This window comes from Sphingomonas sandaracina (assembly GCF_036663695.1).
GTDB lineage: Bacteria > Pseudomonadota > Alphaproteobacteria > Sphingomonadales > Sphingomonadaceae > Sphingomonas.
Genome location: NZ_JAXOJK010000003.1, coordinates 112708 through 220744, shown reverse-complemented (window position 1 = coordinate 220744; position 108037 = coordinate 112708). Strand labels below are relative to the sequence as shown.

127 protein-coding genes, 2 tRNA genes and 1 riboswitch (2 of these 130 running past the window's edge) are annotated in these 108037 nt (G+C 64.5%); of the genes, 86 read left to right on the top strand and 43 right to left on the bottom strand.

Annotation, left to right across the window (positions count from 1 at the left end; all coding sequences use genetic code 11):
* Positions 1 to 1692 carry the 5' portion of an ABCB family ABC transporter ATP-binding protein/permease gene (locus U1707_RS10455; protein ID WP_332800024.1) on the bottom strand. 138 nt of this gene lie to the left of the window's left edge, so the window shows 1692 of its 1830 coding nt (coding positions 1–1692); its start codon is at positions 1690 to 1692; its stop codon lies beyond the left edge, outside the window.
* A gap of 133 nt (positions 1693 to 1825) precedes the next feature.
* Here U1707_RS10455 and U1707_RS10450 point away from each other — a divergent pair, with 133 nt between their 5' ends.
* Entirely contained in the window at positions 1826 to 2056 is a 231-nt protein-coding gene (locus U1707_RS10450) for a hypothetical protein (RefSeq protein WP_332800023.1), read from the top strand.
* A gap of 119 nt (positions 2057 to 2175) precedes the next feature.
* On the opposite strand, the gene U1707_RS10445 is transcribed toward U1707_RS10450, so the two are convergent.
* From U1707_RS10445 to crtY, 4 genes are all read right to left on the bottom strand, one after another.
* On the bottom strand, positions 2176 to 3126 hold the full coding sequence (locus U1707_RS10445) for a phytoene/squalene synthase family protein (RefSeq protein WP_332800022.1): 951 nt from the start codon (positions 3124 to 3126) through the stop codon (positions 2176 to 2178).
* 177 nt (positions 3127 to 3303) lie between these two features.
* Positions 3304 to 3885 (bottom strand): LOG family protein, encoded by a 582-nt coding sequence (locus tag U1707_RS10440; RefSeq protein WP_332800021.1) that lies wholly within the window; start codon positions 3883 to 3885, stop codon positions 3304 to 3306.
* A gap of 182 nt (positions 3886 to 4067) precedes the next feature.
* Entirely contained in the window at positions 4068 to 5546 is a 1479-nt protein-coding gene (locus U1707_RS10435) for a phytoene desaturase (RefSeq protein WP_332800020.1), read from the bottom strand.
* Positions 5543 to 6709, bottom strand: coding sequence for a lycopene beta-cyclase CrtY (crtY, locus tag U1707_RS10430; RefSeq protein WP_332800019.1), 1167 nt, complete (start codon positions 6707 to 6709; stop codon positions 5543 to 5545). Before crtY ends, U1707_RS10435 begins: the two co-directional genes overlap by 4 nt.
* Positions 6710 to 7097: 388 nt before the next feature.
* On the opposite strand from crtY, the gene U1707_RS10425 reads away from it, so the two are divergent.
* Positions 7098 to 7667, top strand: coding sequence for a GNAT family N-acetyltransferase (locus U1707_RS10425; protein WP_332800018.1), 570 nt, complete (start codon positions 7098 to 7100; stop codon positions 7665 to 7667).
* On the opposite strand, the gene U1707_RS10420 is transcribed toward U1707_RS10425, so the two are convergent.
* Complete coding sequence (locus U1707_RS10420) at positions 7651 to 7869, bottom strand: hypothetical protein (protein ID WP_332800017.1); 219 nt, start codon at positions 7867 to 7869, stop codon at positions 7651 to 7653. The genes U1707_RS10425 and U1707_RS10420 overlap by 17 nt on opposite strands.
* A 399-nt stretch (positions 7870 to 8268) precedes the next feature.
* Between U1707_RS10420 and U1707_RS10415 the strand changes: the two genes are divergently transcribed.
* From U1707_RS10415 to U1707_RS10385, 7 genes are all read left to right on the top strand, one after another.
* Complete coding sequence (locus tag U1707_RS10415; protein ID WP_332800016.1) at positions 8269 to 8775, top strand: DUF2141 domain-containing protein; 507 nt, start codon at positions 8269 to 8271, stop codon at positions 8773 to 8775.
* Positions 8776 to 8844: 69 nt separating this feature from the next.
* Positions 8845 to 9708 carry a MipA/OmpV family protein gene (locus U1707_RS10410; RefSeq protein WP_332800015.1) on the top strand — a complete coding sequence of 288 codons (864 nt, stop codon included), beginning with the start codon at positions 8845 to 8847 and terminating at the stop codon, positions 9706 to 9708.
* A 595-nt stretch (positions 9709 to 10303) separates the two neighbouring features.
* Entirely contained in the window at positions 10304 to 11323 is a 1020-nt protein-coding gene (locus U1707_RS10405; protein WP_332800014.1) for a ferritin-like domain-containing protein, read from the top strand.
* Between the two features lie 51 nt (positions 11324 to 11374).
* Entirely contained in the window at positions 11375 to 12397 is a 1023-nt protein-coding gene (locus tag U1707_RS10400; protein WP_332800013.1) for a ferritin-like domain-containing protein, read from the top strand.
* Between the two features lie 82 nt (positions 12398 to 12479).
* A complete protein-coding gene (locus U1707_RS10395; RefSeq protein WP_332800012.1) occupies positions 12480 to 13352 on the top strand; it encodes an outer membrane protein in 873 nt (290 codons plus the stop codon).
* Between the two features lie 405 nt (positions 13353 to 13757).
* A riboswitch (TPP riboswitch) is annotated at positions 13758 to 13867 on the top strand.
* A 39-nt stretch (positions 13868 to 13906) separates the two neighbouring features.
* On the top strand, positions 13907 to 15820 hold the full coding sequence (gene thiC, locus U1707_RS10390) for a phosphomethylpyrimidine synthase ThiC (protein ID WP_332800011.1): 1914 nt from the start codon (positions 13907 to 13909) through the stop codon (positions 15818 to 15820).
* Between the two features lie 12 nt (positions 15821 to 15832).
* Positions 15833 to 16567, top strand: coding sequence for a hypothetical protein (locus U1707_RS10385; RefSeq protein ID WP_332800010.1), 735 nt, complete (start codon positions 15833 to 15835; stop codon positions 16565 to 16567).
* A gap of 233 nt (positions 16568 to 16800) precedes the next feature.
* On the opposite strand, the gene U1707_RS10380 is transcribed toward U1707_RS10385, so the two are convergent.
* Positions 16801 to 17952: a Fic family protein gene (locus tag U1707_RS10380; RefSeq protein WP_332800009.1), complete on the bottom strand. Its 1152-nt coding sequence runs from the start codon at positions 17950 to 17952 to the stop codon at positions 16801 to 16803.
* Positions 17953 to 18155: 203 nt separating this feature from the next.
* On the opposite strand from U1707_RS10380, the gene U1707_RS10375 reads away from it, so the two are divergent.
* Positions 18156 to 19025 carry a hypothetical protein gene (locus tag U1707_RS10375; RefSeq protein ID WP_332800008.1) on the top strand — a complete coding sequence of 290 codons (870 nt, stop codon included), beginning with the start codon at positions 18156 to 18158 and terminating at the stop codon, positions 19023 to 19025.
* Positions 19026 to 19061: 36 nt separating this feature from the next.
* Here U1707_RS10375 and U1707_RS10370 read toward each other — a convergent pair whose 3' ends face one another.
* Both U1707_RS10370 and ung read right to left on the bottom strand, forming a co-directional pair.
* The gene (locus tag U1707_RS10370) at positions 19062 to 19361 is read right to left on the bottom strand and encodes an alkylphosphonate utilization protein (RefSeq protein ID WP_332800007.1); all 300 of its coding nucleotides are present in this window, start codon (positions 19359 to 19361) and stop codon (positions 19062 to 19064) included.
* Positions 19358 to 20056: a uracil-DNA glycosylase gene (ung, locus tag U1707_RS10365; RefSeq protein WP_332800006.1), complete on the bottom strand. Its 699-nt coding sequence runs from the start codon at positions 20054 to 20056 to the stop codon at positions 19358 to 19360. Before ung ends, U1707_RS10370 begins: the two co-directional genes overlap by 4 nt.
* Before the next feature lie 198 nt (positions 20057 to 20254).
* On the opposite strand from ung, the gene aguB reads away from it, so the two are divergent.
* Complete coding sequence (aguB, locus tag U1707_RS10360) at positions 20255 to 21115, top strand: N-carbamoylputrescine amidase (RefSeq protein WP_332800005.1); 861 nt, start codon at positions 20255 to 20257, stop codon at positions 21113 to 21115.
* Positions 21116 to 21222: 107 nt separating this feature from the next.
* Here the strand turns inward: aguB and U1707_RS10355 are convergent, their stop codons facing one another.
* Complete coding sequence (locus U1707_RS10355; RefSeq protein WP_332800004.1) at positions 21223 to 21798, bottom strand: DUF4337 domain-containing protein; 576 nt, start codon at positions 21796 to 21798, stop codon at positions 21223 to 21225.
* 68 nt (positions 21799 to 21866) lie between these two features.
* Here U1707_RS10355 and U1707_RS10350 point away from each other — a divergent pair, with 68 nt between their 5' ends.
* Positions 21867 to 22913 (top strand): MBL fold metallo-hydrolase, encoded by a 1047-nt coding sequence (locus U1707_RS10350; protein WP_332800003.1) that lies wholly within the window; start codon positions 21867 to 21869, stop codon positions 22911 to 22913.
* A 110-nt stretch (positions 22914 to 23023) separates the two neighbouring features.
* Here U1707_RS10350 and U1707_RS10345 read toward each other — a convergent pair whose 3' ends face one another.
* On the bottom strand, positions 23024 to 23758 hold the full coding sequence (locus U1707_RS10345; RefSeq protein ID WP_332800002.1) for a uracil-DNA glycosylase: 735 nt from the start codon (positions 23756 to 23758) through the stop codon (positions 23024 to 23026).
* A 22-nt stretch (positions 23759 to 23780) separates the two neighbouring features.
* On the opposite strand from U1707_RS10345, the gene folK reads away from it, so the two are divergent.
* The 3 genes from folK (at position 23781) to U1707_RS10330 (ending at position 25849) form a co-directional block, all read left to right on the top strand.
* The gene (folK, locus tag U1707_RS10340; RefSeq protein WP_332800001.1) at positions 23781 to 24290 is read left to right on the top strand and encodes a 2-amino-4-hydroxy-6-hydroxymethyldihydropteridine diphosphokinase; all 510 of its coding nucleotides are present in this window, start codon (positions 23781 to 23783) and stop codon (positions 24288 to 24290) included.
* A gap of 21 nt (positions 24291 to 24311) precedes the next feature.
* A tRNA-Lys gene (locus U1707_RS10335) sits at positions 24312 to 24387 on the top strand.
* 157 nt (positions 24388 to 24544) lie between these two features.
* Positions 24545 to 25849 (top strand): tyrosine-type recombinase/integrase, encoded by a 1305-nt coding sequence (locus tag U1707_RS10330; RefSeq protein WP_332800000.1) that lies wholly within the window; start codon positions 24545 to 24547, stop codon positions 25847 to 25849.
* Positions 25850 to 26084: 235 nt separating this feature from the next.
* Here the strand turns inward: U1707_RS10330 and U1707_RS10325 are convergent, their stop codons facing one another.
* Together U1707_RS10325 and U1707_RS10320 are read right to left on the bottom strand one after the other, a co-directional pair.
* Entirely contained in the window at positions 26085 to 26297 is a 213-nt protein-coding gene (locus U1707_RS10325; protein ID WP_332799999.1) for a helix-turn-helix transcriptional regulator, read from the bottom strand.
* On the bottom strand, positions 26294 to 26506 hold the full coding sequence (locus U1707_RS10320; RefSeq protein WP_332799998.1) for a helix-turn-helix transcriptional regulator: 213 nt from the start codon (positions 26504 to 26506) through the stop codon (positions 26294 to 26296). The genes U1707_RS10325 and U1707_RS10320 overlap by 4 nt, the downstream gene beginning before the upstream one ends.
* A 107-nt stretch (positions 26507 to 26613) precedes the next feature.
* Here U1707_RS10320 and U1707_RS10315 point away from each other — a divergent pair, with 107 nt between their 5' ends.
* Entirely contained in the window at positions 26614 to 26847 is a 234-nt protein-coding gene (locus tag U1707_RS10315; RefSeq protein WP_332799997.1) for a hypothetical protein, read from the top strand.
* Between the two features lie 844 nt (positions 26848 to 27691).
* On the opposite strand, the gene U1707_RS10310 is transcribed toward U1707_RS10315, so the two are convergent.
* From U1707_RS10310 to U1707_RS10285, 6 genes are all read right to left on the bottom strand, one after another.
* Positions 27692 to 27940: a hypothetical protein gene (locus U1707_RS10310; RefSeq protein ID WP_332799996.1), complete on the bottom strand. Its 249-nt coding sequence runs from the start codon at positions 27938 to 27940 to the stop codon at positions 27692 to 27694.
* Complete coding sequence (locus tag U1707_RS10305; protein WP_332799995.1) at positions 27940 to 28074, bottom strand: hypothetical protein; 135 nt, start codon at positions 28072 to 28074, stop codon at positions 27940 to 27942. Before U1707_RS10305 ends, U1707_RS10310 begins: the two co-directional genes overlap by 1 nt.
* 170 nt (positions 28075 to 28244) lie before the next feature.
* The gene (locus U1707_RS10300; RefSeq protein ID WP_332799994.1) at positions 28245 to 28493 is read right to left on the bottom strand and encodes a hypothetical protein; all 249 of its coding nucleotides are present in this window, start codon (positions 28491 to 28493) and stop codon (positions 28245 to 28247) included.
* On the bottom strand, positions 28490 to 29029 hold the full coding sequence (locus U1707_RS10295; protein ID WP_332799993.1) for a hypothetical protein: 540 nt from the start codon (positions 29027 to 29029) through the stop codon (positions 28490 to 28492). Before U1707_RS10295 ends, U1707_RS10300 begins: the two co-directional genes overlap by 4 nt.
* Positions 29026 to 30447 carry a hypothetical protein gene (locus U1707_RS10290; RefSeq protein WP_332799992.1) on the bottom strand — a complete coding sequence of 474 codons (1422 nt, stop codon included), beginning with the start codon at positions 30445 to 30447 and terminating at the stop codon, positions 29026 to 29028. The genes U1707_RS10295 and U1707_RS10290 overlap by 4 nt, the downstream gene beginning before the upstream one ends.
* Before the next feature lie 176 nt (positions 30448 to 30623).
* A complete protein-coding gene (locus U1707_RS10285) occupies positions 30624 to 31049 on the bottom strand; it encodes an Arc family DNA-binding protein (RefSeq protein WP_332799991.1) in 426 nt (141 codons plus the stop codon).
* A 127-nt stretch (positions 31050 to 31176) separates the two neighbouring features.
* On the opposite strand from U1707_RS10285, the gene U1707_RS10280 reads away from it, so the two are divergent.
* From U1707_RS10280 to U1707_RS10270, 3 genes are all read left to right on the top strand, one after another.
* On the top strand, positions 31177 to 31359 hold the full coding sequence (locus U1707_RS10280; RefSeq protein WP_332799990.1) for an Arc family DNA-binding protein: 183 nt from the start codon (positions 31177 to 31179) through the stop codon (positions 31357 to 31359).
* A 24-nt stretch (positions 31360 to 31383) separates the two neighbouring features.
* A complete protein-coding gene (locus U1707_RS10275) occupies positions 31384 to 31974 on the top strand; it encodes a BRO-N domain-containing protein (protein ID WP_332799989.1) in 591 nt (196 codons plus the stop codon).
* A gap of 66 nt (positions 31975 to 32040) precedes the next feature.
* Positions 32041 to 32370: a hypothetical protein gene (locus tag U1707_RS10270; protein ID WP_332799988.1), complete on the top strand. Its 330-nt coding sequence runs from the start codon at positions 32041 to 32043 to the stop codon at positions 32368 to 32370.
* A gap of 3 nt (positions 32371 to 32373) precedes the next feature.
* On the opposite strand, the gene U1707_RS10265 is transcribed toward U1707_RS10270, so the two are convergent.
* The 3 genes from U1707_RS10265 to U1707_RS10255 form a co-directional block, all read right to left on the bottom strand.
* Complete coding sequence (locus tag U1707_RS10265) at positions 32374 to 32592, bottom strand: hypothetical protein (RefSeq protein ID WP_332799987.1); 219 nt, start codon at positions 32590 to 32592, stop codon at positions 32374 to 32376.
* A 375-nt stretch (positions 32593 to 32967) separates the two neighbouring features.
* Positions 32968 to 33192: a hypothetical protein gene (locus tag U1707_RS10260; protein WP_332799986.1), complete on the bottom strand. Its 225-nt coding sequence runs from the start codon at positions 33190 to 33192 to the stop codon at positions 32968 to 32970.
* Entirely contained in the window at positions 33192 to 33764 is a 573-nt protein-coding gene (locus U1707_RS10255; RefSeq protein WP_332799985.1) for a S24 family peptidase, read from the bottom strand. The genes U1707_RS10260 and U1707_RS10255 overlap by 1 nt, the downstream gene beginning before the upstream one ends.
* Positions 33765 to 33993: 229 nt before the next feature.
* On the opposite strand from U1707_RS10255, the gene U1707_RS10250 reads away from it, so the two are divergent.
* Positions 33994 to 34254: a transcriptional regulator gene (locus tag U1707_RS10250; RefSeq protein WP_332799984.1), complete on the top strand. Its 261-nt coding sequence runs from the start codon at positions 33994 to 33996 to the stop codon at positions 34252 to 34254.
* Positions 34255 to 34365: 111 nt separating this feature from the next.
* On the opposite strand, the gene U1707_RS10245 is transcribed toward U1707_RS10250, so the two are convergent.
* Both U1707_RS10245 and U1707_RS10240 read right to left on the bottom strand, forming a co-directional pair.
* Positions 34366 to 34557, bottom strand: a complete 192-nt coding sequence (locus U1707_RS10245; RefSeq protein ID WP_332799983.1) for a hypothetical protein — start codon at positions 34555 to 34557, stop codon at positions 34366 to 34368.
* 102 nt (positions 34558 to 34659) lie between these two features.
* Positions 34660 to 34890 carry a hypothetical protein gene (locus tag U1707_RS10240; RefSeq protein WP_332799982.1) on the bottom strand — a complete coding sequence of 77 codons (231 nt, stop codon included), beginning with the start codon at positions 34888 to 34890 and terminating at the stop codon, positions 34660 to 34662.
* Positions 34891 to 34910: 20 nt separating this feature from the next.
* Between U1707_RS10240 and U1707_RS10235 the strand changes: the two genes are divergently transcribed.
* The 4 genes from U1707_RS10235 to U1707_RS10220 are packed head-to-tail and all read left to right on the top strand — an operon-like array spanning position 34911 to position 38636.
* Complete coding sequence (locus U1707_RS10235) at positions 34911 to 35381, top strand: hypothetical protein (protein WP_332799981.1); 471 nt, start codon at positions 34911 to 34913, stop codon at positions 35379 to 35381.
* A complete protein-coding gene (locus U1707_RS10230) occupies positions 35378 to 36373 on the top strand; it encodes a DUF7146 domain-containing protein (RefSeq protein WP_332799980.1) in 996 nt (331 codons plus the stop codon). Before U1707_RS10235 ends, U1707_RS10230 begins: the two co-directional genes overlap by 4 nt.
* Positions 36370 to 37794, top strand: coding sequence for a replicative DNA helicase (locus U1707_RS10225; protein WP_332799979.1), 1425 nt, complete (start codon positions 36370 to 36372; stop codon positions 37792 to 37794). The genes U1707_RS10230 and U1707_RS10225 overlap by 4 nt, the downstream gene beginning before the upstream one ends.
* Positions 37795 to 37796: 2 nt before the next feature.
* On the top strand, positions 37797 to 38636 hold the full coding sequence (locus U1707_RS10220; RefSeq protein ID WP_332799978.1) for a DUF1376 domain-containing protein: 840 nt from the start codon (positions 37797 to 37799) through the stop codon (positions 38634 to 38636).
* 23 nt (positions 38637 to 38659) lie between these two features.
* Here the strand turns inward: U1707_RS10220 and U1707_RS10215 are convergent, their stop codons facing one another.
* Together U1707_RS10215 and U1707_RS10210 are read right to left on the bottom strand one after the other, a co-directional pair.
* Positions 38660 to 39001, bottom strand: a complete 342-nt coding sequence (locus U1707_RS10215) for a hypothetical protein (RefSeq protein ID WP_332799977.1) — start codon at positions 38999 to 39001, stop codon at positions 38660 to 38662.
* Positions 39002 to 39061: 60 nt separating this feature from the next.
* Complete coding sequence (locus tag U1707_RS10210; protein ID WP_332799976.1) at positions 39062 to 39433, bottom strand: SpoIIAA family protein; 372 nt, start codon at positions 39431 to 39433, stop codon at positions 39062 to 39064.
* 202 nt (positions 39434 to 39635) lie between these two features.
* On the opposite strand from U1707_RS10210, the gene nusG reads away from it, so the two are divergent.
* A complete protein-coding gene (gene nusG, locus U1707_RS10205) occupies positions 39636 to 40127 on the top strand; it encodes a transcription termination/antitermination protein NusG (RefSeq protein ID WP_332799975.1) in 492 nt (163 codons plus the stop codon).
* A 619-nt stretch (positions 40128 to 40746) separates the two neighbouring features.
* The gene (locus U1707_RS10200; protein ID WP_332799974.1) at positions 40747 to 40932 is read left to right on the top strand and encodes a hypothetical protein; all 186 of its coding nucleotides are present in this window, start codon (positions 40747 to 40749) and stop codon (positions 40930 to 40932) included.
* Between the two features lie 39 nt (positions 40933 to 40971).
* Here U1707_RS10200 and U1707_RS10195 read toward each other — a convergent pair whose 3' ends face one another.
* Positions 40972 to 41121, bottom strand: a complete 150-nt coding sequence (locus tag U1707_RS10195; RefSeq protein ID WP_332799973.1) for a hypothetical protein — start codon at positions 41119 to 41121, stop codon at positions 40972 to 40974.
* A gap of 31 nt (positions 41122 to 41152) precedes the next feature.
* Here U1707_RS10195 and U1707_RS10190 point away from each other — a divergent pair, with 31 nt between their 5' ends.
* The 4 genes from U1707_RS10190 (at position 41153) to U1707_RS10175 (ending at position 44520) form a co-directional block, all read left to right on the top strand.
* A complete protein-coding gene (locus U1707_RS10190; RefSeq protein ID WP_332799972.1) occupies positions 41153 to 41668 on the top strand; it encodes a hypothetical protein in 516 nt (171 codons plus the stop codon).
* A gap of 68 nt (positions 41669 to 41736) precedes the next feature.
* A complete protein-coding gene (locus U1707_RS10185) occupies positions 41737 to 42060 on the top strand; it encodes an HNH endonuclease (RefSeq protein WP_332799971.1) in 324 nt (107 codons plus the stop codon).
* A 275-nt stretch (positions 42061 to 42335) separates the two neighbouring features.
* Complete coding sequence (locus tag U1707_RS10180; protein WP_332799970.1) at positions 42336 to 42758, top strand: hypothetical protein; 423 nt, start codon at positions 42336 to 42338, stop codon at positions 42756 to 42758.
* A complete protein-coding gene (locus tag U1707_RS10175) occupies positions 42703 to 44520 on the top strand; it encodes a terminase large subunit (RefSeq protein WP_332799969.1) in 1818 nt (605 codons plus the stop codon). The genes U1707_RS10180 and U1707_RS10175 overlap by 56 nt, the downstream gene beginning before the upstream one ends.
* On the opposite strand, the gene U1707_RS10170 is transcribed toward U1707_RS10175, so the two are convergent.
* Positions 44507 to 44737 (bottom strand): hypothetical protein, encoded by a 231-nt coding sequence (locus U1707_RS10170; protein ID WP_332800513.1) that lies wholly within the window; start codon positions 44735 to 44737, stop codon positions 44507 to 44509. The two genes, U1707_RS10175 and U1707_RS10170, sit on opposite strands and share 14 nt — an antisense overlap.
* Here U1707_RS10170 and U1707_RS10165 point away from each other — a divergent pair.
* The 25 genes from U1707_RS10165 (at position 44670) to U1707_RS10045 (ending at position 64857) form a co-directional block, all read left to right on the top strand.
* Entirely contained in the window at positions 44670 to 45872 is a 1203-nt protein-coding gene (locus U1707_RS10165) for a phage portal protein (RefSeq protein ID WP_332800475.1), read from the top strand. The two genes, U1707_RS10170 and U1707_RS10165, sit on opposite strands and share 68 nt — an antisense overlap.
* Positions 45869 to 46495 (top strand): HK97 family phage prohead protease, encoded by a 627-nt coding sequence (locus tag U1707_RS10160; protein WP_332799968.1) that lies wholly within the window; start codon positions 45869 to 45871, stop codon positions 46493 to 46495. Before U1707_RS10165 ends, U1707_RS10160 begins: the two co-directional genes overlap by 4 nt.
* 31 nt (positions 46496 to 46526) lie before the next feature.
* The gene (locus U1707_RS10155) at positions 46527 to 47840 is read left to right on the top strand and encodes a phage major capsid protein (protein WP_332799967.1); all 1314 of its coding nucleotides are present in this window, start codon (positions 46527 to 46529) and stop codon (positions 47838 to 47840) included.
* 51 nt (positions 47841 to 47891) lie between these two features.
* Positions 47892 to 48197 carry a hypothetical protein gene (locus tag U1707_RS10150; RefSeq protein WP_332799966.1) on the top strand — a complete coding sequence of 102 codons (306 nt, stop codon included), beginning with the start codon at positions 47892 to 47894 and terminating at the stop codon, positions 48195 to 48197.
* Between the two features lie 3 nt (positions 48198 to 48200).
* On the top strand, positions 48201 to 48785 hold the full coding sequence (locus U1707_RS10145; RefSeq protein ID WP_332799965.1) for a head-tail connector protein: 585 nt from the start codon (positions 48201 to 48203) through the stop codon (positions 48783 to 48785).
* On the top strand, positions 48785 to 49132 hold the full coding sequence (locus tag U1707_RS10140) for a phage head completion protein (protein WP_332799964.1): 348 nt from the start codon (positions 48785 to 48787) through the stop codon (positions 49130 to 49132). Before U1707_RS10145 ends, U1707_RS10140 begins: the two co-directional genes overlap by 1 nt.
* Positions 49129 to 49542 (top strand): HK97-gp10 family putative phage morphogenesis protein, encoded by a 414-nt coding sequence (locus U1707_RS10135; protein WP_332799963.1) that lies wholly within the window; start codon positions 49129 to 49131, stop codon positions 49540 to 49542. The genes U1707_RS10140 and U1707_RS10135 overlap by 4 nt, the downstream gene beginning before the upstream one ends.
* 3 nt (positions 49543 to 49545) lie before the next feature.
* On the top strand, positions 49546 to 49962 hold the full coding sequence (gp17, locus tag U1707_RS10130) for a tail completion protein gp17 (protein WP_332799962.1): 417 nt from the start codon (positions 49546 to 49548) through the stop codon (positions 49960 to 49962).
* A 5-nt stretch (positions 49963 to 49967) separates the two neighbouring features.
* A complete protein-coding gene (locus tag U1707_RS10125) occupies positions 49968 to 50270 on the top strand; it encodes a hypothetical protein (protein WP_332799961.1) in 303 nt (100 codons plus the stop codon).
* A 34-nt stretch (positions 50271 to 50304) separates the two neighbouring features.
* The gene (locus U1707_RS10120) at positions 50305 to 50733 is read left to right on the top strand and encodes a phage tail tube protein (protein WP_332799960.1); all 429 of its coding nucleotides are present in this window, start codon (positions 50305 to 50307) and stop codon (positions 50731 to 50733) included.
* 2 nt (positions 50734 to 50735) lie between these two features.
* Complete coding sequence (locus U1707_RS10115; protein WP_332799959.1) at positions 50736 to 51170, top strand: hypothetical protein; 435 nt, start codon at positions 50736 to 50738, stop codon at positions 51168 to 51170.
* Positions 51171 to 51238: 68 nt separating this feature from the next.
* Positions 51239 to 51424 (top strand): hypothetical protein, encoded by a 186-nt coding sequence (locus tag U1707_RS10110; RefSeq protein WP_332799958.1) that lies wholly within the window; start codon positions 51239 to 51241, stop codon positions 51422 to 51424.
* A complete protein-coding gene (locus U1707_RS10105; protein ID WP_332799957.1) occupies positions 51421 to 54924 on the top strand; it encodes a phage tail tape measure protein in 3504 nt (1167 codons plus the stop codon). The genes U1707_RS10110 and U1707_RS10105 overlap by 4 nt, the downstream gene beginning before the upstream one ends.
* Positions 54925 to 55644: a hypothetical protein gene (locus tag U1707_RS10100; protein ID WP_332799956.1), complete on the top strand. Its 720-nt coding sequence runs from the start codon at positions 54925 to 54927 to the stop codon at positions 55642 to 55644.
* Complete coding sequence (locus tag U1707_RS10095; protein WP_332799955.1) at positions 55644 to 56237, top strand: hypothetical protein; 594 nt, start codon at positions 55644 to 55646, stop codon at positions 56235 to 56237. Before U1707_RS10100 ends, U1707_RS10095 begins: the two co-directional genes overlap by 1 nt.
* Entirely contained in the window at positions 56234 to 56569 is a 336-nt protein-coding gene (locus U1707_RS10090; RefSeq protein ID WP_332799954.1) for a DUF6950 family protein, read from the top strand. Before U1707_RS10095 ends, U1707_RS10090 begins: the two co-directional genes overlap by 4 nt.
* Positions 56562 to 58148 carry a phage tail protein gene (locus U1707_RS10085; protein WP_332799953.1) on the top strand — a complete coding sequence of 529 codons (1587 nt, stop codon included), beginning with the start codon at positions 56562 to 56564 and terminating at the stop codon, positions 58146 to 58148. Before U1707_RS10090 ends, U1707_RS10085 begins: the two co-directional genes overlap by 8 nt.
* 22 nt (positions 58149 to 58170) lie before the next feature.
* Complete coding sequence (locus U1707_RS10080) at positions 58171 to 60171, top strand: hypothetical protein (RefSeq protein ID WP_332799952.1); 2001 nt, start codon at positions 58171 to 58173, stop codon at positions 60169 to 60171.
* 9 nt (positions 60172 to 60180) lie between these two features.
* Complete coding sequence (locus tag U1707_RS10075) at positions 60181 to 60354, top strand: hypothetical protein (RefSeq protein ID WP_332799951.1); 174 nt, start codon at positions 60181 to 60183, stop codon at positions 60352 to 60354.
* A 94-nt stretch (positions 60355 to 60448) separates the two neighbouring features.
* On the top strand, positions 60449 to 60937 hold the full coding sequence (locus U1707_RS10070) for a hypothetical protein (protein ID WP_332799950.1): 489 nt from the start codon (positions 60449 to 60451) through the stop codon (positions 60935 to 60937).
* Positions 60934 to 61236, top strand: coding sequence for a hypothetical protein (locus tag U1707_RS10065; RefSeq protein WP_332799949.1), 303 nt, complete (start codon positions 60934 to 60936; stop codon positions 61234 to 61236). The genes U1707_RS10070 and U1707_RS10065 overlap by 4 nt, the downstream gene beginning before the upstream one ends.
* 441 nt (positions 61237 to 61677) lie before the next feature.
* A complete protein-coding gene (locus U1707_RS10060; RefSeq protein WP_332799948.1) occupies positions 61678 to 62313 on the top strand; it encodes a hypothetical protein in 636 nt (211 codons plus the stop codon).
* 100 nt (positions 62314 to 62413) lie between these two features.
* A complete protein-coding gene (locus U1707_RS10055) occupies positions 62414 to 62743 on the top strand; it encodes a hypothetical protein (protein WP_332799947.1) in 330 nt (109 codons plus the stop codon).
* A gap of 12 nt (positions 62744 to 62755) precedes the next feature.
* Positions 62756 to 63262 carry a hypothetical protein gene (locus U1707_RS10050; protein ID WP_332799946.1) on the top strand — a complete coding sequence of 169 codons (507 nt, stop codon included), beginning with the start codon at positions 62756 to 62758 and terminating at the stop codon, positions 63260 to 63262.
* The gene (locus U1707_RS10045) at positions 63259 to 64857 is read left to right on the top strand and encodes an SGNH/GDSL hydrolase family protein (RefSeq protein ID WP_332799945.1); all 1599 of its coding nucleotides are present in this window, start codon (positions 63259 to 63261) and stop codon (positions 64855 to 64857) included. Before U1707_RS10050 ends, U1707_RS10045 begins: the two co-directional genes overlap by 4 nt.
* A gap of 46 nt (positions 64858 to 64903) precedes the next feature.
* On the opposite strand, the gene U1707_RS10040 is transcribed toward U1707_RS10045, so the two are convergent.
* Positions 64904 to 65545 (bottom strand): hypothetical protein, encoded by a 642-nt coding sequence (locus U1707_RS10040; RefSeq protein WP_332799944.1) that lies wholly within the window; start codon positions 65543 to 65545, stop codon positions 64904 to 64906.
* 466 nt (positions 65546 to 66011) lie between these two features.
* Between U1707_RS10040 and U1707_RS10035 the strand changes: the two genes are divergently transcribed.
* Positions 66012 to 66347: a hypothetical protein gene (locus U1707_RS10035; RefSeq protein WP_332799943.1), complete on the top strand. Its 336-nt coding sequence runs from the start codon at positions 66012 to 66014 to the stop codon at positions 66345 to 66347.
* Between the two features lie 389 nt (positions 66348 to 66736).
* Here the strand turns inward: U1707_RS10035 and U1707_RS10030 are convergent, their stop codons facing one another.
* The gene (locus tag U1707_RS10030; protein WP_332799942.1) at positions 66737 to 67480 is read right to left on the bottom strand and encodes a GGDEF domain-containing protein; all 744 of its coding nucleotides are present in this window, start codon (positions 67478 to 67480) and stop codon (positions 66737 to 66739) included.
* Positions 67481 to 68234: 754 nt separating this feature from the next.
* On the opposite strand from U1707_RS10030, the gene U1707_RS10025 reads away from it, so the two are divergent.
* Complete coding sequence (locus U1707_RS10025; protein ID WP_332799941.1) at positions 68235 to 68942, top strand: phosphatase PAP2 family protein; 708 nt, start codon at positions 68235 to 68237, stop codon at positions 68940 to 68942.
* On the opposite strand, the gene U1707_RS10020 is transcribed toward U1707_RS10025, so the two are convergent.
* Positions 68922 to 69755, bottom strand: a complete 834-nt coding sequence (locus tag U1707_RS10020; protein ID WP_332799940.1) for an HpcH/HpaI aldolase/citrate lyase family protein — start codon at positions 69753 to 69755, stop codon at positions 68922 to 68924. The genes U1707_RS10025 and U1707_RS10020 overlap by 21 nt on opposite strands.
* On the bottom strand, positions 69752 to 70750 hold the full coding sequence (gene galE / locus U1707_RS10015) for a UDP-glucose 4-epimerase GalE (RefSeq protein WP_332799939.1): 999 nt from the start codon (positions 70748 to 70750) through the stop codon (positions 69752 to 69754). The genes U1707_RS10020 and galE overlap by 4 nt, the downstream gene beginning before the upstream one ends.
* 59 nt (positions 70751 to 70809) lie before the next feature.
* Between galE and msrA the strand changes: the two genes are divergently transcribed.
* The gene (gene msrA / locus U1707_RS10010) at positions 70810 to 71352 is read left to right on the top strand and encodes a peptide-methionine (S)-S-oxide reductase MsrA (protein ID WP_332799938.1); all 543 of its coding nucleotides are present in this window, start codon (positions 70810 to 70812) and stop codon (positions 71350 to 71352) included.
* A 91-nt stretch (positions 71353 to 71443) separates the two neighbouring features.
* On the opposite strand, the gene U1707_RS10005 is transcribed toward msrA, so the two are convergent.
* On the bottom strand, positions 71444 to 72448 hold the full coding sequence (locus U1707_RS10005) for an L-threonylcarbamoyladenylate synthase (protein ID WP_332799937.1): 1005 nt from the start codon (positions 72446 to 72448) through the stop codon (positions 71444 to 71446).
* 46 nt (positions 72449 to 72494) lie between these two features.
* Between U1707_RS10005 and U1707_RS10000 the strand changes: the two genes are divergently transcribed.
* Entirely contained in the window at positions 72495 to 74222 is a 1728-nt protein-coding gene (locus tag U1707_RS10000; protein WP_332799936.1) for an acyl-CoA dehydrogenase family protein, read from the top strand.
* A 622-nt stretch (positions 74223 to 74844) separates the two neighbouring features.
* On the top strand, positions 74845 to 75663 hold the full coding sequence (locus tag U1707_RS09995) for an arylamine N-acetyltransferase family protein (protein WP_332799935.1): 819 nt from the start codon (positions 74845 to 74847) through the stop codon (positions 75661 to 75663).
* A 110-nt stretch (positions 75664 to 75773) separates the two neighbouring features.
* On the opposite strand, the gene U1707_RS09990 is transcribed toward U1707_RS09995, so the two are convergent.
* A complete protein-coding gene (locus U1707_RS09990; RefSeq protein ID WP_332799934.1) occupies positions 75774 to 76130 on the bottom strand; it encodes a GntR family transcriptional regulator in 357 nt (118 codons plus the stop codon).
* A gap of 37 nt (positions 76131 to 76167) precedes the next feature.
* A complete protein-coding gene (locus U1707_RS09985; protein ID WP_332799933.1) occupies positions 76168 to 76743 on the bottom strand; it encodes a nitroreductase family protein in 576 nt (191 codons plus the stop codon).
* Between the two features lie 118 nt (positions 76744 to 76861).
* Here U1707_RS09985 and U1707_RS09980 point away from each other — a divergent pair, with 118 nt between their 5' ends.
* The gene (locus tag U1707_RS09980; RefSeq protein ID WP_332799932.1) at positions 76862 to 78655 is read left to right on the top strand and encodes a peptide MFS transporter; all 1794 of its coding nucleotides are present in this window, start codon (positions 76862 to 76864) and stop codon (positions 78653 to 78655) included.
* A gap of 162 nt (positions 78656 to 78817) precedes the next feature.
* Here U1707_RS09980 and U1707_RS09975 read toward each other — a convergent pair whose 3' ends face one another.
* Together U1707_RS09975 and U1707_RS09970 are read right to left on the bottom strand one after the other, a co-directional pair.
* Entirely contained in the window at positions 78818 to 79810 is a 993-nt protein-coding gene (locus U1707_RS09975) for an aldo/keto reductase (protein ID WP_332799931.1), read from the bottom strand.
* Positions 79785 to 81056 carry a dicarboxylate/amino acid:cation symporter gene (locus U1707_RS09970; protein ID WP_332799930.1) on the bottom strand — a complete coding sequence of 424 codons (1272 nt, stop codon included), beginning with the start codon at positions 81054 to 81056 and terminating at the stop codon, positions 79785 to 79787. The genes U1707_RS09975 and U1707_RS09970 overlap by 26 nt, the downstream gene beginning before the upstream one ends.
* Before the next feature lie 68 nt (positions 81057 to 81124).
* Here U1707_RS09970 and glmM point away from each other — a divergent pair, with 68 nt between their 5' ends.
* From glmM to U1707_RS09935, 7 genes are all read left to right on the top strand, one after another.
* Positions 81125 to 82477, top strand: coding sequence for a phosphoglucosamine mutase (glmM, locus tag U1707_RS09965; protein ID WP_332799929.1), 1353 nt, complete (start codon positions 81125 to 81127; stop codon positions 82475 to 82477).
* Positions 82477 to 82692: a DUF1272 domain-containing protein gene (locus tag U1707_RS09960; RefSeq protein WP_332799928.1), complete on the top strand. Its 216-nt coding sequence runs from the start codon at positions 82477 to 82479 to the stop codon at positions 82690 to 82692. The genes glmM and U1707_RS09960 overlap by 1 nt, the downstream gene beginning before the upstream one ends.
* A 359-nt stretch (positions 82693 to 83051) precedes the next feature.
* On the top strand, positions 83052 to 83912 hold the full coding sequence (thiD, locus tag U1707_RS09955) for a bifunctional hydroxymethylpyrimidine kinase/phosphomethylpyrimidine kinase (RefSeq protein WP_332799927.1): 861 nt from the start codon (positions 83052 to 83054) through the stop codon (positions 83910 to 83912).
* On the top strand, positions 83900 to 84538 hold the full coding sequence (rnhB, locus tag U1707_RS09950) for a ribonuclease HII (protein ID WP_332799926.1): 639 nt from the start codon (positions 83900 to 83902) through the stop codon (positions 84536 to 84538). Before thiD ends, rnhB begins: the two co-directional genes overlap by 13 nt.
* A gap of 176 nt (positions 84539 to 84714) precedes the next feature.
* Complete coding sequence (locus U1707_RS09945; RefSeq protein ID WP_332799925.1) at positions 84715 to 85854, top strand: site-specific DNA-methyltransferase; 1140 nt, start codon at positions 84715 to 84717, stop codon at positions 85852 to 85854.
* A gap of 130 nt (positions 85855 to 85984) precedes the next feature.
* Positions 85985 to 87034: a dihydropteroate synthase gene (gene folP, locus U1707_RS09940; RefSeq protein WP_332800474.1), complete on the top strand. Its 1050-nt coding sequence runs from the start codon at positions 85985 to 85987 to the stop codon at positions 87032 to 87034.
* 67 nt (positions 87035 to 87101) lie between these two features.
* Positions 87102 to 87986 carry a bestrophin family protein gene (locus tag U1707_RS09935; RefSeq protein WP_332799924.1) on the top strand — a complete coding sequence of 295 codons (885 nt, stop codon included), beginning with the start codon at positions 87102 to 87104 and terminating at the stop codon, positions 87984 to 87986.
* Positions 87987 to 88112: 126 nt separating this feature from the next.
* Here the strand turns inward: U1707_RS09935 and U1707_RS09930 are convergent, their stop codons facing one another.
* The gene (locus U1707_RS09930) at positions 88113 to 89528 is read right to left on the bottom strand and encodes a sigma-54-dependent transcriptional regulator (protein WP_332799923.1); all 1416 of its coding nucleotides are present in this window, start codon (positions 89526 to 89528) and stop codon (positions 88113 to 88115) included.
* A 60-nt stretch (positions 89529 to 89588) separates the two neighbouring features.
* On the opposite strand from U1707_RS09930, the gene U1707_RS09925 reads away from it, so the two are divergent.
* The 7 genes from U1707_RS09925 to U1707_RS09895 all read left to right on the top strand — a co-directional run bounded on the left by U1707_RS09925 (position 89589) and on the right by U1707_RS09895 (position 94542).
* Positions 89589 to 89804, top strand: coding sequence for an aa3-type cytochrome c oxidase subunit IV (locus U1707_RS09925; protein ID WP_332799922.1), 216 nt, complete (start codon positions 89589 to 89591; stop codon positions 89802 to 89804).
* Between the two features lie 4 nt (positions 89805 to 89808).
* The gene (locus U1707_RS09920) at positions 89809 to 90930 is read left to right on the top strand and encodes an NAD(P) transhydrogenase subunit alpha (protein ID WP_332799921.1); all 1122 of its coding nucleotides are present in this window, start codon (positions 89809 to 89811) and stop codon (positions 90928 to 90930) included.
* A 148-nt stretch (positions 90931 to 91078) separates the two neighbouring features.
* On the top strand, positions 91079 to 91450 hold the full coding sequence (locus tag U1707_RS09915; RefSeq protein ID WP_332799920.1) for an endonuclease domain-containing protein: 372 nt from the start codon (positions 91079 to 91081) through the stop codon (positions 91448 to 91450).
* Between the two features lies 1 nt (position 91451).
* Positions 91452 to 91781 (top strand): proton-translocating transhydrogenase family protein, encoded by a 330-nt coding sequence (locus U1707_RS09910; protein WP_332799919.1) that lies wholly within the window; start codon positions 91452 to 91454, stop codon positions 91779 to 91781.
* A 27-nt stretch (positions 91782 to 91808) separates the two neighbouring features.
* Positions 91809 to 93314, top strand: coding sequence for an NAD(P)(+) transhydrogenase (Re/Si-specific) subunit beta (locus tag U1707_RS09905; protein ID WP_332799918.1), 1506 nt, complete (start codon positions 91809 to 91811; stop codon positions 93312 to 93314).
* A 110-nt stretch (positions 93315 to 93424) separates the two neighbouring features.
* Entirely contained in the window at positions 93425 to 94369 is a 945-nt protein-coding gene (locus U1707_RS09900; RefSeq protein ID WP_332799917.1) for a hypothetical protein, read from the top strand.
* 97 nt (positions 94370 to 94466) lie between these two features.
* A tRNA-Val gene (locus U1707_RS09895) sits at positions 94467 to 94542 on the top strand.
* A gap of 3 nt (positions 94543 to 94545) precedes the next feature.
* On the opposite strand, the gene U1707_RS09890 is transcribed toward U1707_RS09895, so the two are convergent.
* A complete protein-coding gene (locus U1707_RS09890; RefSeq protein WP_332799916.1) occupies positions 94546 to 95106 on the bottom strand; it encodes a helix-turn-helix domain-containing protein in 561 nt (186 codons plus the stop codon).
* Positions 95107 to 95192: 86 nt separating this feature from the next.
* On the opposite strand from U1707_RS09890, the gene U1707_RS09885 reads away from it, so the two are divergent.
* The 3 genes from U1707_RS09885 (at position 95193) to U1707_RS09875 (ending at position 97272) form a co-directional block, all read left to right on the top strand.
* Complete coding sequence (locus U1707_RS09885) at positions 95193 to 95657, top strand: DUF6456 domain-containing protein (RefSeq protein WP_332799915.1); 465 nt, start codon at positions 95193 to 95195, stop codon at positions 95655 to 95657.
* 39 nt (positions 95658 to 95696) lie between these two features.
* Positions 95697 to 96635, top strand: coding sequence for a diaminopimelate epimerase (gene dapF, locus U1707_RS09880; RefSeq protein WP_332800473.1), 939 nt, complete (start codon positions 95697 to 95699; stop codon positions 96633 to 96635).
* Positions 96636 to 96717: 82 nt separating this feature from the next.
* On the top strand, positions 96718 to 97272 hold the full coding sequence (locus tag U1707_RS09875; protein WP_332799914.1) for a fasciclin domain-containing protein: 555 nt from the start codon (positions 96718 to 96720) through the stop codon (positions 97270 to 97272).
* A 209-nt stretch (positions 97273 to 97481) separates the two neighbouring features.
* Here U1707_RS09875 and U1707_RS09870 read toward each other — a convergent pair whose 3' ends face one another.
* Positions 97482 to 98747, bottom strand: coding sequence for a NupC/NupG family nucleoside CNT transporter (locus U1707_RS09870; protein WP_332799913.1), 1266 nt, complete (start codon positions 98745 to 98747; stop codon positions 97482 to 97484).
* Positions 98748 to 98893: 146 nt separating this feature from the next.
* Here U1707_RS09870 and U1707_RS09865 point away from each other — a divergent pair, with 146 nt between their 5' ends.
* From U1707_RS09865 to U1707_RS09840, 6 genes are all read left to right on the top strand, one after another.
* Positions 98894 to 99556: a queuosine precursor transporter gene (locus U1707_RS09865; RefSeq protein ID WP_332799912.1), complete on the top strand. Its 663-nt coding sequence runs from the start codon at positions 98894 to 98896 to the stop codon at positions 99554 to 99556.
* 190 nt (positions 99557 to 99746) lie between these two features.
* A complete protein-coding gene (gene argB / locus U1707_RS09860; RefSeq protein ID WP_056053472.1) occupies positions 99747 to 100664 on the top strand; it encodes an acetylglutamate kinase in 918 nt (305 codons plus the stop codon).
* A gap of 211 nt (positions 100665 to 100875) precedes the next feature.
* Complete coding sequence (locus tag U1707_RS09855) at positions 100876 to 101178, top strand: YggT family protein (protein WP_060526004.1); 303 nt, start codon at positions 100876 to 100878, stop codon at positions 101176 to 101178.
* A gap of 20 nt (positions 101179 to 101198) precedes the next feature.
* A complete protein-coding gene (locus U1707_RS09850) occupies positions 101199 to 101486 on the top strand; it encodes a DUF167 domain-containing protein (RefSeq protein ID WP_332799911.1) in 288 nt (95 codons plus the stop codon).
* Positions 101483 to 102358, top strand: a complete 876-nt coding sequence (gene folD / locus U1707_RS09845) for a bifunctional methylenetetrahydrofolate dehydrogenase/methenyltetrahydrofolate cyclohydrolase FolD (protein WP_332799910.1) — start codon at positions 101483 to 101485, stop codon at positions 102356 to 102358. Before U1707_RS09850 ends, folD begins: the two co-directional genes overlap by 4 nt.
* Positions 102355 to 102975 (top strand): MarC family protein, encoded by a 621-nt coding sequence (locus tag U1707_RS09840; protein ID WP_332799909.1) that lies wholly within the window; start codon positions 102355 to 102357, stop codon positions 102973 to 102975. Before folD ends, U1707_RS09840 begins: the two co-directional genes overlap by 4 nt.
* Before the next feature lie 94 nt (positions 102976 to 103069).
* Here U1707_RS09840 and U1707_RS09835 read toward each other — a convergent pair whose 3' ends face one another.
* Positions 103070 to 104872: an AcrB/AcrD/AcrF family protein gene (locus U1707_RS09835; RefSeq protein ID WP_332799908.1), complete on the bottom strand. Its 1803-nt coding sequence runs from the start codon at positions 104870 to 104872 to the stop codon at positions 103070 to 103072.
* A 124-nt stretch (positions 104873 to 104996) separates the two neighbouring features.
* On the opposite strand from U1707_RS09835, the gene U1707_RS09830 reads away from it, so the two are divergent.
* The gene (locus tag U1707_RS09830; protein WP_332799907.1) at positions 104997 to 105422 is read left to right on the top strand and encodes a GtrA family protein; all 426 of its coding nucleotides are present in this window, start codon (positions 104997 to 104999) and stop codon (positions 105420 to 105422) included.
* Between the two features lie 30 nt (positions 105423 to 105452).
* On the top strand, positions 105453 to 106181 hold the full coding sequence (locus U1707_RS09825; RefSeq protein WP_332799906.1) for a class I SAM-dependent methyltransferase: 729 nt from the start codon (positions 105453 to 105455) through the stop codon (positions 106179 to 106181).
* Between the two features lie 481 nt (positions 106182 to 106662).
* Here U1707_RS09825 and U1707_RS09820 read toward each other — a convergent pair whose 3' ends face one another.
* Together U1707_RS09820 and U1707_RS09815 are read right to left on the bottom strand one after the other, a co-directional pair.
* On the bottom strand, positions 106663 to 107712 hold the full coding sequence (locus U1707_RS09820; protein ID WP_332799905.1) for a glycosyltransferase family 2 protein: 1050 nt from the start codon (positions 107710 to 107712) through the stop codon (positions 106663 to 106665).
* Between the two features lie 47 nt (positions 107713 to 107759).
* Positions 107760 to 108037 carry the 3' end of a RelA/SpoT family protein gene (locus U1707_RS09815; protein WP_332799904.1) on the bottom strand. The gene runs 1828 nt beyond the window's last position, so the window shows 278 of its 2106 coding nt (coding positions 1829–2106); the start codon falls outside the window, past its right edge — the gene reads right to left on this strand; the stop codon is at positions 107760 to 107762.

Sequence of the window (108037 nt, the reverse complement as noted above, 5' to 3'; positions counted from 1 at the left end):
GACGATCTGGTCCGCATGCACGACCGTGGACAGCCGGTGCGCGATCACGATCGTCGTGCGCCCACGCTCGATCGCCTCCAGCGTATCGAGGATCTCCGACTCGGTCCGGCTATCCAGCGCCGACGTCGCCTCGTCCAAAATCAGGATCGGCGGGTTCTTCAGCAGCGTCCGCGCGATCGCCACGCGCTGTTTCTCGCCGCCCGACAGCTTCAGCCCACGCTCGCCGACCCGCGTGGCGTACCCGAGCGACTGGCGCTCGATGAACCCGGCAATCGCCGCACCCTTCGCCGCTGCTTCGACCTCAGGCATCTCCGCCCCCTCGCGACCGTACGCGATATTATACCCGATCGTGTCGTTGAACAGCACCGTGTCCTGCGGCACAATCCCGATCGCGGCCCGCAGCGACGCCTGCCGAACCTCCGCAATATCCTGCCCGTCGACGGTAATCCGCCCACCCGTCAGGTCGTAGAACCGGTACAGCAACCGCGCGAGCGTCGATTTCCCCGCACCCGAAGGCCCGACCACCGCCAGCGTCGATCCCGCCGGCACGTCCAGCTCCAGATCGCGCAAAATCGGCCGCCCGACATCATATCCGAACGACACCCCCTCGAACCGCACATGCCCGGCTCTCACCGCCAGCACAGGCGCACCCGGCGCGTCCACCACGGTCGCCGGCGTATCGATCAGGTCGAACATCGCCGCCATGTCGAGCGCACCTTGCCGGATCGTGCGGTACACCATCCCCAGCAGGTCGAGCGGTCGGAACAGCTGCGCCAACAGCGTCGACACGAACACCACGTCGCCCGCCGAAGCTTCGCCCCGGCTCCACCGCCACACCACGAAGCCCATGCCGCCCGCCAGCATCAGGTTGGTGATCAGCGCCTGCCCGAGATTGAGCCACGCCAGCGAGTTTTCGCTCTTCACGGCGGCTTCCGAATAGGCGGTGATCGCCCGGTCGTAGCGCTTCGCCTCGCGCTCCTCCGCACCGAAATACTTGACCGTCTCGAAGTTCAGCAGCGAATCCACCGCATGCGCGACCGCCCCGGTGTCGAGGTCGTTCATCTGCGCCCGCAAGGCGTTGCGCCAGTCGGTCACCATCCGCGTGAACGCGATATAACCGACCACCATCACGACGGTAGCGACGACCAGCGGCCAGCCGAACTTGGTCCAGAACAGCCCGAGCACCAGCACCAGTTCGAACACGGTGGGCGCGATGTTGAACAGCAGGAAATACAGCATCGTGTCGATGCTCTTGGTGCCGCGCTCGACCACCTTGGTGACCGCACCCGTCCGCCGCGACAGGTGAAAATCGAGGCTCAGCGCATGAAGATGACGAAACACCTGCGCCGACAGCCGCCGCGACGCATCCTGTCCGACGCGCTCGAACACCGCGTTGCGCAGATTGTCGAACAGCGTCGTCCCGAACCGCGACGCCGCATACCCGACCACCAGCAGCACGACCAGCGTCAGCGCCCCGCGATCGTTCCCCGCCATCCGGTCGACCGCGTATTTGAGCGTGAACGCGGCGCCGAACACCTGGATCAGCTTCGACGCGATCACGAGCAGCATCGCGACGACGATCCGCGCCTTCAGCTTGGGCTGCCCCGCCGGCCACAGGAACGGCAGGAAACGGCGGAGCGTCGGCAGCAACGGCTGGTCCGCGCGGGTGGAGGTGTAGGTATCAGGGGGCATGGATCGACGCGATGTAGGCGCGGTCAAGCCCCGACGAAAGCGTTTGGCGGAACATTCCTGCCAGTTCGTCGCTTTTATCACCGTGTCCGACGATGGCCACTAGGATCGCCACCGCGACCCGCTGGAGAATGAAATGGAACCGCTGTTCTACGTCATGGCCATCATGGGCTGCAGCGACGGCAATGTGAACTGCACCGAGGCACGCGTCATCCCGGCGCGCTACGAGACGATGGCGCAGTGCCGCGCGGCACTTCCCAATCAGTTGGCGCAGAATACCGACGTTCCCTACCCGATGATCGGTGCGAACTGCCGCGCCAGCGGTCAGCTCATGGCGAAGACCGGCAAGGCCAAGTCGCAGGGCTGACCAGTATTTTCGTCATGCCGGGCTTGTTCCGGCATCCACCCGTCGCCGAGCTCGATGCGTGAGACTGCCTGGAAGGGTCTACCCCGGAACACGTTCGGAGTAGTTGAGGCCGGCGAGCATCATACCTTAGGTCGCGTCCACAACCGCGCATCCCTCACCGTCCGCGGATACAGCGTCTCCCGCCGAGCCGCCTCCCGCGCAGCCTTCGCGATAAACCCCAGCTTCTGCATGCCCGACGTGGTCACCCGGTGATCCCAAGCATGCTCACCCCGAGCCGCGACCGTACGCCCGATCGCGCCGTATATCCCCGCCGCCGACAGCACCGCCCAAGCCGAGCGGAACGACAACGCCGGCGTTCCCTCGCGCGCGCTCGCCTCGAACGCAGCGGCACGCTCCGCCATCCGCTTGGTCAACACCGCCAGCCGTGATCGGAACGGCGGCTTCATGTGCTGGCCCGGCGGAAAGTCCATCTCGACCAGCCATTCCTCGGGCAGGTAGCACCGCCCGACCCGGTCATCCTCCTCGACGTCGCGCGCGATGTTGGCGAGCTGGAAGGCCATCCCCAAATCGCACGCACGGTCGAGTGTATCCTCGTCTTCGGGATCGACGCCCATGGCCACGGCCATCATGCACCCGACGACGCCCGCGACATGGTAGCAATATTTGTAGAGGTCGTTCTCCGACCGCGGCCGCCACTCGCGCGCATCCAGCGCAAAGCCCTCGACCAAATCCCGCGCGAACCGCTTCGGCATGCCGGTCTCGGCAGCGACGATCCGCAACGCATCGAACGCCGGCTCGCCGACGTAGTCGCCGGCGAGCGCTTGTTCGGTCATCGCCGACAGCGCGACGAGCCGGGCAGGGGCGTCCTCGACCACCGTCATCCCGTGCCCATGATCCTGCCCGTCGGCGATATCGTCGCACCGCCGACACCACGCGTACAACAGCCACGCCCGCTCGCGCGTCGGCTTGTCGAACAACAGGCTGGCGGCCGCGAAACTCTTCGACCCGCGCGAGATAGACTCATGCGCCGCCGCAACGGTCGCCGCACGCGAGGGGAGGGGCTCACTCATTCTCGCACTCTCACCACCATCGCAGGCTGCACCGCTATGGCCACCACCCCGGCGAAGGCCGGGGCCCAATTGGGAAGGTCGACGTAACGACGCGCAACGCTCACCAACCCACGTTCCCCAATTGGGCCCCGGCCTCCGCCGGGGTGGAGTGGGGTTCGGCGTGCAGTCCAAAAACCCTCACAAATCCGACGCGTTCATCCGCACGATCGGCTGCGTCGGGACATGGCGCCCCATCCGGTCGAGCAGCACATCCAGCGTATCCGCCACGATCAGCAGGTCACGGTGCTGCGGCCGCAGAAACCCGACCTCGCCCATCTTGTCCCAGAACGCGATCAGATGGTCATAATAGCCCGCGGTATTCAGCAACCCGACCGGATCGGCGTGATACCCAAGCTGCGCCCAGCTCAGCGCCTCCCACAGCTCGTCCATCGTGCCCGTGCCACCCGGAATCGTCACGAACCCATCGGAGAGATCGGTAAACATCTGCTTCCGCTGATGCATGCCCTGCACCACGTGCAATTCGGTCAACCCGCGATGCGCAACCTCCGCATCGACCAGCGCCTGAGGAATAACCCCAATAACCTCGCCGCCGCCCTCGAGTGCGCCATTCGCAATAGCGCCCATCAGCCCGGTTCGCCCGCCGCCATAGACGAGGCCAATCCCCCGCTCGGCCAGCGTCCGCCCGAGCGCGCGCGCGCCCTCGATATAAGTTGGATCAGCCGGCGTCGCCGACCCGCAATACACAGCAAGTCTCTTCATCCCGCACCGCTAGGGGATGGCGGCGGGCGGCTGCAAGAAAAGATTTTGTTCGCGCAGAGGCGCAGAGAGCGCGGAGGAGAACCGCCCGGAACGGGCATCAAACCTCCATCGCGATTTGGCGGACAGTCGCTACGCGACAAGCGCAACACCTCCGCGTCTCCGCGCCTCCGCGTGAACAAACCTTACTTCTCGCCTTCCAACATCAACCGAGCCGTAGCCTTCGCGCTTCCCACAACGCCAGGAATCCCAGCGCCAGGATGGGTCCCGGCCCCCACGAAGTATAAGTTGGGAATATGCTCGTCGCGGTTGTGGACCCGGAAATACGCACTCTGCGTCAGCACCGGCTCCAGCGAGAACGCCGACCCCAGATGCGCGTTCAGGTCCTGCGCGAAATCCTTCGGCGCGTACGAGAATTTCGTCACGATCCGCTCGTGGATGTCCGGGATCAACCGTCGCCCGATCTCGTCGAGGATGCGCTTCTCCAGGATCGGTGCGATCTCGTCCCAATCGACCGGGAACTTGCCCAGATGCGGCACCGGCGCCAACGCGTAGAACGTCGAATGCCCCTCCGGCGCCAGCGAAGGATCGGTCACGGTCGGATGATGCAGGTACAGCGAGAAGTCCTCGCTCAGCACGCCATGGTCGTAAATGTCCTCGAGCAGACCCTTATAGCGCGGCCCGAACAGGATCATGTGGTGCGGGATGCCCGGCCAGGTGCCCTTGATCCCGAAATGCACGACGAAAAGCGACGGCGAGTATTTCTTCCGCTCCAGCGACCCCGTCTTGCGCTTCGCACTGCGCGACGTCGTCAGCAGGTCGCGATAGGTGTGCATGATGTCGCTGTTCGCCGCCACCGCATCCGCCTGACCCGACCAGCCGCTCGCGGTAGTCACGCCCGTCGCGCGGTCGCCCAGAGTCTCGATCGACGTCACCGGATCGTCGAGCCGCAACACGCCGCCCAGCCGCTCGAACTGCGTGACCAGCGCCGCGACCAGCCGGTTGGTACCACCACGCGCGAACCACACCCCGCCATCGCGCTCCAGCTTGTGGATCAGCGCATAGATCGCGCTCGTCGTCATCGGATTGCCGCCGACCAGCAGCGTATGGAAGCTCAACGCCTCGCGCAATTTCTCCGACTTCACGAAGCTCGACACGATCGAATAGACCGACCGCCACGCCTGGTATTTCGCCAGCGCCGGCGCCGCCTTGATCATCGACCCGAAATCGAGGAACGCGACATGGCCGAGCTTCTCATAGCCCTCGTGAAACACGCCGGCCGAATATTGCAGGAACTTCTCGTACCCCGCCCAGTCGCCGGGATGCAGCTTCTCGATCTCGGCGCGCATCTGGACGTCGTCGTTGGTATAGTCGAAATTCGTCCCGTCCGGCCAGTTCAGCCGATAGAACGGCAGCACCGGATCGAGCGTCACGTCATCGCTCATGTCGTGGCCCGACAGCGCCCACAGCTCGCGCAGGCAATCCGGATCGGTGATGACCGTCGGCCCCGCATCGAACGTGAAGCCGTCGCGCTCCCAGAAATACCCACGCCCACCCGGCTTGTCGCGGCTCTCGACGATCGTCGTCTGCACGCCGGCGGATTGCAGCCGGATCGCGAGCGCCAGCCCGCCGAAACCTGCGCCGATGACTATTGCGGTCTTCATGATGACATACTGCCTGCGATGGCGCGGACGGCGCGCACGATGGGGACGGGGGGCTTGCCGGTCAGAACGCGAGCCTTGTCGGAAAGCGTCGAGCGTCCGGCGTAGAAACGGCCGATGAGCGATGGTGAGAGGCGGTAGAAGCGTTCGAGGATGCGATAGCGTTCCTCGGGCTCGGCGGCGCGAAACAACATCGTGTCGAGCATCCGGTAGAAACCACGGCTTTTCCACGTCGCGCGCGCCATCGCATGCGTCGCGTCATGCAGTTTTACGCCCGAAAAATCGCTCAGCCCCGCCAGCATCGACGCGGTCCGCACCGCATCGGGCAGCGAATAGCCGGTGGTCGGATGAAACATCCCCGCGCGCATGCCCGCCTTCGCGACATGCGCCCCGCCCGACCGCCAATACGCCTCGAAATCGCCCCCCATCGCGACCGGCAGCACACCCGCTTCGTGGCGCGCCGCCTGCGCCACGTGCCAGCCGCGTGCATCCGCATAGTCGTGGATACGCGTCGTCAGTGCCTCGACATCGAGATCGGGGGTGTCGCTGTAATAGGTGTCCTCGACGAACATCCGGTCGGGGGCCAGCGGCAGGCAATAGACGAAGCGATAGCCGTCGATCTGCGGCACGGTCGCGTCCATGACCGTCGGCACGGGGCTGTCGTGCGGCGCACTCAGCACCAGCTCGCGCCCGACGAATTTCTGCCACGCCAGATCGAGCAGCGACAGATCGCCCGGGCCCCGCACGTCGATCACGCCCTTGGCCTCGATCCGGTCGCCATCCGCCAGCACCACCGCGGTCGCACTCGCGCCCGACACTTTCCGCCCCAGCATCAGCGCATGGCCCGGCAGGACGCGGCGCACCTCGCGGTCCAGCCGCTCGCTCTCGATCGAATAATAGGTCGCGTCGATCGTCCGTCCGTGCGCCGGAAAGCGGACGTCGTACCCCTGCCACGCATGCACCACGAGCGGCGCGACGATCCAGCGATCTGCCTGCGCCACGTCGCTGCCGAAGAACGACCACAGGTGATTGCCGCCGACGACCGGCGCGGAGTCGATCAGCCGCACGTCGAGCGTCGGATGCCTGGCCTTGAGCGCCAGCGCGATCATCCCGCCGGCCAAACCCGCGCCAACGATCGCGACGTCGCAGGAAATCGTCGATGCCATGCCTTGCGACTAGCGCAAAGCGGGGGGCACGAAAACAACCTTTGCAAAGCAATCAGACGCGAAGACAACCTGCATTGCCGCGAGGGGATGCAGGCTGGGAGCGGGGCCGCGTCGCACAGCGAAAGGAGCGACGCGCGGAAGGGCGCGAGCGACGGGATAAGAGCGATGGCGGACGAGCGATAAAGGGGGGGCGAGCGATAGCGAATAACGAGAGAAACCAGCCTTGCCCCCCTCCCTGGAAGGGAGGGGCTGGGGGTGGGTCGGTTTCCGCATATCCGAACGCGCGTGGCTCGATCGGGCCGACCCACCCCCGACCCCTCCCTTCCAGGGAGGGGAGAATGCGCGGCAACGCATACCCCTTCATCCAAATCCGCCTTAGACAGTATGAATGCCCCAGCCCGCATCCGCCCCCACGCTAACCACCGCCCGCCTGACCCTGACCGGCCACACCGCCGCCGACCTCGAGGACTGCGCCGAAATGTGGACCGACCCCCGCGTCTACACGATGATCGGCGGCCAGCCGCGGTCGCGTGAGGACGTCTGGATCCGCCTCCTCCGCTCGATCGGCCAATGGACCCTGTTCGGTTACGGCAGCTGGATCGCCCGCGACGCCACCGGCCGCCTGATCGGCGAACTCGGCTTGATCGAAGCCCGCCGCGCGATCGTGCCGTCGATCGACGCCGCCTCAGGCCTCAGCCCGGAGATCGGCTGGACCCTCGCCGGGGCCGCGCAAGGCCAGGGCTATGCTTCCGAAGCCCTCGCCGCGATCCTGGCGTGGACCGACGCGCGCATCCCCGCGACGACCTGCATCATCGATCCCGCCAACGCCGCGTCGATCCGGCTGGCGGACCGCTTCGGCTACCGACTGCGCACGACCGGCATCTACCGCGACGCGCCGATCCTGATCTTCGACCGCGCCGCGCCTCCCGCAAATCCCGCGGTTATTGCTGTGCGGTGACGACCGGCTGCTGCACCGACGCGATCGGCATCGGATCGCCCGCCCGGTCGTAGAACGCCATCATCATGATCCCCAGCGCCAGGATGCTGCCGGTGATCGCGTATATCAGTCCCTTGTGATCCTTGTGGGCCTTGCCGGAATCCTGGTCCGTATTCTGGCCCCTATCCTGGCCCGGGTCCCCGCGTGCGTTCTGGTCTGCCATGCATCACTCTCCGATCGGCAGGTCATCCTGCTCTGAACGGGGAGGCTATCACGTTTCCGCGCACTGCATAGGGGCTATCGCCGCACCGGCGGAATCTCCCGGACCGTGCAAGGCCAGCACCGATCCGATCTCGATCTCGGCCCAGATCCCGACCCCCCATCCGACGCACAGCCACCCGATCCGAGCACCGACCGCTGTGATACTTCCGCTACTGGTCCTCGCAATTCCGATCCATGTCGGCGCACGCAATTTGGTGAAGCCGTATGCGACGGGTATGGGCCATGGCGATCATATGATGCGGCAGGTTTTCCCGCGGTTCATGTGACGAGGAGCAATGGGGCGCGCGGCCGATGAAGGTCGGACGCCATCGGCGACATCATGAACGATACGGGTGCAAACATGGCCATCACTTCCGAACCTGGGATCGGCTCTGCGACACCCCCCGTCACCCGGACCGCATGGAACGCGATGTCGCGGCGGCTGGGCGGCGCGGCCGGCATCGGTGCGCTATGGATGATGCTGGCCGCGACGGCACCCGTCACGCGGCTCGACGTCGAAGTCGACAATCTCCGCTCGTCCAAGGGCATGATCCGGGTCTGCCTGACCGCCGATCCGAAGAATTTTCCCGCCTGTGTCGACGATGCCGACGCGCTGACCCGGTCGATCCCGGCAAGCGTCCACGCGATCAGTTTCCCCGGCCTGCCGCAGCGCGCCTATGCGCTCGCGCTCATTCACGACGAGAACAACAATTCGAAGCTCGATACGATCGCCGGCATCCCGCGCGAGGGCTATGGTTTCTCGCGCAATGCCGCCGTCCGGTTCGGGCCACCGCATTTTTCCGCGGCCGAGTTCAAGCTGGCTGGTGATGCCGATATGCAACAGGTGAAAATGCGTTACATCTTCTGACCGATCGTAACGGACCGAAATCGGTTTCACCGCGTTCCGCCGTGGAACCTTTTTGTCCGGAGCACGTCCTTGCGCGCATTCAACCTATTCCTGTCTGCCGCAATCGCGGTACTCGCCACCGCCACGCCGGCGCTAGCGCAGACCGATCCGAACCCGTCGCCGACGATCACCGATCCCAAAGACAACAACCGCGTCACGGTCGCGCTCGGCGTCGTATCGATGCCCGATTACGAGGGCGCGGACAGCAATTCCTTCACCCCCGCCGGTGCTTTCGTCGGCACGGTGCGCGGCCATGACTTCTTCCTGCGTGGCACGCAGCTCTACTTCAACCTGATCCCGAACACCGGCGAAGTCGGCATCAATTACGAAGTCGGCGTCATCGGCGGCCTGCGCCGCGATCGCACCGGCGATATCGACAACCGCCAGGTTCGCGCACTCGGCAAGATCGACACGGCCTATGAGATCGGCGGCTATGTCGGCATCGCCCGGACCGGGGTGATCACCAGCGACTACGACACGCTCACCGCACGCGTCGCCTATGTCCACGACGTGTCGGGCACGTACGACAGCTATGTCATCACGCCGCAGGTGAACTACACCACGCCGCTGTCGGTGCGTACGCTCGTCTCGCTCGGCCTCGCCGCGGACTATGCCGGCAAGGGCTTCGGCCGCACCTATGCGGCGGTGACACCGATCGGCTCGCTCGCCAGCGGGCTGCGGACCTACGACGTCAACGACGCCGGCTTCCGTCGCGTCAACGCCTCGCTGTTCGTCGTGCAGAGCCTGTCGGGCGATCTCCGCCACGGCCTCGGCGTCGGCGCGGGCGTGCTCTACGGACGCATGGTCGGCAAGTACAAGGACAGCCCGATCGTCGCCGACGTCGGCGACGCCGACCAGTGGCTCGGCGCGATCGGCCTGACCTACACCTTCTGATCTGAGGCCGGCCCGATCTCTTACCGGGCAAACTGAAGCCAAACCGAAGACCTATCGATCCTCCCCCGCAAAAGGGGGGAGGATTGCGAGGGCGGGAACCGCTACGCATTCCTGCACATGGCGGCCCAAGCGGCGTCCAGAAGGTCCAACCCAAAAGCCCCTCCCCTTCAGGGGAGGGGTTGGGGTGGGGCAGTTCCACGCGAACGCGGTCCGTGTGGCAACGCCCCACCCCCGTCCCCTCCCCTGAAGGGGAGGGGGGCAGAGCTCGCTATCCACTAGTGGCTCTTCAGCAACGCCAGGCATAAAGCGCCCGCCAAACCGCCGCGACTCACGCCCCATGGCGCCCCCGCAAGACCACCCCGCCGCAGCCCCACCGCACCCCACACCACCGCCCAGATTTATTTCACGGCGTGACCGTTAATGCTGCGTCCATTTCCCCGGTGCGTCCGTTACTCGATTTGGACGGCAGATTTCTGCCCGCAATAGAGCGCGTTACGAGTCGGGCCTTGGCGACAGGGTGTTACTCTCATCGGTCCGGATTGTTCGATTGTTTCAATAACTCCGACGTCTGCAACAACAAGGGGAGGACCCTGATATGACCGAGAGCGTGCACCTGATCGAAGCCCTCGATGCGCGAGTGGAACGGCGCAGCGAGCGTCGTGATTTTTTCAAGAATGCGCTCGGCGCCGCTGCGATCACCGCGGCCGGTGCGACCGCGCTGTCGATGTCCAGCGCCGCGGCGGCCCAGGCCGTCACCGACGCCGACGTCCTGAACTTCGCGCTCAACCTCGAATATCTCGAGGCGCAATTCTACTCCTATGCCGCCTACGGCACCGGCCTCGACAACAGCCTGTTGTCCGGCACCGGCACGCAGGGTGCCGTCCGCGGTGGCCGCCAGGTCAATTTCACCGATCCGATCGTCGCGCAATATGCCCGTGAGATCGCCCAGGACGAGATCGCGCACGTCAAGTTCCTGCGCGCCGCGCTCGGCACCTCCGCCGTCGCGCAGCCGGTGATCGACGTCAGCGTCTCGCCGACCAGCGCCTTTTCGACCGCAGCGCAGGCCGCAGGACTCGTCCCCGCCGGCACCGCGTTCGATCCCTACGCAACGGACGAAGCGTTCCTGCTCGGCGCGTTCATCTTCGAAGACGTCGGCGTGACCGCGTACAAGGGTGCCGCCCCGCTGCTGACCAGCAAGACGTTTCTCGAGGCTGCAGCCGGCCTGCTCGCGGTCGAGGCGTATCACGCCGCGATCGTCCGCACGACTCTGTACGGCAAGGGCATCGCGACGCCGTCGCTCCGCACGTCCGCGGATGCCATCTCGCGGGCCCGCGACAGCCTCGACGGCGGTGGCGCCAACACGACGATCTTCGGCGCCAACGATCTCGACCAGGGCATCTCGTCGTACAGCGCGACGCCGATCAACCTCGCCACCACGCAGGCCGCGGTGACCGTGTCGAACATCGTCCCGCTCGACAGCAACGGCGTGGCCTACAGCCGCTCGGTGAGTCAGGTGCTCAACATCGTCTATCTCAACAGCGGTGCGGCATCGGCCGGCGGGTTCTTCCCGAACGGCATGGCCGGCAACATCAAGACGAGCACTGCGGCAGCCTGATCGCTTCAGTCCGGCCCAACGCTCATCTTCGCTATTCAGGGGATTAACCCAATGACCGATCTCAATACCAAGCTCGAGATATTCGACGCGATTGCCGCCCGCCGCAACGAACGCCGCGGCTTCCTTCGCTTCGCCGGCGGCTCGGCCCTCGCCATCGGTGGCGCGAGCCTGCTCGCGGCCTGCGGCAACGACGATGCCGATCTCGCACCGACCCCGACGCCGGGACCGACGCCGGCCGCGACGCTCAGCGATGCCGACGTGCTCAATGTCGCACTGAACCTCGAATATCTCGAAGCGCAGTTCTACGCGGTCGCGGCGTTCGGCGTCGGCCTCAACGCCAGCCTGCTCACCGGCACCGGTACGCAGGGTGCGGTCACCGGCGGCGCTCAGGTACCGTTCCAGGATGCCGTCGTCCGCGAATATGCCCGCGAGATCGCGATCGACGAAGTCGCCCACGTCGCGTTTCTGCGCTCGGCCCTCGGCACCGCCGCCGTCGCCCAGCCTGCGATCGACATCTCGGTCGGCACGGCAGCCGCGCCGGGTGCCTTCACCTCGGCCGCCCGCGCGGCCGGCGTCATCGGTGCAACGGGTGTGTTCAACCCCTATGCCGACGACAACAGCTTCCTGCTCGGCGCGTACATCTTCGAGGACGTCGGTGTTTCGGCCTACAAGGGCGCGGCACCGCTGATCGCCAACAAGACCTATCTCGAGGCAGCCGCCGGCATCCTTGCCGCCGAGGCCTATCATGCGGGCCTGATCCGCACGATCCTGTACCGCAAGGGGCTGCAGACGCCGAACCCGATGCCGTCGCTCATCACCGCTGCGAACCAGATCAGCAATGCGCGCGACAGCCTGGATGGTGCGAGCGATATCGATCAGGGCATCACCGGTTCGGATCCGACGATCTCGAACATCGTGCCCACCGACGTCAACGGTCTGGCCTATAGCCGCTCGGTCGCGCAGGTGCACAACATCGTCTACCTGACCAACACCGCAAGGATCGGCGGGGGCTTCTTCCCCAACGGGACCAACAACCGCCTCGATTCACTGCGGACGAGCGGCGCCAACGCGTGATCGTCGTCACGAACTAAAACAGGAAAATCCGGGTCGCGGCGCACATTCAGGGCGCCGCGGCCTCTCGTTTGGGGAACGAACCATGACACATTTCACGAAGCTCACGATGCTCGCCGGTCTCGCGACCGCGGGCATTTTCGCCGTTCCGGCCGCCGCGCAGGACATGACCACCGACAGCAAGCCGTTCTCGGGCGTCTATATCGGCGCGGCCGGCGGCTATGACGTGCAGAGCAACGACGTCGGCTCGTCGATCCTGTTCGATCGCAACGGCGACGGCAATTTCAGCGACAGCGTCAACACGATCACCGGCGCCAACGCCTTCTCGCCGGGCTTCTGCAACGGCTCCGCCCGCACCGCGGTCCCGGCGTACGGTTGCCGCAACGACGATGATGGCTGGTCGTACTATGGCCGCGCAGGCTTCGACGTGCAGAGCGGCCCGTTCGTGGTCGGCCTGGTCGGCGAATTCGGCAAGTCCGACATCACCGACAGCGTCGCCGCCTTCTCGACCACGCCTGCTAGCTACACGATGGCGCGCAAGCTGAAGTGGGAAGGCTCGGTCCGCGCCCGCGCCGGTCTCGCCGCCCGCAACACGCTGTTCTACGCCACCGGCGGCGCCGGCTATGCCAAGATCGACAACCTGTTCTTCACCACCAACACCGCCAACGCCTTCGCCGCCACCGGCTCGAACAAGCGCTGGGGCTATGTCGGCGGTGGCGGCATCGAGCAGAAGCTGACCCGGAACATCTCGATCGGCATGGAATACACCTATCACCAGTACAAGGACGACGACGCCCGCGTCCTCGTCACCGCCGGCACCGCGATTGCCGGCAGCCCGGTCCTGCTGGCGAACAACCCGTTCGTCCTCGCCCCCAACACCAGCGGCACCACCTTCCGCCGCAGCGACGAGAACTTCCGCTGGCACTCGCTGCGCGGAACCGTTTCTTTCCGCTTCTGAAGCAAGACGTAACCAACCACTCCGTCACCCCGGACTAGTTCCGGGGTCCACCGCGCCGCAAACTCGACACCCTCGATTGCGCGGCACGCTGGATGCCGGAACAAGCCCGGCATGACGGAGCAAGCTTGGCTCTGCCACCTTGAAAAAAGGCCGTTGCCCCAACCAGGGCAGCGGCCTTTCTTGTTAGAGAGCCCCAACCCCGAACCGAAGCACCACCCCGGCGAAGGCCGGGGCCCAATTGGCGAGGTGGATACAACGAAGAACTGCCCTCCGTTACCGCCGTCCTCCAATTGGGCCCCGGCCTTCGCCGGGGTGGTGCCTTATCGAGCGCGCAATAATCACCAAGCTTCGCACACGCCGAGCCCCCAAATTCCCCATTGCACCCCACCCCCAGCCGCGTATGCTCACCCCACCCCGGGGGAGCGCTAATCCGCGCTTGAGAGGAAGGCAGGAGCCTTCGACCCGCTGAACCTGATCCGGTTGATACCGGCGGAGGGAGGGAGCGGTCGCCACAGAACCGCAAGCCTTGCTCCGAGACCCGTAGGAGCAAGCGCATGGCCATCGATACGCAATCCAAGACCGACATCGGCGTAACCACAGGCCCGATTCGAGGCTCGCGCAAAATCCACGTAGCGGTCCCGACCAGCCCAGACGTCCGCGTCGCCATGCGCGAGATCGTCCTAGACCCGTCGTGCAGCGAACCCCCGTTACGCGTCTACGACACCAGCGGCCCCTACACCGACCCCCGCGCGCAAATCGACATCAACGCCGGCCTCCCCCAACTCCGCCGCGCCTGGATCGAAGCCAGAGGCGACGTGGAACCCTACGAAGCCCGCGAACTCCGCCCCGAAGACAACGGCCAGCTTGGCCCGGACCGTTCCGGTGGAGTCCCCCAGTTCCCCGCCACCATCCAGCGCCCCCTCCGCGCGCGCGCCGGCGCCAACGTCAGCCAGATGCACTACGCCCGCCGCGGCATCATCACCCCCGAAATGGAATACGTCGCCACCCGAGAAAACCTCGGCCGCGCCATGCTCAAAGACTACGTTCGCGACGGCGAATCCTTCGGCGCACAGATCCCCGACTTCGTAACCCCCGAATTCGTCCGCGACGAGATCGCCCGCGGCCGCGCGATCATCCCCAACAACATCAACCACCCCGAATCCGAACCGATGGCGATCGGCCGCAACTTCCTCGTCAAGATCAACGCCAACATCGGCAACTCCGCGGTAGCCTCCAACGTCGCCGCCGAAGTCGACAAGCTCGTCTGGTCGATCCGCTGGGGCGCAGACACGGTGATGGACCTCAGCACCGGCCGCAACATCCACGACACCCGCGAATGGATCCTGCGCAATTCGCCCGTCCCGATCGGCACCGTGCCGATCTACCAGGCGCTCGAAAAGGTCGGCGGCGTCGCCGAGGACCTCACCTGGGAGATCTTCCGCGACACGCTGATCGAGCAGGCCGAGCAGGGCGTCGATTACTTCACGATCCACGCCGGCGTCCGCCTCGCCTACATCCCGATGACCGCCAAACGCGTCACCGGCATCGTCTCGCGCGGCGGTTCGATCATGGCGAAATGGTGCCTCAGCCACCACAAGGAGAGCTTCCTCTACGAGCGCTTCGACGAGATCACCGAGATCATGAAGGCGTACGACATCGCCTACAGCCTCGGCGACGGCCTGCGCCCCGGCAGCATCGCCGACGCCAACGACGAAGCGCAGTTCAGCGAACTCTACACGCTCGGCGAACTCACCCACCGCGCGTGGAAGAGCGACGTCCAGGTCATGATCGAAGGCCCCGGCCACGTGCCGATGCACAAGATCAAGGAGAACATGGACAAGCAACTCGAGGTCTGCGGCGAAGCACCCTTCTACACGCTGGGGCCGCTCACGACGGACATAGCCCCCGGCTACGACCACATCACCAGCGGCATCGGCGCCGCGATGATCGGCTGGTACGGCACCGCAATGCTCTGCTACGTCACGCCGAAAGAGCATCTAGGCCTCCCCGACCGCGACGACGTCAAGGTCGGCGTAGTAACCTACAAACTAGCCGCCCACGCCGCCGACCTCGCCAAAGGCCACCCCGCCGCCCAGATGCGCGACGACGCGCTGAGCCGCGCGCGCTTCGAATTCCGCTGGAGAGACCAGTTCAACCTCTCCCTCGACCCCGACACCGCCGAGCAATACCACGACCAGACGTTGCCAGCCGAAGGCGCCAAGAGCGCACACTTCTGCAGCATGTGCGGCCCAAAATTCTGCTCGATGAAGATCACGCAGGAAGTCCGGGACTTCGCAGCGAAGCAGAACGCGCCGGCGGATACGTTCTTGGCGGCGGATATCGACCAGACCGACACCAACCGCGCGATCTTCGCCAAAGGCTCCCACGCCGAAGCCGAAAAAGGCATGGCAGACATGAGCGAGAAATTCCGCGAAAAGGGGAGCGAAATTTACCTGCCGGCTGAGTGATAGGAAGCAACCATGGAGAGTGCCGCAAAGCTAATCACGGCCATAGGCACTCTCCTTGGGGCTATCGCGTGGCCGCTCGCCATCTTCACGCTTGGCTTCTTATTTAGAAATGAGCTGAGATTTGCTGCCAAAAGAATCCCATCGTTTATGGATCGTGTACGCAAAATGAAGATTGCGGGCATCGAGGCCGAGTTGGATCGCGTCGCAGACGCGGTAAAAGAAAATGAAAAAGGCACTGTAACGTCACGGCAGATAGAAATAGCCGCTAAGATAGCTCTCGAAGCGGATAGCGATTTAGATCTTGCGAAGCAGCTCGACCGCCTATGTCTTGAGTATGACTCGATTCGTCGCTCTATGCCGGCGGGTAGCGATCGTACTCAAGCGATGACGCGAGTCATAGTACGAATGAGGGCGCTTGCACCTACGCTGGTTGGACACATCGACAACTATAAGGGATCCGGATCACCAGGAAGCAGGTTGGCTGCTATTGCAATGATGCAGATGAACCCAAATGCGTGTGACATAGATTGGCTAGCCGAGCGATTTTCCGTAGAGCAGCCATTTGTATTTTATCATGCTGCGCTAGCTCTGCAAAATATGGCGAATAACGCTCTTTCAAACGTAGAGTGGGATCAACTTTTTGGAGCGGTTCAGCGTAGTTTGGATGCTGTCCGCAGTTTTAATGGAAATCCTGATCAGTCGACAATAGAAATATTGGAACTTATTATGTTAGATATTCGGAGCTAGATTATTAAAGTTGTGACGGAATATTGCGATCTATACGCGACCCCGCACCATATTCACGCTGTCGCGCTCCACTCGATACAGTACAAGTCGACGGCGATAATTCTTACACCCGCCACGATTTCAGGTCGCGACGGGCGACTTTTAGCATAGTCCGCTGACCGAACCACGCTCGAGACAAGCTCTACCAGTCGAGTTGCCGCAACCGGATCGTGACGCGTGAAACGATCCTCGCCTTACCCGACCTGCAACGCCGCCAACACACCCGGAAACCGAATAAGCTTCGGGTAACTCCCCTCCACCTCCTCCGCGACACCCTGCGCGATCAACTCGTTCAGGTTGTTCGCCGCGCCTCCATACGTAACTCCCAGCGCTTCCGCGAAATCAGAGATCGACCGCACGGGGCGTTCGAACGCCAGATCGATGATCCGCAACATCAGCGCCGATCGCCGTGCCGTCTGAAAGCGTTCGCGATACTCGCGCTGCAAGTCCTGCAAACGTTCGACCACCGCAATCGTCTCTTCCGCCGATTCCGCGACGGCTTCGAGAAAGAACGCGATCCAGTCTTCCCACGCGCCGTCGCGCGACACCGCGTACATCAGGTCGATATAGCGATCCTTGTGCCGTTCCAGATACGGGCTCATGTAGAGCAGGGGCTGCGGCAACGTGCCGTTGTCGATCAGCATCAGCGTAATTAGCATGCGGCCGACCCGCCCGTTGCCATCGGCAAACGGGTGGATCGCCTCGAACTGGTAATGCGCCAGCGCGGCATCGATCAACGGCGACGGACGTTCCTCACGATTAACGAACGTCATCAAGGTATCGAGCACGCGCGGCGTTTCTGTCGGAGGCGCGGGAATGAACCGTGCGGTGTCGATCCGGCCCGATCCGCCGATCCAGTTCTGGTCGCGCTTCAACTCGCCGGCTTCGACCGTTGCCCCGCGATTGCGTGCGACGCCGGTCAACAGCGTGCGGTGCGCGTCGCGAATCAATCGCGACGAGATCGGCAGCGTGGCGAGTCCGTCGATCGCGCCTTCCAGAGCGCGAACATAGTTGAGTACCTCGCGGTTATCGCCGCGCGTCGCCGCTTCTGCCGCGCCCGCCTCGAACAGGAACAGGTCGGTGAGCGTTGTATAGGTCCCCTCCATGCTGGACGAGGACACCGCCTCGCGCCGTTGAAGCGGCCGGATCAGCAACAGCGGATTGGCGACCGATCGCCCGATCCCCTTGAGTTCTCCCACTGCTTGCGTCGCCCGCGTGAGTTCAGGCAGGAAGCGACCTATGTCGAGTATCGTGGGCGGCAGCGGCGCGGCGACGAACGCCTTGCGACCGCCGACCGTAGGCACAAGCTGTCCGGTCGCGCGATCGTTGAAGCCGTTGCGGTCCATGCAACGGATCTACAAAGTGCAGCGGCCACTTTCAACGAAAACCGTGTTTCGTGAAAAGTGCTGCCGTCACTTTATACATCCGTGCAAAGTGGTCTTAGTATGCCTCCAAAGATGGATGCCCCAGCGGCACACCCGCAGGGCAAAAAGTCCAACACGCCACCATATCGCTGTCCTACACGCCCGCGCCCTGATCGGTTTCGCGGATGGAGACCAAACCCACGCGCACCGCGCACCCGCCGCTCGACGTCATGCTTGACATCGCGCCCGTTCTCGCACCCGACTCGGCAAACGCCCTGACCGTGATCGCGGCCCAGGCCGGAACCGCGGTCGAGGTCCAGGAGGCGCCGGTGGTCGAGGACTTCGATCTCGCCGACTACGACTGGGTGCCGGTCCGCCGGAAGGTGCGGCACGATGGCTGGACGGTCGCGACGCAGCAGGCGTTCATCGGCGTGCTGGCGGATACCGGCTCGGTCACGCAGGCCGCGATCGAGGTGAACATGTCGGCGACCTCGTGTTATCGCCTGCGCCGCGCGGCCGATGGCGCGGCGTTCGCGGCGGCATGGAATGCGGCGGTGCAGACCGCGTCGCTGCGGCTGGTCGATCTCGCCTTCGACCGCGCGATCAACGGATCGCCCGAGCCGGTGTTCGACCGCGAAGGCAACCGCGTCGGCCAGCGCGTCCGCTTCAACGATCGCCTGTTGATGTTCCTCCTGCGCGCGCACCAACCGGATCGCTATCGCACCCCCGGCCAGTCGCCTGCGCCGGCGTCCATCCCGGTACCGCCGGTCGAGACCACGCTCGCCGCGCTCGCGCCGCCGATGGCCGTCGAACCGCACCGCCTGATGGCCCCCGAGGCGCTGGCGATGGCGCTCGAAGTCGCAGATATCCGTGCCGAACCCGTACCAAAGCGGCGTCCCACGCCGGTCCAGCCCTCGCCGCTCGGCCCGACGTTCGAGGCACAGCTTGCGGCGGCCAAGGCGACGATCCCGCCGAAATATCCGGAAAGGGTCCGCGCCGAAGACGAAGGTGAGGATGACCATGAAGGTCGCGGACGGCGCCGTTTCCGAGCGTAACTTTATCGTGACCTTTGGCGCCGGCCGTCTCCCAAGCTACCGCTTCCGCACGAACTCCGCGCGCAGCACCAGCCCCTTGATCCCCTCGTACCGGCAGTCGATCTCCTGCGCGTCGCCGGTCAGCCGGATCGACTTGATCAGCGTGCCGCGCTTCAAGGTCTGCCCCGCACCCTTGACGGTCAGGTCCTTGATCAGCGTCACCTGGTCGCCGTCCGCGAGCACGTTGCCGACCGAGTCCCGCACCACGACCGCGCCGTCATCCGCCGCCACCGAGGTCGCCGCACCGCCAGCGACCCACTCGCCGGTCGCCTCGTCGTACACATATTCGTCGCTCATCGGTCAGTCTCCGGCAGCGCCCAGTCGATCGGCGCGCGCCCATGGGTTTCGAGAAAGGCGTTGGCCCGGCTGAAAGGCCGCGATCCGAAGAACCCGGTCCGCGCCGCCAACGGCGACGGGTGCGCCGACTGGATCACCAGATGCCGCCCACCCTTCGCGATATCGTCGACGAACGCCGCCTTCCTCTGCGCATACGCCCCCCACAGCAGGAACACGACCGGTTTGTCCTGCGCGTTCACCGCCGCGATCACCGCATCGGTAAACCGCTCCCACCCGCGCTTCTGGTGCGACGCAGCTTCCCCCATCCGCACGCTCAGCACTGCATTGAGCAACAGCACGCCTTGCGCCGCCCAATGATCGAGCATGCCATGAGATGCCCGCGGGATCCCGAGATCCGCCTCCAGCTCCTTGTAGATATTCACCAGGCTAGGCGGTGTCCGCACGCCTTGGCGGACCGAGAAGCTCAGCCCATGCGCCTGCCCCTCGCCGTGATACGGATCCTGCCCCAGGATCACGACCCGCACCTGATCGAGCGGCGTCAGCTCCAGCGCCCGAAACCGATCCGCCTCCTCCGGAAACACCCGAGCGCCGTTCGCTTGCTCGGCCTCCAGAAACGCATCGAGCGCCCGCATGTACGGCGCCTCGAACTCGGCAGCGAGCGACTGCCAGCTTGGGGGGAGGGAAGGGGGTGTCATGCTGCGCGCCATGTCGGACCGGCAAGCCGGGTGTCAATCACCCCTCTTGTTCCCCCGCGGAAGCGGGGGCCCAGGATCTCGCAGGGCAACGCCCGTAACCCTGGACCCCCGCCCCCGCGGGGGAACAGCGACTGACCGGGTCTCGATGCGAAGCGAAAGGCTCGCACATCGCGTTCCCCCTCATTATATGCGCCGCCTATGACCGAGATAACCGTCGCCGCGCTGCAGCTGGGCTTCACGCCCAACATCGACCGCAACATCGCCAACGTGTCGCGCCTCGTCCACGAGGCCGCCGCGAAGGGCGCGCAGGTGATCCTGCCGCCCGAGCTGTTCGAGGGCGAGTATTTCTGCCGCGTCGAGGACGAGGGGCTCTTCGCCAACGCCGCACCCGTGGGCGAGCACAAGGCGGTGCTCGCGATGCAGGCGCTCGCTGAGGCGCTCAAGGTCACCATCCCGACCAGCTTCTTCGAGGCGGACGGCCCGCATCATTACAACAGCCTCGCCATGATCGGCCCCGACGGCAACATCCAGGGCGTCTACCGCAAGAGCCACATCCCCGACGGCCCCGGCTATGAGGAGAAGTTCTACTTCCGCCCCGGCAATACCGGCTTCAAGGTCTGGCCGCATGCGTCGGACGCCGGGCGGACGACGCTCGGCGTCGGCGTCTGCTGGGACCAATGGTACCCGGAAACCGCGCGCGCGATGATGCTGATGGGTGCCGAAATCCTGTTCTACCCGACCGCGATCGGCAGCGAGCCGCACGACACCTCGCTCGACACCGCCCGGCTCTGGCGCCGCGCCATGGTCGGCCACGCCGTCAGCAACGTAGTCCCGATCGTGGCGGCAAACCGCGTCGGCGTCGAGCACGGCCAGACCTTCTACGGCACCAGCTTCATCGCCGACGAGCGCGGCGACATCCTGGCGGAGCTAGGCCGCGACGACGAGGGCGTGATCACCGCGACGATCGACCTCGACATCGTCAAGCGCCACCGCGCCGCGTTCGGCTTCTTCCGCGACCGCCGCCCCGACCTGTACGGCCGCCTGGTCCAGGACATCTGACCCGTTCCGTCATTCCAGCGAACGCTGGAATCCAGAGTTACAGCGCGCAGCGAAGGTGGCTCTGGACCCTGGGTCGAGCCCAGATGACGGGGTATTGGGGGCGGCCGTCAGAACCACGCCATCCCCGCCAACACCGCCCCCACCAGCGCAGCCGCCCCCGCAACCCAGAGCAACCACCGCCGCCCGGTCAGCGCGGTGATCGAGGCCAGCGCGATCGCCACCTGGATCGCGGTCACTGCCAGCGCCAGCTTCGTATGCGGCCGCAGCGCCTCGTCCGATTCCCTATCCGCCGCCGCCGAGCGCCGATCGAGCGTCTCCGCCTCCCGCTTCAACGCCGTCCCGCGCGCCTTGTACCGCGCGATATCGGCCCGGTGCGTCGCCATCTGTCTCGCATCGGATCCGGGCGGTGCGAGGTCGACCTCCATCTGCGCGATATGCCGCTTCAGATCCTCCGCCTGGTAATAGCCCCATGCATCCGACGCCTGCGCCTTGATCAGCACCGCCTCGTTCTTGTGCAGCAGCGCCTCGTTCTGCGTATGCCCGCCGAGAAAGCTGGTGACCGCCGCCAGCGTCGCCAGGATCGCTGTGAACAACGCGATCCGCTGGTCAAACGCCTCTCCCTTGGCGGCGCGTTCCTCCGACAGCTGCTCATGCAACCCGCGCACTTCGAAATCATCGTCCATGCCTGTCGCTGTGGCACCCCGCGCGTGACTGGACCCTGATGATCGGGTGACATATTCGTAAGCGCGCCATGGCCTTACCCCTCGATCGCTACCTCTCGCTCCTGATGCTCGCGCTGCTGTCGGCCTGCGCGACGCCGTCGATGAGGAGCATTCCGTCGAGCGACCATTTCAACGGACAGCGCTTCTTCAACCCGGACGGCGTGCAGGGCAGCACCGGCGAGCAGAAGCAGGGCCCGGTCGCGCTGCTTCGCAACCTCGTTAAGCCGCCCTACCGGACCTGGCCGGAAGTACCGGTCACCCCGTCGCGTCCGCCAGCGCGGGTCGAGGGGCAGGCGATGCGGGTTACCTGGATCGGCCATTCGACCGTGCTGGTGCAGACGCAGGGGCTCAACATCCTCACCGATCCGATGTGGCAGCAGCGTTCGTCGCCGGTCCAGTTCCTCGGCGTGAAGCGCGTCCGCGAACCCGGCGTGGGCTTGGCGGACCTGCCGAAGATCGACCTGATCCTGCTCAGCCACGATCACCGCGACCATCTCGACATGACCGCGATGCGCCGGCTCTGGCACCGCGACAAGCCGATGATCGTCACCGGCCTCGGCAACGACCAAATCCTCGCCCGCAGCGGCGTTCGCGCGGTCGCCCGCGATTGGGGCGGGCGGGTGACGCTACGTCCCGGCATCGACGTAATCGTCGACCGCGCGCACCATTGGAGCGAATACGATCCCGGCGATCGCGACCGGACCTTATGGGCAGGCTTCACCGTGACGTTGCCCGGCGGCAACCTGTATTTCGCCGGCGACACAGGGCCGGGTGACATGCGCTGGGCGATCGAGGCCCGCCGCGCAGGACCGGTCCGCCTCGCGATCCTCCCGATCGGCGCGTATCATTTCGAAGGGCACGAGACCGACAACCATATCGGCCCGGACCAGGCGGTGACCGCGTTCGAACAACTTGGCGCAGCCTATGCGATCGGCGTCCACTGGGGCACGTTCGAACTGACGTCGGAGACGATCGACGAACCGCCGAAGCATCTCCGCGCGGCGCTGATCCGCGAACATATTCCCGCGAACCGCTTCCAGACGCCGGAAGCCGGTGAGCCCTGGGTGATCGAGTAACTGCATCCAGTCCAACACCCGTCATCCTGACGAAAGTCAGGATCCAGGATCACGGACGCCGCCACTCGTGGCTCTGGATCCTGACTTTCGTCAGGATGACGGAGAGGGCTTCAAACCGCCTCGCGCAACTCCAGCGCGCGCGCGAACACCGCGTCGAACATCTCCGCCGTCAGCACACCCGTATTCACGTTGTAGCGCGAGCAATGGAAGCTATCGATCAGCACGCGACCGTCAGGCATCACATGCTCCGCGCCGTGTGCAAAGCGCGCCTTGGGCAACCGCCCACCCAGCATCTTCACCGCCGACTGGTGCGCGATATGGCCGAGCGCCACGAACACGCGCGCGGTCGGCACCGCATCCGCCTGCGTCTCGAGGAACGGCCGGCAGGTCCGGATTTCCTCCGGCGTCGGCTTGTTCTCGGGCGGCAGGCACTTCACCGCATTGAGGATGATCGCGCCGTCCAGCGCCAGCCCGTCCTCGGCCTTCGCACCATAAGTCCCGGTCGCAAGCCCGAACCGCCCGAGCGTCTCGTACAGGAACTGCCCCGCATAATCGCCGGTGAACGCGCGGCCCGTACGGTTCGCACCGTGCTTGCCCGGCGCGAGGCCGATAATGCCGAGCCACGCCGCGGGATCGCCGAACGCGGGGACGGGCGCGTTCCACCAGGTCGGGAACTCGGTTCGCAGTTGTTCACGCACTGCGACGAGACGAGGGCAGAGCGGACAGTCATGTGGCGGCTCGGTCTCGGGCAGCGCGGAGACGGGTGCAAAGACCGTCGTGACGTCGACTTCGCCGGCCTCGTCGACGGTGTCGGGAAGCTCGGTGGTGTAAGGTGTGGAATCCATGGGATTGCGCTAGGCGGACCAAATGTCGCCTGCAACCCCGCTCCCGACGATCGCGCAGGCCGCGACGACCTACGCGATCGCGCTCGGCTCCAACCGATGCGGCCGTCACGGGCGCCCCGAGCGCGAGATCGCCGCCGCGCTGGAGGCGCTCGGCAATGTCGGCGCACGATCGCCGACCGTCGCCAGCGCACCATTAGGCCCCTCGAACCGCCGCTACGCCAACGCCGTCGCGCTTATCGAGACGCCCGAGAACCCCGCCGCGCTGCTCGTCCGCCTCAAACACATCGAGCGCACCTTCGGCCGCCGCCCCGGCCGCCGCTGGGGCAGCCGCGTCATCGACCTCGACATCGTCCTGTGGTCGGGCGGCGCATGGTCCTCGCCGGGACTCACCGTGCCGCACGCCGCCTTCCGGATGCGCAGTTTCGTGCTCGCGCCCCTCGCGCGGCTGGTCCCGAAATGGCGCGATCCGCTGACCGGCAGAACGATACGCCAGTTGGCGCAATCGGTTGACCGACGGCACCCGCGCGATTAGGTGCGCGGTCCACGATGGCGGGGGTCCGTAGCTCAGTTGGTAGAGCAAGCGACTTTTAATCGAGAGGTCCCGGGTTCGAGCCCCGGCGGACCCACCATCGGGCCTTTTCAGCGACTATCAGCGACCCCCAGCGGGTTGCAGGAACCCAGCTCCTAAGCCACATTCGGCTTCTCACGAGCCATCAGCCATCTACGCCAAAGCGCAACCCAAGTGGGGGCATGATGGGGGCACCAGTTTAGCTGATAGGGGGCATCATGGCGCTGACCGACACGCAGGTGAAAAAAGCCCTCAAAGGCGAGAAGGATTACAAGCTGGCTGATTCGGCCGGCCTGTACCTCTACGTCACCACCAAGGGCTCGAAATCTTGGCGGATGAAGTACCGATTTGCCGGCAAAGAGAAGCGCCTGGTGTTCGGTCTCTACCCTGAGGTTGGATTGGCGAAGGCTCGTGCCGAACGCGACCGGGCCCGCCAGCTGCTGCGCGAGCATCGCGACCCGGCAACCGAAGCGCGCAAACGAAAGATGGCGGCCCATGCTGCAGCCGGCGCGACGTTCCGCGTCGTCGGCACACGCTGGCACGAGGCGCAGAAGCCGCGCTGGTCGACGACACAGGCCGTGAAAGTAGAGCAGGCGCTGGAGCGCGACGTCTATCCCGTCATCGGATCCATGTCGCTTATCGACATCGACGGCCCGACGGTCCTGTCGATGCTTCGCAAGGTCGAGAAGCGCGGGGCCATCGATACGGCAAAGAGGATCCGGCAGCACGTCTCCGCCGTGTTCTGCTTCGGGATCGCCGAAGGGCTATGTGCGGTCGATCCGGCGGCCGGGATCAAGAAGGCTATGCTGCCGACGCCGATCGGCGGCAGTCAGCCAGGCGTCAATACGGTAGCCGCGGTACGGGCCCTGCATGCAACGATCGACAAATGCTCGTCGAACCCATCGAGCCGGCTTGCGTCGCGGTTGCTCGGGTTGACCTTCGTCCGGCCTGGGCTGATCCCGACAGCGCGGTGGGTCGAGTTCGAAGGCATCGATTGGGATGACCCCACCGGGGCCAACGATGCCCCCGAGCCGATCTGGCGGGTCAGTGCCGATCGCATGAAGCTCGAGCTGGGCGACAAGGCCGATGACGCCTTCGAACACATCTCGCCGCTACCCGTGCAGGCGGTCGAGGTTCTTCGCGCCGTGCGGCGGCTCTCAGGCCGGTTCCCGTACCTGTTCCACAGCATCCGGTCGACGCATCAGCCGATGAGCGTCAACACGATCGGGTACATGTACAACAACAACGGTTACCGCGACCTGCATGTGCCGCACGGCTGGCGCACCAGCTTCTCTACCATCATGAACGAGCGGGCGATCATCCATAAGCGGTCCGACGACCGCGCGATCATCGACGCCATGCTGTCCCATAAGCCGAAGGGGCTCTCGGGCTCCGAGATGGCTTATAACCGGGCACTGCACATGCCGAGGCGTTGGGAAGTTGCGCGAGAATGGGCGGATCTGACGACGGAGGGACTGATGTCGCCTTCGGAAATCATCGAGGGGTACGGACGGGCGGCTTAGGCCCTCTATCGCGAGTATACCTCGTTCGCCGCCCACGTCTCGTACCTGACAGTGCCGGATGTTGGTCCCATCGGACCAGCCAGTTCCGCAAACGTTGGCAAGCCGCCCAGCGCCGGATTGCGAGGATTGACTGGCGTTATGCCCGTGGAGGTTAGCGACAGCCGCGGCGCGGCCGCTCGGAATGCGTTGACGGTGTCAAAATACTCAGCGCCTTCGATCGTTACGAACTGAACTTTCATGCCGCTTTTTCCTCCGGTACCCACGCAATAGGATCTGCCACCCATCGGTTTAGATCGCTCTCATACCAAGCGACAGCGTTGATGCTCAGTTGCCGCTTCATCGGGAACTCGCCGCGCTCCATCTTGCGATAAATAGTCGCCGTCGACAGCCCGGTGCGGCGGCGAACCTCTGGCAGACGAACGAAGCTGTCGTGGCTACGATCGGTCATGCGCCTGTTTCCTCATTCCCGGCGGCCTTCACGCTATCAACCCATTCGCCGATCTCCGCCTCGCTCCACCGCGACGATGCGCCCCCTGGCTTGTAAGGGGCGGGGAACTCGCCTGCGCGGATCATCTTGTAGATTTTCGACCGGCTGAAGCCGACGACGGCCATAACATCTCGGAGTCGTAGGAGGCGATCTGTCGTGTCCGTCGTCATCGTAAAGGCCTTTCCTCGGTATCTTCGAGGTTGCGCTCGATCAGGGCAAATGCAGACGCCGATCCTTTGCGCCGAGCGTTGTTCCTATTCCAGTCCAGGAGGTTACCATGAGCGACGACGCACCAAATTCGGACGAAGGCGCGAGCCCAGCCGAGGATATCAAGAAGCAGAACCCCAACGGCACAACGACCGGCGATCAGACTGGCGAAACCGGTGGCGATCATAAGGTCGAGGATCTTGCCAAAGCTGGCCGGGACAACATGGAAACAGACGACGATCAGGTTGCCGAGGGCAAGTGGAAGTCGACCTCGGACGGGAGTGGTACGAGCGAAACCGACTGAGTTTTGACGGCCGGCGGAGGCGTCACCGTTTCGTATTGCCCCGCCGGTCATCGCTGATACCCCTTTTTCAAAGCCTCGAGCCCGCGATCCACCGCCGCCGCCAGCGGCCGCGCGGGGCTCCTCGGGGTGTTGATGTCAGGCATTATGCTTTCCTCTTGAGTGGTACGCCGGAGCGGCCGCGATGCAGCGCTCTTCCGCCTGCAAGCGAAGGATGCATGCGTATGGCTCGAACGTATGCTAAGATCGTCAAGCACCGCGTTAAGTCGCGGGGTGCCAAAACGATAATCGAGAGGCACTACTCCCATGATTAGCAACGAAGGCGTATTCGAACTTGCGTTCGAACAAGACGGCATACCAGGTGTATTCGTGCCGAGCGTAGCTGTCGTTCGCGGCAGCCTCTCCCCAGCCGCGTTCCAGTACTTCCGCGAGATCATGCGTAAGCAGTCCGCGAAGCGCGCAGACTCCGAGCTTCGAGCAGCCGTCAAGTGTCGGATATTGAGGCTGGGACGGAAAGACGGCCCTCTTTTAGTTTCTACGAGCGATTTCCTCGCAAAAGCACCCACCGGTTGAAAGGCTGATTTGATAGACATCCCCTGGAAAGAGCAAGCGACTCTAGTCCGAGTGCCCATTAATGTGAACGGGGACGACCAAGCCTCGACAGTACTTTTCGAAGGGCTTTTGCGGGACGCGGTAGCGAAGGTGCGGGATATGACAGCATTGGAGCGCAGGGGGCTGCGCATCTCACTGCCCGATCGGCGCGTCCGCCCGTACGCGTTCAAAAATACGGATCTCGAAGCGTTGATCAAGCGATTGCCGGTCGGGTTTCGCTGAAGACCGCAGCCGTTCACGCGGCGATCTTACGAAATCGGGTGACAGTAGCTGTTTCTGCAAGCTGCTCGCCGCCATCGGGGGCGCCACCTGCGGCGGGCCGCACGTATGAGGTCGCTCGGCTACGAAGGTGGTCAATCGTGCGTGCCTTGGCGGCCCGGACGACGCGCTTCGTCGTGCGGTCGATGATCACGTCGGCGACCTTACCGGCTGCCCAATCGGCGACGTACAGCGCGGCGCGCGCGGCAAAGTCATTGCTCGCCATCACGCAACCCGCCGCAAGGGAACGACCGTGTTGTCGATCTCGCCGCCCGAGACGACGCGCTCGCCATCATCGGGACCGCCGCCCGCGCCAGCTCGCGCGACCCACTCGCCGCAACCGCGGCTCTCGTGGGTCACCGGGAACATTGAGACCGGGAACGGGGAGTTGCCCTGGACGACGCTGGGCGCCCGACGTTCGCATGTGCCTTCGTCAGCTGCGCACGAAGGGTCTCGCTGGGCGTTCGCAAGCCGGGGTCCCATGCGCCGCCAGTGACGGCACGTCGCGCACGAATTGCTCGATCGGTTCGTCAGCATGTCGGAACCCTCCCGTCCCACCGGCCGCACTCGCTTTCCTGGTGCGTGACCGGGAAGGCGCTGGCGACGTAGATGTCGCGCTCGATGTCGTCGTACTCGGGCAGCGGAACGCTCAAGCCGGGGAGCATCCGCGCGAGCAGCGTCTCGCTGATGCGCGGCGGGTTGTACCGGCAGTCTCCAAACTTCTTCGAGATGTCGCTCTCAGCGTAGCGATCCCAGAACCGGCAGGACGCGCAGGTCATTGGTTCGGCTCCTCGGCGCGAGCGGCGGCACGAGCTTTGCGCTCGGCTTCATAATTTCGCTGGCGCCGGGTCTCGCGCTCGATGACCACGGCAACGCTTACGAAGTCCTCTGGCTCAGCGTCGTACCCAAACTGGTGGATCGCGCCGTTCGGCATCTCGAGATATTCGGGATACCAGTTACTCGAGCTGGCAGGATTGAACCCGCGACTAACACCCGCAGGCGTGACCGGCCGGACCTGCCCGTCGACGCACAGCGCCCAAGCGATGATCGGCGCCTTGTCTACGATCGGCTTCTCATCCTCGGAAAGCCCACCGAAAACCGTGATAAGGCGTGTCCCAGGTTCAACCGGCATCAGTTGGACAGGTCTCGCTTCCAGCGCAGCGTAGTCAAACGCGAACAGCTTCAAAGGTTCTCCACCGGAGTGGAGCTGCAGGAGGTAGTGCTCGGCGTGCCTGGGCGTCTGGTAGTGATGCTGGACAGCCTTGATGTCCGACAGCGTGCAGATGTCGCCGCACGACTCTACGAGGCCGATCATGCTCCCTGCTCCGCCAAGCTGACACCTGCGATGCGGGCGAGGTCCTCGATCGCACCCCACGCCATCCGCTCGTACATGCCAGACATGCGCAGACCCTCGACGAACTTGGGATCCGCAGTGTTCGAAGTCGCGAGGTCCGACCAGTCCGTGCCGACCTGATGGAGGAACGCAACGCGGAGCTTGGCGATCGCGCCTTCGGTCGTTGAGGCACGCGTATCGAGCAGGACCATCTCGGCGGCATCGATGCGCGCGAAGTACGCGTCCTCCTGCTCTGCCGTCCAAGGGCCTTTGTCCGCAGTCTCAAATTCGTGACGCCTGGCAGCGAAGGCGGCGAGCAATGCGGCGTCCGTTTCTATCCCAGTCCGCTCTTCAGCCGCGAACGACACCGCCTCTGATGTGTCCAACCGCTTTGCGTCGGACGCCAGATGGCGAATGATCTCGTCCGCTACGACAAGCGCTTTGTCATCGTCCCGCGCGAACAGGTCGAGCTTCATCGCCAACTCGGAGGCGGTGGGTGCCGAGGTTCCGTAGAGCGTGACGCGGGCCTGATAACACGCGTCGACCAAGTCGTCGTAATGCTCCTGCATCCCCTCGGGGTAATTGCCGATGACCGGCGTCATATGATCGCGGTCGTACGCGTTCATTGCGTCTTCGGCCCCGCGGAAAACCGCGTACGCACGCTGCCATTCGGTGACGAGGTGATCCACTTCAGCAACAGCCGTAAGGCTATCGCCCTGCATGGAGTCCTCGCCGCGGGCGAAGCTGAAGGCGCTGGTGATCGCCCGGCCAACCTCCGCGGAGATAGCTAGCCGGGACTTGGATACGTCCCAAGCTCGAGCGCTCAGTTCGTTCACGAGGTCAGGGATTGGGGAGAACTTGCGTAGATCCCGGCTCAGCCCGCCCAGCAGTTCGCCACCGGTAACGTCGAAATCGCCGTACTTGCGATCGAACGGTCCGAATGAGGGTGCGTCGGCGGTTTCGATGCAGGTGAGGAGCGTCATGAACAGCAGGTCGTGCACGTTCTCGGCGTCAACGCCGCTGACGAGCGACCGTGCCCCCGCCGTTGCAGCGCAGCGCGCATCACCATCATCATCGCTCGTGTAGAATGAACAGGCGTGCGACGCCGTCTCACCCCAGCGCAGGAACGCCGTGTACATGGCCGGCGACAGTAAATCGCGCGCCGTCTCGATCAGCGAGCAGGTCATGCTCTGGATCAGCGCGATGTCCGCCGAGGCTGCGCCCCCCTGGTCCCAAACCAGATTCTCCAGCGTGCCGTCGCGGGTGTCCGCCGGCAGCTTTGCCATTGCGTCGTTGACCGCAGTGGTCGCCTCGCCTGCGATGAAGGCGACCCGGATGTTCGGGCGCGGGGTCACGGCCGGAGTGTATGCGAAATCGGTGTGTTTGAGCTGCGTTGCCATCTTGGCTTCTCCCGCAGTGCGACCCGAGCGTCGCCGTCTGCGTGAGTCTTCTACAAAACATCTGTAGGGTAAGTCAACAAGACTTTTGTAGAGAGCTTTTCAGTCGTCCCCGGGCTGAGTCCAGCTCGCCGCCACGGGGCCAGGGAACATCATCCTCCAAGAGGCAGTGGTTTAGCTTAGCGCCTCGGCTTGAGATTGTCGGGGATGTCGGAGGTGTAGTTTTTCGCCTGCTCTATACGCGCATTCTGTTCAGCGTCCTCCTTGGCCCGTTCGGCTTCATATCCCCGGATCAAGGCATCGGCCGCTCGTTCGTCGGGCATCAATTCGACAATAGCAGAACGTAATTCGTCGCGCTGGGCGGCAAGATGCTGACGCCGCTCTTCAGTGTTGCTTATTTTCCGACTGAGGAGATGGTACTGGGTAAGCGCCCTGCTGATCAACGCGGCTGGACCTGCATCAAGCGCCTGTTCCAATATGGCGGCGGCCTCGGCATTCATTGACCGATCATTGATCTTGGCACGAGTCTCCAACAGTTCCCGCAAATTAGGGGATATGCGGAGTACCAGCCGCTCCATATCGCGGACTCTGATTGGGTCGGTCATCGCAGTCGCCTAGCAGATTGTTCGATAAAAAAGGCCGCGTGGCAACACGTGCATTGACCGTTGCCACGCTACGTGGCAACAAGGCTAAGTCGTGGCACCTAGCGGCGCAATATAGGGGATTGTGACAGTGAGCAAGCCGATCCGCGAGTGGGATCGCGTGCTGGTGCGGATGCCGGACGGTATGAAGCATGAGCTTGAAGACCGGGCGGCAGAAAACTGCCGGCCACTGAACGGGGAACTTCTGTTCCTCATTAAACGCGGCATCGCTGCGGAAACGGCGTCAGGGCCAAATCGCCAAACCCAACCCTGAACGCCTCATCAAAGGAAACGACCGATGACCACAGCACGCATAACGCCGTTCCTGTTCGAAGGCGAGCATACGGTTCGACAAATCGAAATTGACGGCACACCAAGGTTCGTCGCGAAGGACGTCGCGTCGGCGCTCGGATACAAGAACACCAAGTTCGCGGTGCAGACCCACTGCAAGCACGGTGCCGCCATCGGAGGGGGCGCGTTTCACGCCTCCCTTCCCAACATTGACCCTCAAACCATCATCATTCCCGAGAGTGACGTTTATCGTCTCATCCTCCGGTCCAAGCTCCCCGCAGCTGAGCGGTTCGAAGCATGGCTGATGGAAGAGGTGTTGCCTTCGCTGCGGCAGGCCGGAAAGTTCGAGGTTCCCGACACGGTTCCCGGCATGACCGACGACCTCCAGATGATGGACTCGCTCAAGCTTCGCAAAGTGAACATGTGCCATCGCCTGTTCGGCGAGCGCGCGGGGCAGCAGATGTGGCGCAAGGTCGATCTGGAATGGGTGCCTGCGATGGCATCCGTGTTTTCTCAGGGTGACATGTTCGATCGTGACAACCCGCCAGGTAGCGTGACGATCACGGTCGGCGCACCGGAGATGCGGAAAGCCGCCTAAGCGCAGAACGGCGCCGGGGGTGAAGACCGGCGCCGTTCCTAACCTCCAACGGGAAAGGACCCCGTCATGGCTTCGACCTACTCTACCACCAAAACCGTAATGTGCATCACCCCGTTTCCCCTGGTGGAGATCAGCTCGCCGATCGAGGATGTCCGCGGCTGCGTACTAAATATGACCGTGCTGCTCAGCACCGTGGAAGACATGGTGGCGCAAGCGAAGGACCGGGTGAACAATCCGCAGTTCCTGCTGAACAGTGTATGGGCGGAGAATCTGCTCGATCGTATCGAGAAGCTCCTTTGGATCGCGTCGGAGGAACGGGGGAGGGCGATGGCGCACATCGATCAGTGCGAGCAGGTCGCCTATGATCACTCGCAGGACATGAGAATTGCGGCGTGACGACTAGGGCGCTTGGGAGACCGCGCTGCTAGCCGCCAGATAGTCGAGCTGGATGCCCCGGCAGGAGAAAACAGCGATGGCGTGTTCGTCGAATTGGTTGTTGGGCTCGGGGCGCAATTCGATGGGCTCACCGGGCTGGCATATCTCAAGCTCGAAACGCCGACCGGGGCCGCGCTTGTTCGGGTAGTCGATGCCGACGATGGTGAGGCTAAGGGCGCGCACTCGGCATCTGTATTATAGTCGGCGCTGGCGGCGTAGCTGCGGGCTGTATCCAAGCCAACCCGCCAATTATGCCTCCTATGACAACAGCAACAACAGCTAAGGCGAGGGCTGTCCATTGGACCTTCCACGCGCCCATTTCGGTCTTCGTTGGAAGGAGCATCAGCCGGTCGTTAACCTTGTCAAGCTTACCGCCTATCGACGTCAACGCGCGATCGACGTTCTCCATCTGAAGCTCAAGACGTGTGACCCTCGTTTCCATAGGGTCAGATGTGCCACCTCCACCCCCTCCAAACAAGGGTAGCTCCGGTTCGGCGTCCTCTCGCTTCCGAGATGCCTGCATCGCAGTCCACGCGTCTCGCTGCGAGCTATCTAACGTCATACATCGTTAACCCATCCCGTGATTTCTGTGAATCGGGCGAAAGACGACGCGTTCAAATCTTCCAATTTCTTGATTTCTTCGGAAAGATCAACGCCTGCCTTTTCTTCGATTTTCTTCAATGCCGCGACTATGGGGGTGATAGTTATAGCAATGTTTAGGTACGCTCCACCCGCGTCCCGAACTTTTGCGTTGCCGTTCATTTTGGAGATATCGAATGGCATCAGAGGTCCCTCGCAAACCGTATCACGCGCCCACCAATCATTATCTCGTCGCCATCGACCTCGTAATTGTCGATCGCCGGATTGTCTGAAATCACCATCACGCGGCTATCCCGAAGCGACCGCAACCGCTTGATCGCAGCGGCACCATTGATCGACACGGCCCATACCCGGTCCTGCTGGTTGAGCCGCGTCTGTGTGCTGTCGATCCATACCAAGTCATTGCTGTTGAGCGTCGGAAACATGCTGTCACCTACCCCGCGCGCAATGCGGAGGCGGTGGGGCGGCGTGCGGGTGAAGCCGCGGACATAGCCCAGGTCAAAGGATACGGGCTCTTCCTCGATATAATCATCGACCGTAGCGCCGGGTCCCATCGGCAACGAGAGATCAAGCTGGATAATCTCAACGATCTCGCCGGCGTCTGCGGTGTGCATCTTGGGCTGTTCTGCCTCTACCGCGCTATGCAACGCGCCGTCGTTCTCAAAGGCTTCTCGCACGTAGCGGATCCACTGCGGGATACGCTTCGCCTGGCCTTGCTCGAAACCGGATATCGTCTGCTGCGTCAGCGCGATCATGCTCCCGTCGGCGCGAGCGAAAGCGCGGGCGCGCTCCGCTAGGACCGGCGTCGACCAATTACGCGCGTCACGCTCCGCTTTGATCCATGCGGCGAACCCGGCTGCGTCTACAGGCAGTTTTCTGTCTGGCTTGTCCGTCATCGCTCGCAACCCTACAAACAATCTCGTCGGGAGAGTGCTACAAAACTCTTGTTGCACGAGCTACAAGACCTCTGTAGGGGGTTGGCTTATGAGCGAGCCGTCTCCCAAATGCCTCCACGCCGCACTGAAGCGGGCAGTGGCCAAAGCAGGCAACAACCAGTCCCGCTTCGCCGCTGCGGTCGGCACATCGCAACAGTTAGTCTCGTATTGGCTCAAGAACGCGCGGCCGCTTCCTGGCGAGTACGTCTTGAAGGCCGAACGGGCGGGGCTCGGCAGCCGCCATGAACTCCGCCCAGATCTATATCCGATCGAACATGCTTCGTCTGTTGACGCGAATATCGCAGCATGAACCGGCCTCTGCCTTCGGAGGGCAGCGCTCTCTCGCCATTTACGCCGGTAGGCCGCGCCCACGCCTACGCCGAGTTCGTTCTCGGTAAGTCGGGCGGACGCGATGCGTAGCCTATCGAATGCCGTTCCGATTGCCGCGAGCGGCGTAATGGCAGTCTGCGTAGAGGTCGAGGTACGCTTTGATCTTCGCCTCGGGGTCCGTGGTCTCCGGGAGGTAGTTGCGAAGGTACTTGGCCATTTCCCATGCCACAGCCGCGGGACTTCCGCTGTCGGGCATGTTCGAGACGCGCACGGTATCAGCCATTCGTATTCTCCTTCGTCGGTGTGTTGCAGCACGACGATGGCGGAAGGGGCTGCGGAGTCAATGCGCAGCCCCAAAAGCCCAGCCGAATACGCAGTGCCACCCTCAGTCATTGACCGGCACCGTCCCGCGAACGACCTCGATAATGTCGTTCAGCACCCGCTGCGGCGTGCCGTGGATCGTCATCCAGTTCAGATGATCCAGCTCGTCGAGGAACCCGTGCACGACATCGTTGCCGAGGTCGGCGTTTCGCATCGCGTCCGCCAGCGCGGCAATCAGATTGGCAATCGCGATGACCGTCAGGTCGATCCGTTGCCGCGCTTTCCTGTCTTTCACCATGCAGAGGCATTTGCCGCATGAACGCACCGCATATCCACGGACGCCGTCGTACGTTCTCCGCGTCAGCCGCGGTCGATACGCAGAACGCCGTTATCACGTCGATCAAGACCGACGATGGCGCGACCTGGGGCGACATGGGACGCGTGCTCGGCAAGTCAGAGGACCGGGCGGCGGCATATGCCAACACCGCCTCGCCGATCGACCTGCCGACGTTCCTTGCTGGTTGCCATGAGTGGGGCGGCCGGTTCGCGGATCCGCTGCTCGCGCTGGTCGGCGGGCGCTGGGCGGATGCCGGGGCAATCTGCACCGGTGACGAGGCGGCGGCGCTAACGATCGCCAACCTGCTGCCGGCAATCATCGCGATCGAGGCCGACAAACTGACCGAACCGCACGAGCTGCTCCCGCACGAGACGCTGATCCGACGGGTGCATGCGCTGACAGCGATATGGCTCGAGATGATCGCAGCCGAGAAGGGCAGGGGGCAATGAGCCGTTCTCCCGGTCGAGCCGAGCGTGACGCCGCGTTCCGCCAGGCGGTCGACGAGGCCAAGCAGCGCTACAACATCAGCGACGTGGTCGCCCGCACTCGCAAGGTTGTCCGCGCCGGCAAGAACGAGAAGCGCGCGCTTTGCGCCTTCCACAACGAACGCACGCCATCGATGCAGCTGAACGATGCCAAGGGCACGTATCATTGCTTCGGTTGCAACGCGTCCGGCGACATCGTGAAGTACGTGATGGAGACCGAGAACCTCGGCTTCCTCGACGCGATGAAGTGGCTGGGTGCTGCGAGCCTGCCCGGCGTGGATCCGGCGCAGCGCGCGAAGGCTGCGGCCGAAGACGAGGGCGACCGGCAACGCGCCATCGATCGCGCGCGTTCGGTATGGGAGAAGGCGGTCGCTGCACCCGGCACGCCTGCCGAGGTCTACCTGCGCGGCCGCGGCATTATCATGCCGATCCCGCACACGATCCGGTTCGCGAAGACGCCAGCCTGGTACGATGACGATACGGGTGAATGCGGTCCCGACCTGCCGGCGCTGGTGGGGGCCGTCGTCGACGGTAACGATCAGCTGATTGGCCTGCAGCGCATCTTCCTCGCCGACGGTGGGAAACAGAAAGCGCGCATGGAGAAGCCTAAGCGCAGCCTGGGACGCATCAAGGGCGGCGCGCTGCGGATCAACTCGGACGCCGACAGCGTGGGCGACGAGCTGATCGTGACCGAGGGCCCTGAGGATGGGCTGAGCCTAGCGCAGGAACTTGGCGCCGAGGTCTGGGTCACGCTGGGCACCGCGATGATGCCGTACATCGAATACCCGCGTCGCATCGTGTCGATCGTGATCGCAGGGCAGAACGATGCAGCCGGCCGCGCCGCAGTCGAGAAGGTCGAGGAGGAACTGATCGAGCAAGGCTACTCGACCCGGATCATGTGGCCGGCGGAAGGCTTCAAGGACTGGAACGACCAGCTCCGGGGTATCCGGGCATGAGTGGTGCGTTCGAGGACCAGTTCGCGATGGCCGAAACCGCCAGCCCGCTGCACAACGTGGAAGCGGAGATCGGCTTTCTCGGTGATCTGCTCGCGAACAACCGACTGATCGACGAGGTCGCCGATCGTTGCCGGCCCGCCGACTTCTCGGTCCCGCTGTATGGCCGCATCTACGGCAAGATGATCGAACAGTCGGCATCGGGCGCGGTCGACGTGGTGACGTTGGCTCCGCACTTCGCTGAGGACGGCGAATGGCCGCGCGCCTATTCGGTGCTCGCCGCCGCCAACCTCAATGCCGGGCCGAAGGCGCGTACCAAAGCGTACTTCGACCAGATCACGATGCTGTCGAGCCGGCGGCGTATGGTCGCAGGCCTGAAGGACGTCGTAGCATCGGCGCGCAATCTTTCGGTGACACGCGAGGAGCTAGTCGCCGACGCTGACGAAGCGGTCGCCGAACTGGCGGAACAGGTCGTCACCGCACAGGCATCCGTCGGCGAGTATGCGCAGGCTGTCATCGACAGCTTCGGCAAACCGATCATCGGCGTCCGATGCGGGACGATCAACTCGCTCGACGGTGCGATCGGCGTGCTGCGCCCGTCTAACCTTGTCGTCGTCGGTGGCCGCCCCGGCATGGGCAAGACATCGCTGGTCACGTCGTATTCGATCGGCGCGGCCGGCATGGGTCACGGCGTCCTGATCTTCTCGCTCGAGATGAGCGCGGACGAACTCACCCGTCGCATGCTTGCCGACATGACCTTCTCCCCCCGCGGCGGCGTTCCGTACGAGCATGTTCGAGACGGGACGGTTCGCCCGCATGAGATGGACGCCGTGCTGTCGGCCAAGACGCGGTTCGACGAACTGCCGATCGAGATCAACGAGACGTCGGGTCTGACGTTGGCGAAATTGATCCGCCAGGCGCGCAGTCATAAGCGTCGGCTAGCCGCTAAGGGTGAGAAGCTCGAGCTGGTCGTCGTCGATTACCTCCAGCTGATGGCGCACAGTCGCAAGGGCATGTCGCCGTACGAGCACGCGAGCGAGGTCAGCGTCGGGCTCAAGCAGTTTGCCAAGTCCGAGGGCCTCGTCGTGATGGCGGTGGCGCAGCTCAGCCGCGACGTCGAGAAGCGTCCGGACAAGCGGCCGATGCCGTCCGACCTTCGCGACAGCGGGCAGATCGAGCAGGACGCCGACGTGATCCTCTTCGTTTACCGAGAGGAGGAATACCTGAAGAAGCAGGAACCGGAGGATCAGTTCGGCGCCAAATATGAGGCGTGGCGGACCGACATGGAGGCCGTGCGCAACAAGGTCGAGTTCCTCGTCCCCAAACGTCGCAGCGGCCCCTCGGGCAAGGCCCTGGGCTGGTTCTTCGGCGCAAACTCAGCCGTCCGCGGCAGCGATTTCTACAGTTCCAGGGAAGGTGCATAACGATGCCGAACGTTGATCTGCCTGCCCCTCTGACACCTGTCGATTGCGACCTCAGGGACTTCGCTTTCATGCCGCTTGATACGGTGCGTCTGCTCGACAGCGACCTGTTCGCGCTGTCGACTGGCGACGAGTTCAAGGCGGCAATCACCCTATGGTGTAAGGCTTGGCAGCAGGTGCCAGCAGGCAGCCTGCCAGCCGATGACCGCGTACTCGCTCACTTGTCTGGCGCGGGCGCGAAATGGAAAAAGTTGAAGACAATCGCGATGCGCGGCTTCGTCGAGTGTAGCGACGGTCGTTTGTATCACCCCGTTGTATGCGAGAAAGCTACCGAGGCTTGGGCCAAGAAATTGTCCTATCGGGAGCGCTCCAAGAAGGGGAGCAGCAAACGGTGGGGATCCCAGAAGGACGAGCAACAGCATTCCCAAAGCGATCCTTCAGGGACAACTTTAGCAGTCCTTGAGCCTCCCAAGGGACAGGGAGAGGGACAGAAGAAAGATTCCGTTACTGTCGTAACGGGCGCCGTGCCGCCGCCGATCGATCCGAAAAAGGCTTTGTTCGACGCTGGCGTGGCGCTGCTGGGCGAAGCGGGGCTGACGGCCAAGTCGGCCCGCGCCCTGATTGCCAAGTGGTTCAACACTCACGGTGAGGAGGCGACGAACGCAGCGTTGCTCAGCGCTGCCGGCCGAGCTGAGCCCGTGTCCTGGATCGAGGCCAGGTTGCGAACGAAGGTCGCGGCACAGGACGAGGCTCGAGAGGCCAGCCGGTCCACTGCGGAACGCTACCGACGGATGGCGATACCGGGTCCGCCGGTCGACGTCCGACAGTTGGAGGAGCACGCGTGATCGCTGCGTGCTCCATCCCCTCGTTATTCCTCGGGGCCGCTCCGCGACGTGTCGAGGTCGATATCTTCGCCGGGGTTGCCACCGCCAGCACCCGATCCGCTGCCGTGGACCTCACCGGTTTTGTTATCGATGTAGGCGCGCTTGCCGGCTTCCGGCGGGATGTCGCGACCGTCGGCGGGTTCACCGGCACCAGCGTTGCGCGCACCATCGCGATTCTGCAGGTGGCGCTCCGCAGCGTGGTCTTTGCCGTCGTACTCGTCGCCGGAATAGCCTTCGCCTTTGCCAAAGCCGTCGGCCGTCCGATCGGCGTCGTTCGACTTGATGCTGACGTTGTCGACGGGCTCGGGTGCTTCGCTCTCGGTCATTGCAGTCTCCTTGGGTCTGGCACGACCAACGCGCGAGAGATCAGGCCGGGCACCGACCCGTCAGCCGGCGAGGAGCCAATTTCGGGCTTCTGCCGTACCCCCGGTGAAATACTTCACGTCTCTGCGTTCGGCCGCTCGCTTAATTTGCGTGCGGGCAAGGGTCGGGCTCACGACGATAGCAATCCGCTTGGACTTCGACGCGGGGTTGTTCAGCAAGCGCTGAAACTCGGCGACCGCTTCCTTCGACTGGATGAGCATGTCGCGCATATCGACCAGCGTAAGGTGCTCGTTGCTTTTGCATCTGAGCTGGCTGTGTGCCGCGTCCCGAGCCGTTTCAAAAGCATAGACGTCACTTGGTTCGAAGAACCCGCTCATCTCAATGCTCACCAGGCTGAGCGCCGGATCGGCGACGATCGAAAATGTGGGGGCCATTCCGGTTCTATATCAGCCCCACCTTACCAAAGTGATGCCATCGATCGTGCGGGCCAGACGCAAACCGAAACTAAATCAACAATGGGCGAGGGCTGATACGATGGGGCGGGGAAACGACGAGCACTCAGCAAGCGATTGGTGCATTCTGCGTATGTCGGGGCCAGGCACGTTGGGCCTTGTCGCGTCCCTTCAGGATGCGGGCATGGACGTGTGGACACCGACCGAGCACATCAAGCGCCGGGTGCCTCGCAGCAAGAGCACGGAGTATCGTATCGTGCCCCTGGCGCCGACCTATGCATTTGCACGCCGTAACCATCTTGCCGACCTACAGCGCATCGAACGCATGGACGTCTCGCCCCACCCACGCTTCTCGATCTTCCGATATTACGGCGAGACCGTATTCGTTCGGGATCGCGAGCTGTCGCCGATCCGAGCCATGCAGCAAGACAGTTACAGGTCGTCCCTGCCAGCAAGCGGAAAGGCTCCGGGCAAAGCTCGAGGGAAGTCCTATGATGTCGGGGACGTCGTGACCTTCACGACTGGACCGTTCACAGGGTTCGAGGGCTTCGTCGACCTTAGCGATGGGCTGACAACCACGGTCATCGTCAGCCTCTTCGGGCGGGCGCAAGAGGTGAAAGTTGAGACTTTACAGCTGCGTTCCCGCAATGTACCTGTTCGCAAGTACGCTGCATGAGCAGCTCGCGACGAGCGTGACCGGCTGGCGATATCGCCTTACTGCCCTCGTCCCCAACGCAGAGGCCCGAACAGGGCGCTCGGGCGATTGTCCTACGGTATGGAGAGGTCGGCACGGTAGCAGACCTGTCCCGTATCCGAGGTAAAGCGTTGAATCTTCGTGCTTTCGAGTAGCTATGTTTGGGGGCGGCGACGGCCGCACCACCTCAGTGAATCACAACGCTATTGAAATCGACCGAAGGCGTTACGGTTACGTCATGCTAGAATCAGAGTGCGTAGTTCAAAGAACAACGTCAGCCGTGTGACTTGGCTTTCCAAACTTCTCCGCGATGATTTCGCTCCGCCGTCGATCCATCGCTTGCTCGACAACGTAGATCGGGTACGCGATCGTAGCGATCGCTTCCGTATCACCTTGGACCACCATGGCATCAAGCGCCTTTGTGAGGTGAGATAGTGCTTCGTGGTACTGCCGCATGAGACAATCTCCAGCCGCAACTTCGTGCGACTCGCCTTCATGAAGAAACCTAGATTAACTCCATAACTCGTACTGTCGAGTCAGTTCGGTATTCTGAACCTCGAAAATACGGACTCCACGCACGTCTGAATTACTGGAGGTGACCATGGCTGCACCGCAATTGAGGCTCACCACCGCTGATCATGTCGAGGCCATCGGCATGCGCGTGTTGCGCATCGCCGAGGATATGACCGCCGGGTCACGACATCACGGCCGCAGCGACCGCCTGATCGCTGAGGTCGAGCAGGCAGCGCAGGATTTGCGAGCCGCGGTACGGGGTAGATTGGCGTAGAGGCAGCTCGGTTGAAGCTGCCTCAGCCAAGTGTCCCGTTTAGTCTTCGCGCTGGTCCTTATCCTTATCCTTATCAGACTCGTCACGCTGCTCATTACGAACATAGTCACGATCGTGCTTTTCGATGTGCTTCTTTTCCAGCTCACTTTCGTGAATGATCTTAGTGCTAGAAGTTTCTTTGTCTGGCATTCGGCCCCCCGATTCGTGGTAAGGAGAACGCATGACACAGCAGCCGCCGTCTGACGAGAAGTCTCGGTGGCGCCTAGCAGCCTCGGCGGACGTACGTTTGCAGGCTCAGCTAACTGCGGCCGTAGCCGCCGATCAAAGGGCGCTGGTTCTCGCCGGCCTTCTGGGCGCTGTCGTTGTTGCGTTGGGCGGTGGTGCAGCCTCGGCACTTACGAACAAAGACGACGGCGACAACGTCCTTGGCCTCATCGCACTCGCGACCGGTATCGAGTTCATTTTCGCCATGGCATGTGCCGTGATTGCGGCGCGTCCGACCGCGTTCTTCCTTGCGGGGGCAACCCCGAAGCATTGGGCAAAAGATCTAGCCACAGGCAAGCCAGAGATTGATCAAGTTACTGAACTTTTGCTCGATTATGATGATCGGATCCGGGCGAACGATCGAGTGATGAATATCAACGGCTGGTGGCTCTTCGCGTCAGCGCTCATCGCGTTATGCGGTTTAGCGGTCAGTGCAGTAGTTCTCACCGTGCACCTTATCTGGTTCACTTAGTAACCGACATCGTCTCCTGCGCAGCGCGCTTCGACCGGTAGTGCAGTGTGGAGCAAGCGAGGCGTTCGATGCCAACCCGCCCCCCGAACTTTAAGGCTCGCAAGGTACGGCCCGAGCGTAAGCTATCGAACTGGACCAGGCGGGAGAGCCGGCAGTCGCGAGGCTACGGCCGCGAGCACGACCTGATGCGGGCCCGCGTGATGCGTGAGGAGCCGTTGTGTCGGGTCTGTCTCCCTGCTGGTCGGTACTCTGCGACCGAGATCGCCGATCACATCATTCCCAAGGCTGAAGGCGGGGGCGACGAGCGCGAGAACTACCAAGGCCTGTGCAAGCCATGCGACGTCGTCAAGACGGCGCGGGAGTCGAAGAGGGCGAAGGCTCGACGCGCTTAGCGCTGGAAGAATGTCCGGATGTTCGCGACCACCTGTTCCGCGGTCGGCTTCAGGCTTTCGACAGCACGCGCATGTGCTTGCAAGTTGCGCACGGCTTCAGATGCGGTGGGGCGATGATCCATACCCGTTAGTATCCCGCCTGTGGTTGCTGCGCAACGAGGGGAGGGGCGGGTCGAAAGTCACCGAGGAAACGCGCTGGGGACCGCGTGTGGGGTCTAATTTCAGCGCGTGCGAATTAAACTTTTGGGCCGCATTGAATTTCAGGAGGCCCGAGCATGAAGCGAGGACCGAAGGCGGAAACGCCCAGCACCAAGCTCGCGCGCGGCACCTTCCAGCCGGTGCGCGACGGTGTCAAAACAGAGATCATCGTCCCCGGCGACCCGCCAGTCCGGCCCGACTATTTGAGCGCCGCGGCGATCGAGGTTTGGCAGGACGTCATCGGCCGCGTCATGGCGGCCGGGGTTACCGAGGCGGACAGCAACTTGCTCGCGCGATACTGCGCGCTCGAAGCCGAGGTCCGCGCCGCCTTCAGCGCGAAGGACGGCGAGCTTCCCTCTGCGGCCTACCTGACGAACCTTCGCCAGATGGAAGAGCTTCTGCGGATAGCAGGACCGAAGAGCCGGATCGGCGGTGGGGGTGCCGATGCCAGCAAGTCGTCAAACCGCTTCGCCCGTAACGGCGCCCGCGCCCGCGCGTAACTTCGCCGCCATCGCCCTCGCCTATGCGAAGGCGGCGGCAGCGGACAAGAAGCAGGTCAATCATTGCAAGTGGGTTCGCCTGGCGGGGCAGCGTCATCTCGACGATCTCAAACGGTCCAAGCAAAAGGACTGGCCTTTCGAGTTCGACCCTTGGCACGCCAATGACGTCTGCGACTTTATCGAGGGTTTGCCGCACGTTGAGGGCAAGTGGGAAACCCCGACGCTCAGCCTCGAGCCTGCTCAGATTTTCATCCTCGCGATGGTGTTCGGCTGGCGGAACAAGGCAACCGGCCTTCGACGCTTCACCGACACCTATATCGAGATGGCTAGCAAAGGCGCGAAGTCGACGTTGACCGCAGGTGTCGTGCTGTATTGCACGACCTGCGAAGACGAGCCGGGGCCGTTGGTGCTGATCGGTGCGACCACGGGCGCCCAGGCGCAGAAGGTCTTCAACCCCGCAAAGCTCATGGTGCAGAAGACACCGGACCTTCAGGAAGCCTTCGGTCTTCACGCATGGGCCCGCGCCATCACCTGCGACATCAACGGCGGGACGATCCAGACGATCAACTCGAAGTCGGCAACGCAGGACGGGCACAACCCGCACCTCGCCGTCCTCGACGAGCTGCACGCCCATAAGGACCGCGGCCTCTACGACGTCATTCATTCCGCCGACGGTGCGCGCCGCAATCCGCTCTACTGGAAGATCACGACGGCCGGCTACATCCTTGACGGCGTCTGTTACGAGCAGCGGACTTTCTCGACGAAGGTGCTCGAGGGTGCGATCGTCGCCGACCACGTCTTCGGCATCATTTTCACCCTCGACGGCCCGAAGGACTTCACGCCCGAGCGTACGATCGGCGACGATCCGTATGACGAAAAGAACTGGGCGAAGGCTAACCCGCTGATGCCCGTCACGCCTAGCATCGAATCGATGCGACGGCTGGCGGTGAAGGCCAAGGGCGCACCCGGCGAGGAAGGCGAGTTCTTCACAAAGCGCCTGAACAAGTGGATGTCGGCGGCGTCCGCATGGCTTTCGGTTCCAGCGTGGATTGCCTGCACCGATCGCGCGCTTCGTCTGTCGGACTTCCGCGGGCTCGATTGCTACATCGGTGCCGATCTCGCGCACAAGAATGATATGACTTCGGTGTCGCTGGTCGCGATCGACGCGAACGATCAGCTGCTCGTGAAGACGTGGTTCTTCCTACCGGACGCCGTGCTGACACGCGACGGGCAGACGGACCGCAACAACGCCACTCTATACCGGCAGTGGAAGGCCAGCGGGCACCTCAAGACGACTGCCGGCGACTGGGTCGATCAGAATGTGATCGAGCGCAGGATCCGGAAGTTGACGAAGGTCCTGCGCGTTCGCCGCGTCACGTTCGACCACTTCGCCGCGGCGGAGACGATGGCGTCCAGGTTGAACGAGGATCTCGACGACGGCGGCGAGCCGATCGCGACGATCCTGCACAAGTCCGCAAAGTCGGTGACGGACCCGGCAAAAAACCTCGAGGCGCGCGTCATCGCCGGCCCGCACCTGCTGCGCCACGATGGCAACCCCGTGATGACGTGGTGTGTCGGTAACGCCGTCGTGTCCCGTCGTGTCGATGGGACGATCCTGCCAAAGAAGGAGACGCCGATGTCGATGAATAAGATCGATGGCGTCGACGCAACGGTCAACGCGCTGGCACCCTTGCAGATGCCGGTCGACGAGGCTGCGCCCGACCTGTCGAGCTACCTTGCATCCGGGGTTATGTACGCATGACGATCACCTCGGTCATCACCGGATGGATGCGCGGCTCGTCCAGCAACGCGCCTGCGAAGCTGGATGGCACGCGCAAGGATGGCGAGCATAATATCTCGTTCGGCGGTGGCGGCACGTTCGCCGCTAAGCGTGTGACGGCAGATTCCACCATGCAGCTATCGGCCGCATGGGCGTCGGTTCGGCTGAACGCGCGCACGATCGCGTCATGCAGCCGCAAGGTCTATCGTCGCAATTCGGCAGTCAGTCGCGAAGTGGCGGAGGATCACACCCTTTACCGCGTACTCGCGATCAGCCCGAACCCCGATCAGACGCCGATGGAGTTCTGGGAGGGCATGGTCACGTCGCTCAATCTGCGCGGCAACGCCTATGCGCGGATCGGGCGTCGGGGCGATCGACAGGTCGTCGCTCTTTGGCCTCTCTCCCCCGACGCTGTCGGTGTGTATCGCGACACCGACGGGAAACGCCGTTACCTCATCGGCGGCAAGGAAGACGTGCCAGCCGAAGATATTTTCCACCTGCGCGGCTTTGGCGCGGGTGGGGACACCGGCCTTTCTCCGATCGCTTACGGGCGGCAGACGATCGCGACCGCGCTTGCGGCCGAAGAGGTCGCCGGTTCGACTTTCGCAAACGGTCTGCAGCTCTCCGGGTTTGTTGAGGACCAGCCCGGCGCGAAGACGACCAACGAGCAGCGCGCGGATCTTGTGGCGCTCTTCGAGAAGTTCGCGGGGTCGACGAAGGCTGGCAAGATTATGCCACTGCCGCCCGGCTTCACCTTCAAGGCGCTGGGACTAAGCCCCGAAGACGCCCAGTTGCTAGACACGCGGCGTTTCGCGGTCGAAGAAATCTGCCGCTGGTTCGGCGTTTTTCCGATCCTCATCGGGCATGCGGCGCAAGGCCAAACGATGTGGGGCTCGGGTATCGAGCAGATCGTTCTAGCCTGGCTTACGCTCGGTCTCGGGACCGAGCTTGAGCGGATCGAGCAGGCGATCGAGAAGCAGCTAATCCTGCCGGCCGAACAAGGTCGTCTCTACGTTCAGCACAATGTTGAAAGCCTGCTTCGTGCCGACAGCACGGCGCGTGCCGCTTTGTATTCCTCCCTCGGTCAAAACGGCGTGATGAAGCGCAATGAGATGCGCGCAAAGGAAAACCTCGAACCCGACGCAAGCCCCGGCGCCAATCTGCTGACGGTGCAATCCAACCTCATCACGCTCGACCAGCTCGGGACGCACACCCCGACGGCAACACCATCCGGTCCGGGCAATCAGGCCGACATTGAAGCCATGATCGATGCGCGAGTGAAGGCGGCATTGCTTGGTCGCGATGGTGCCCCCCGACTGGAGAACGGACAATGAGCGAACTAGGCTTCGGCTTCGAAATCAAGTCGATCGACGAGGCGGGTTACATCGCTGGCGTTGCGGCTGGTTATGGCAACCTGGACCACGGCGGCGACATCATCATGCCGGGCGCGCTGACAAAGGCCATCGCTGGCCGCGCGAGCGTTCCGATGCTTCTATTCCACGATCACAAGCGGCCGGTGGGCGCATGGCAGAAGTTCGACGAGTCCGGCGACGGGCTGAACGTCGAGGGCCGGATCGCCATCAAATCCGACGCTGGTCGTGATGCTCATGCCCTGGTCGAGGCTCGGGCGTTGAGCGGCCTGTCGATCGGCTACAAGACGCTTCGCCACAAGTTCGAGGGCAAGACGCGCCAGTTGCACGAGTTGACCCTGCATGAGGTGTCCCTCGTGCCGGTCGGCATGAACGACCGCGCCGTCATCACCCAGATCAAGTCTCTGGTGGAGGCCGGTGGGATGCCGTCCGTCCGCGAGTTCGAGGAGTTCCTGCGGGATGCAGGCGGCTTCTCCAAGTCCTTGGCATCGGCGATCGCCGCCAAGGCAACGCCGCATCTTCGGGGGGAGCCCGAGGCGAAGGCAATCGACGAGCTTGAGCAGTTCCTGTCCGGGCTGCGCGGCTGATCCTCATTCTCCTGCCTTGAAAGGGCACACAATGCGAAAGACTGCACTCATGGGCGGCGCTGCGGCGCTGCTCGGATCGATGACCGCTGCGGAGCGCCAACGCGGTCGCTATATGCGCGGCCCCGATGGGCACCCCGCCTTTCCCAGCCTCGAAGGAAAGTCGGCCGGCGAGATCGGCACCGAACTGAAGGGCTGGTTCGAAAAGTCGTTGAGCACCGTTCGCCAGGTTGCCGAGAAGGCCGAAGGCGAGGTCAAGCGGTTCGGCGACATGTCCGCGGAGACCAAGGAGAACGCCGACAAGGCATTGCTGCGTCTCAACATGGTCGACGAACTGAAGGCGCGCCTCGATGACGTTGAGCAGAAGGTGACCCGTCCCGGCGGGGCTGGCCTCGGCGAGGAAACGAAGAGCTTTGGCATGCAGGTCGCCGAAAGCGACGGCATCAAGTCGCTCGCGAGCAAGGAGCGGCCGTCGGCCCGTATCGAACTGAAGGCGATCACGACCGCCAACAATTCGGCGGGCGGCTTCATCGTTTCGCAGCGCGAGAACGAGGTCGTCAGCATGCCGCGGCGCCCGGACATCATCATGCGCGACCTGCTGACCGTCATGCCGATCGATACGGGATCGGTCGACTATCCGAAGCAGTCGTTGCGGACCAACGCTGCCGCACCTGTCGCCGAGGGCAACGCGAAGCCGTACAGCAACTATGGCTGGACCCGCGCGACCGCGCCGGTCCGCACGATCGCCCATCTCGCGAAGCTCACCCGCCAGGCGCTCGACGATGCCCCCCGCCTCCAGGCGGAGGTCGACAGCGAAATGCGCTACGGTCTTGCGCTCGCCGAAGACGGTCAAATCCTGCTCGGTGACGGTACGGGCGAGAACCTGCTCGGCCTCTACCCGCAGGCAACGACCTATGTCGCGCCGGCCGGCATCTCGATCGCGTCGCCGAACAAGATCGACAAGCTCCGGCTCGCGCGGTTGCAGGCGTCGCTCGGCCTGTTCCCGTCGGATGCGATCGTGCTGCACCTGACCGACTGGACCGACATCGAACTGACCAAGGATGCGAATGGTCGGTACATCTTCGGCAACCCGACCGGCGTCGCTGGTCCGGTGCTCTGGGGCAAGCCGGTGATGGCGACCCAGTCGATGGCCGTCGGCACGTTCCTGGTCGGCGCGTTCAAGGTTGCAGCCACGCTGTACGATCGCCTCAAGCCGGAGGTCCTGATCTCCAGCGAGAACGCCGACGACTTCGAGAAGAATCTTCTCACCATGCGGTGTGAGGAGCGTCTGGCGCTCGCGGTCAAGCGCCCGGCGGCGCTGATCAAGGGCGCGTTCGCGAACGTCTGACCCTGCGCGGGTGGCAGATCGCCGCCCGCGTCCTTCCAGCGGAGAGTACCGATGAAGACCTTCTATGCTCAGGAGCCGCACCTTGATGGCACCACCCTGTATCAGCCCGGTGACAAGCGCGAGGCGGACGAGAACGAGGTCAAGCACCTCGTCGAGTTGAACGTGCTCGGCGACAAGCCGCCAGAGTCAACGCCAGATTATGAGCGCGATAGCCTCAAGACCGCTGATCTCAGCAAAGCCAGCAAGGCACAGCTGCTCGTGATCGCAGCTTATGAGGGTGCCGACGCGCCGAAGGGCGACGCCCACACCGACGCCGAACTGCGCAAGGTCATCGAAACCAAGCGCAAGGCGGCTTGAACGATGCGCGTCGTCGTCATCACGCCACCTGAGCCGGTCGTCACGACCGACGAAGCGAAGCGGCACCTTAAGCAGGACAGCGACGACGACGCGCAACTCATCGCATCGTATGTGGCGGCAGCTACCGCGCATATCGACGGGCCGGACGGCTGGCTCGGACGGTGTATCGGCGTGCAAACGCTGGAAGCCCGCGTAGACGTCTTCTGCGACGCGATGGCCCTACCGTACCCGCCATTGGTCGACATCGTCGCCGTTAAGTATTTGGACGACACCGGCACCGAAATCACTTTGCTGCCCGCGTTCTATGAAACCCGCGGTACGCTCATCGGCTCGGCATTCGGCAAGCGCTGGCCTTCGGTTGCGGTGCATCCTGAATCGGTGCGGATCCAATACCGCGCCGGCTACGCACCCCGCACGGTGGGTGAGACCACAATCTCGACCGTGCCCGAGTCCATAAAGGCCGCAATCCTGCTGATGGCTGGCGACCTCTATCGCAACCGTTCGACGGCGAACGACAAGATCGCTCAAGCCGTGCCGATGTCGATCACGGTGAAGAACCTGCTCGATCCCTTTCGGATCTTCCGCTGATGCGTATCGACCTAGGCGAGCTAGATCGACGGATCGAGATTTGGCGCAGCGCTGCCCGTGATGACGGTACGGCCATGGTTCAGGGCGAGCCCGCCAAGCTTACCGCCCGCTGGGCGCGAAAGATCGACGTCAGTGACGGCGAGAAGTCCAGCGCTGGAGAGAAGGCTGCAACGCTCGCGTCTCGGTTCCTCGTGCTGTCCGACAGCGTCACGCGCGCCCTAAACCCGGCAACCGATACCCTGCGCTATAAAGGGCGGGGCTATGAGATCGTCGGCGTCAAGGAATCGGGCGAACGCGAGGACGGGATCGAGATCACCACGTCGACCCGCACGGACGGATCTGCATGAAAATGAAGATGCGGATCGAAGGCACCGACGAAATAAAAAGCAACCTTCGCAAGATGGGCGCAGCGCTTCGACGTGACACGCTAGTCCCGATCATAACGCAAAACCTTCAGCCAATGGCCGAAGATATGCGGGCGCGTGCAGCACGCGGCACCGGCGAACTTGCGGGCAGCGTCACCGTCGGCACGCAGCTGTCACCGGCGCAGGCCGCGGCGAACGTCCCGATAGCTGAAATCGAAGTCTATGCCGGGCCCGGGCCGCTCCCGCAGGCAATCCAGGAAGAGCGCGGCAACTTTCGCCAGCGCCCCCGCCCGTTCATTCGTCCGGCCTTCGACAGCAACGTCGACACGGCCATGCGGGGCATCGCCGAAGATGGCATCGACGCCGTGCTTGAGGCCGGCAGGAAGGGCTAACCGATGGAAGAGGCTCTTCGTGGTTTGCTGCTGGGGACAGCGGCGCTTTCCGATCGCGTCGGAACCCGGATCGACTGGGGCGTCCGTTCGCAGGGCTCGAAGCTGCCGGCGATCACACTGCATTCAATCGGCGGCGGCCTGCGCATGAACCTTGGCGGTTCGAGCGGATGGAGCCGCGACCGGGTCCAAATCGATTGCTGGGGCCGCACCTTCAAAGCGGCGCGTGACCTTGCCGACATACTCGTTCCCCGCGGTCGATCGGGCGGCCTGCTCGTCGGGTTCCGCGGCGATCTTCCCGGCGTCCGCCTTCGCACCATCCCCCTCGATCGTCGCAGCGACGACGACGAGGACAGCGAGGGCCCCGTTCACCGTACCAGTCTCGATATTTCGGTCTGGCACACACCTATCCCAACGGAGTGACCAGCATGCGCATTGAGATCACGTCGCCCTTTATCGACAAGCAAGCGATCGACCCGGAGAACGCCGACGTCGCGGTCGGCACGAAGATGACGGTAACCGCCGAGCGTGGCGCCGAGCTCGTCAATCTTCGCCTGGCCACCGAAATCGAGACGCCTGCGAAGCCTGCGCGTCCCGCGCGCAAGGCACCCAAGGCGCGGACGGAATCGGCGCGGGCAGCGCCGGTGCAGAAGCCTGCCGACCCGATCGACCAGGCGAAGACGAGCCTGCCCCCCGTATCGGCCTCGACGCAGGGCGAAGTTCAACAGTGACCACTTGGCGCGCAGCGCCAATTAGGAGGAAAGCATGGCAGAGACTGTAGCGGCGACCGACATTGGCGCCCTGACGACCTTCGGCAAAGTGACTGGGTCGACCTATATCCCGTTCGCAGAAATGACCGAGCTGACGTTGCCAGAGACGTCGCGCGACAGCGTCGACTTCACGCACTTCGGCAGCCCGGACCTTCACCGCGAGTTCAAGCCCGGTTGGAGCGATGCCGGCGAGGCCGCCATCACCTACAACCTCGTTCCGGGTCTGATGGACGACGCCGTGATCGCCGCCCATATGGCAAGCCGCGTGGTCGAAACGTGGCGTGTCGTCTTCCCGAACGGTGCAAAGCTCGAGTTCAAGGGGTTCTCGACCCGGCACGCCCGCGCGACGCCGATCGATGACAAGATGACCGGCTCGGCGACTTGGAAGGTCTCCGGCAAGCCCGTCCTGACGGTGGCTGCATAATCATGGTGCAGGCGAACCCCCAGCGCGGGCATCTGGGTTTCGAGGTCGGCGGCGAACAATGGGTGTTCGCTTTCGGCACCAACGCCCTCTGCGCGATCGAAGACGAGTTCGAGCTCGAAGACATCACCGGGCTCGAAAAGGTGCTGAACGATTCGCCATCGCTCCGCACGATCCGCAAGCTCTTCCGCATCGGCCTCACCGACCTTCATCCCGCGATGACGGACGTCGAGGCCGGGGAGATCATGGACGCCGTCGGCGGCCTCGAAGCATCGCTCGAGCTTATCATGCGAGCGGTCGAGCAGGCGTTTCCGGAGGCGGCCGCAAAGGGCGGGGCGGACCCTCGGAAGCGGACGGTGAAACCCGTCCGTGGGACTGGTCGGCGCTCCACGCCAGTTGGTGCGAAACAGGTCGCTGCGCCGAACAATTCTGGCGCCTGACACCTAGAGAGATCGCCCGCGTCTTCGAAGGCGAAGCGCGGGCGGCTCGCAGTCGACATGACCTGCATATGCAGGCGGCATGGACGGCGGCGGCGCTTGGACGCGCCAAGAAAATGACACCGTTGAAAGACCTTCTCTCGACCCCCGAGGTCAAGCCGAAGGCCAAGAAGACGAGCTGGCAAATGATGTACGCCGCGGCGGCCGGATGGACGGCAGCTGTAGGCGAGATCCGCACCGAAGGAACCGCCTCATGAATATGGCAGTGGTCGGCGCAGCACGCGTTGTGTTCGGTGCGGATACCTCGGACTTTGACGCCGGCGCTAAGGGCGTCGAGGGCGTTCTCGGTCGTCTGGTCGAGAAGTTCCAGGCGGTCGAGCAGCGTATCAAGAATATCGGCCTCGGTGTCACTGTCGGCATCACGGTCCCGTTCGCGGCGATGGTGCGAGCCGTCGACAAGGGCGCGGGCTCGTTCGAAGGGCAGATGAAGAAAGTCGAGGCGGCGCTCGGCAATATCTCGGGCGATCAGCTGAAGGCGCTTTCCGATCAGGCGCGCACCCTCGGGCCGCAGGTCGGCAAGGGGGCGACCGAAGCGGCCGGGGCGATCGAAGCGCTCGGGCTCGCTGGCGTCTCGACGTCGGACATTCTCGGCGGCGCGCTGAAGGCGGCGCTTGATCTATCGGCGGCGGGCATGGTCGATGCGAGCGCATCGTCCGCGCTGGTCACGGACATCATGGGGCAGTTCAAGGTCACCGCGGGCGAGTTGCCGGGCGTGGTGCAGAAAGTCGTCGGCGCGCTCGACACGTCGAAGTTCGGCTTTGATGACTTTCGCCTGGCGGTCGGGCAGGGCGGCGCGATCGCCGCGGCCTCGGGCGTCAGCTTCATGGATTTTGCGACGGCGATCTCGGCGACCAGCACGCAGTTCACGAGCGGCGCGGACGCGGGCACTTCGTTCAAAACGTACATTCAGACGCTAACCGGCAAGAGCAAAGAAGCCGAAAGCGCGATGAAGAAGCTGGGGCTGTCGTTCTTCGACGCCAACGGCGAACTGAAGCCGCTGTCGGAGCAGGCCGATGTCCTGCGCAAGGCCTATGGCAACCTCACCGACGAGGCGAAGAGCAAGGGGCTTGAGAAGGTCTTCGGCGCGGACGCGGCGCGTACGGCGATCGGGCTCATGGAGCAGGGCCGCGAAGGTTTCGAGAAGCTGCAGTCGGAGATCGCGGGCGGCGACGTCGAAGCCAAGATCGCGAAGCGGCTCGAAGGCTCCGAAGCTGCGAGCAAGCGCATCGCTGTCGCATGGGAAAGCCTGAAGATCGCGTTCGGCATCGAGGGCGGCCTGCTGTCGCCACTGACCGCCCTCAAGAACGGCTACGCCTCGCTGCTCGAAACGATCTCGAACGCTCCGCCCTGGATGCTGAAGATTGGCGCGGCATTCTCCGCGATGTCCGCGGCGATCGGTCCGCTCCTACTCGTCGTCGGTCACCTGGGTGCGATCTTCCTCGCGAACTTCGCGGCGTCGAAGTTCGGCTTGATCGGCCGCGCGCTGGGGCTTCTCATTTCGCCCGTGTCGACGATCATCGGCTTGCTCGGTGAGTACGGGCTGACTCGGGTGCTGACGATGATTGCCGGGCGCTTCGCTGCGTTCCTCGGGCCGGTCGGCTGGGCGATCGGCGCCTTCCTGCTGTTCAAGGACACGATTATGATCGTGCTCGGGCAGGTGTGGGACAAGATGGTCGCTACGCTGGGTCCGCCGCTTGAAGCGATCATGGCGAAGCTGTCGGGTATCTTCGGCGCGCTTTCCGGCGGGCCGATCGGTTCCGCGTTCGGCTTCCTCGTGGACGTTATCAGCGGGCTCGCAGACGTGATCGGGACCGTCCTGGGCGGCGTCCTCGCCATGTTCGGCGAGGTGCTGGTCCACGTCATGGCCGCCGGCGTTCAGGCGATCGAGGGCTTTGTCGACGTCCTCGCCGCGTTTGTCGATGGCGTGTCGGCGTTGCTCAGTGGCGACTTCGCGGGGGCTTGGGAGGCGTCCGGCCGCATGATCGAAGCCGTGTTCGGCACGATAGTCGATATGATCGTCGCGTTTGTGCCCGACATCGAGGTCCCGATGCGCCTCGCATACGAAGCAGCTAAGGCTTGGCTGTCGGACGGGTTCTCGTCCGTCATGGCGTGGTTCGGCGAGGCCGTACAGAGCGGCGTCAACTACGTTACCAACGCGTTCCCGAACGTCGTCGCATCTGCGAAGAGCGTCTATGAGGGCGTCAAGGCGTGGCTCGTCGACAAGTTCGGTGGGCTGATGACGTGGATCGGCAACGCCGCGAAGTGGATCGGCGACAAATACGCAGCCATGAAAGAGCGTCTCGGGTTCGGCGCGGCCGCTCCCGACAAGGCTCCGCCGCTGCCCGAAAAGCCGAAGGAAACCGCACCGCCTCCGAAGCCGAAGCGCTCGGTCGACTTCGGTGGCGACGAGAAGACCAAGAAGACGAAGAAGGCCCCGAAGGGCCGCGACACGTCGCGCGACCAAGAGAACCGCGACCAGCTTGAGTTTCAAGTGCAGATCGACGCCGCTCGGCTTCGTGGTGACCTCGCCGCGGAGGAAGCCCTTCGTCGCAAGATGGACCTGTCAAAGCAGATCGAGGCCTATCAGCGGACGGGGCTGTCGCTCGCTGCCGCCACGGCCGCGGCGACGCGGGACATGGCAACGCTGGACGCCGCGCGCCGCGACGGCCTCGCGCAGGACTTGGCGCGCGACGAGCTGTCGCACCAGATCCAGCTTGCGAGCATCGCCGGGAACCGGACGCTCGAAGAAAGCTTGGAGCGGCAGCAAGAGGTCCGCGATCGTATCCTCGGGTTCCAGCGCGACGGCCTGTCGCTGGTCGACGCGACGATTCGCGCGCAAAAGCAGCAAGCCGAAATCGATGCCACGCGGGCAACCGTCCGCGCTCAATTGCTGGCGGACGACGCGCAGGATCGGGAACTGAAGCTCGCCCAAGCGCGCGGCGACAGCGACGAGCGCATCCGGCAGCTCGAGCGCGAGATCGCGGTTCGTCAGCGCGAGCGGGAGTTGCAGCGCGAACAGGGGCTTTCGCCCGAGGCGGCACATGCGCAGGCGATGACGGAAGCCATGCAGGACGAGCAGGCTCGTCAGCAGGGCATCTTCCGCGACACGATCAAGGGCGGGTTCCAGGCGGCGCTAGACGGCGACCTGAAGGGCTGGATCAAGAACTGGTGGAAGGATCGCGTCGCCAAGGGGCTCGAAGAGGCGCTCAACTCGCTTTCGGACGCCATCGCGAAGCTATTCTCGAAGGCTGGTGACGGAACGAGCGGCAGCGGTGGCGGCTTCATGGGCGCGATCGGTTCGATCCTCGGCAGCGTCTTCGGCAAGGGCACCGGTGCGGGCACGATCGGGCCGGTCGATATGAGCGGCTGGGGCGGTGCCGGCGGACCGATGAGCGTTGCGGATCCAGGGCTGAAGCTGCCGGGCTTCAAGACTGGCGGATCGTTCAGGATCGGCGGGCAGGCGGGCATCGACAAGAACCTCGTGATGTTCCGCGGTTCGGTCGGCGAGCACGTCAATATCAGCAAGGCCAACGACAACGGGCCCGTAGGTACGACCGTCGTTCATATGCCGATCACCTACACCGGCGCCGTCGACATTGCCGACAAGGCATACGTCCAGGCCAACGCGCAACAGACGAAGTCGCAGGTCATGTCGGCAGTGACCGAAGCCAATCGCCGCCGCGCGGGGGGGAAGTAGATGCCGGAGTATTTGCTTCCCGACGTTCCCTTCCCGGAGAACGCCCGCCCTTACCGGGCGATGTTCTACCTCCAGCCGTACAACAGTCGCTCGCAAAGTCCTTGGACCCGCGCTGTAAAGACCTTGAGCCTGTCGAAACCGCTTTGGGTTGCCCGCGTGACGTTCCGCACGGGATACGACGGATACGAAGGCGCGGACGCCTGGGGCGGCGAAATGGACGCGTGGATCGCAGAGCAAGAGGGCGGCGCGAAGACGACCGAGCTTTGGGACTTTCGCCGCCCGTATCCGCCCGGCTTGCGGCGCTACTATTCGCAATTTGCGGGCGTCCGCTATCCTTTCGCCAACGGCGAAGAGTTCGACATGGGCGAGCGCTTCATCATTCCGGCGGAGTCCGAGCCGCTGAACGAAGCGGCGGCACGAGGCGCAACCGAGATGGCGTTCGAGGGCTTCCTTCCGAACGAGCCGGTGTTTCTGCCGGGCGATATGATCGGCGGCGACGGGCGGCCTCATATCATCCTTCGGCCCTCGGTCGCGGATGGTAACGGTCGCGCGGTCGTCCGCTTCATCCCGCCGCTCGACTTCGACGTCCCTGCCGGCGGCGCGATCACGATCCAGCCGCCCGGACGATACCAGCTCGTTTCCGATGACGCCGGCGCAAACGAGACGTCCGTCGGCGATTTGACCGAATACACGCTCGACTTTGTCGAGGTGCCGAGCTGATGCCCCGTATCCGCAAGATACCGCCCGCGCTTCAAGCCGAGATCGAGAAGGACGTCGTTCGTCCGTTTTTCGCTGTCGGCATTAACCTGCCCGACCCGGTGTTCATCTGGACGGGCAGCGGTGAGATCAGTTTCGCCGACGCCGACTGGGTCGGGATCGGCTCCGAAGAGGGCAAGTGCATCGGCTCGCTTGAGTCGATCGGCGAAAGCACCGACGGCTCAGCGCCGGGCGTCAAGGTGACGATCGTCGGCATCCCGTCCGAACATCGCGACCATATCGAAGAGCAGGCGGTGCGCGGTGCCGACTTCCGCGTCTACATCGGCGCGTTGAACGAGACCCGGCAGATCGTCCAAGCTTACAAGCTGCTCACCAGGGCGAAGCTCGACAGCTATCAGATCGTCGACGGGGTGGACCTTAGCGTGATCGTCACCGGTGAAAGCCGGATGCTCGACCAGCGCCGCCCCTCGATCAAGCGTTACACCGACGCCGCGCAACAGAAGAAATATCCGGGCGACCGGTTCTTCGAATACATGCCCCAGCTGCCGAGCATCCCGATCCTCTGGGCGAAAGCCAAACAGGACGCGGTGCTTTGAGCGACCCCGACTGGGGCCGCCATTGCGGGGACCTCTGGCGCGATCACGTTCTCGACCAAACCGGGCGCGACGTCAGCGACATTGTCGGCGCCATGCCACGCCGACCACGGGAGTTCGCCGCCATGATGCATCGCCTCGGCGTTCGAGACCTGGGCGGCGTTGTCACGGCCGCAATGGGCCCCGCCATCCCGCGCCGGCAGGCGATGCGCGGGGACATCGTTCGGCAGGGCTGGGCGCTCGGCATATGTCGCGGCCCTCTTGCCGAGTTCTTCGGCGGCGAAACCTCGCCGACGGTTCACGTCGATCAAGTTTGGGGCGTCCGTCATGGGTAAGGTCGTCAAGATCGTCGCAGGCATCGCCATCGCGGCGGCCGCAATCGCGCTGGCGGCCCCCACGGGCGGCCTATCGATCGCCGGGGCCTTGAGCCTCACCGGCATCGCTGCGAGCGTCGTCGGCGCGATTGGCGCGGCCGTGTTCGCCACAGTCGCTACGCTCGCCCTGAACGCGCTCATTCCGCCGCCTGGCACAAAGCGCGAGCCCGAGAATTACGCGCAGAGCTTGGCGGATAGTCAGATCATCATCGGCAAATGCCGAGCGATGTCGTTGAAGATGGCGTTCTTTCACCCGGTCGGCAAATCACACCGCTATTTCGTCTGGGTCGTCGCAGGTCACCGCGTAAAGGGCCTGACGAGGTGGTATCTCAATGACGAGGTAGTATCGGTCAACGGCGCGGGCATGGTGACGTCGGGCAAGTATGCCGGGCATGCATGGCTCTGGTTCGAGCGCGGCGATTACGACGCCGCCGCAAACTCTACCTTCGTTGCCGAGTGCGGCGGCAAGTGGACGACAAATCACCGCGGCCGGAACGTCGCGAAGGTCTATGCGAAGTTCGAAATGACCGACGACATCGTTCAGGCTGGTCGCCCGATCATCACTTGTGAGGTCGAGGGATCGGATGAAATCTACGATCCGCGCACCGACGCGACCGGGTATTCGAACAATGCCATTCTCGCCTTCTACTGGTGGATGGCGCTGCCGCGCGAGGATGGCGGTTTCGGCTGCTACCCGGAAGAGATCGACTGGGACTGGGTCGCGACCGAGGCGAACGTCTGCGACGAGCAAGTCCCGCTGAAGGCCGGCGGCTCGGAGCCTCGCTATACGCTCGACGGCTACATGCAGACGGGTGCAGATCCCAGCTCTGTCCGCGGCATCCTTGTCGATAACATGGCGGGTCGTTTCACCTATTCTGGCGGCCTCATGCTTGCCCGCGCCGGCTACTGGGTGCCCGTCTCTGCGACCATAAGCGAAGACGACCTCGCCGACGCGGTCGCGTATGACCTCCTAACCCCGGGGGACCAGCGCGTGACCGAGATCAGCGCGAGTTGGAACGATCCCGACAAGCTCTATGTCGCCGACGAGCTGCCGCCCCGCTCGATCCCCTCGCCGGACATCGCGCAAGGGTCGCTCGACCTGCCGTTCGTGAAAAGCCGCACGCGCGGGCAGCGGATCCAGAAAATCCGGCTGCTCCAAGGCGGCGCGGGCATCACCCTGTCGCTACCGCTGAACATCAACGGGCTCGGTCTCGCCCCGATGGATACCGTAATGCTGGGCGGCAATCGCTACCCCCGACTGGCGAATACGGCGTTCACGGTGGCGAACTGGTCTATCTCGCCCGACTTCGGCGTCCCCGTCAGCGTTCGCGAAGAGAACGAGGATATGTACGCCTGGACGGTCGACGACGAGATTGATCGCGGTGCGGTGCAGACGATCGACCAAGCAGTGCTGATCGGGGACGTCATCGCCAATGCCGCAACCGCCGGGTCCGCCGGCGCGGTTTCAAGCGGCGGCATCACCTATACCCCAGCGCAGATCAGGCAGCTGGAAGATCGCATCGCAGCGATCGAACCCTAATCCTTCCTTTTGGAGAATTTCTATGGCCACGATCGGCTCCATCCTTATCGATGGGCAGGACCCCAACATGCCTGCACTCCGGGCGTTCTTGGGAAATCTCGACGGTCGTGTCGGTGGGGCACTGGCACAACTTTTGGCCGCGTTTGTCGCTGGTCAGGCCGTAGTCGTCTATGCCGCCCGCTCGTCGCTCTATGGCAATCTCACGCCCACTGCCGGCGCGCTCGGCATCGTTTACAACGACGGCGGCAATAACGGTCTATACATCAAGACCGGTGCCGCTGGATCCGGGGCCTGGAACGCTACGGGCCTCATGCTGCGCGGAGAGAAGGGTGAGGACGGCCCTCAGGGCCAAAGCTTCCTGCAAATCGCCATAAGCACCGGCTACGTTCCCAGAGGCACGACCGACGCCCAGCTTATCAATAAGCTCGCCGGAGAGATCACTGCGCAGGCAACCGCCCGCGCGGTAGCCGCGGCCGATGAAGCGGAAGCGCACTTGGCGAACTTCCCCGATTACTACGTCGGTATGTCCGGCGGGGTCGTGCCGACGGTCCCGTTTAACTCGATCCAGAATCAGTCGGTCGCCGCAGCTATCACGCTGATCCAGACCAGCGGCTTCTCGCGCGGCCCGCTGATCGAAGACGCCACCCTGACGGACGCCAAAATGGCTGCACACCCCTTGGCGATCACCAAGGACGAGAACGGCCGCTTCTTCCGCCGCGACCCGCGCGGCTTGCGGCTGGAGCATTTCGGCTGGGATGGCACGACAGCGACGGATGGCTCGACGGCGCTACAGGCCGCGTTCGACTATGCCGCGTTCTGCGGGCAGTCGCCTGCCCTTTATCCGTTCGTCCGCAACGGCGTCGAGTTGCGCGCGGGCATCGGCGTCCTAGCCCTGCCTCGGCTGGTCTATTGCAAGGCCGGCATCAAGTTCCACGGCGCGTCCGTTGGCAATGAGTTGAACGGCTATGGCACGGTCATCCTCGTCCGCGGCCCCGGTGGTATCTCGTTCGACCGTGCAGACACTTTGGAGGGTACCGTCGTCTCTCCGGCAACAACCGGTGCGGACGGGTTCGAGTTTACCGGCTTCACAGTGCTGTACGATGGTCCGACTGTCACGCTGACGATGCGCGATGAAAACGCGGCGTACGGGCTTCGTGCGAACTGCGCCGGGTTGCTTTCGGGCCTGCGGATCAGCGGCTTTCCCGGATGCGGCTACAAAGTGGTAGCCAACGATAGTGGGTCAACGAACTTCGGCAATGCGAACGGCATGCGAGTTCACAACGTCACAACCAGCGAGAACACGTATGGTCATCGCGTCACCGGCAACAACGCCAACCTTGTCGAGTTCACGGGCGTCTGCACGTCCAACCAGGACTTCTCGATCGGGTTCTGGCTCGACAATCTGCTGAACAGCTTGTTGCTCATGCCGCATTGCAAGTTCAGTGGGAACGCGGCGACCGTGCATTATGCCGGGAACATCTATCAAGGCGCTGCGGATGCAACCGCGGCACAGCTATCCACAACCGTCCCCGGCACGAACTTTCGGATCTGGGCGCTATGGAAGGCGGGCGGACCTGCTAACTCCGGCATGGGAACGTGGGTATCCGGCGCGAAGTATCTGCCAGCCGCACCAGTCGCGCTGATGAACCGCAATTCGCGCACGCGGGTCCTCGACCCGTATGTGGAAGGGGGGACTGTGTACCCGCAGGTTCTATTCCCGTCTGTATGGGATGGCGGTCAGTCCGAACTACTATCTGCGAACAGCGATTGCGCGATCCTGAATTACGAGCTGGGCGGCATGAACCTGCGCGGCGGCTTCAACGCCAGTGCCCTTGCGATAGGCGGCACGTCGATCACGGCGTCGGCACAGGCGAATGTACCAGCGGCGACAGCTAGCAATGCCGTAGGCGCCACGCCCACGCAGGCAGAATACAACGCTCTACTCGCGGATGTCGCGGCGATCCGCACCGTACAAAACGGCCTGCTCGGCAAGCTCCGCGCCGCCAAAACCCTGGCGAATTAGGAGATGACCATGCTGATCCAATGTGAATTGTGCGGCCGATCCCACGAGGACGGCACCGAGCATGTCTGTGCGTCTGCCCGCTGGCAGGTGGCGGCAACGCTGTCCGAGGATGAGGTCATGAAGATGGACTATCCGCCTGTTGAAGGCGTGGAGGTCGCGGCGGTGAGCGACGAACCCGCCTGACACCCTGATGATCGGGCTCGCCGCCCTACGCGCTTTCCACTGATCTAAACCAAGCGAACATTGCGACACATCCCGTCGCAGGAAAGGATGACGCATGACCCCTCTTGGTCACATCGTCAGCGTCGTAGCCATCTGGACTATGATGCTGTTCGGCCTCCGCTTCGCCGCGGGGGCCGGTAAATGGCTAATTCCGCTGGCGGTTGCGGGCTGGCACCTCGCGCGCTGCCGAGATCCGGGCAGGGGCGTATGCCGCGCGCGGTTCCGAGCGGTCGTCGATCAGCTGCACGTCGACCTGATAAACGCGATCACGACGCCTTGGAGCGGCACCCTGCTATTCTCTGGGTCCGTCGCGATCGGGCTTGGTTATTTCTTCGGATCGTCCGGAGATGCCGCGCAGCTGGTTTCCCAGCATCCCGACACGTGGAAGGCGTATGACATCGCGACCGACGCCATCGCCGCGGCCGTCTCGGTCACAGGCATGTCGTTCGTTCATGCGGCTACGGCGCGGCGCCGCACCGCCAGCTTCCTCGTCTCGTTCGCGCTCATCGCAACAGGCATCGGCATCGGGGTGGTAACGCTGTGAAGGACTGGCAGGCATACGCCCTATCCGCATTTGCGGTTTTCGCCGGGCAGATCCTGCGCGTCGGTCAGAAGATCGAGGCCGGGAAGCCGGTAACCTGGCGTGACATCTTCGTGATGTGCTCGCTTCTCCCCGCGTTCGGCTCGATGGCCGGCGCAGCTACCGTCCACTTTGGCTGGCCTGTTTGGTCGACCCTCGTTGCCGGCACGAGCGCCGGCTGGATCGGCTTCGGCACGATGCGCTTCATCCTCATCATCGCGCGCAATGTCGCCGGGCAGATCGCGGGCGGCAAGGCCGAATAACCCAACCTGCAAGCGATGCTTGCAGGTTCACCGAAACCCTACCCGCGCTTTGAGTGGGGGGGAGTTCGCGCGAGCAGGGTTCCGTCCGGTGGCGAGGGCGACACCTCACGGACGTGTCTGACAACTTACAGTTAAGAAGCGAATAACGGCCCGCTCCTAGCGTGGGGGCGGGGGAGCGGGCCTACCGGAGCATCACGGGGGTGAGTGCCGGTAAGTCATCAACTGCTGGGCCTTAAGTATTGTTGCGTAACAGCATAATAAAACCTGCCAAGGCCAGCCCCCCTGAAAAATGCTGATAAAACAGGAGAGCTGGCCACGCAGTAAGACGGAATGAAACGTCTTACTGGCCCCGGCACAAACGGGAGTAACTGCCGGATGCAGCCTCTCTAGATCACGATATATTTCAGCAATTTACATACATTAGTATTTTGGAGAAAAACCATGACGACGGCATCAAAGCCGGCGACTGCCCCCGCGCGTCCAGCGCACGGGCTGGCGTCGCCGGACAAATTCTACGCAGCGATCCGCCCGCTGTTCGGCAAGCTGACGACAGCGCAGTTCGAGGGCATTGAAGCGAAGCTCGCCGCGTTCGCATCCGCCGGTTCGCCGATCACGTACGTCGCGTACGGCCTCGCCACCTCGTTCTGGGAAACCGGTGAGAAGATGCAGCCGGTCCCGGAGATCGGCCGCGGCCGTGGCAAGCCGTACGGCAGGCCGGGGAAGCATCGCGGGCAGATCCCGTATGGCCGCGGCGACGTCCAGCTAACGCATGACTTCAATTACGAGACTGCCGATGCGGAGCTTGGATTGAAGGGTGCGCTGCTCGCCAATTTCGATCGCGCACTCGAGACCGACATCTCCGCGCGCGTGATGGTCCGCGGGATGACCGAGGGCTGGTTCGCGGGCGACAAGGTCGGGCGGCATAAGTTCGCGCGCTACCTGCCCGCCAAGGGGCTCGCAACGTCACAGCAGTTCACCTCGGCGCGTCGCATCATCAACGGAATCGACCGCGCCGAGAAGGTCGCGGGATACGCGATGTCATTCCAGGCTGCGCTCGTCGCTGGTGCCTGGACCTGAAGAAAGCGACCGCCGGGCGCCCAGGGGGTGAGCGTTCGCCCCAGCGGTCCTGATGCATTTTAACCGGCAAATCTCTCCAAAAAGTTAACAGGAGCTCCAGATGAAGACCATACTCATCGCTGCGATATGCGCGGCGTCGATGTCGCTCGCCAGTTGCGCGACCATGCCGACCCCCACGACCGAAACGGCTACGCAGATCGGTACCGCGATCGATCGCGCGCAGGCTGCGTACGACCGCATTGCCGCATCGGCGGAGGTGATCCTGCCGTTCCTGTCGCCCGAACGGCAGGCGCGCATCCGGCTGGCGATGGCGCTGACCGAGCGCGGCCTGATCGCGGCGCGCACCGCGGCGACCGTCGTCGAGCAGCTGGCCGCGCTGAAGCAGGCGGAAGCCGCGACGGCGACGATCGAAACCACCGCAGCGAACTGAGAGGCTGGCACCATGAAGACCCTTCTCCGATGGGCGGGTGCTATCGCGCTCGCCCTTTCCCCGGCCCCCGCGATCGCGCAGGCGGCCGGGTCGTCCGTCCAGTTCCCGGCAGGCTATGCCACGGGCAACTCCCCTTGCGTGAAGCTTGCTGACGGTTCGTGCGCACCGGTGAGCCTGACCAACCCTCTGCCGATCGCCGATGGCCCGCTCGCCGCGGCGACGTCAACGGCCCTCATGGGCACTGCGACGACCGGCACGACCGCGATCGGCCCGTTCACCCCGCAGTTGGGCCGCGGCATCCGCGTTATATTGCGCGGCACCTGGGCAGGGACGTTCGCGGTCAGCACGTCCGTCGACGCCTGCGCCACGCTCAACCCGCTGACGATCGGCGGTTCCACCTGGGGCAGCTTCACCGGCAACGCCAACGAGATCGTCGATGTCCCGACGCTCGCGGGCGTTGTCTACTGCGGCACGGCGACCATCTCGTCTGGGTCGCTTCTTTGGGGGCTCCGCCAGTGATCCGCCTTATCATGATGCGGGTGATGCTCGCACTCGCCATGTTCGGCATGCTGTCGGCGCCGGCCGCTGCGCAGGTCGATCCGGCTGCGCGCGGGCTGGCGGTGCAGGCGAAGGCCACGGCGACTCAAGCCCAGACGCTCGCGATCGGCCGCGACCCGCTGTTGTGGACCGACCTCGGCGACAGCCGGGTTGACGCCGACTTCATCAACCCGGCCCAAACCGCGTTCAATATGCGCTCTTCGCTAATCTGGGCACGGGTGTTGACCGGGCAGCGGTTCGTCGTCGGTCCCACGTTCGGCAAATCGGGGGATCGGACCGACCAGTTCTTCGCTCGCCTCGCGCAAGCGCTCGCCACCCAAGCTGGCGGCATCCGGCTCATGGGCTGCCTCAACGACATTGCGCAGAACTACCCGACCGCGACGACCAGCGGCGCGACGTGCGCGGCGAACCTAATTTCCATGGCGGAGACCTGCCGCCTCGCAGGTATGAAGGTCATCATCGAGCTTGAGGTCGGTTCGAGCACGATCAGCGCCGCGCAGGTTCAGCAGGTCCACGAAGCCAATCAGCGCCTCATGGACTATCAGGAAACGGCGACCGGCGTTTACCTGAGCGACGCCCGGGCGATCGTGATGAACCCGACTGCCAGCACGACGACGATCGCCGGCAGGCCTGGCTATTTCCTCGACGGCGTCCACGGCATCAGCCGAGCTGAATATTACCGAGCCCAAGGGACCTTGGTCCCGATCTTCAACACCATCCTGCCGCCCCGCAATGTCCTGATCCGCAGCGGCACCGAGCTACCGACGAACGGACGTTGGCAGCTTGCGATGAACCCGATCTTCGCGACCGCGACCGGCGGGACGATCGAGACGAAGACCGCCACAGCGACCACCAACAGCACGACGACGCTGGCAGTGACGGCGCTCGCCTCCCCGCCTATCGGCTCGACCGTCACCGGCGCAGGCATCCCAGCCGGGACGACGATCACCGCGCAGCCAGCGGGTGGCGGCTTCGGCAACTATACCATGAGCCAAGCGGCGACAGCGTCGGCGACCGGTGTGGCGGTGACGATCACCGCAGTGTCGGGGCCGGTACCGTCAGGCTGGACGCTGGGAACGGTCGGACAGTCGACCGGCACCGCAACGACGCAGGTCGACCCCGAGGGCCTCGGCAACAATGAGATCGTGACTTGCAACTGGGTTCTCGCTGGCGACGGGTGCCGGTTCTATCAGACCGTCGGCTCGACGTACTGGGCGATCGGTGACATTGTTCAGGCGGTGGCGCAGGTGCAGGTCACCGGGCCGTCTGCGTGCCTCGCTGCGGTGCGACTAGACATGTTCGTCAACGGCACGACCGCCGGTACCAACTTCAGCAACGAAGTGCAGGATGGCTATCATGCCACGACTGCGGGCAGCGTCGGGCCTGACCAGGCGTTCACTGCGACGCTGATGACCCGGCCGTTCAAGGTGCCGACGTACGATGCAAAGGGATATCTCGCCCCGTATATCTACATCGAGGGGGCGTGCGCCGGCACGGTTACGGCAGTCATCAAGCAGGTAGGGATCAAGCGCCGTCTGGCCGCGCCTGCCGGTTGAATCTTGTTCCCAGAGGATGGCGATTTGCCATCCTCTGGGTTTGCAATTAAGAACTGAAGAGTAAAATACGCTGACCATTGGCATAGGCCACGATATCCCACGCGCTTGGCACTAATGCCGGTGATGCGTAAGCCGCGCCGCCCGGAACTGGGATTCCGAGTGAAAATGGTTCCGTCTCGGGAACATCAAAAGCGCCACGATGAACACCACTAGCGATGGTCAAAATACCATCAACAATAAGAAGATTGAACTTTGCAAAGGCGTTTATGCCCGGAATGATCGGTCCAAGAAGGGGGTCAAATTCAAGCTGCGCCCCTTTGATAACGGCACCATGCTCCGGCGCGTCGCCGATCTCACCTTCGTTACGCAACAGGTAAAGCATCTTACCGCCTGCTACGATTGCCAGCGATTGGTCATCTCCGAGATTGTACGTAACGCAAAAACTCTGGTCTTCGCGAAAATTACGCGATTCCAAATGGTCTGCTGGGATCCTTGGCATCACATGCTCCTGGTTTGTTTTATCGGCAAGTCGGTATCCGGCGCCGGCTGGCTTCACCGAACGGTTAACATGCGTGGCACCATTTGACGGAGAAATCGGCAAACCCTGCCGGGTTATCCTTACAAACCGCGTCAAATTGGCACAGGTGCTGACATCTGCACTGGCGCTGATCGATGTGACCTTGCTCAACTAAGCGATGCTAATTTTATCGATTCTTGGTTTGGCGATTTGGGGCCTCCCAGCGGCGTTAGTCATATTCACGCTGGTCGGCTGTCTCGGATCGCGACGTTTCCGCGGCTTTATCCGGCGGCATTTAGGAGTCTGAAATAGGACCCTAGCGTACGTACCGACCGCGGTGGGCCATCAGCCATACCGCTTATTCGTGCTCCCTCGGATTCAAAAAAAAGGGCCGCCAAAGCGACCCTATAAGTTCATAGATGAGGTGCCATGTAGGCGTGATTTTGATATATGGCTTCGCGGCGAATTACGAATGCAATTTTATTAATCTGAATCGAGTTCGTTCATCTATTTGTGTGGATGCCCGTTCCTTCCCGTCGACGTTCCGGGTCGAGTCAGCAACGGCGCCGTGGTCTATGACTCAACGCCTTCCGTTTCACCCCGCAAGGTCATAGGTCCTCCCCCGAAGGGAACGAGTATGGCAGCGATCACTGAGGAAGCGCTTCGAGGCGAGTGGTTCTACCTCGAAGAGGAGCAGCCGCTTGATAGGTCGAGCCCCGAATTTTACATTCTCCGCGACGGCGGGATCCGGTCAAGTACCAAGCAAGACATCGCCGGAACCTATGCGCTCGACGGCGACCAGGTGACGATCGCATTTCGGCAGCGTGCCGACACCCAATTCACTATTACGCTACGGGCGCCGGGGGAGGCAGTTACCCCTAAGACTGAACTCCTGCAGGCTGATGCGATCTACCGTCTGGCTGGCGAGCCGGTCGAATACTACGGCACGTTCGTTCGCCGATCCGCTTCTTAGGCACGTACTGGGGGCATCTAGGAGCGTATCCGTGGAGTTTCGCTGTCCGTGTGATTATCAACTGCGACCGCGGCGTTGCTCACCAAGGCAGAAATGACGCCGCGAGCCCATCCGCTTGAAAACGCCAGCGATCAGATGCGTTTAATCACTTACTGTGGCGGTGCTGCGAGGATGGCGTCAACTGCTGTGGCGACCCGGCGCCAATCCTCAGCACCATCGCTCGACGATAGAATGTCGCCGAGCGAACTCAGCACGTATCTCGCTGAATCACTGCCGTAGACTGCGACAATTTCGCACGCCTTCAACCAGGCCTCACGATCTGTCATATTTGTCCTCGCTAAGCGCTCGGTTCAAACAAACGGAGGCATTTACTGCGGCGGGCGCAGCAATTACACCTCAACTTGGCCTAGCCCTTTTACCGTCGCTCGATACAATTTAGCCCGAGCCTGTATTAGTGCCGCGGCTTGGTCGGCTCCCTGCCCAACGACGATACCGGCCGATCCCGTCACCATGCCGATCCATTCGCCGCTTCCGCGCAACTTCAAGCGCCTGGTCGCGAATGCTGCCAGAACTTCTTCTGCAAGGATTCGAGCGTTCGCCAAAGCGACATCGGTGACTAAGACAAGGAATTCATTGCCAGTCCAGCGAATGATCTCTTCGTCTTTCAACACCTGCCTAAGGTTAGCGACGAATGCGCTCAGGACATTGTCGCCTACCGGGTGACCAAACCGTTCGTTGATATTGCTGAGATCGGCAACGCTGAATATCATCATGACGTAGGCGCGGTTTTGTTCGCCTAGGCGCGCAAAAAGGGGGCGAGCTCCTTCCGACGTCAATGCCTGCGTAGCTGCATCACGCGTCGGATCCGTGCGCTGCTCGCTTAGCGATCCTAAATTAGCCTGTAACTTTGCTACGTCCCTCCGCAGATCAGCGAGTTCCCGTTCTGCATCGGTCAGCCGGGTCACTAGGGCGTTTGAGTCTGGCCAGTCCTGGGCCTCTGCCGCCATAGCGTTGACGTCGTCGCTGAGAGTTTTGGTCAGGAACTGTGCATCCGAGGTCAACGATCCCAACTGGGTCGCATGAACTTGGACAGCGCTCTCCATGTTAGCAACAGTCTCGGACTTCGCTGCCAAGAAGCGCTGACTTAGTTCGTGTAAAGACCGCGACGTCAGCCTTAGTCCTCCATCCGTTTCGAGTGCCACAGCTCGAGCTAATGGTCCGTCTAGATCGCCTACGACCTGAAGAGCGAATGCGTAATTAGCCGCTATTGGCGGAAGGTGGTGAGATTCCAGAAACGCCAGCGCGGCGTGCGCAGTACCAAATGCATCTGACACTATTGATTACGCCTCTCTGCCGACCCTATGCACTGAACGCTGTTTGAGGCGGCGCGTTGCATACCTGCTATCACCAATACGTTAATATAGCTGTCCTAGCCGAAGGGGCTAAGGTTCGAACTGCAATTTCACCAGCGGTCTCAAGGCCTTGCTTGCCATAATAGATCCGAAACGTTCTGGATCTTCGTGGCGAAGGATTTTGCGATGCGTAAGCTTAAGACGGTGCCGGTGGTAGCCATTATCTTTATGGCGTCGGTTGCAGCCTGCAAGCGTCTAGGTCTTCGTGATCGTCGAGCGTATTCGGGGTGCGAACCCGTTGGCCTCACTGCTTGGCCTGACGTGGCGCATAAATATGGAGAGGCGAGGCACCAGAGGTGGCGGAAGGCGCTCGGATCGATCAGCTTGTTTCCGCTGACGCCACACCGTGGTAGATGGTGGCCATGAGATCGTCGCTGCTGCCGCCGAAAAATATCTACGGTTGGGACATGGGGGCACGGGCGGGGACATCGGCCGGATTTGATGAGCTAAAAAGGTCTCATTTCAGCCAAAAAACATGCTCAGCATGGTAGGCGGCGGACCCACCATCGATGCCTCGGGCGTTGCGCCGAGCAGGCGGAGGCACGTCCCGGCGATTCTCGCGGGCGCATCGGTCGCTGCGGTCGGCATCATCCTGATTCTTGTTGTAGGTCTCGCAGTCGATCACTGGCCGTTCGCGTTCGATCGCGCGATCATCCTCGGCCTGCGCGCCTGGCACGGGCCGTCCTGGCTGCCGAACGTCGCGATCGACGTCACCGCGCTCGGCGGCGGCGTCGTGCTGACGATCGTCGTGGTCGTCGTCACGGGGTTGCTGATCGTCCAGCGGCTATGGCTGACCGCATTGGCGACGCTGGCCGCGAGCATCACCGGCGGGCTGATCGTCGATTTCGTCAAGGCGCAGGTCAACCGTCCGCGCCCCGACATCGTCGAACATCTCGTCACGGTCACCAACATGAGCTTCCCCAGCGGGCATTCGGCGAACAGCGCGATCGTCTATCTCACGCTCGCCGGCCTCGCCTCGCAGGTGACCCGGAATCGCGCGACCCGGCGCTATCTGTTGATCGTCGCGATCCTGCTGGTCGGCGCGATCGGATGCAGCCGGGTATATCTCGGCGTACATTGGCCGAGCGATGTGCTGGCCGGCTGGAGCTTCGGCACGCTGTGGGCGCTGGCCTGGTGGCTGGCGACCGCGCGCGTGCGCGAGTCAATCGGTGGCGAGCGCTAGCAGCGCCTTCGCCGCCTTCAGATGCGGCGCGTCGACCATCCTGCCATCCATCTGCAGCGCGCCCGCGCCCGGATGGGCGGCGAACAGGTCGACGATCTTCTGCGCATGGGCGCGCTCTTCGGTCGAGGGCGTGAACGCGGCGTTGATGACCGCGACCTGGCTCGGGTGGATCGCCATCATTCCCGTGAACCCGTCGCGCCGACCGCGCGCGGCATAGGCGGCAAGCCCATCCAGATCGCGGAAGTCGGGATAGACCGTCTCGATCGCCAGCACGCCCGCCGCATGCGCCCCGAACAGCGTCAGCGACCGCGCGAGCTGGTACGGGGCGGTGTAGGACCCGTCCGCCTCGCGCGACGTCGCCGCACCGATCGCGGCGGGCAGGTCCTCGGCACCCCAGGTCAGCCCGACGAGCCGGGCGGTGACGCCGCCATAGCTGCCGAGCGCGAAGATCGCCGCAGGCGTCTCGGTCGCGATCGGCAGGATGGCGATGTCGCCGCTCAGCCTGGCATTGAGCGCGGCAAGGCTGGCAGCGCCTTCCGCCTTGGGCAGCATGATCCCGTCGGGTTTGGCCCCCAGGACCGCGGCGAGGTCGTCGTCCGCCAGCCCCGAATCAAGCGGGTTGATCCGCACGAACAGCGGCGTTGTCCGAGGTTCGGCAAGGAACGCAGCAACATGCGCGCGGGCGGCAGTCTTGCCGGCGGGCGCGACGGAATCCTCCAGGTCGAGGATCAGCGCGTCCGCGCCAAGCCCAAGCGCCTTGACCATCCGCTCGGGCCGATCGCCCGGCACGAACAGCAGCGAGCGGAGTCTCACAGGCCTTTCTCGGCCAGCGCCCGCTCCCACGCCAGCGCATCGCGGACGATGCCGTCGAGATCGGCGTGGCGCGGCGTCCAGTCGAGCGTCTCCAGGATCGCGCGATTGTCGGAGATCAGCATCGCCGGATCACCCGCACGCCGCCCCTCGAGACGGCGTTCGATCGTCCGGTTGGTGACCTTGTCGACCGCATCGAGCACGTCGAGCACCGAGAATCCCTTGCCGTACCCGGCGTTCAGCGTGTGGCTGTTAGCGGGTTCGGCCACCAGCACGTCGAGCGCGGCGACGTGCGCGGCGGCAAGGTCGGTGACGTGGATGTAGTCGCGCACGCCGGTGCCGTCGGGCGTGTCGAAGTCGGTGCCATAAACGCCGACATGGCCGCGCTTGCCGGTGGCCGCCTCGACCGCGATCTTGATCAGGTGCGTCGCGCCGACCGTCGATTGCCCGCTGCGACCCTGCGGATCGGCGCCGGCGACGTTGAAATAGCGCAGCGCCGCGTAGTTCATCGGATGCGCCGCCGCGACGTCGCGCAGCATCGCCTCGGTCATCAGCTTCGACATGCCGTAGGGGTTGATCGGCACGGTCGGATCGCCCTCCGCAACCGGCACCTTCTCGGGCGTCCCATAGGTCGCGGCGGTCGACGAGAAGATGAAGTGCGGCACGCCTTCTACGACCGCGCTCTCGATCAGCGAACGGCTGGCGGCGGTGTTGTTGCGGTAATATTTGAGCGGATCGCTGACCGATTCCGGCACGACGACCGAACCGGCGAAGTGCATGATCGCGCGGACGTCATGCTCGCGGATCGCCGAGCGGACCTTCGCATCGTCGGCGACGTTCGCCTCGACCAGGGCGGCGCGGCGGTCGACCGCCCAGTCGAACCCGGTGACCAGATTGTCGAGCACGACGACGTCGTATCCGGCGTCGAGCAGCGCCAATACCGCGTGGCTGCCGATGTAACCGGCGCCGCCGGTGACCATAACCTTCCCGTCGATCATGTATGTCTCCTCTTTGTTGCGCGGTAGCGGCTTCCTATCTTGGGAGAAAGGAGATCGTGATGACGGATTATGTAACGCTGGCCGGCGGCTGCTTCTGGTGCACCGAGGCTGTGTTCAAGGATGTGATCGGCGTGGTGTCGGCCGAGAGCGGATATATCGGCGGCACCGTGCCCAACCCGACCTACAAGCAGGTCTGCGGCGGCGACACCGGCCATGCCGAGGCGATCCGGATCGGCTTCGACCCGGAGCAACTGAAGCTCGGTGACCTGCTAGATATCTTCTTCGCGACGCACGATGCGACGACGCTGAACCGGCAGGGCAACGACGTCGGCACGCAATACCGCTCGGCGATGTTCCCGGCGGACGACGCACAGCGGGCCGAGATGGAAGCGGCGCTGGAACGGGCCCAGGCGGACTCGCCCAAGCCGATCGTCACCACCATCGAGCCGATGGACACGTGGTACGAAGCCGAGGGCTATCACCAGGACTATTGGGAAACGTCCGGCCGCTCCAACCCATACTGCATGGCCGTGATCCCCCCCAAGCTGCAGAAGCTGCGCAAGAGCTTCGCTGCGCGCTCGAAGGCGGCGGTGAACGCTTAAGGATAGCCGTTCCCCCGCGGAGGCGGGGGCCCAGCTAAATACCGTAGTCCGACTTGGCGCCTGGCCCCCCGCCTCCGCGGGGGCACGAGACTTAGCGGTGAGCGGCGCGGCGCAAACGGTCGTTGATCGCTTCGCCAATACCGTCGAGCGGGATCGGGGCGATGGCGATTTTTGGGCAATCATTCGCGTCGGCCGCGTGGAGCAAGTCAAACAGCCTCGCCGCAGCTTCGACGAGGTTGCTTGAAGCCGAGAGCGTAACGTCACCGGCTACGTCGCCAAACCCGATCATCCACTCGTCCGAATCTGCCCTGGTCGCATTCAAACGGAGATACTTGCTCGGCGCATAATGGCTCTCAAGTTGTCCTGGGGCGGTGACCATATTCCCCCCCGGCGAAGGCCGGGGCCCAATTGGGGGACGGTCATGATCAGCGTCGCGCTCCGTTAATTCCGACGCTCCAATTGGGCCCCGGCCTCCGCCGGGGAGGTGCTTTGCAATAAGCTCCGCCGTAATCGGCCCCGGCCGCAACACCGTCCGCCCGGCCACGATCGTCGACTCTAACCCAGCCTCAGTCGGACCATCGTCGAGAATCAACGGCACGTTCCCCCGCAAACTCCCCGCAACATGCGCCGCTGTCGTCGGACTGATCCCCCCACTCGCATTGGCCGACGGCGCCGCCAACGGCCGCCCCGAAACCGCGATCAACCCCTGCATCGCCCGGTGCCGAGGCACCCGGATCGCTATCGTATCCAACCCCGCCGTCACCAGCGAAGCGATCCCCGCCTCCGCCCGCACCGGCAGCACCAGCGTCAGCGGCCCCGGCCAGAACGCCGCGGCCAGCGCCCGCGCCTCCGCATCGAACACCGCGATCCGTTCCGCCGCCGCCAGATCGGCCACATGCACGATCAGCGGATTGAAACTCGGGCGCCCCTTGGCGGCATAAATCCGCGCCACCGCCTCGGCGTTCGTGGCGTCCGCCGCGAGTCCGTACACCGTCTCGGTCGGCACCGCGACGATACCCCCATCGCGAATCAACGCAGCCGCCTCGGCGATCGCGGCCGTGCCGTAAGGTAAAATCCGCGGGTGTGGACGGGTCATCCTGAGGGCCTATAGCGGGTCCAAACCATAGCGATAAGAGGATGCGATGGCCTTCACCCCAGCAACCACCGAACAGCGATTCCTGCTCGATCACGTCGTGCGGATCGGCGAACTTGCCGCGACCGAACGCTATGCCGCGGCCAGCGACGACGTCGTCGACGCGGTCCTCGAAGGCGTCGGCCAGCTCGCCGCCGGCGAATGGGCCCCGCTGAACCGCGCCGGCGACACGGTCGGCGCGAAATGGACCCCCGACGGCGTCGTCATGCCCGACGGCTTCGCGCAGGCGTACAAGGATTATGTCGAGGGCGGCTGGGGCACGATCGGCGTCGAGGAGGAATGGGGCGGGCAGGGCCTCCCGTTCGCGATCCAGACCGCGGTGCTCGACACGCTCGGCTCGGCCAACATGGGCTTCGCGCTGTGCCCGACGCTGACCGTCGGCGCGATCGAGGCGCTCCAGCATCACGGCAGCCCCGAGCAGCAGGCGCTCTACCTCCCCCATCTCGCGACCGGCGAATGGACCGGCACGATGAACCTGACCGAGCCGCAGGCCGGCTCCGACGTCGGCGCATTGCGCGCGACGGCCACGCCGCTTGACCGGGAGAAGTTTGGCGACGGCAAATGGTCGATCAAGGGCACCAAGATCTACATCTCGTTCGGCGATCACGACATGGCGCCGAACATCGTCCACCTCGTCCTCGCGCGGACACCGGGCGCACCGGCCGGTACGAAGGGCATCTCGCTGTTCCTGGTCCCCAAGTTCCGCCTGAACGAAGACGGCACGCCGGGCGACTTCAACGACGTCCGCGTCGTCTCGATCGAGCACAAGATGGGCCTCCACGCGTCGCCCACCTGCGTCCTGAGCTTCGGCGATAACGACGACTGTGTCGGCGAGCTGATCGGTGCGGAGCTCGGCGGCATCCGCGCGATGTTCACGATGATGAACAACGCGCGCCTCAACGTCGGCCTTCAGGGCGTCCAGGTCGCCGAGGGCGCGACCCAGGGCGCGGTCGCCTACGCACTCGATCGCGTCCAGTCGGCGCGCGCTGGTTCGCCGAACAAGGAGTCGGTCAAGATCGTCGAGCATCCCGACGTCCGCCGCATGCTGATGCGGATGAAGGCACAGACGCAGGCGGCGCGCGCGCTCGTCTATTACGCGGCAGGGCAGGTCGACCGCGCGAACCTCGGCGACCACGCCGCGCGCAACCGGCTCGAACTCGTCACGCCGCTGGCGAAGGCGCACGGCACCGATCTCGGCAACGAAGTCGCGTCGCTCGGCATCCAGGTGCACGGCGGCATGGGCTATGTCGAGGAAACCGGCGCCGCACAGTATTTCCGCGATGCGCGCATCACGCCGATCTACGAAGGCACCAACGGCATCCAGGCGGCGGACCTCGTCGGCCGCAAACTCGGCCTCGACAATGGCGGCGCGTTCGCCGCGCTGATCGCCGACATCCGCGCGGAAGCGAAGGACGAGCGGCTCTTGGCCTTGGTCGAGGCCTGTGAAGCCATCGGCCGCCGCCTTGCCACCGCAGACGCCGACGACAAGCTGGCCGCGAGCTACCCCTTCCTGACGATGCTGTCGGTCGCCACCTGCGGCTGGCTGATGGAGCGCCAGGGCGGCGTCGCCGGCACCGACGATTTCGGCCGGATGAAAGCGGCGGCGGTGCGCTTCTATCTCGACCAAATCGTCCCCGAGGCGATGGGGTTGAATGCGTCGGCAAATGCCAGCGCAGCGGTGCTATACTCGATCGAAGCGGACCTGTTCGCGGCCTGATCTCTCGCGCGCCCGTCTCCCCCCCCCCCCCGGCGGAGGCCGGGGCCCAATTGGGGGACGGTCGCGATCAGCGCGGTGCTCGGTTACATCCGACCAATTGGGCCCCGGCCTCCGCCGGGGAGGTAGCTAGTGGAAAGGCGGTACAGGCAGTCGCGGAGTGGCACCCAGGCGGCCCCTTTGAAAGGGGGAGGTGGCACTGAAGGTGACGGGGGAAGGACGCGCACGACGGTGAACCCTTACCGCCCCTTCCGCCTGGCAAGCGCCAGTCACCCCCCCCTCCCTGCAGGGGAGGATCGCGAGGGGCCTCCGGTCACGACAGCCCCAAACTACACCGTCATGCCGGGCTCGTTCCAGCATCCACCGTTCCACAGATACGAGAGAAACGAGAATGCGGAACGGTGGACCCCGGAACTAGTCCGGGGTGACGGAGCAAGCGGGATGGCTATGCCGTTCGCCCTGAGCGCAGTCGAAGGGCATGCCCAGCTCGCAGGTGCTCTGACGTCGCTCAGCACGAACGGGGGGAGGGGCGCGCTGCATCGCTTGCAACATCTGGTCCCCAACCACTCGACGGCCCCGCGGCACGAAAGGTAAGGGAGGGCGGAAATCTGTGAAAGCCCGACCGATGTTCGACCTCGACGCCTATCTCCAACGCATCGCCATGCCCGCGCGCCCGACGCTCGACTCGATCGGCCTCGGCCGTCTCCAGCACGCCCACCGCCTTTCGATCCCGTTCGAGGACCTCGACGTTGTCCTTGGCCGCGGCATCGCGATCGACAGCGCATCCGTCTTCGCCAAGCTCGTCACCGCGCGCCGCGGCGGCTATTGCTTCGAGCATAACCGGCTCTTCCTCGACGCGCTCGCCGAACTCGGCTTCACCGCCCGCCCGTTGCTCGCCCGCGTCTGGTACGCAGCGACCGACGTGCCGCCACCGCAAACGCACACCTTCGCGCTGGTGACGATCGACGGACAGGATTGGATCGCCGATACCGGCTTCGGCGGCAGCTACACGCCCGTCCTCCCGCTCGCCGACGGCGCCGAGGCGACCGCCCCCGACGGCGCGCGCTTCCGGCTGGAAGCAACAGAGCAAGGCTGGATGCTGTTCCGCGACGGCGACCCGATGACCACCGACGGTCGCGGATCGGGCGAGGGGTTCCAGCCGCAATACAGCTTCACGCTGGCACAGGTGTTCGACGCGGATCTCGCCCAGTCGAACCACTGGACCTCCACCGCACCGTCCAGCCGCTTCACCCACACGCCGATCGCCAGCATCGTCCTCCCGAACGGCTTCGCGTCGCTGATCGGCCGGAACTATCGCCGGCGTTCGGGCACGGACACGACGGTGGGCGAGATCACCGACCCACGCGTGTACCGTATCCGCATGAGCCTGTTGTTCGGGATCGACCTCAGTGTCGACGATGTCGCGGCGCTAGGGTTGTTCTGATTTCTGTTCTCCCGCGAAAGCGGGAGCCTAGGAACCACGAACGCTACCCTATGTAACCCTGGACCCCCGCCTTCGCGGGGGAACAGCAGTGGTTGGAGCGAATGGAACGATCAGACCCGCTCACGCTCCAGCAGGTCATGCGCGTCCAGCCCCAACAGATCGATATGCCCCAGAATCCGCGGCCACTGCGTCGTCACGAAATTCTCGCGCTCCGCCACCCGCAACGCCTCCGCTGCGCCCGGCAGCACGAACATGCCGACCCCGCGCCGCACCTCGACATAGCCGTCGTCCTGAAAGCTCTGATACGCCTTGGCGACCGTCAGTGGGTTCGCCCCCTGCTCGGCGGCGAACGCACGGACCGAGGGTAATTGATCGCCTGCGCGGTAGTCGCCGCGCAGGATGCCCGCGGCGATCGTGCTGCGGAGGCGGATATAAACGGGGCTGTCGTCGCTGCTGAGCGCTGTCATGCTGTTCTAATACAGCAATCAGGCGGAAAGTCGAGTGTCAGGATCCCCAGTGGCTTACCAACCGTGCCATATCCGGGCGGGGCCGTTCGTCGAGCGCACGCGACGGCGTGCCGATGAACATGAACCCGGCGATCCGCTCCGACGCCGTACCGAACGCATCGCGCACCGCATCCGAATAGGCCGGCCACCCGGTCAGCCAGCCGCCGGCAAACCCTTCGGCATGCACGGCATGGAGCAGGTTCATGCACGCCGCACCCGCCGACAACTCCTGCTCCCACACCGGAATCTTGGTGCTCTTGGGTGACGACAGCACCACCACCAAGGTCGGCGCCTGGTGCGCGAACTGGTCGAGCGACTCCAGTTCCGCCCGCGACGCCTCAGGTCGCTCCGCCAGATACGCGTCGGTCATCACCGTCGACAGCGCCGCGCGGTGCTCGTCGCCGACAACGACGAACCGCCACGGCGCCAGCTTGCCGTGATCGGGCGTGCGCGCGGCGATCTCCAGGATCGTCGCCAACTGGTAGGAATCGGGGCCGGGGGCGATCAGGTCGCGCGGCTTGCCCGAGCGGCGGGTAGCGAGCAGCGAGAGCGGCGTGGAGCGGTCGTTGAGCATGCTGCGGCAAATAGGCTTTGGCGTCTGATATTTACAGTCCGGGCTTTGTCGTTAAGTTGCGCGCGCATAACGGCCCCGCGTTCGACGGCGGCCAATACGAGTTTCAGGGAGCGTAAGAATGGTGGACACCCCGACCGCGGATACCCCGCGAGAGCCGGACATCACCCATACCAACCCGGCGTCCGGCGAAACCTGGTTCGGGCATCCCCGCCAGCTCGCGCGGCTGTTCACCACCGAAGCGTGGGAGCGGTTCGGCTATTACGGCATGCGCGCGCTGCTCACGCTGTACCTCACCAAGCATTTCGTGTTCGGCGACCGCGAGGCGACCGGGCTCTACGGCGGCTACACCGCGCTGGTATATCTGACCCCGCTGGTCGGCGGCTATCTCGCGGACCAGTATCTCGGCTCCAAGCGTGCGGTGAAGTTCGGCGCGATCATCATGGCGCTCGGCTATCTGCTGCTCTGCTTCGGCGGCGAGACCGCCAAGCCCTACGCGACGATCGCCAACCAGCGCTACGCGATCGAAGTCGTCGATCAGGCCGACAGCGAAGTCCGCTACCTGGTGGATGGCGCGAACAAGCTGAAGATCAAGGGCAACGACGACGGCACCGTCTCGCTGCTCGCATCCGACGGTTCGACGGCGCGGACGGTCGAGAAGGGCGGCTTCGAATCGGGCGCCGAACGCAGCAGCTTCTACGTCACGATCATGTTGCTTGCGCTCTGCATGATCTCGGTCGGCAACGGCTTCTTCAAGCCCAACATCTCGACGATGGTCGGCGAGCTCTACGCACAGGGCGACAAGCGCCGCGATGCCGGCTTCACGATCTTCTACATGGGGATCAACCTCGGCTCGCTGTTCTCGCAGCTGCTCTGTCCGTTCCTCGCAGTTACGGTCGGCTGGTGGGCGGGGTTCGGCCTCGCGGCGATCGGCATGCTGTTCTCGTGGACGCTGATCCAGTTCGATGGCGGCAAGCTCGACGGTTACGGCGAGCCCCCGGTCCGCACCGGTCCCGATCGCGCGCTCGGCATCTATGCGCTCGCCCTGCTCGGCATCCCGATCTTCTACCTGTTGTTCGTCAACCTGATGAACGCCGAGCCGCCGGTGCCCGGATCCGGGATCGTCGGTTACATCGTCTCGCTGTCGCTGATGGGCAAGCTGCTGTTCGGCACGTTCCTGATCGCGGTGCCCGGCATCCTGATCTGGTCGTTCGTCAACGGCGAGCGTCGCGAGTTCCAGATGATGCTCGCGGCGATGGTGCTGATCGTGTTCAACGTCGTGTTCTGGACGCTGTTCGAGCAGGCCGGCTCCTCGCTGACGCTGTTTGCTGACCGCAACACCGACTTGAGCGTGTTCGGTCTGTTCAGCATCTCGGCCGGCCAGACGCAGTTCTTCAACGCGTTCTTCATCGTCGCGCTGGCACCGGTGATGTCGATCCTGTGGACCAAGCTTGCCGCCCGGGGCATCGAGCCGTCGATCCCGGTCAAGTTCGGCATCGCGCTGATCGGCGTGGGCGTCGGCTTCCTGTTCCTGGTCTGGGGCGCGAGCATGGTCGGGCCGAGCTTCAAGGTCGCGATCTGGTGGCTGGCGGGGCTGTATTTCATCCACTCGTTCGCCGAACTCTGCATCTCGCCGGTCGGTCTCAGCATGATCACCAAGCTGTCGATCGCGCGCGTCGTCGGGCTGATGATGGGCGTCTGGTTCCTGTCGATCTCGGTCGCGCAATATGTCGCCGGCATCGTCGCGCAGGTGGCGAGCGTCGAGACGGTCGGCGGCCAGGTCACCAATCTGAAGGTCAGCCTGGATACCTATGCCGGCGTGTTCTGGACCATCGGACTGGTCTCGGCCGGCATCGGCGTCGTGCTGCTGCTGATCTCGCCGCTGATCAAGAAATGGATGCACGGCGTCCAGTAAGTCCAAATTCCCCTCCCACTCGCGAGAGGAGTTAGGGCAGGGCAAATTCCCCTCCCGCTGGCGGGAGGGGTTAGGGGAGGGCGCGACGTACGTACCGGCGTCCGGCCAATGAGGCACGCCCCTCCCCCGACCCCTCCCGCAATGCGGAAGGGGAAAAGGATTTTAGATCCGCGTCATCGACAGTGCCTTTTCAGGGTACCGCGGCCCAGCCGTCCCGCCACGCGGCGCCGCCGCATCAAGCTTCGCCAGATCATCAGCCGACAGCGTAATGTCCGCCGCCTTCATGCTGTCCTCCAGCGTAACCCGTCGCTTCGACCCAGGAATTGGCACGATATCATCCCCCTGCGCCAGCAGCCACGCCAACGCCACCTGCGCAGGCGAAGCCCCATGCGCATCGGCAATCGACTTCACCACCGCGACCATCTCCATATTCTTGGCGAAGTTCTCCTCCGAATACCGCGGATCGTTCCGCCGGTAATCGCCCTCCGGCAGATCCGACCGCGCCGTGATCTGCCCGGTCAGAAACCCGCGCCCCAGCGGCGAATACGGCACGAACCCGATCCCGAGTTCACGACACAGCGGCAGGATATCGTCCTCGACATCGCGCTCCCACAGCGAATATTCGCTCTGTAGCGCCGCGATCGGATGCGTCGCCGCAGCCCGCCGGATCGTGTCGAGCCCAGCCTCCGACAGCCCCAGATGCCGCACCTTGCCCTCGCGCACCAACTCAGCCATCGCGCCGACAGTATCCTCGATCGGCACCCCCGGATCGACGCGGTGCTGGTACAGCAGATCGATCGTCTCGACCCCCAGCCGCTTCAGCGACCCCTCGCAAGCCCGCCGCACATTGGCCGGCGTCGAGTCCACCCCGGTCATCCCGTTCTCGTCATAGCGGAAGCCGAATTTGGTCGCGATCACGACGCCGTCGCGCTTGCCCCGGATCGCCTTGCCGATCAGCTCCTCGTTGACCAGCGGGCCATAGATCTCGGCGGTGTCGAACAGCGTCACGCCAAGCTCGATCGCGCGGTGGATCGTGGCGATGCTCTCGTCGGCGTTCGCCTCGCCGTACATGCCCTTGCCGATGCCGGCCATCGGCATGCAGCCGAGACCCAGCGCGGAAACCTCGAAATCAGGGCCGAGCGTGCGATACTTCATGGGTGTTCTCCTGAGCGCCGACGCGATCGGACCGCGCTGCGACGGAGATGGTAACGGCGGTGTCCATCGTCACGTTCCCGACGGTACGAAACAGGTCGGGTATGGTCTCGACTGCGATGAGCAGACCCAGCACCTCGAGCGGGATGCCCATCGCCAGCGCCACCGGCGCGACCGAGGCGACGAAGCTGATCGTGCCGGGCAGCGAGATCGACCCCATCGTTGTGATCGCCGCGGTCGCCACGCCCGCCGCCATCTGCCCCGGCCCGATCGGCAGCCCAAGCCAGTGCGCGACGTAGAGCGCGACGGCCAGGTTCATCGCCGGGCTGGTCGCGCGGAACACCGCGACCGACAGCGGCAGGACGATCCCGGCGGTGGCGGGTGACGCACCGAGATCGGTCGATGCCTTCAGCATCGCCGGCAGCGAGGCGAGCGACGACTGGGTGCTGATCGCCACCGCCTGCGCCGGCGCGACCGCACGCGCGAACCTGCCGAAGCCGACCCGGCCGCCGATCATCCCGATCGGATAGGCGGACAGCAGGACGATCAAACCGATCGCCGAGACGCAGACGATATAATGCAGAAGCGCGCCGAACGCCGCCGTACCGGTGCGCGCGCCGACGCCATAAGCGAGCGCGAAAATGCCGATCGGCGCCAGCTTCAGCACCCATTTGATGATGATCAACAGCGCGTCGACCACCGCCTGGAAGAAGCCGGTCAGTACATGGCGGCGATCGTCGGGCAGTTTCGTCACGGCAAACGCAAACGTCAGCGCGAAGACGGTAAGCGGCAGGAATGAATCGCTGGAGGCGGCCGCGACGATGTTGGTCGGCACGATCGTGTCGAAGAACGCGCCGATTCCCGGCACCGGCCCGACCGGCGCGGCACCCGTCAGCGCGGCGCGCAGCGCAGAGCCAAGCGCGCGCGGCAACGGAAAGGCTTCCAGGATCAACGGCATGACCAGCGCGGACATGATCGTCGTGCTCCACAGGATGACGACGATCATCACCATCGCCCGCACGGTAATCCGCCCGGCGCGCGCCGCCTCGGTCGTCGCGCCGATCCCGGTCACGAGCAGCCCGACGACCAGCGGCACGATCACCATCTGCAATCCGTGCAACCATGCCGACCCGATCGGCTGCGTCACCGCGGTCGCCGCGATCGCGTTCGCGGGCGACCAGGCCGCCGCGGCGATGCCGATCGCGATGCCGCCGATCAGGGCCGCGAGAATCCGTGTAGTCTGCGACATGCTCGCCCTTCATGGTCTACCGCGCTATCAAACGCGTCGAACACCGATACGGAACGGACACGTAACCAATGGCAAGGAAATATTTCGGCACCGACGGCATACGTGGCGCCACCAACGTCGCGCCGATGACCGCGCAGATGGCGATGAAGGTCGGCATGGCGGCCGGCGCGTACTTCCAGCGCGGCGATCACCGCCACCGTGTCGTGATCGGCAAGGATACGCGGCTGTCGGGCTATATGCTCGAATCCGCGCTGGTGGCGGGCTTCACCAGCGTCGGCATGGACGTGGTCATGGTCGGGCCGATGCCGACGCCGGCGGTGGCGATGCTGACCCAGTCGATGCGCGCCGATATCGGCGTGATGATCTCCGCCAGCCACAACCCTTATGCGGACAACGGCATCAAGCTGTTCGGCCCTGACGGCTACAAGCTGTCCGACGAAGCCGAGGCCGCGATCGAGGCGTTGATCGATGGCGTCGACAACGGCGACGTGCCGCTCGTCCCCTCCGACCAGATCGGCCGCGCCCGCCGGATCGAGGATGCGCAGGGCCGCTACATCCACTTCGCCAAATCGACCTTTCCGGAAAACCTCCGCCTCGACGGGATGCGCGTGGTGCTCGATTGCGCGAACGGCGCCGCGTACAAGGTCGCACCCTCGGCACTGTGGGAACTCGGTGCCGACGTCGTCGCGATCGGCGTGACGCCCAACGGCACCAACATCAACGACGGCGTCGGCTCCACCGCGCCTCAGGCGCTTGCCGAGACGGTGGTCGCCAGCGGCGCCGACATCGGCATCGCGCTCGACGGGGATGCGGACCGGCTGATCGTCGTCGACGAGACCGGCATGATCGTCGACGGGGATCAGTTGATGGCGACGATCGCGGCCAGCTGGGCGCGGCAGGGGCGGCTCGCCGGCGGTGGCCTTGTCGCGACGGTGATGTCCAACCTCGGCCTCGAACGCCATCTCGCCGCGCAAGGGTTGGGCCTCGTCCGCACCGCGGTCGGCGATCGCCACGTGCTCGAGAAGATGCGGTCGAGCGGCTACAATGTAGGCGGCGAACAATCGGGCCACATCATCCTCAGCGATTATGCGACCACCGGTGACGGTCTCGTCGCCGGATTGCAGATCCTTGCCGAGGTGAAGCGCTCGGGCGCCCCGGCAAGCGAGGTGCTCCACCGTTTCGAGCCGTTGCCGCAATTGCTCAAGAACGTCCGGTTCGCCGGCGGCAAGCCGCTCGATCACGACGCGGTCAAGGCAGTGATCGCCGAGGCCGAGGCCGAGCTCGCCGGCAAGGGACGCCTCGTGATCCGCCCGTCGGGCACCGAACCGGTGATCCGCGTCATGGCGGAGGGCGACGATCTCGCCCAGGTCGAACAGGTCGTCGACCGCATCTGCGACGCGGTGCGCAAGGCGGCCGCCTGATGCTCGAGATGCGTCCCACCTGCGAACGCTGCACCGCCGAGCTTCCCGCGGACGCGCCAGGCGCGTTCATCTGCTCGTTCGAATGCACCTTCTGCGCCGAATGCGCCGACGCGTTGGACGAGCGTTGTCCGAACTGCGGCGGCGAACTGCTCGACCGGCCGACGCGGCTTGGCGAAGCGCCTCCGCAAAGGCCGGCAAGCGGGCGGCGGCACTAGGGTACGTCCTTAGCCGCCGGGGTGGACGCACTCGCTGCCGATACCGCTCCCGCCTTCAACTCGTCGTCATCCCCGCGGAGGCGGGGACCCATATCCTCGAACAGTCGTGACCAGGCTGCCGATTTTGCCGATATGGGTTCCCCCTGCGCGGGAATGACGGTGACAGGGTGAACGACACAGGCACCGGCGCGCTTGATGCACCACTGTCCTACGACCCGGCGATCATGCCATAGCCGTCCCATGATCAGCACCGCCGCTACCCTCCATTCGCCCTCGCGCTTCAAAGCCAAAACCCCGCCCATCACAAAATCGCGCGAGCGTGTGAACTTTGTGAACTTCACTCCATTTGACGACCGCAAATGACCGTCCGGATCCTCATAATTGCCGGCTCGGATTCAGGCGGCGGCGCCGGCATCCAGGCGGATATCAAGACCGTCACGATGCTCGGCGGCCACGCAATGACGGCCGTCACCGCGATCACCGCACAGAACACGCTAGGCGTACAGGCGGTCCATGCGGTGCCCACCGACATCGTCCTCGCGCAGATCAAATCCGTCGCCTCAGACATTGGCGTAGACGCGGTAAAAATCGGCATGATCGGCTCAGCAGAAACCGCCAACGCCGTCGCCGACCTCCTCACCTCCTTGTTCTCCCGCGAAGGCGGGAGCCCAGACTGGACTCCCGCCTTCGCGGGAGAACAAGGAAGGGCGGGGCAACGTCGCCCAGCACGCATTCCCATCGTCTTCGATCCGGTAATGATCGCCACCAGCGGCTCCGTCCTCGCCGACGCCACCACCATCGCCGCCTTCACCCGCCTCATGCGGATCGCCACCCTCGTAACCCCCAACCTCCCCGAACTCGCAGCCCTCGGCGGCGAGGCCGCAATCCGCGCGCTAGGCCCCGCCGTCCTCATAAAAGGCGGCCACGCCGAAGGCCCCCACATCACTGACCGCCTCGTCACCGACGCCGGCGAAACGCGGTGGACCAACCCCCGCATCGAGACCCGACACGCGCACGGCACCGGCTGCACGCTTGCCAGCGGCATCGCCACCGGGCTCGCCCAGGGCATGACGCTCGACACGGCCATCGCGCGGGCCATCGCATACGTCCGCGCGGCGCTTGCCAATGCGCCGGGGCTAGGCGCAGGGCACGGCCCGATGGGGCACGCCCTCGGTGTCAGCCCGTTCGACCAGTTGAAAGACCGCCAATGCCCGGCATGAAACACGAAAAGCTCTGCGTCGGCCCCGTCGCCGGTGTCGACGAAGCCGGTCGCGGTCCGCTCGCCGGACCAGTCGTCGCCGCCGCCGTGATCCTGCCCGCAAAAGGCGTCCCCCGCGGCATCGACGACTCCAAGAAACTCTCGGCCTCCGAACGCGAACGGCTCTGCGCCCGCCTGAAAGGCTGCGCGGTCGTCGGCATCGGCATCGTCCAGCCGGAAGAGATCGACACGCTCAACATCTACTGGGCGACGATGAAGGCGATGACGCTCGCGGTCGACGCGCTTGCCGTCGAACTCGGCCAGGCCCCCGGCCACGTCCTGGTCGACGGCAACCGCTTGCCCCGCTGGACCTACCCCGCCACGCCCCTCGTCGGCGGCGATGCCAAGTCGCTGTCGATCGCCGCCGCCTCGATCGTCGCCAAGCACACGCGCGACCTCATCATGATCGCCGCCGCCGACGTTCATCCCGAATATAACTGGCATTCGAACAAGGGCTACGGCTGCGCGCACCACATGAAGGCGCTCCGCGATCACGGCCCCACGCCGATTCACCGCCGCAGTTTCGCCCCCGTCGCCGCCGCCTATCTGGCGCGCGAGGGACTTTTCGCAAAGGAAACGACGAGCTGAGTCTTTCGCGCCACACCCCAAGGGCTTGAGCCGCGAGTCTTCCACGACTCAACATCTGGGCAACCGCGACTCGATTGGTCGCAGCGTCAGAATCCGGTGAGAACGCCGTTAACGAAAGTTTGCTTGACGGAGTCGGACAATTCCGCAGCTATAGGCGGCGACAAGGGGCGGAAATCATGGGTTTGATCGACACGATCGCACGGCCGCGTGCGAAGAAGGCAGCGGAGCCGGCGGTTCAGCCGATCCTCCCGCTCGACCAGATTCTACGCGGCGACTGCATCGAGCACATGAAGCAGCTCCCGTCGAACTCGATCGACATGATCTTCGCCGACCCCCCTTACAACCTCCAGCTCGGCGGCGAACTCTACCGTCCCGACGGATCGCACGTGGATGCCGTCACCGACGACTGGGACAAGTTCGACACCTTCGCCGCCTATGACCGCTTCACCCGCGCCTGGCTCAAGGAAGCGCGCCGCATCCTCAAGGACGACGGATCGCTCTGGGTCATCGGCAGCTATCACAACATCTTCCGTGTCGGCGCCGCCGTGCAGGATCTCGGCTACTGGATCCTCAACGATATCGTCTGGCGCAAGACCAACCCGATGCCCAACTTCCGCGGCACCCGCTTCACCAACGCGCACGAGACGCTAATCTGGGCGTCGAAGGGCGAGAAGGCGAAGTACCACTTCAACTACCGCGCGATGAAGACGCTCAACGACGAACTCCAGATGCGCAGCGACTGGGAATTCCCGATCTGCGGCGGCGGCGAGCGGCTCAAGAAGAACGGCACCAAGGTGCATCCCACACAGAAGCCCGAGGCGCTGCTGTACCGCATCCTGCTTGCCTGCACGAAGCCCGGCGACGTCGTGCTCGATCCGTTCTTCGGCACCGGCACCACCGGCGCGGTCGCCAAGCGCCTCGGTCGCAGCTGGATCGGCATCGACCGCGAAGGCGATTACATCGAGGCCGCGCAAGAGCGGATCGAAGCCGCGCTGCCGCTCGACGAATCGGCACTCGCCACGATGATGAGCCCGCGCACCCAGCCCAAGGTCGCGTTCGGCGTGCTGGTCGAAAACGCCTATCTCGCCCCCGGCGCGGTGCTGACCGATTCGAAGCGGCGGTGGCGCGCGACGATCCGCGCCGACGGCTCGCTGCTCAGCGATTGCGGCACGATCGGCTCGATCCACAAGCTCGGCTCCACCCTCCAGAACGCCCCCGCCTGCAACGGCTGGAGCTTCTGGCACTACGAAAGCGACAAGGGCCTGAAACCGATCGACGACCTCCGCCAGACGTACCTGCTGGCCACCACGGTCTGACCTTCTTGCCCCCCTCCCTGAAAGGGAGGGGGCGGGGGTGGGTTGGCGGCTTGGCGGGCGATACGTAAACCAAGCAGCCGACCCACCCCCCGACCCCCTCCCTTCCAGGGAGGGGAGCAGGAGAACGATCATCCACCTCCGCCCCGTCCAGTTCGTCGACACCCCGATCGGCCACGCAGACGGCAGCGTCGCGCGCCTGGCGGGCGGCCTGCAATGGTTCGCCGCCTACGAAGTAATCGAGGGCCACAACCGCCGCACCATCCCCGTCGCCGATGTTGCCACTCTAAGCGAGCGCGCCCAGCACCTCCATGCCGCCATCACCGCGCCCCGCGCCCCCCTCCAGCTCGGCGAACGCACGCTCCGTTTCGACCAGCCGATCGTCGCCGGCATCCTCAACGTCACCCCCGACAGCTTCTCCGACGGCGGCAAGCATGTCGACGACCCGGCCGCCGCCGCAGCAGCGGGAATCGACATGGCCGCCGCCGGTGCGACGCTGATCGACGTCGGCGGCGAATCGACCCGCCCCGGCGCCGCAGCGGTCTGGGAAGGCGACGAAATCGCGCGCCTCGTGCCGGTCGTCGAACGCCTCGCCCGTGCCGGCGCGATCGTCTCGGTCGACACCCGCAAGGCCGCCGTCATGGAAGCCACGCTCGCCGCTGGCGCGCACATCGTCAATGACGTCGCCGCGCTCCTCTGGGACGACCGCGCGCTGGCCGTGGTCGCCAACAGCACCTGCCCGGTCGTCCTGATGCACTCACCCGATCCGAAAAAGGGCGGGCACGGTGACGGCGGTTATGCGAACGTGCTGACCGACGTCTTCGACTGGCTCGAAACCCGCATCGCCGCGGTCGTCGCGGGCGGTGTCGACCGGTCGCGGATCATGGTCGATCCCGGCATCGGCTTCGGCAAGACGCTTGCCGAGAACCTCGCCTTGCTGAACGGTCTCGCGATCTTCCACGGGCTCGGCTGCCCGATCATGCTCGGCGCCAGCCGCAAGCGCCTGATCGGGGCATTGTCAAACGAAGCGCCGGTCGATCGGCGTCTGGCCGGTTCGCTCGCATTGGCGTTGAAGGGTGCAGAGGCAGGCGTCCAGATTCTCCGCGTCCACGACGTCGCCGAGACGGTGCAGGCGGTGAAGATGTGGCGTGGCCTGCGCGACCAGTCGCTCGTGGGCGGCTGATCATCGCTGCATTGCAGCGAAACGGCTCTTCGCGCATTAGTCGCTAGCGTTAACAAGGAGCTGTCGCTTGATCGTCACTGCAACACCACGAGTCAGCCAGATCATGCGTGAGGTCTGGCGCCCGCTGCTTGGTCTCTTCGTCTGGGACGTGGTCGTCACGATCACCTATTACGTGCTGCCGTTCCACGCACCGGCCTTGCCGCTGACGCTGTTCGGCACGGCGCTCGCGCTGTTCCTCGGCTTCCGCGACAATTCGGCATATCAGCGCTGGTGGGAAAGCCGCGGCCTATGGGGCCTGATGATCAACGCCTCGCGCAACCTGGCGCGTATGGCTCGCAACATGCTGCCCGAGCCCGAGGGCCACGACATGAAGCGGACCATCGTCCTCCGCCAGATCGCGTATGTGAACGCGCTGCGGTGCCAGTTGCGCAAGCAGCCCGCACCGCCCGAGGTGCTGCGCTTCCTGTCGGAGGAAGAGGCCTCGTTTGCGCTCAAGCGGACCAATATCGCCAACGGCCTGCTCGACGGCACCGGGCGGCGGATCGACATCGCGCGCCGCAACGGCTGGATCGACACCATCCAGCAGACGCAGTTCGAGGCGATCCTGGTCGACATCGCCAATGCTCAGGGTGGCATGGAGCGGATCAAGAACACGCCGCTGCCCAACCAGTACCGCTTCTTCCCGAGCCTTTTCACGCGCTTGTTCTGCGTGCTGTTGCCGATCGGGTTGGTCGAGACGCTCGGCTATGCGACGCCGGTCGGCTCGACGATCGCCGGGCTGATGTTCCTCGCAGTCCTGCAGATCGGCGACGATCTGGTCGATCCGTTCGCGGACACGATCCATGACGTGCCACTGAACGCGATGTGCCGCACGATCGAGATCGATCTGCTCCAGGCGATCGGCGATCCGGCACCCGAACCGTGCACCCCGGTCAAGGGTGTGTTGTGGTAGGCGACACCAGGTAGCGGGCAACGATGAAAAGGTAGCCGACCCTCGTCGCAGCATCGATCACGGTAGCGATGCGGTGGATAGGCGCCATCGCTACCCCGGCCTCGGCGCTGGCCGAAATCGACAGTGTCAGGCTGCGTTGTCGATGCCCAATTCGCTGAGCTTGCGGTATAGCGTCGACCGTCCGATGCCGAGCCGCCGCGCCACTTCGGTCATCCGCCCGCGATAGTGACCGATCGCCAGGCGGATGACGTCCGCCTCGATGTCCTCCAGCGCGCGAAGATTGCCGTCGGCGCGGAACAGCGTGACGCCACCGCCCCCGCCCGCGACCGCCACAGGCGTACGACGGCGAGTTCCAAGGGCGGCGATCTGCGGAAAATTGTCTTCGGTCAACGCCGCGTCTTCGCACAGCACGGCGGCGCGGAAGAGCGCGTTGTGCAACTGGCGGACGTTGCCCGGCCAATCATATTGGACAAGCAGCGCCAACGCGGAATCAGTGATTCCCAGCGGCCGCAGCCCCGGTTGTTCGGCGATCCGGGCAAGCAGGTGGCGTGCCAGCGCAGGAATGTCCCCGGTGCGTTCGCGCAGCGGTGGGATCGTTACCTGAACCGCATTGAGCCGGTAGTACAGGTCTTCGCGAAAGCGTCCGGCTTCGACCTCTTCGAGCAACCGCGAGTTGCTAGCGGCGATGACGCGAACGTCGACTTCGCGGGGATGGCGCACGCCGATCGCCTGAACCTCGCCGGTTTGCAGGACGCGCAGCAGTTTGACCTGAGCTTCGGCAGGCATCTCGCCGACCTCGTCGAGGAACAGCGTACCGCCATCGGCCTCTTGGAACCGCCCGATCTTGCGCTCGAACGCGCCAGTGAAGGCGCCTTCTTCATGGCCGAACAACTCGGACTCGATCAGGTTCGCCGGGATCGCACCGCAATTGACGCTCGTCATTGGTTTCTTGGCGCGTGGCGACGCGGCGTGAATGGCCTCGGCAATGACGTCCTTGCCGACGCCGATCTCACCTTCCAGCAAGATGGGAACGCGCGCCCGGGCGGCCTTGGCGGCAATCGCGAGCGCCGCGCGGAAGTCGGGCGACGATCCGACGATCTCGTCGAACGCGAGCAGCGCGGGGATCTTCTCGGTGAGAGGGCGCAACTCACCGATCGACGTATCCCCTACCGCGGCGTCGAGCGCCGCGAGAAAACGGTCCGGCGCGAGTGGTTTGACTAGAAAATCGGTGGCCCCCGCACGCATCGCCGACACGGCGTGCGAGACGGATCCGTTCGCGGTGAGCATTAGGATCGGCAACGCTGGCCGGCGTTCGCGCAACGCGGCGATCAGCGCCGTGGCATCAGCGTCGGGCGACCAGTGATCGAGGACTATGGCGTCCAGCTGCATGCCGTCCTGAGTCCCGAGCGTCGCGATCGCCATCTCGCCGTCGGTCGCGAAGATCGCGCGCCACCCGCCACGCGCGCCGAGCGCCGCCACCAGCCGTCGCTGCGCAGGCTCGTCGTCTATCAGCAGTAGAAGGCGCTGCCCGTTGCGCGTCATCGGCGAATCCTGTCCCGTACCGGTACGTGCAATAGCCAGAGTGAGTAAAGGGCACCTTAAGTGCAGCAGCGCAAGCCGGGCTTGGCGATCCCGTGCCCGCCGGTTAAGGTCGCGGCCATAGAGGATGGCACTCACAGGACTGGGGCACGAACCATGGCCGGCAACGGGGACATGAAGGCACACGTCGCGACGTATTCGAGCGTGACGGGAATGATGAAATGGGGTGCCGTCGGGTGCGCGCTGGTCGCGGCGCTCGTCATCTGGCTGATCGCATAACACCATGAAGATCGCCGTCCTGAAAGAGCAAGCGGACGGCGAACGGCGGGTGTCCGCGACGCCGGAAACGATAAAGAAGTTCATCGCGCTCGGGGCAACTCTGGCCGTCGAAACGGCGGCGGGTGACACGGCCTCGATCGCCGACGCTGCGTACGCCGATGCGGGGGCTTCGGTCGGCGATCGTATGGCGACGCTCGCAGGGGCCGACATCGTGCTCGGCGTGCAGGGCCCCGATCCCACCGGGCTCGGTGGCGTATCGCCCGGCGCCTGGGTCGTCGCCAGCCTCAATCCGTTTGCGGAGCGTGCGCGGGTCGAGGCTTATGCCGCGGCCGGTTACGAAGCGCTGGCGATGGAGTTCATGCCGCGGATCACGCGCGCGCAATCGATGGACATCCTGTCGTCGCAGTCGAACCTGTCGGGCTACAAGGCGGTGCTCGACGCGGCCGCCGAATATGGCCGCGCGTTTCCGATGATGATGACCGCGGCGGGGACGATCTCGGCAGCGAAAGCCTTCGTGATGGGCGTCGGTGTTGCCGGGCTGCAGGCGATCGCGACCGCGCGACGGCTCGGGGCGCAAGTGTCGGCGACCGACGTGCGCGCCGCGACCCGCGAGCAGATCCAGTCGCTGGGCGCGAAACCGATCTTCGTCGAGAACGTCGCCGGGATCGAAGGCGAGGGGACGGGCGGGTATGCCGGCGAGATGTCACCCGAATATCAGGCGGCGCAAGGCGATCTGGTGTCGGGGCACATCGCCAAGCAGGACATCGTCATCACGACGGCGCTGATACCCGGGCGTCCGGCCCCGCGGCTGATCTCTGCGGCACAGGTCGCGAGCATGAAGCCGGGCTCGGTAATCGTCGATCTCGCGGTCGAGCAGGGCGGCAACGTCGAGGGGGCTGTCGCAGGCGACGTGGTCGTGGTGAACGGCGTCAAGATCGTCGGCCACCGCAACGTGCCGTCTCGACTGGCGACCGACGCGAGCGCCCTGTTCGCGCGTAACCTGTACAATTTCCTCAACGCCTTTTGGAACAAGGATGCCGGGCGTCCTATCCTGGACGCGGAAATCGGCGACGCGATCCGCCTGACGCAAGGCGGCAAGGTCGTGAACCCAAGGCTGCTGGCGTGATAATTGATCCTCCCCTGGCAGGGGAGGTGGCGCGCCTTGGCGCGACGGAGGGGTGTCGCCCCTCGTTATCGTACGCCCCATCACACCCGGCGATACCCCTCCGTCAGGCTGCCGCCTGCCACCTCCCCTTGCAGGGGAGGATTTGAGGATGTTGCAGGGGACGGGGGCGATTGGCGCGCAGGCCAAACAGCTTCGTGCGGCAATGTCTGGGCCCGAGATTGCGTTGTGGGTGGCCCTACGGGATCGGCCGGTGGGGCTAAAGTTTCGGAAACAGCATCCCTCGGGTCCCTATGTCGCGGACTTCTACTGTCATGCCGCGCGGTTCATCATCGAAGTCGATGGGCAAGCGCATGATTTTGGTGATCGGCCAGCGCGCGATGCCGCGCGTGATCGCTGGTTTGAAGAGCGCGGCATTGCCGTTCTACGCATTCCGGCCATCGAGATTTTTCGCGACTGTGATGCCATGGTTCGGGGCATCGTCGAGTTTGCCGTCGAGCGGCTCGCCGCGCAGGAGGAATAGCATGGACTTTATCGCGATCCTGTCGATCTTCGTGCTGGCGTGTTTCGTCGGGTATTTCGTCGTCTGGGCGGTGACGCCCGCGCTGCATACGCCGCTGATGGCCGTCACCAATGCGATCTCGTCGGTGATCATCGTCGGCGCGCTGATCGCCGCGGCGGCCCCGACGGTCCTTGGCGCGATCGGCGCCGGGTCGAGCATCGCCAAGGCGCTCGGCCTGCTCGCGGTCGTCCTGGCGAGCATCAACATCTTCGGCGGCTTCGCGGTCACCGCGCGGATGCTGGCGATGTACAAGAAAAAGGAACGGCCGGTCGTGCCCGCTGCGGGCAAGTGAGCGACATGGTACGGGAGGGGATTCGCGATGCATGAACTGACGGTCAGCCCCTGGGCATCGCTCGCATACCTAGTCGCGGGGGTGTGTTTCATCCTGGCCCTGCGCGGCTTGTCCAGCCCGACGTCGAGCCAGCGCGGCAATCGTTTCGGCATCATCGGCATGACGATCGCGGTCGTGACCACGTTGATGACGCATGTGCCGATGCGCCTGAACGGCTGCCCGCTCGGTATCGGTCGTTGTGCAATTCTGGACCGTCCCGTCGTGGATTGGATGACAGTCATCGAAATCCTCGCTGCGATCGGCGTCGGCGCTGTGATCGGCCTCGTCACCGCACGACGGATCGCGATGACCGCCATGCCACAGCTCGTCGCGGCCTTTCACAGCCTCGTCGGTCTCGCCGCGGTGCTGGTCGGGGTCGCCGCCTACCTCAACCCGCAGGCGTTCGGCATTTCCGACCTCGTCGTGCCCATGATCGGCCAGCCCTTCGCGGTCATCCACCCGGTCAGCCGCATCGAACTGGGCTTGGGCGTCGCGATCGGTGCGATCACCTTCTCCGGCTCGGTCATCGCCTTCCTCAAGCTCAACGGCAACATGGGTGGCAAGCCGATCATGCTGCCCGGCCGCCACGTCATCAACCTCGCGCTGCTCGCCGGCATCCTGGGGCTGATCGCGTATTTCGTCACCGACCAGAGCGCGTGGATCTTCTGGACGATCACCGTCTTGAGCTTCGTCATCGGCTTCCTGCTGATCGTCCCGATCGGTGGCGCGGACATGCCGGTGGTGGTCAGCATGCTCAATTCCTATTCGGGCTGGGCGGCCGCCGCGATGGGCTTCACGCTCCACAACAGCGCGATGATCATCACCGGCGCGCTGGTCGGCAGCTCGGGCGCGATCCTCAGCTACATCATGTGCCGCGCGATGAACCGCAGCTTCATCAGCGTGATCGCAGGCGGCTTCGGCGCGGTCGCGGATACGAGCGGAGGTGGCGGCTCAGCCGTCGATCGCCCGTGGAAGCGCGGCTCGGCGGAGGACGCCGCGTTCCTGATGAGCCAAGCCGAACAGGTCATCATCGTCCCCGGCTACGGCATGGCGGTCGCGCAGGCGCAGCACGTCCTGCGCGAGATGGGCGACAAGCTGAAGGCCGAAGGCGTACGGGTGAAATACGCGATCCACCCCGTCGCCGGCCGCATGCCGGGGCACATGAACGTCCTGCTGGCAGAGGCGAACGTTCCGTATGACGACGTGTTCGAGCTCGAGGACATCAACAGCGAGTTCGCGCAGACCGACGTCGCCTTCGTGATCGGCGCGAACGACGTGACCAACCCGGCCGCCAAGACCGACAAGTCCTCGCCGATCTACGGCATGCCTGTGCTCGACGTCGAAAAGGCCAAGACCGTGCTGTTCATCAAGCGGTCGATGGGCGGTGTCGGCTATGCCGGCGTCGATAACGAACTGTTCTACCGCGACAACACGATGATGCTGCTGGCCGACGCGAAGAAGATGGTCGAGGATATCGTCAAGGCGCTCGACTAAGTTCGGTTTCTGCCCGCATATCGGATTCTTGATCCAACGAAATTCGACCCAGTTCGAGTGTGAACTTCCGGATGGTCGAGGCTAGTCTCCGCGTCATAACGGAGATCATCATGATTCAACCAGACGGTGAGTCAGCCGATACGCGGTATGATTCAGGGATCGCCGCGGTTCTGTTCGCATCGCAAGACGCCCCTGACCGGTTCGCCACCGCGCTCGCCGCCATGAAGGGGCGGATCGTCGCCCGGATCGACTGGCAAGCGCCGTTCGGCTGGCATGCGGCGCCACAGGTCGTCGTCGTCGAGGCCGCGGGTGTTGACGATGCGACCCTTGCCGAACGTCTGCCGCAGATCGTCGAGCATGCGGCCGCGCTGGATGCGGGGCTGGTAGTCGCCATGGCCGGCGCCCAGATCGATCCGGTCGCGGCGGCCGCGACGCTCGGCGGCGCGACGATCCTGCTGGTCGATCCGAGCGTGACGGACTGCGTGGCGGCGATTGTCGTTGCGGCCGAATGCGCGCGCACGCCCGCCGGTGTGTTCGATGTTGCTCGCGAGACCGATGGTATGCGGCTGGAACGGCTGAACACCGAAGTCGCGCGGATCGCCGGGGCGCTGGCCCGATTGACGCGCGCGGAGATCGAGGGCGATGCCCCCGCGGCGCTGATCGTCGGGGATCGGACGAACCGTTACGGCGCACCGCCGTCGCGAGCCGAACCGAGGGCGGGGGATGTTCGCCACGCCATCCGGGCACGGCGCTTGCGCGATCAGTTCTTCGGCACGACGCTGTTCGAAGATCCCGGTTGGGACATGCTGCTCGATCTCTACGCCGCCGAACTCGAACAGGGCCGGGTGTCGGTGTCGAGCCTGTGCATCGCCGCGGCGGTCGCGCCGACCACGGCACTACGCTGGATCGCCCGGATGACCGACACCGGGTTGTTCGAACGTCGCCCGGACCCGCTCGATCGACGCCGTGCGTTCATGGTGTTGTCGGACCGTGCAAGTGCCGCAATGCGCGAATATATCGTGGCGACGCGCGGCGCGGACCTGCGGATCGCGTGAAGATCGTCGTCGGCACGATGAACGCGGCGGGCACAGCGATCGCGTTTAAGGCTTGCCCCGGCCGCCCGGCTTTGGCATCGGACGTCAACCCGAGAGGGGGCGATTAGCTCAGTTGGTAGAGCGTCTCGTTTACACCGAGAATGTCGGCGGTTCGAGCCCGTCATCGCCCACCATCCCTATAGTTCGCGGACCAACCGCACTGCGACCGCGATCCAGGCCGGGTTTGCGATCTCCAGCGCTTGCGTGCCTGCGCCCGGCGGCAGGACGGTCACGGCACGATCGCATCCGACAAGCCGTCCGAACGCGAACCGTCCTGCCGATCGAGGGACGAGCACGTCGCGATTCAACGCGCTCGCGAAATCGTCCGGGCTCAGCGTCGCGGCCCAGATCACGTCCCCCGCCCGGTAATCGCCGATACCCCCGGCTACCGTCACTGCGATCTGGCCGGGAGCGACCTGTGGGGGCGGCACGGCCGTGGTCCGGCGCGGCGCGCGGACGTCACGACCATCGAGGATCGCGGTGACGGGCAGGTCGACCCGGTCGGGCAGCGTCACGAGGTCGCTCGCCGCAACGCCCAATGCGGCGGCAATCCGGTTGAGCCAGCCGATCGACACGGTGCGCGTGCCGGTTTCCAGACGACCGATCGTCTGCGCGGTCGTCGGCGGATCGCAGCGCCGGGCGACGTCTTCCAGCGTCAGTCCCTTGGCGCGACGAACTTCGCGAATAGCCGTGATCATCGTAACGCTCCAAACCAGATGGGTTATTATCCTGTCCTACAACCCTGCAGATATGGCAACCGCGAACCGCAACGGGAGATGGCGGAATGCGCGAATTGGTAGAGCGGTCGATCGACTCGCAGGGTGTTCCACAGCCGCTAAACGCAGGTCGCGGGCGCACCGTGACCGTCAACCTCGCCGAATCACCGCTTGGCTGGCTGCGGTCACGCGCGCTGATCGATGCGGCGCAGTTCGAGGCGGGGGAGCGGTTGCGGGCGGATTACGAACGCGCGTCGATCGCCCCCAGCGTGACGATGCGCTGGGTCGAGCGGGTCGATGGCGGCCGGGATGACGGGCTCGATCCCACGTCTGCGCAGATCGCGGCGAAACGCCGGTTCGACGCGGCGATGGCGGCGGCGGGTCCGGGACTGGCCGATATCCTGTGGCGGGTGGTCTGCGCGGGGGAGGGACTGCCCGTGGCCGAGAAGGCGTTGCAATGGCCGGCACGGGCGGGCCGGCTGGTGCTGACGCTCGCGCTGGATCGGCTCGCGCTGCATTACGGGATTCGTTAGGCGCTCGCATTGACGCTCAGGCGTGACTAGATGGCCGGCATGCGCTTCGATCTCGTCAAATGTCATGGGTCCGGTAACGACTTTCCGCTGATCGACGCGCGTGCGTCGTCGCTTGGGGATGCAGACTGGGCCGCCGTCGCACGGGCGTTGGCGGATCGGGACGGACTGGTTGGCGGCGATGGGCTGTTGCTGCTGACGGACGGTGATGAGAGCCATGCGTTCGGCATGCGGATGTTCAATTCGGATGGCAGCGAGTCGGAGACGTGCCTGAACGGGTTGCGCTGCGTCGCGCGCGCCGGGTTCGCGGCGACGGGCTCGACGTCCGCGATGGCGCTCTTGAAGACGAGCGACGCGGCCGTGGAGCGCGATGCGGATATTGCCGATGGTGTGTTCACCGTGCGCGAGATCGCCGGGCCGGCGTCTCTGGATGTCGCGGCCTGGCCGTTGAACGCAGGCGCCGATCGGATCGTCGATACCCCGATCGCGCCGTTGCCGACGGACCGCGCCTTCACGGCGGTCGCGATGCCGAACCCCCATCTCGTGACGTTCGTGGATGCCATCGACGAAGCCGAACTCGTCCGCGTCGGCGAGGTTTGCGAGGCCGCACCCGCGTGGCTGCCCAATCGCGCCAACGTCAGCTTCGTCGAGGTTCGAGGGCGCGACCTTTTCGTCCGCACTTTCGAACGCGGCGTCGGGCTTACCGACAGTTGCGGCAGCGCGATGGCGGCGTCGACCTATGCCGCGTGCCTGACCGGACGGATCGCCTACGACACGCCGACCACCGTCTTCAACAAGGGCGGGCTCGTGCGAGCCGAGGCGAGCGAAGCCGCGATGGTCACGCTGTCGGGCAATGCGACGTTCGAGTGGAGCGGGTCGATCGATGTCGATCTCGCGACCGCGGTGGCGAGCGACCTGACGATAACGCGGCGGCATGACGATGAAATCGCGGCCTGGGCGGGCCTTCTCGCGACGATCTGAACGCCGGCTGCGTCCTTCTTCCGGCGCGTCCGTATCTCCCGCAGTGGCGCCGCACACCGGCTCCGCACGCAGGAGAGAAGCCATGAACCACGTCATTCGTACCGCGATCGTCGCCGCCGCCATCGCCGTCAGCGGCAGCGCCATCGTCGCAGCGCAGACCAACCCGATGGTCGGCGGCGCCGCGATGTATCCGACCAAGACCATCGTCGAGAACGCCGTCAATTCGAAGGACCACACGACGCTGGTCGCCGCGGTCAAGGCCGCCGGCCTGGTCGAGACGCTGTCGGGCCCGGGTCCGTTCACCGTGTTCGCCCCGACCAACGCTGCGTTCAAGAAGCTGCCGGCCGGCACCGTCGACACGCTGCTCAAGCCCGAGAACAAGGCGCAGCTCAGCAGCGTCCTGACCTATCATGTCGTCCCCGGCACGATCACCGCCGCCGACATCGCCGCCAAGGCGAAGGCCAACGGCGGCACCGCGACGTACACCACCGTGCAGGGTGGCACGCTGTCGTTCAAGAAGGTCGGCACCGGCTGGGGCATCATGGACGGCAAGGGTCACAGGGGCCGTATCACGATCGCCAACGTCATGCAGTCGAACGGCGTGATCCACGTCGTCGACACGGTGATGCTGCCGTAATCACGCTGTACGCGAGATAGCTGCCTCGATTTCCCCGCGAGGTGGTGAGCGTCGGGCCCGTTACCGAAAGGTAGCGGGCCCGACTGCGTTTGGGCGCCGTCGCCCCAGTCCCGTCAGTCCCGTCATCCTGACGAAAGTCAGGATCCAGAGCCACGAAAGGCTGACGCTCGTTACCCTGGATCCTGACTTTCGTCAGGATGACGGACGGTTCAGCTGATCAGCAAACCCGCAAGCGCCGCCGACATCAGGTTCGCCAGACTCCCCGCCGCCAGCGCCCGCAAGCCAAGCTTCGCGATCATCGGACGCTGGTTAGGTGCCAGGCTCCCCGTCACCGCCATCTGGATCGCGATCGACGAAAAGTTCGCGAACCCGCACAGCGAGAAGGTGATCACGGCGATCGTTCGCGGGCTAAGGCCCTGCTGCGTACCGAGCGAGATATACGCGACGAACTCGTTCAACACGATCTTCTGCCCGAACAGCCCGCCGGCGATCCCGGCTTCGTTCCACGGCACGTTGAGCAGGAACATGATCGGCGCGAAGACATAGCCGAGCAGTCCCTGGAAGCTCAGGCCCGGCAAGCCGATCATGTTGCCGAGCCCGCCTAGCAACCCGTTTGCGAGCGCGACGAGCGCGACGAACGCCAGCACCATCGCGCCGACCGCGACGGCGAGGCGCACGCCGGTCTGTGCCCCCTGCGCGGCGGCCATGATCAAATTGGCGGGCTTTTCCTCGTCGTGCGTGGCTTGCGGCATGGGCTCGCCCGCCGACGATTCACCCGGCAGGTCGCCCAGTGCGAGTTCGCCCTCGGGCGGCATCACGCGGTCGGGCATGATGATCTTCGCCATCAGGATACCGCCCGGCGCCGCCATGAAGCTCGCCGCCAGCAGGTAATCGATGCGGATGCCCATCGACGCATAGGCGGCGAGGATAGTGCCCGCGACGCCAGCCATGCCGCTGGTCATTACCGTGAACAACTGCGCGGGGGTGAGCCCTGCCAGATACGGCCGGATTACGAGCGGCGATTCACTCTGGCCGACGAAGATGTTCGCCGCCGCGCACAGCGATTCGACCTTCGAGACCCCGATGACCTTCTCGATCCCGCCGCCGACCCATCGCACCACGAACTGCATGATGCCGAGATAATAGAGGATCGAGACCAGGCTCGCGAAGAAGATGATCACCGGCAGCGCGGCGATCGCAAAGCTCTGCCCGCCGATCTCGGGCGTCGCCATCTTGCCGAACAGGAACTCGGTGCCCTTCTGCGAATAGCCGAGCAGATTGGCGACGCCGCCCGACATGCTGCCGAGCACGACCTTGCCGAAGCTCGAATACAGCACGAGCACCGCGATCCCCGCCTGCAGCGCGAAGGCGGCGCCGACGATCCGCAGGCGGATCGCGCGGCGGTCGCTCGACAGCAGCACGGCGATGCCGAGGATGACGGCGATGCCTGCAAGGCCGATGACTAGTCTTTCCATGGACGCCCTGCGCTTTGTATCGGATCACACGCGCCGCCCCCCGGCCGCGCAAGCGTCGGACATGACACGCGCGCGCCGTGCTCGCCAGTCATTTGCGTGCAGCTGGTCATTTGACGGCGCGCGCGATTTCGCTAGCGTCCCCGGCGATGGATAAGCCTCCCCCCAGCAATCATGCCGCCGCGTTCCCGCGTTCGCTCTTCGTTTTTTCGGTCCTGTACGGCGGCATGGTGTGCATCGCCGGCGTGCTGGGGGTGAAGCAGGTCGCGCTCGGCCCGCTTGCGGTGGAGGCGGGCATCTTCGGCTTCCTGTTGCTGGTGGTCCTGAGCAGCGCGATTTCCGAACTCCACGGCCAGAAGACCGCGACGTTCCTGGTCCGTCTCGGGTTCATTCCGCTGCTGGTGTCGGCGGCGCTGATCCACCTGGTGCTAGCCCTGCCGCACGATCCGGGCATGTACCCCCCCGCTGTCGACGCCTTCCCGATCGTCGTCGGCCAAAGCTCGCGGATGATGATTGCGGGGCTGATCTCCTACGGCATCTCGCAGACGCTCAACGTGCTGATCTTCTCGAAGCTGTCGGGACAGGTCGGCAGCGGCGAGGGCAAGCTGGTGTGGCTGCGCGGCATGATCGCGAGCATCATTTCGCAGATCATCGATACCATCCTGTTCATCACCATCTCGTTCCTCGGCGAACGCCCGATTCTGGCATTGATGGAAGGCCAGATGCTGACCAAGGTCGTGCTGTCGATCGTGCTGGTGCCCTTCATGATCACGTTCTTCGTGAGGCTGGGGCGGCGGCTGGACCGGGTGTAACCCCCTCCCGTCATCCTGACGCCCCCCTCGGTCATCCTGACGCCCCCCCTCCGTCATCCTGACGAAAGTCAGGACCCAGAGCCACGAGGGACGCGTTCGTGATCCTGGGTCCTGACTTTCGTCAGGATGACGGGATGGGTGAGACGCGGTGATGCTTTCGCTAGCCCCTCGCACTGGCTAAGGGATCGGCATGACCGATCACACGCCCGATCCCGCCCTGCTCGCCAAGGCGGAAACGCTCACCGAGGCGCTGCCGTATCTGCAGCGCTACGCCGGCAAGACGTTCGTCGTGAAATACGGCGGCCACGCGATGGGCGACCCCGAATTGCAGCGCGATTTCGCCGAGGACATGGTGCTGCTGAAGGCGGTCGGCATCAACCCGGTCGTCGTGCACGGCGGCGGCCCGCAGATCGGCGCGATGCTCAAGCGGCTGGGCGTCGAATCACGCTTCGTCGACGGCCTGCGCGTCACCGATGCGGAGACCGCGCAGATCGCCGAAATGGTCCTGGCGGGCTCGATCAACAAGGAAATCGTCGGCTGGATCGGCCAGGCCGGCGGTCGCGCGGTCGGCATCTCGGGCAAGGACGCCGGCCTCGTCCTCGCGCAGAAAGTCGGCCACGGCCGCGAGCCCGACAAGCTCCAGGGGATCGAGCGGCACGTCGATCTCGGCTTCGTCGGCGAGCCGATCGCGGTCGACCGGACGATCCTCGATACGCTGATCGCCGCCGACATCATCCCGGTGATCGCGCCGATCGGCATCGGCGCGGACGGTCACACCTACAACATCAACGCGGACACGATGGCGGGCGCGATAGCGGCTGCGATGGGGGCGGCGCGCTTCTTCCTGCTGACCGATATCGTCGGCGTGCTCGACAAGGAGGGCGAACTGCTGACCGACCTCGATCCCGCGCGGATCGCCGAACTGCGCGCCGACGGCACCGTGACCGGCGGCATGATCCCGAAGCTCGACACCTGCGTCGCGGCGGTCGAATCGGGTGTCGACGCCGCGGTCATCATCGACGGCCGCGTCCCCCACGCGATGCTGCTGGAGATCTTCACCAAGCAGGGCGCGGGCACGTTGGTCAGCGCGAACGGGCGCTCGCGGTAAGGGGCAGCCTCTCACTCCCGTCATCCTGACGAAAGTCAGGATCCAGAGCCACGAGGGTAACGCGTGTGGCTCTGGATCCCGGGTCAAGCCGAGGATGACGGGGGCGTCCAATGCGGCTCGAATCATTCGGTCGCAGGCCAGCGACATCACAGGCCTTCTCGTTCTCCCCCCGCCACCTTATATCGGCAATACACCAGCGGAGACCCTTGCCTTGATCGCCCTTCTTCAGATCGTCCAGTTGCTGCTCAACCTCGTCTGGTGGGTCATCGTCATCCAGGCGGTGCTGTCGTGGCTGATCGCGTTCAACGTCATCAACACGCACAGCGATTTCGTCCGTACGGTCTGGAACGCGCTGCAGAAGATCACCGAGCCGCTCTATCGCCCGATCCGCCGGGTGCTTCCCGATTTCGGCGCGCTCGACCTGTCGCCGCTGGTCGTGCTGCTGATCCTTTACATCCTGACCAACATCGTTATCCCGAACATCGCGCAGAACTACCTCGTCGCAGCCTATTGATCGGGCAGTCGGCTTGGCGCGTGGTCGATGACGGCCTCGCGATCGCCGTCCGGGTAACGCCGCGCGGTGGCCGCGACGCGCTCGCTGCCGGAACTACCGAACATTTCGCCGCGAGACTGGCGGCGGCACCCGTCGATGGCGCCGCCAATGCCGCGCTGGTCGCGCTCGTCGCCAAGACTTTCGGCGTGCCCAAGCGTGCCGTAAAGATCATCGCTGGCGAAACCGCCCGCCTGAAGCGCCTGCATATCGCCGGCGACTCCACCGTACTGGCGGAAATCGCCGCCGCGCTCTATGGGCCGCGGGCATGAGCGCGACCATCATCGACGGCAAGGCCTTCGCCGCCGGCCTCCGGGCCCGTATCGCAGACGGCGTCACCGCCTTTCGCGCACAGGCAGGCCGCGCGCCCGGACTGGCCGTGGTACTGGTCGGCGAGGATCCCGCCTCCAACGTCTATGTCCGATCGAAGGGCAGGGCGACGCGCGAGGCCGGGATGGAGAGCATCGAGCACCGCCTCCCCGCCGACGTGCCCGCCGAAGACCTGCTGGCCTTGGTCGCGACGCTCAACGCCGATCCCACGATCGATGGCATCCTCGTCCAGCTGCCTTTGCCGAAGCATATCGACGAGCAGGCGGTGATTGCAGCGATCGATCCCGACAAGGATGTCGACGGCTTCCACCCGATCAACGCCGGCCGCCTCGCGACCGGACTGCCGGGCTTCGTCCCCTGCACGCCGCTCGGCTGCGTCATGCTGTTGAAGAGCGTGCTGCCGAGCTTGAGCGGGCTCGAAGCCGTCGTCGTCGGCCGCTCGAACATCGTCGGCAAGCCGATGGCGCAGTTGCTCCTCCGCGAAAGCTGCACCGTGACTGTCGTCCATAGCCGCACCAAGGACGTACCCGCACACATTCGCCGCGCCGACATCGTCGTCGCAGCGGTCGGTATCCCGCAGATGATCAAGGGCGATTGGCTGAAACCCGGCGCGACCGTCATCGACGTCGGCATCAACCGCACCGATGCCGGCCTTGTCGGCGACGTCGATTTCGCCAGCGCGGCCGAGGTCGCGGGCGCGATCACGCCGGTGCCGGGCGGCGTCGGGCCGATGACGATCGCCTGCCTGTTGCGTAACACGCTGGTTTCGGCGGGCCGACGCGAAGACGTCGCGATCGATGAGGCCGCGCTGTGATCGAACTCTACATCTCGTCGCTGATCACGTTCTTCGTGGTCATCGATCCGCCGGGTTGCGCGCCGATCTATGCCGGGCTGTCGGCAGGGGCGTCGACGCTGCAGAAGCGCGCGATGGCGATGCGCGCGGTGGGCGTCGCTGCGGCGATCCTGTTCGTCTTTGCGCTGTTCGGCGAGGCGTTGCTCAAGGGGCTCGGCATCAGCCTTGCCAGCTTCCGCATCGCCGGCGGGATCATGCTGTTCCTGATCGCGCTCGAAATGGTGTTCGAAAAGCGCACCGAACGCCGCGAAGACCGCGCCGCCAAGGTAGCCAGCGATCCCGAGGTCGAGGACGTCTCGATCTTCCCGATGGCGATGCCGATGATCGCGGGTCCAGGCTCGATCGCGTCGGTGATGCTGTTGATGAGCCGCAACAGCGGGCTGGAGCGCTCGGCAGTGGTGCTCGGCGCGATGGTGACGATCCTGCTACTGACGCTGGTCGCGCTGCTCGCCGCCGGCCCGATCATGCGGATTCTCGGCGCGAAGATCGAGGCGGTGATCACGCGGTTGCTCGGCGTACTGCTGGCGGCGCTGGCGGTGCAGTTCGTGATCGACGGCCTGACCGAGGTGCTGCGCTAGTCCGTTCTCCCGCGAACGCAGGAGCCCAGGATTACAGACGTTGTCTTTCGTTACCCTGGGCTCCTGCGTTCGCAGGAGGACCGGAGGGTGGTACTCAGTCCACCTTGAACAACCGCAGCGGCGACTTCGCCGGCAGCGGTAGCGGCGTCAGCCACGCCGGCACCTCGTTGCTCGCCATCCGCGCGTAGAACCCCTTAGGGCTGCGTGCCTTGTAGTTGGTCGATTCCGCCGCATTCGGGCACAGCAGCAGCATCGTCGCGCCATGCCGCTTGATGATCGCATGCGCCTCGTCCGGCGTCCCCCCGAACGCATGCTGGACGTCGAGGATCGCATCGCCGTTGCGGTGATACGGTCCTGCGATCGCGTCGTGATGCGTGATCGTGATCAGCCGCGGCCCCATGTCGACGAAGGTGAACACGGTCTGCGCCGGATATTTGTTCAGCGCGAGCAGCACGGTCGTCCGCAGGCAGTTGCCCGTCGCCATGTTGACGCGCTTCTCATACGGTTTCGGCCGGTCGATCGGGAAATACTGGATCAGCATTCCGGCAAACAGCCCCGAGACGATCAGGAACGCCGCCACCGTCCCCAGCACGCGCACCGCAATCGATCGGTTGCCGAGCAGCCGCGGCAGGATCAGCCACCCGAGCGCGGTCGCCCCCGGAATCGCCAACAACTGCGCCGCCGGCCCTGCGCGGACCTGCCACAGCAACATCGCGCACGCGAACGCGGTGAACAGCGCCACCGCCGCCCAGCCTACGGCCCGGTCGTCGCGCCGCGCGCGCCATGCCGCAAGGATCGCCCCGATCAGGCCGATGATCGGCAGCGTCGCCAGCGCGAATCCGACTCGGAAACTATGCTTGTAGATCGGCTTGGCCTCGCGGACATTGTCCAGCCAGTTGCGCTGCAGCTCAGGCGAGATCCCCTCGGGCCGCCCAAGACACTGCGGGAACACCAGTGCAAACCCGGCAACGATCGCCGCCCCAGCCGCGACTGCCAATGCCAATCGCATCCCGCGCGACGCCGGCCCGAACCGCGCCAGCAGGAACAGCAGCATCCCCGCCGCGATCATCACGCTCAGCCACACCGGCGTCAGCGCATCGCAGCGCATCGCCTGGTTGGCGTTCGACGCGAACAGCGCGAACCCCAGCGTGCTGCCGCCACCCAATGTCAGCGCATAGATCGACAGCCGCTCGGCCTCTGAACGATCCCACACCCAGCGCAAAGCGATGATCGCCCCCGCCATCGCCGCATACGGCAACAGCTCGAGCCCGATCGACAGCGACACCGCGCTCGCGAGTCCAACCATCGCGCCACCACGACGTCCGTTCGTATCGCACAACCCTGCCACCGTCAGGCTCAGCATCGCGAGCTGCCAGCCGTGATGATCGATCCGCTCGGGCATGAACATCAGCATGGTGCCAGTCGCGCCGACCATGATCACGACCGCGAGGGGCCAAGCGTAAGGGCTGATCAGCCGCCGCACGGTCGCGCCGATCCCCAGCATCGCGATCGACAGCGGCAGCAACGGCGCGATCCCGCAGGCCAGCCGCTCCGCCCAGCTGTTGCTCGTGAACAGGCGGAAGAACAGGATCAGCCCGGCGATCGGCAGGTCGACGATCCGGCTCCAGTGGATGTCGAAACCGACCGGCGGGTTCATCCGGTAGTTGCGCAGATCGTACCAGCCCTGGCCGTCGAGCAGCGCGCGGACCTGCATCAGCCGCATGTTGTCGTCGGTATCGCCGAGCGACAGCCAGCGGATCTGGCCCCAGCGATCGAACATCGACCACGCCGCCACCGCCACCCAGGCGAGCAGCGTCAGCGCGATCCAATGCCGATCGAGTTCGTCCAGCAGCGTGTTCCGCGGCGTGGACTGCTCGGGGGGTGGTGCCTGATCCAAAACGCTTTCCTCCGGCCCGCACGCACTCTAGATGCGCGGGCGTATCTCAAGCGTCGCTCTATCGCGGTGCCCGTAAAGAACAAGGCACCGGCGCGATCGCCGGAGGGTAAAGAACAAGGCGGGCATGCAGGCGATTTGGCGACAGGTGGAGCAGATGCGGGCGAGCGGCATGCTCGGCCAACTCGTGCGCTTCGGCATCGCCGGCGGCATTTCCAGCGTCGTCTATTCGCTCGTCTACCTGCCGCTGACCGCGTACGTGTTCCCGCCACGCCAGGCGGTCGCCGCGGTGCCGTTCGCATTTGCCGTCGCAGTGGTGGTTGGCTTCTTCCTGCACAGCCGCTGGAGCTTCAAGGGGCATGCGAAGGAACCGGGCGCGGGGCGGCATTTCAAGTTCGTGATCGTCCAGGCCGCGGGGCTGAGCCTCAACGCGGTCATCACCTGGATCGGCACCGCGCTGCTTCATCTGCACCCGTGGATCCCGCTGATCCCCGCCGTGCTTCTTGCCGCGATCCTGAGCTTCGTGCTCAACCGTCTTTGGGTTTTCAACTGACATGAATTCCAACCGCAGGGCCGACTATTAATGGACCGCATCGTCTACGACCGGATGGCCGCCCACGATTCCACCCACTGGTGGTACCGCGCACGCCGCGACATCCTCGCCGATTACCTGACGCGCTACGCCGCGTTGCCGAAGGATGCGAAGATCCTCGAGATCGGCTGCGGCACCGGTCACAACCTGCCGATGCTCGCCGAGTTCGGCGAGATCGACGCGATCGAGATCGACCCCGCCGCGCGTGAGATCGCCAGCGAACGCCTCGGCAAGCCGGTCGGTGCGGCGCCCTTGCCCGAACTCCCCGGCGTACCGCGCGCGCATTACGACCTGATCGCGGTGCTCGACGTGGTCGAGCATATCGAGGACGACGTCGCTGCGTTGAAGGCGATGGCGGATTGCCTCGCCCCCGGCGGCAAGATCCTGATCGCGGTGCCGGCGCATGCCTGGCTCTGGAGCGCGCACGACGTCGTGAACCACCACCACCGTCGCTATTCGAAGGCCACGCTCAAGACAGCGATCGAGAGGGCGGGCCTGAAGCCGGAAAAGCTCGGCTATTTCAACTCGCTGCTGTTCCCGCTGGCCGCGGCGGCGCGGATCGCGGGGCGGATGACGGGCCGCGACGACAGCGACGATTCACCGCCGCCAAAGCTGGTGAATTCGCTGTTCGAGAAGATCTTCCGTCTGGAGCGGCACATGGTCGGCCGCATGCCAATGACGCCGGGCGTCTCGATCGTGACGCTAGCGGTGCCGCGCTGACAATCAAGGGCTGACAATCAAGGGACGTACCGCCCTCTTCCCGCCGCCTCTATGCCCGTTAGTCCTGAGCGAAGTCGAAGGACAGGCCACGCGCGCAGGTGCTTCGACTACGCTCAGCACGAACGGATTAAGGGCGGGGGTGACGCTTCCCGACTGTCGATACTCCTACCACCCCGGCGAAGGCCGGGGCCCAATTGGGGGACCTCGCTAGCTGAGGACGGCGCGTCGTTTCTCCGACCTTCAACTAGACCCTGCGCGTTGCGGTGACGCCGGCGCCGTCCAGCCTCACCTCTACCACAACCAGTGCAACGGTCCATTTCCCCCTGTCCTACACGCCCCGCCGGTGTCACGCTCGTCGTTCGGCGCATTCAAGCCGTCACTATCGCCTGTGTACCCCAGGCACCGACAGTGCTTTGCACGCGTAAGACGATGAACACCCCTCTTCTCGGCCTGTCGAAGGGTTTCTTGGTGTGACTTTATCCTAACCTTTGGGCGGCAACGCCGCGGCAGCCGGAGGCACGTGCCATTCGGGAAGGGGCGCCTCGACCGGCTCCGCACGAAACCCGAGCGTCGCCTTCCCCTGGATCGGCCCCGCCACATCCGCGACGATATACAAAGGCCGCCGCTTCGACTCGACGTACAGCCGCCCGAGATACTCGCCGATCATCCCCAGCACGAACATCTGCACCGCGCCCAGGAACACCGTGACGAGCATCGTCGAGGTCCACCCCTGCACCGCGCTGCCCGACAGCCAGCCGATCGCGATATACACGAACAGCAGCAGCGAAACGCCGGTCAGCGCGAGCCCCGCATGGCTGGCGAACCGCAACGGCGCGGTCGAGAAGCCGGTGACGGCGTCGAACGCCAGCCGGATCATCTTCGCCAGCGGGTAGTTCGTCTCGCCCGCTAGCCGCTCGGCGCGATCATAGGGGAAGGGCACCTGACGGAAGCCGATCCATGCGACCATCCCACGGATGAACCGCGCCTGCTCCGGCAGCGACAGGAACGCATCCAGCGCCCGCCGGCTCATCAGGCGGAAGTCGCCGGTGTCGAGCGGGATCGGCGTCTCGGTCATCCGCGTCAGCAGGCGGTAGAAGGCGGCAGCAGTAGCCTTCTTGAACACCGTCTCGCCCGCCCGCTGGCGGCGCACCGCGTACACCACGTCCGCCTGGCTCGCCGCCATCGCCGCGCGCATGTCGGACAGCAGTTCGGGCGGGTCCTGCAGGTCGGCGTCGATGATCAGGATCTGCTCGCCCGCGCAAAGATCAAGGCCGGCGGTCAGCGCGAGCTGGTGGCCATGGTTACGCGACAGGTTGATCGCGACCAGCCGCGGATCGGCGGCGGCCAAGCGCTGCATCACGCCCCAGCTGTCGTCCCGTGAGCCGTCGTTGATCAGGACGATCTCGTAATCGTCGCCGACCGCGACCTTTGCCGCCCCGGAAATGCGCGCGTGCAGGATGTCGAGGCACGCCGCCTCGTTATAGCAGGGGACAACGATCGAGAGGGCCGGAGATTGGGCAGGACGGTTCATTCGCCCCGTCTAGCGCCCGCCGCGCCCGCCGTCATCGTCGGATGTTTCTACACCCGCTCCACGGTGTGCACCGCATCCGCCGCGCGCAGCCCCGCCATCAGCCGCATCAACTGCTGCACGTCGTGCACCTCGACGTCGATCTCGTTAGTATGGAAACTCTTGTCGCGCGTATCGAGCCGTAGGTTGATGATGTTCGCCTTGTGCCCGCCGATGATCGACGAGACGATGCCGAGCGAGCCCGGCTCGTTCTTCACCATTACCGATATGCGCGCGACGGCGCCCTCCGTCTCGTCGCCCCATGCCACGTCCACCCAGTCGGTTTCGT

Excerpts from the sequence above, each read along its gene's own strand:
- U1707_RS10450 (WP_332800023.1), top strand. The coding sequence starts at position 1,826 with ATGGAACCGCTGTTCTACGTCATGGCCATCATGGGCTGCAGCGACGGC.
- U1707_RS10445 (WP_332800022.1), bottom strand. The coding sequence starts at position 3,126 with ATGAGTGAGCCCCTCCCCTCGCGTGCGGCGACCGTTGCGGCGGCGCAT.
- U1707_RS10440 (WP_332800021.1), bottom strand. The coding sequence starts at position 3,885 with ATGAAGAGACTTGCTGTGTATTGCGGGTCGGCGACGCCGGCTGATCCA.
- U1707_RS10435 (WP_332800020.1), bottom strand. The coding sequence starts at position 5,546 with ATGAAGACCGCAATAGTCATCGGCGCAGGTTTCGGCGGGCTGGCGCTC.
- crtY (WP_332800019.1), bottom strand. The coding sequence starts at position 6,709 with ATGGCATCGACGATTTCCTGCGACGTCGCGATCGTTGGCGCGGGTTTG.
- U1707_RS10425 (WP_332800018.1), top strand. The coding sequence starts at position 7,098 with ATGCCCCAGCCCGCATCCGCCCCCACGCTAACCACCGCCCGCCTGACC.
- U1707_RS10420 (WP_332800017.1), bottom strand. The coding sequence starts at position 7,869 with ATGGCAGACCAGAACGCACGCGGGGACCCGGGCCAGGATAGGGGCCAG.
- U1707_RS10415 (WP_332800016.1), top strand. The coding sequence starts at position 8,269 with ATGGCCATCACTTCCGAACCTGGGATCGGCTCTGCGACACCCCCCGTC.
- U1707_RS10405 (WP_332800014.1), top strand. The coding sequence starts at position 10,304 with ATGACCGAGAGCGTGCACCTGATCGAAGCCCTCGATGCGCGAGTGGAA.
- U1707_RS10400 (WP_332800013.1), top strand. The coding sequence starts at position 11,375 with ATGACCGATCTCAATACCAAGCTCGAGATATTCGACGCGATTGCCGCC.
- U1707_RS10395 (WP_332800012.1), top strand. The coding sequence starts at position 12,480 with ATGACACATTTCACGAAGCTCACGATGCTCGCCGGTCTCGCGACCGCG.
- thiC (WP_332800011.1), top strand. The coding sequence starts at position 13,907 with ATGGCCATCGATACGCAATCCAAGACCGACATCGGCGTAACCACAGGC.
- U1707_RS10385 (WP_332800010.1), top strand. The coding sequence starts at position 15,833 with ATGGAGAGTGCCGCAAAGCTAATCACGGCCATAGGCACTCTCCTTGGG.
- U1707_RS10380 (WP_332800009.1), bottom strand. The coding sequence starts at position 17,952 with ATGGACCGCAACGGCTTCAACGATCGCGCGACCGGACAGCTTGTGCCT.
- U1707_RS10375 (WP_332800008.1), top strand. The coding sequence starts at position 18,156 with ATGGAGACCAAACCCACGCGCACCGCGCACCCGCCGCTCGACGTCATG.
- U1707_RS10370 (WP_332800007.1), bottom strand. The coding sequence starts at position 19,361 with ATGAGCGACGAATATGTGTACGACGAGGCGACCGGCGAGTGGGTCGCT.
- ung (WP_332800006.1), bottom strand. The coding sequence starts at position 20,056 with ATGACACCCCCTTCCCTCCCCCCAAGCTGGCAGTCGCTCGCTGCCGAG.
- aguB (WP_332800005.1), top strand. The coding sequence starts at position 20,255 with ATGACCGAGATAACCGTCGCCGCGCTGCAGCTGGGCTTCACGCCCAAC.
- U1707_RS10355 (WP_332800004.1), bottom strand. The coding sequence starts at position 21,798 with ATGGACGATGATTTCGAAGTGCGCGGGTTGCATGAGCAGCTGTCGGAG.
- U1707_RS10350 (WP_332800003.1), top strand. The coding sequence starts at position 21,867 with ATGGCCTTACCCCTCGATCGCTACCTCTCGCTCCTGATGCTCGCGCTG.
- U1707_RS10345 (WP_332800002.1), bottom strand. The coding sequence starts at position 23,758 with ATGGATTCCACACCTTACACCACCGAGCTTCCCGACACCGTCGACGAG.
- folK (WP_332800001.1), top strand. The coding sequence starts at position 23,781 with ATGTCGCCTGCAACCCCGCTCCCGACGATCGCGCAGGCCGCGACGACC.
- U1707_RS10330 (WP_332800000.1), top strand. The coding sequence starts at position 24,545 with ATGGCGCTGACCGACACGCAGGTGAAAAAAGCCCTCAAAGGCGAGAAG.
- U1707_RS10325 (WP_332799999.1), bottom strand. The coding sequence starts at position 26,297 with ATGACCGATCGTAGCCACGACAGCTTCGTTCGTCTGCCAGAGGTTCGC.
- U1707_RS10320 (WP_332799998.1), bottom strand. The coding sequence starts at position 26,506 with ATGACGACGGACACGACAGATCGCCTCCTACGACTCCGAGATGTTATG.
- U1707_RS10315 (WP_332799997.1), top strand. The coding sequence starts at position 26,614 with ATGAGCGACGACGCACCAAATTCGGACGAAGGCGCGAGCCCAGCCGAG.
- U1707_RS10310 (WP_332799996.1), bottom strand. The coding sequence starts at position 27,940 with ATGGCGAGCAATGACTTTGCCGCGCGCGCCGCGCTGTACGTCGCCGAT.
- U1707_RS10300 (WP_332799994.1), bottom strand. The coding sequence starts at position 28,493 with ATGACCTGCGCGTCCTGCCGGTTCTGGGATCGCTACGCTGAGAGCGAC.
- U1707_RS10295 (WP_332799993.1), bottom strand. The coding sequence starts at position 29,029 with ATGATCGGCCTCGTAGAGTCGTGCGGCGACATCTGCACGCTGTCGGAC.
- U1707_RS10290 (WP_332799992.1), bottom strand. The coding sequence starts at position 30,447 with ATGGCAACGCAGCTCAAACACACCGATTTCGCATACACTCCGGCCGTG.
- U1707_RS10285 (WP_332799991.1), bottom strand. The coding sequence starts at position 31,049 with ATGACCGACCCAATCAGAGTCCGCGATATGGAGCGGCTGGTACTCCGC.
- U1707_RS10275 (WP_332799989.1), top strand. The coding sequence starts at position 31,384 with ATGACCACAGCACGCATAACGCCGTTCCTGTTCGAAGGCGAGCATACG.
- U1707_RS10270 (WP_332799988.1), top strand. The coding sequence starts at position 32,041 with ATGGCTTCGACCTACTCTACCACCAAAACCGTAATGTGCATCACCCCG.
- U1707_RS10260 (WP_332799986.1), bottom strand. The coding sequence starts at position 33,192 with ATGCCATTCGATATCTCCAAAATGAACGGCAACGCAAAAGTTCGGGAC.
- U1707_RS10255 (WP_332799985.1), bottom strand. The coding sequence starts at position 33,764 with ATGATCGCGCTGACGCAGCAGACGATATCCGGTTTCGAGCAAGGCCAG.
- U1707_RS10250 (WP_332799984.1), top strand. The coding sequence starts at position 33,994 with ATGAGCGAGCCGTCTCCCAAATGCCTCCACGCCGCACTGAAGCGGGCA.
- U1707_RS10245 (WP_332799983.1), bottom strand. The coding sequence starts at position 34,557 with ATGGCTGATACCGTGCGCGTCTCGAACATGCCCGACAGCGGAAGTCCC.
- U1707_RS10235 (WP_332799981.1), top strand. The coding sequence starts at position 34,911 with ATGAACGCACCGCATATCCACGGACGCCGTCGTACGTTCTCCGCGTCA.
- U1707_RS10230 (WP_332799980.1), top strand. The coding sequence starts at position 35,378 with ATGAGCCGTTCTCCCGGTCGAGCCGAGCGTGACGCCGCGTTCCGCCAG.
- U1707_RS10225 (WP_332799979.1), top strand. The coding sequence starts at position 36,370 with ATGAGTGGTGCGTTCGAGGACCAGTTCGCGATGGCCGAAACCGCCAGC.
- U1707_RS10220 (WP_332799978.1), top strand. The coding sequence starts at position 37,797 with ATGCCGAACGTTGATCTGCCTGCCCCTCTGACACCTGTCGATTGCGAC.
- U1707_RS10215 (WP_332799977.1), bottom strand. The coding sequence starts at position 39,001 with ATGACCGAGAGCGAAGCACCCGAGCCCGTCGACAACGTCAGCATCAAG.
- U1707_RS10210 (WP_332799976.1), bottom strand. The coding sequence starts at position 39,433 with ATGGCCCCCACATTTTCGATCGTCGCCGATCCGGCGCTCAGCCTGGTG.
- nusG (WP_332799975.1), top strand. The coding sequence starts at position 39,636 with ATGGACGTGTGGACACCGACCGAGCACATCAAGCGCCGGGTGCCTCGC.
- U1707_RS10200 (WP_332799974.1), top strand. The coding sequence starts at position 40,747 with ATGGCTGCACCGCAATTGAGGCTCACCACCGCTGATCATGTCGAGGCC.
- U1707_RS10195 (WP_332799973.1), bottom strand. The coding sequence starts at position 41,121 with ATGCCAGACAAAGAAACTTCTAGCACTAAGATCATTCACGAAAGTGAG.
- U1707_RS10190 (WP_332799972.1), top strand. The coding sequence starts at position 41,153 with ATGACACAGCAGCCGCCGTCTGACGAGAAGTCTCGGTGGCGCCTAGCA.
- U1707_RS10185 (WP_332799971.1), top strand. The coding sequence starts at position 41,737 with ATGCCAACCCGCCCCCCGAACTTTAAGGCTCGCAAGGTACGGCCCGAG.
- U1707_RS10180 (WP_332799970.1), top strand. The coding sequence starts at position 42,336 with ATGAAGCGAGGACCGAAGGCGGAAACGCCCAGCACCAAGCTCGCGCGC.
- U1707_RS10175 (WP_332799969.1), top strand. The coding sequence starts at position 42,703 with ATGCCAGCAAGTCGTCAAACCGCTTCGCCCGTAACGGCGCCCGCGCCC.
- U1707_RS10165 (WP_332800475.1), top strand. The coding sequence starts at position 44,670 with ATGCAGCTATCGGCCGCATGGGCGTCGGTTCGGCTGAACGCGCGCACG.
- U1707_RS10160 (WP_332799968.1), top strand. The coding sequence starts at position 45,869 with ATGAGCGAACTAGGCTTCGGCTTCGAAATCAAGTCGATCGACGAGGCG.
- U1707_RS10155 (WP_332799967.1), top strand. The coding sequence starts at position 46,527 with ATGCGAAAGACTGCACTCATGGGCGGCGCTGCGGCGCTGCTCGGATCG.
- U1707_RS10150 (WP_332799966.1), top strand. The coding sequence starts at position 47,892 with ATGAAGACCTTCTATGCTCAGGAGCCGCACCTTGATGGCACCACCCTG.
- U1707_RS10145 (WP_332799965.1), top strand. The coding sequence starts at position 48,201 with ATGCGCGTCGTCGTCATCACGCCACCTGAGCCGGTCGTCACGACCGAC.
- U1707_RS10140 (WP_332799964.1), top strand. The coding sequence starts at position 48,785 with ATGCGTATCGACCTAGGCGAGCTAGATCGACGGATCGAGATTTGGCGC.
- U1707_RS10135 (WP_332799963.1), top strand. The coding sequence starts at position 49,129 with ATGAAAATGAAGATGCGGATCGAAGGCACCGACGAAATAAAAAGCAAC.
- gp17 (WP_332799962.1), top strand. The coding sequence starts at position 49,546 with ATGGAAGAGGCTCTTCGTGGTTTGCTGCTGGGGACAGCGGCGCTTTCC.
- U1707_RS10125 (WP_332799961.1), top strand. The coding sequence starts at position 49,968 with ATGCGCATTGAGATCACGTCGCCCTTTATCGACAAGCAAGCGATCGAC.
- U1707_RS10120 (WP_332799960.1), top strand. The coding sequence starts at position 50,305 with ATGGCAGAGACTGTAGCGGCGACCGACATTGGCGCCCTGACGACCTTC.
- U1707_RS10115 (WP_332799959.1), top strand. The coding sequence starts at position 50,736 with ATGGTGCAGGCGAACCCCCAGCGCGGGCATCTGGGTTTCGAGGTCGGC.
- U1707_RS10110 (WP_332799958.1), top strand. The coding sequence starts at position 51,239 with ATGCAGGCGGCATGGACGGCGGCGGCGCTTGGACGCGCCAAGAAAATG.
- U1707_RS10105 (WP_332799957.1), top strand. The coding sequence starts at position 51,421 with ATGAATATGGCAGTGGTCGGCGCAGCACGCGTTGTGTTCGGTGCGGAT.
- U1707_RS10100 (WP_332799956.1), top strand. The coding sequence starts at position 54,925 with ATGCCGGAGTATTTGCTTCCCGACGTTCCCTTCCCGGAGAACGCCCGC.
- U1707_RS10095 (WP_332799955.1), top strand. The coding sequence starts at position 55,644 with ATGCCCCGTATCCGCAAGATACCGCCCGCGCTTCAAGCCGAGATCGAG.
- U1707_RS10085 (WP_332799953.1), top strand. The coding sequence starts at position 56,562 with ATGGGTAAGGTCGTCAAGATCGTCGCAGGCATCGCCATCGCGGCGGCC.
- U1707_RS10080 (WP_332799952.1), top strand. The coding sequence starts at position 58,171 with ATGGCCACGATCGGCTCCATCCTTATCGATGGGCAGGACCCCAACATG.
- U1707_RS10075 (WP_332799951.1), top strand. The coding sequence starts at position 60,181 with ATGCTGATCCAATGTGAATTGTGCGGCCGATCCCACGAGGACGGCACC.
- U1707_RS10070 (WP_332799950.1), top strand. The coding sequence starts at position 60,449 with ATGACCCCTCTTGGTCACATCGTCAGCGTCGTAGCCATCTGGACTATG.
- U1707_RS10060 (WP_332799948.1), top strand. The coding sequence starts at position 61,678 with ATGACGACGGCATCAAAGCCGGCGACTGCCCCCGCGCGTCCAGCGCAC.
- U1707_RS10055 (WP_332799947.1), top strand. The coding sequence starts at position 62,414 with ATGAAGACCATACTCATCGCTGCGATATGCGCGGCGTCGATGTCGCTC.
- U1707_RS10050 (WP_332799946.1), top strand. The coding sequence starts at position 62,756 with ATGAAGACCCTTCTCCGATGGGCGGGTGCTATCGCGCTCGCCCTTTCC.
- U1707_RS10035 (WP_332799943.1), top strand. The coding sequence starts at position 66,012 with ATGGCAGCGATCACTGAGGAAGCGCTTCGAGGCGAGTGGTTCTACCTC.
- U1707_RS10025 (WP_332799941.1), top strand. The coding sequence starts at position 68,235 with ATGCTCAGCATGGTAGGCGGCGGACCCACCATCGATGCCTCGGGCGTT.
- galE (WP_332799939.1), bottom strand. The coding sequence starts at position 70,750 with ATGATCGACGGGAAGGTTATGGTCACCGGCGGCGCCGGTTACATCGGC.
- msrA (WP_332799938.1), top strand. The coding sequence starts at position 70,810 with ATGACGGATTATGTAACGCTGGCCGGCGGCTGCTTCTGGTGCACCGAG.
- U1707_RS10005 (WP_332799937.1), bottom strand. The coding sequence starts at position 72,448 with ATGACCCGTCCACACCCGCGGATTTTACCTTACGGCACGGCCGCGATC.
- U1707_RS10000 (WP_332799936.1), top strand. The coding sequence starts at position 72,495 with ATGGCCTTCACCCCAGCAACCACCGAACAGCGATTCCTGCTCGATCAC.
- U1707_RS09995 (WP_332799935.1), top strand. The coding sequence starts at position 74,845 with ATGTTCGACCTCGACGCCTATCTCCAACGCATCGCCATGCCCGCGCGC.
- U1707_RS09990 (WP_332799934.1), bottom strand. The coding sequence starts at position 76,130 with ATGACAGCGCTCAGCAGCGACGACAGCCCCGTTTATATCCGCCTCCGC.
- U1707_RS09985 (WP_332799933.1), bottom strand. The coding sequence starts at position 76,743 with ATGCTCAACGACCGCTCCACGCCGCTCTCGCTGCTCGCTACCCGCCGC.
- U1707_RS09980 (WP_332799932.1), top strand. The coding sequence starts at position 76,862 with ATGGTGGACACCCCGACCGCGGATACCCCGCGAGAGCCGGACATCACC.
- U1707_RS09975 (WP_332799931.1), bottom strand. The coding sequence starts at position 79,810 with ATGAAGTATCGCACGCTCGGCCCTGATTTCGAGGTTTCCGCGCTGGGT.
- U1707_RS09970 (WP_332799930.1), bottom strand. The coding sequence starts at position 81,056 with ATGTCGCAGACTACACGGATTCTCGCGGCCCTGATCGGCGGCATCGCG.
- glmM (WP_332799929.1), top strand. The coding sequence starts at position 81,125 with ATGGCAAGGAAATATTTCGGCACCGACGGCATACGTGGCGCCACCAAC.
- U1707_RS09960 (WP_332799928.1), top strand. The coding sequence starts at position 82,477 with ATGCTCGAGATGCGTCCCACCTGCGAACGCTGCACCGCCGAGCTTCCC.
- thiD (WP_332799927.1), top strand. The coding sequence starts at position 83,052 with ATGACCGTCCGGATCCTCATAATTGCCGGCTCGGATTCAGGCGGCGGC.
- rnhB (WP_332799926.1), top strand. The coding sequence starts at position 83,900 with ATGCCCGGCATGAAACACGAAAAGCTCTGCGTCGGCCCCGTCGCCGGT.
- U1707_RS09945 (WP_332799925.1), top strand. The coding sequence starts at position 84,715 with ATGGGTTTGATCGACACGATCGCACGGCCGCGTGCGAAGAAGGCAGCG.
- U1707_RS09930 (WP_332799923.1), bottom strand. The coding sequence starts at position 89,528 with ATGACGCGCAACGGGCAGCGCCTTCTACTGCTGATAGACGACGAGCCT.
- U1707_RS09920 (WP_332799921.1), top strand. The coding sequence starts at position 89,809 with ATGAAGATCGCCGTCCTGAAAGAGCAAGCGGACGGCGAACGGCGGGTG.
- U1707_RS09915 (WP_332799920.1), top strand. The coding sequence starts at position 91,079 with ATGTTGCAGGGGACGGGGGCGATTGGCGCGCAGGCCAAACAGCTTCGT.
- U1707_RS09910 (WP_332799919.1), top strand. The coding sequence starts at position 91,452 with ATGGACTTTATCGCGATCCTGTCGATCTTCGTGCTGGCGTGTTTCGTC.
- U1707_RS09905 (WP_332799918.1), top strand. The coding sequence starts at position 91,809 with ATGCATGAACTGACGGTCAGCCCCTGGGCATCGCTCGCATACCTAGTC.
- U1707_RS09900 (WP_332799917.1), top strand. The coding sequence starts at position 93,425 with ATGATTCAACCAGACGGTGAGTCAGCCGATACGCGGTATGATTCAGGG.
- U1707_RS09890 (WP_332799916.1), bottom strand. The coding sequence starts at position 95,106 with ATGATCACGGCTATTCGCGAAGTTCGTCGCGCCAAGGGACTGACGCTG.
- U1707_RS09885 (WP_332799915.1), top strand. The coding sequence starts at position 95,193 with ATGCGCGAATTGGTAGAGCGGTCGATCGACTCGCAGGGTGTTCCACAG.
- dapF (WP_332800473.1), top strand. The coding sequence starts at position 95,697 with ATGCGCTTCGATCTCGTCAAATGTCATGGGTCCGGTAACGACTTTCCG.
- U1707_RS09875 (WP_332799914.1), top strand. The coding sequence starts at position 96,718 with ATGAACCACGTCATTCGTACCGCGATCGTCGCCGCCGCCATCGCCGTC.
- U1707_RS09870 (WP_332799913.1), bottom strand. The coding sequence starts at position 98,747 with ATGGAAAGACTAGTCATCGGCCTTGCAGGCATCGCCGTCATCCTCGGC.
- U1707_RS09865 (WP_332799912.1), top strand. The coding sequence starts at position 98,894 with ATGGATAAGCCTCCCCCCAGCAATCATGCCGCCGCGTTCCCGCGTTCG.
- argB (WP_056053472.1), top strand. The coding sequence starts at position 99,747 with ATGACCGATCACACGCCCGATCCCGCCCTGCTCGCCAAGGCGGAAACG.
- folD (WP_332799910.1), top strand. The coding sequence starts at position 101,483 with ATGAGCGCGACCATCATCGACGGCAAGGCCTTCGCCGCCGGCCTCCGG.
- U1707_RS09830 (WP_332799907.1), top strand. The coding sequence starts at position 104,997 with ATGCAGGCGATTTGGCGACAGGTGGAGCAGATGCGGGCGAGCGGCATG.
- U1707_RS09825 (WP_332799906.1), top strand. The coding sequence starts at position 105,453 with ATGGACCGCATCGTCTACGACCGGATGGCCGCCCACGATTCCACCCAC.
- U1707_RS09820 (WP_332799905.1), bottom strand. The coding sequence starts at position 107,712 with ATGAACCGTCCTGCCCAATCTCCGGCCCTCTCGATCGTTGTCCCCTGC.